Annotated in this window: 98 protein-coding genes and 5 pseudogenes (1 of these 103 running past the window's edge); 50 read left to right on the top strand and 53 right to left on the bottom strand. The window is 67.9% G+C overall.

Translation table 11 applies throughout. From position 1 onward, the window contains the following. The 4 genes from CYFUS_RS25205 to CYFUS_RS25190 form a co-directional block, all read right to left on the bottom strand. Nucleotides 1-17, bottom strand: partial view of a hypothetical protein gene (locus CYFUS_RS25205; RefSeq protein WP_157758644.1) — the beginning only. 715 nt of this gene lie to the left of the window's left edge; only the first 17 of its 732 coding nucleotides appear in the window; it begins with the start codon at nt 15-17; its stop codon lies off the left edge, out of view. A gap of 14 nt (nt 18-31) precedes the next feature. Further along, complete coding sequence (locus tag CYFUS_RS51805) at nt 32-1,066, bottom strand: hypothetical protein (RefSeq protein ID WP_198316051.1); 1,035 nt, start codon at nt 1,064-1,066, stop codon at nt 32-34. A gap of 206 nt (nt 1,067-1,272) precedes the next feature. Beyond that, nucleotides 1,273-1,989, bottom strand: coding sequence for a hypothetical protein (locus CYFUS_RS25195; RefSeq protein WP_157758643.1), 717 nt, complete (start codon nt 1,987-1,989; stop codon nt 1,273-1,275). 8 nt (nt 1,990-1,997) lie between these two features. Beyond that, nucleotides 1,998-3,032, bottom strand: a complete 1,035-nt coding sequence (locus CYFUS_RS25190; protein WP_232536773.1) for a glycosyltransferase family 2 protein — start codon at nt 3,030-3,032, stop codon at nt 1,998-2,000. A gap of 105 nt (nt 3,033-3,137) precedes the next feature. Here CYFUS_RS25190 and CYFUS_RS25185 point away from each other — a divergent pair, with 105 nt between their 5' ends. Then, entirely contained in the window at nt 3,138-4,430 is a 1,293-nt protein-coding gene (locus tag CYFUS_RS25185; RefSeq protein ID WP_095987547.1) for a hypothetical protein, read from the top strand. Nucleotide 4,431: 1 nt separating this feature from the next. Here the strand turns inward: CYFUS_RS25185 and CYFUS_RS50900 are convergent, their stop codons facing one another. From CYFUS_RS50900 to CYFUS_RS25170, 4 genes are all read right to left on the bottom strand, one after another. Beyond that, nucleotides 4,432-4,620 carry a hypothetical protein gene (locus tag CYFUS_RS50900; protein WP_157758642.1) on the bottom strand — a complete coding sequence of 63 codons (189 nt, stop codon included), beginning with the start codon at nt 4,618-4,620 and terminating at the stop codon, nt 4,432-4,434. Nucleotides 4,621-4,649: 29 nt separating this feature from the next. Next, nucleotides 4,650-5,519: a serine hydrolase gene (locus CYFUS_RS25180; RefSeq protein ID WP_095987546.1), complete on the bottom strand. Its 870-nt coding sequence runs from the start codon at nt 5,517-5,519 to the stop codon at nt 4,650-4,652. An 86-nt stretch (nt 5,520-5,605) separates the two neighbouring features. Beyond that, the gene (locus CYFUS_RS25175; protein WP_198316049.1) at nt 5,606-6,496 is read right to left on the bottom strand and encodes an Ig-like domain-containing protein; all 891 of its coding nucleotides are present in this window, start codon (nt 6,494-6,496) and stop codon (nt 5,606-5,608) included. Between the two features lie 177 nt (nt 6,497-6,673). Then, nucleotides 6,674-7,576, bottom strand: coding sequence for a LysR family transcriptional regulator (locus CYFUS_RS25170; RefSeq protein ID WP_095987545.1), 903 nt, complete (start codon nt 7,574-7,576; stop codon nt 6,674-6,676). A 57-nt stretch (nt 7,577-7,633) separates the two neighbouring features. On the opposite strand from CYFUS_RS25170, the gene CYFUS_RS25165 reads away from it, so the two are divergent. Together CYFUS_RS25165 and CYFUS_RS25160 are read left to right on the top strand one after the other, a co-directional pair. After that, nucleotides 7,634-8,509: an SDR family oxidoreductase gene (locus tag CYFUS_RS25165; RefSeq protein ID WP_095987544.1), complete on the top strand. Its 876-nt coding sequence runs from the start codon at nt 7,634-7,636 to the stop codon at nt 8,507-8,509. Nucleotides 8,510-8,620: 111 nt separating this feature from the next. Continuing rightward, entirely contained in the window at nt 8,621-10,234 is a 1,614-nt protein-coding gene (locus tag CYFUS_RS25160) for an AMP-binding protein (RefSeq protein WP_095987543.1), read from the top strand. A 1-nt stretch (nt 10,235) separates the two neighbouring features. Here CYFUS_RS25160 and CYFUS_RS25155 read toward each other — a convergent pair whose 3' ends face one another. The 3 genes from CYFUS_RS25155 to CYFUS_RS25145 all read right to left on the bottom strand — a co-directional run bounded on the left by CYFUS_RS25155 (nt 10,236) and on the right by CYFUS_RS25145 (nt 12,062). Further along, nucleotides 10,236-10,730, bottom strand: a complete 495-nt coding sequence (locus tag CYFUS_RS25155) for a hypothetical protein (RefSeq protein ID WP_157758641.1) — start codon at nt 10,728-10,730, stop codon at nt 10,236-10,238. 21 nt (nt 10,731-10,751) lie between these two features. Next, a complete protein-coding gene (locus CYFUS_RS25150) occupies nt 10,752-11,546 on the bottom strand; it encodes an SDR family NAD(P)-dependent oxidoreductase (protein WP_095987541.1) in 795 nt (264 codons plus the stop codon). A gap of 87 nt (nt 11,547-11,633) precedes the next feature. After that, on the bottom strand, nt 11,634-12,062 hold the full coding sequence (locus CYFUS_RS25145; protein WP_095987540.1) for a tautomerase family protein: 429 nt from the start codon (nt 12,060-12,062) through the stop codon (nt 11,634-11,636). Between the two features lie 405 nt (nt 12,063-12,467). Between CYFUS_RS25145 and CYFUS_RS25140 the strand changes: the two genes are divergently transcribed. Next, nucleotides 12,468-17,447 (top strand): kelch repeat-containing protein, encoded by a 4,980-nt coding sequence (locus CYFUS_RS25140; protein ID WP_095987539.1) that lies wholly within the window; start codon nt 12,468-12,470, stop codon nt 17,445-17,447. A 62-nt stretch (nt 17,448-17,509) separates the two neighbouring features. Here the strand turns inward: CYFUS_RS25140 and CYFUS_RS25135 are convergent, their stop codons facing one another. Beyond that, nucleotides 17,510-17,872 carry a zinc-binding dehydrogenase gene (locus CYFUS_RS25135; RefSeq protein WP_095987538.1) on the bottom strand — a complete coding sequence of 121 codons (363 nt, stop codon included), beginning with the start codon at nt 17,870-17,872 and terminating at the stop codon, nt 17,510-17,512. Nucleotides 17,873-17,963: 91 nt separating this feature from the next. Between CYFUS_RS25135 and CYFUS_RS25130 the strand changes: the two genes are divergently transcribed. Next, nucleotides 17,964-19,061: a response regulator transcription factor gene (locus tag CYFUS_RS25130; protein WP_232536772.1), complete on the top strand. Its 1,098-nt coding sequence runs from the start codon at nt 17,964-17,966 to the stop codon at nt 19,059-19,061. 27 nt (nt 19,062-19,088) lie between these two features. Here CYFUS_RS25130 and CYFUS_RS25125 read toward each other — a convergent pair whose 3' ends face one another. Both CYFUS_RS25125 and CYFUS_RS25120 read right to left on the bottom strand, forming a co-directional pair. Next, a complete protein-coding gene (locus tag CYFUS_RS25125) occupies nt 19,089-19,997 on the bottom strand; it encodes a helix-turn-helix transcriptional regulator (protein ID WP_095987536.1) in 909 nt (302 codons plus the stop codon). 100 nt (nt 19,998-20,097) lie between these two features. Continuing rightward, entirely contained in the window at nt 20,098-20,589 is a 492-nt protein-coding gene (locus tag CYFUS_RS25120; protein WP_157758639.1) for a hypothetical protein, read from the bottom strand. A 429-nt stretch (nt 20,590-21,018) separates the two neighbouring features. On the opposite strand from CYFUS_RS25120, the gene CYFUS_RS25115 reads away from it, so the two are divergent. Continuing rightward, nucleotides 21,019-23,733 (top strand): M1 family metallopeptidase, encoded by a 2,715-nt coding sequence (locus CYFUS_RS25115; RefSeq protein WP_095987534.1) that lies wholly within the window; start codon nt 21,019-21,021, stop codon nt 23,731-23,733. 26 nt (nt 23,734-23,759) lie between these two features. On the opposite strand, the gene CYFUS_RS25110 is transcribed toward CYFUS_RS25115, so the two are convergent. Continuing rightward, nucleotides 23,760-24,539, bottom strand: coding sequence for a dienelactone hydrolase family protein (locus tag CYFUS_RS25110; RefSeq protein ID WP_095987533.1), 780 nt, complete (start codon nt 24,537-24,539; stop codon nt 23,760-23,762). Between the two features lie 204 nt (nt 24,540-24,743). Between CYFUS_RS25110 and CYFUS_RS25105 the strand changes: the two genes are divergently transcribed. Next, nucleotides 24,744-26,471 (top strand): rhomboid family intramembrane serine protease, encoded by a 1,728-nt coding sequence (locus CYFUS_RS25105; protein WP_095987532.1) that lies wholly within the window; start codon nt 24,744-24,746, stop codon nt 26,469-26,471. 85 nt (nt 26,472-26,556) lie between these two features. On the opposite strand, the gene CYFUS_RS51800 is transcribed toward CYFUS_RS25105, so the two are convergent. The 8 genes and pseudogenes from CYFUS_RS51800 to CYFUS_RS50895 all read right to left on the bottom strand — a co-directional run bounded on the left by CYFUS_RS51800 (nt 26,557) and on the right by CYFUS_RS50895 (nt 31,382). Next, nucleotides 26,557-27,066, bottom strand: a complete 510-nt coding sequence (locus tag CYFUS_RS51800) for an Imm49 family immunity protein (RefSeq protein ID WP_232537757.1) — start codon at nt 27,064-27,066, stop codon at nt 26,557-26,559. Continuing rightward, a pseudogene (locus CYFUS_RS54620) lies at nt 26,951-28,192 on the bottom strand (TIGR02270 family protein); the annotation flags it as partial. The gene CYFUS_RS51800 and the pseudogene CYFUS_RS54620, both read right to left, overlap by 116 nt. 13 nt (nt 28,193-28,205) lie before the next feature. After that, complete coding sequence (locus tag CYFUS_RS25095; protein WP_095987530.1) at nt 28,206-28,805, bottom strand: imm11 family protein; 600 nt, start codon at nt 28,803-28,805, stop codon at nt 28,206-28,208. A gap of 23 nt (nt 28,806-28,828) precedes the next feature. Then, entirely contained in the window at nt 28,829-29,683 is an 855-nt protein-coding gene (locus CYFUS_RS25090; RefSeq protein ID WP_095987529.1) for an AHH domain-containing protein, read from the bottom strand. A gap of 55 nt (nt 29,684-29,738) precedes the next feature. Continuing rightward, nucleotides 29,739-30,251, bottom strand: coding sequence for a DUF6484 domain-containing protein (locus CYFUS_RS25085; RefSeq protein WP_232537824.1), 513 nt, complete (start codon nt 30,249-30,251; stop codon nt 29,739-29,741). Nucleotides 30,252-30,292: 41 nt separating this feature from the next. Next, nucleotides 30,293-30,570: pseudogene (locus CYFUS_RS25080) on the bottom strand (DUF4150 domain-containing protein); the annotation flags it as partial. A gap of 52 nt (nt 30,571-30,622) precedes the next feature. Next, nucleotides 30,623-30,913, bottom strand: a pseudogene (locus CYFUS_RS25075) (hypothetical protein); the annotation flags it as partial. 1 nt (nt 30,914) lies between these two features. Beyond that, nucleotides 30,915-31,382 (bottom strand): FixH family protein, encoded by a 468-nt coding sequence (locus CYFUS_RS50895; RefSeq protein ID WP_157758637.1) that lies wholly within the window; start codon nt 31,380-31,382, stop codon nt 30,915-30,917. 388 nt (nt 31,383-31,770) lie between these two features. On the opposite strand from CYFUS_RS50895, the gene CYFUS_RS25065 reads away from it, so the two are divergent. Then, a complete protein-coding gene (locus CYFUS_RS25065) occupies nt 31,771-32,274 on the top strand; it encodes a hypothetical protein (protein ID WP_095987526.1) in 504 nt (167 codons plus the stop codon). Between the two features lie 107 nt (nt 32,275-32,381). Next, complete coding sequence (locus tag CYFUS_RS25060) at nt 32,382-32,972, top strand: Uma2 family endonuclease (RefSeq protein ID WP_095987525.1); 591 nt, start codon at nt 32,382-32,384, stop codon at nt 32,970-32,972. A gap of 113 nt (nt 32,973-33,085) precedes the next feature. Here CYFUS_RS25060 and CYFUS_RS25055 read toward each other — a convergent pair whose 3' ends face one another. The 3 genes from CYFUS_RS25055 to CYFUS_RS25045 form a co-directional block, all read right to left on the bottom strand. Continuing rightward, on the bottom strand, nt 33,086-33,814 hold the full coding sequence (locus tag CYFUS_RS25055) for a hypothetical protein (RefSeq protein ID WP_095987524.1): 729 nt from the start codon (nt 33,812-33,814) through the stop codon (nt 33,086-33,088). Between the two features lie 17 nt (nt 33,815-33,831). Next, the gene (locus CYFUS_RS25050) at nt 33,832-35,016 is read right to left on the bottom strand and encodes a hypothetical protein (RefSeq protein WP_157758636.1); all 1,185 of its coding nucleotides are present in this window, start codon (nt 35,014-35,016) and stop codon (nt 33,832-33,834) included. 87 nt (nt 35,017-35,103) lie between these two features. Further along, nucleotides 35,104-35,304 carry a hypothetical protein gene (locus CYFUS_RS25045; protein WP_095987522.1) on the bottom strand — a complete coding sequence of 67 codons (201 nt, stop codon included), beginning with the start codon at nt 35,302-35,304 and terminating at the stop codon, nt 35,104-35,106. A 228-nt stretch (nt 35,305-35,532) separates the two neighbouring features. Here CYFUS_RS25045 and CYFUS_RS25040 point away from each other — a divergent pair, with 228 nt between their 5' ends. The 7 genes from CYFUS_RS25040 (at nt 35,533) to CYFUS_RS25015 (ending at nt 41,450) form a co-directional block, all read left to right on the top strand. Then, complete coding sequence (locus CYFUS_RS25040) at nt 35,533-36,729, top strand: hypothetical protein (protein ID WP_232537756.1); 1,197 nt, start codon at nt 35,533-35,535, stop codon at nt 36,727-36,729. Nucleotides 36,730-36,808: 79 nt separating this feature from the next. After that, nucleotides 36,809-37,564, top strand: coding sequence for an ABC transporter ATP-binding protein (locus CYFUS_RS25035; RefSeq protein ID WP_095987521.1), 756 nt, complete (start codon nt 36,809-36,811; stop codon nt 37,562-37,564). Then, the gene (locus CYFUS_RS25030) at nt 37,557-38,276 is read left to right on the top strand and encodes an ABC transporter ATP-binding protein (RefSeq protein WP_095987520.1); all 720 of its coding nucleotides are present in this window, start codon (nt 37,557-37,559) and stop codon (nt 38,274-38,276) included. Before CYFUS_RS25035 ends, CYFUS_RS25030 begins: the two co-directional genes overlap by 8 nt. Nucleotides 38,277-38,311: 35 nt before the next feature. After that, entirely contained in the window at nt 38,312-38,482 is a 171-nt protein-coding gene (locus tag CYFUS_RS50890; RefSeq protein WP_157758635.1) for a hypothetical protein, read from the top strand. Continuing rightward, complete coding sequence (locus tag CYFUS_RS25025; RefSeq protein ID WP_095987519.1) at nt 38,479-39,624, top strand: ABC transporter substrate-binding protein; 1,146 nt, start codon at nt 38,479-38,481, stop codon at nt 39,622-39,624. Before CYFUS_RS50890 ends, CYFUS_RS25025 begins: the two co-directional genes overlap by 4 nt. A 12-nt stretch (nt 39,625-39,636) precedes the next feature. Next, nucleotides 39,637-40,524, top strand: a complete 888-nt coding sequence (locus CYFUS_RS25020; protein ID WP_095987518.1) for a branched-chain amino acid ABC transporter permease — start codon at nt 39,637-39,639, stop codon at nt 40,522-40,524. Further along, the gene (locus tag CYFUS_RS25015; protein ID WP_095987517.1) at nt 40,521-41,450 is read left to right on the top strand and encodes a branched-chain amino acid ABC transporter permease; all 930 of its coding nucleotides are present in this window, start codon (nt 40,521-40,523) and stop codon (nt 41,448-41,450) included. The genes CYFUS_RS25020 and CYFUS_RS25015 overlap by 4 nt, the downstream gene beginning before the upstream one ends. 79 nt (nt 41,451-41,529) lie before the next feature. On the opposite strand, the gene CYFUS_RS25010 is transcribed toward CYFUS_RS25015, so the two are convergent. Together CYFUS_RS25010 and CYFUS_RS54010 are read right to left on the bottom strand one after the other, a co-directional pair. Beyond that, a complete protein-coding gene (locus CYFUS_RS25010) occupies nt 41,530-42,132 on the bottom strand; it encodes a hypothetical protein (protein WP_095987516.1) in 603 nt (200 codons plus the stop codon). A 272-nt stretch (nt 42,133-42,404) separates the two neighbouring features. Beyond that, a complete protein-coding gene (locus CYFUS_RS54010) occupies nt 42,405-42,527 on the bottom strand; it encodes a hypothetical protein (RefSeq protein ID WP_269770260.1) in 123 nt (40 codons plus the stop codon). A gap of 83 nt (nt 42,528-42,610) precedes the next feature. Between CYFUS_RS54010 and CYFUS_RS25005 the strand changes: the two genes are divergently transcribed. Beyond that, on the top strand, nt 42,611-43,432 hold the full coding sequence (locus tag CYFUS_RS25005; RefSeq protein ID WP_232537755.1) for a phytanoyl-CoA dioxygenase family protein: 822 nt from the start codon (nt 42,611-42,613) through the stop codon (nt 43,430-43,432). Between the two features lie 150 nt (nt 43,433-43,582). On the opposite strand, the gene CYFUS_RS25000 is transcribed toward CYFUS_RS25005, so the two are convergent. Beyond that, nucleotides 43,583-44,767, bottom strand: coding sequence for an RCC1 domain-containing protein (locus tag CYFUS_RS25000; RefSeq protein ID WP_095987515.1), 1,185 nt, complete (start codon nt 44,765-44,767; stop codon nt 43,583-43,585). A gap of 402 nt (nt 44,768-45,169) precedes the next feature. Beyond that, entirely contained in the window at nt 45,170-46,486 is a 1,317-nt protein-coding gene (locus tag CYFUS_RS24995) for a hypothetical protein (RefSeq protein WP_095987514.1), read from the bottom strand. A gap of 257 nt (nt 46,487-46,743) precedes the next feature. On the opposite strand from CYFUS_RS24995, the gene CYFUS_RS24990 reads away from it, so the two are divergent. The 7 genes from CYFUS_RS24990 to CYFUS_RS24960 all read left to right on the top strand — a co-directional run bounded on the left by CYFUS_RS24990 (nt 46,744) and on the right by CYFUS_RS24960 (nt 55,014). Further along, nucleotides 46,744-47,292, top strand: coding sequence for a TetR/AcrR family transcriptional regulator (locus CYFUS_RS24990; RefSeq protein WP_095992206.1), 549 nt, complete (start codon nt 46,744-46,746; stop codon nt 47,290-47,292). A gap of 76 nt (nt 47,293-47,368) precedes the next feature. Next, the gene (locus CYFUS_RS24985; RefSeq protein WP_095987513.1) at nt 47,369-48,100 is read left to right on the top strand and encodes an SDR family oxidoreductase; all 732 of its coding nucleotides are present in this window, start codon (nt 47,369-47,371) and stop codon (nt 48,098-48,100) included. Nucleotides 48,101-48,144: 44 nt separating this feature from the next. Further along, complete coding sequence (locus CYFUS_RS24980; RefSeq protein ID WP_095992205.1) at nt 48,145-49,374, top strand: epoxide hydrolase family protein; 1,230 nt, start codon at nt 48,145-48,147, stop codon at nt 49,372-49,374. Between the two features lie 48 nt (nt 49,375-49,422). Continuing rightward, the gene (locus tag CYFUS_RS24975; protein ID WP_095987512.1) at nt 49,423-50,613 is read left to right on the top strand and encodes a sensor histidine kinase; all 1,191 of its coding nucleotides are present in this window, start codon (nt 49,423-49,425) and stop codon (nt 50,611-50,613) included. A gap of 9 nt (nt 50,614-50,622) precedes the next feature. Continuing rightward, on the top strand, nt 50,623-52,008 hold the full coding sequence (locus tag CYFUS_RS24970; RefSeq protein WP_198316763.1) for a sigma-54-dependent transcriptional regulator: 1,386 nt from the start codon (nt 50,623-50,625) through the stop codon (nt 52,006-52,008). Between the two features lie 301 nt (nt 52,009-52,309). Next, a complete protein-coding gene (locus tag CYFUS_RS50885; protein WP_157758634.1) occupies nt 52,310-54,397 on the top strand; it encodes a hypothetical protein in 2,088 nt (695 codons plus the stop codon). Beyond that, entirely contained in the window at nt 54,397-55,014 is a 618-nt protein-coding gene (locus CYFUS_RS24960) for a DUF4390 domain-containing protein (protein ID WP_095987511.1), read from the top strand. Before CYFUS_RS50885 ends, CYFUS_RS24960 begins: the two co-directional genes overlap by 1 nt. 20 nt (nt 55,015-55,034) lie before the next feature. On the opposite strand, the gene CYFUS_RS24955 is transcribed toward CYFUS_RS24960, so the two are convergent. After that, on the bottom strand, nt 55,035-55,688 hold the full coding sequence (locus CYFUS_RS24955; protein ID WP_095987510.1) for a glutathione S-transferase family protein: 654 nt from the start codon (nt 55,686-55,688) through the stop codon (nt 55,035-55,037). A 106-nt stretch (nt 55,689-55,794) separates the two neighbouring features. Here CYFUS_RS24955 and CYFUS_RS24950 point away from each other — a divergent pair, with 106 nt between their 5' ends. The 4 genes from CYFUS_RS24950 (at nt 55,795) to CYFUS_RS24935 (ending at nt 61,778) form a co-directional block, all read left to right on the top strand. Next, nucleotides 55,795-56,316, top strand: a complete 522-nt coding sequence (locus CYFUS_RS24950) for a winged helix-turn-helix transcriptional regulator (RefSeq protein WP_095987509.1) — start codon at nt 55,795-55,797, stop codon at nt 56,314-56,316. A 32-nt stretch (nt 56,317-56,348) separates the two neighbouring features. Further along, nucleotides 56,349-60,086, top strand: a complete 3,738-nt coding sequence (locus tag CYFUS_RS24945; RefSeq protein ID WP_095992203.1) for a CHAT domain-containing tetratricopeptide repeat protein — start codon at nt 56,349-56,351, stop codon at nt 60,084-60,086. Nucleotides 60,087-60,306: 220 nt separating this feature from the next. Further along, nucleotides 60,307-60,945 carry a hypothetical protein gene (locus CYFUS_RS24940; RefSeq protein WP_095987508.1) on the top strand — a complete coding sequence of 213 codons (639 nt, stop codon included), beginning with the start codon at nt 60,307-60,309 and terminating at the stop codon, nt 60,943-60,945. Between the two features lie 134 nt (nt 60,946-61,079). Continuing rightward, the gene (locus CYFUS_RS24935) at nt 61,080-61,778 is read left to right on the top strand and encodes a hypothetical protein (protein ID WP_095987507.1); all 699 of its coding nucleotides are present in this window, start codon (nt 61,080-61,082) and stop codon (nt 61,776-61,778) included. Here CYFUS_RS24935 and CYFUS_RS52910 read toward each other — a convergent pair. Continuing rightward, nucleotides 61,766-61,975, bottom strand: coding sequence for a hypothetical protein (locus CYFUS_RS52910; RefSeq protein ID WP_232537754.1), 210 nt, complete (start codon nt 61,973-61,975; stop codon nt 61,766-61,768). The two genes, CYFUS_RS24935 and CYFUS_RS52910, sit on opposite strands and share 13 nt — an antisense overlap. 152 nt (nt 61,976-62,127) lie before the next feature. On the opposite strand from CYFUS_RS52910, the gene CYFUS_RS24930 reads away from it, so the two are divergent. Beyond that, the gene (locus CYFUS_RS24930; RefSeq protein ID WP_095987506.1) at nt 62,128-62,526 is read left to right on the top strand and encodes a RidA family protein; all 399 of its coding nucleotides are present in this window, start codon (nt 62,128-62,130) and stop codon (nt 62,524-62,526) included. A 23-nt stretch (nt 62,527-62,549) separates the two neighbouring features. Here CYFUS_RS24930 and CYFUS_RS24925 read toward each other — a convergent pair whose 3' ends face one another. Both CYFUS_RS24925 and CYFUS_RS24920 read right to left on the bottom strand, forming a co-directional pair. After that, nucleotides 62,550-63,470 carry a LysR family transcriptional regulator gene (locus tag CYFUS_RS24925; RefSeq protein ID WP_232537753.1) on the bottom strand — a complete coding sequence of 307 codons (921 nt, stop codon included), beginning with the start codon at nt 63,468-63,470 and terminating at the stop codon, nt 62,550-62,552. Nucleotides 63,471-63,513: 43 nt separating this feature from the next. Continuing rightward, complete coding sequence (locus tag CYFUS_RS24920) at nt 63,514-64,263, bottom strand: CerR family C-terminal domain-containing protein (protein ID WP_198316757.1); 750 nt, start codon at nt 64,261-64,263, stop codon at nt 63,514-63,516. Between the two features lie 144 nt (nt 64,264-64,407). Between CYFUS_RS24920 and CYFUS_RS24915 the strand changes: the two genes are divergently transcribed. The 3 genes from CYFUS_RS24915 to CYFUS_RS24905 all read left to right on the top strand — a co-directional run bounded on the left by CYFUS_RS24915 (nt 64,408) and on the right by CYFUS_RS24905 (nt 67,182). After that, nucleotides 64,408-65,319: an NmrA/HSCARG family protein gene (locus tag CYFUS_RS24915; RefSeq protein ID WP_095987504.1), complete on the top strand. Its 912-nt coding sequence runs from the start codon at nt 64,408-64,410 to the stop codon at nt 65,317-65,319. Between the two features lie 61 nt (nt 65,320-65,380). After that, nucleotides 65,381-66,754 carry a hypothetical protein gene (locus CYFUS_RS24910; RefSeq protein WP_095987503.1) on the top strand — a complete coding sequence of 458 codons (1,374 nt, stop codon included), beginning with the start codon at nt 65,381-65,383 and terminating at the stop codon, nt 66,752-66,754. Between the two features lie 41 nt (nt 66,755-66,795). After that, nucleotides 66,796-67,182 carry a hypothetical protein gene (locus tag CYFUS_RS24905; RefSeq protein WP_095987502.1) on the top strand — a complete coding sequence of 129 codons (387 nt, stop codon included), beginning with the start codon at nt 66,796-66,798 and terminating at the stop codon, nt 67,180-67,182. Between the two features lie 131 nt (nt 67,183-67,313). On the opposite strand, the gene CYFUS_RS24900 is transcribed toward CYFUS_RS24905, so the two are convergent. Further along, the gene (locus CYFUS_RS24900; protein ID WP_095987501.1) at nt 67,314-68,252 is read right to left on the bottom strand and encodes an alpha/beta hydrolase; all 939 of its coding nucleotides are present in this window, start codon (nt 68,250-68,252) and stop codon (nt 67,314-67,316) included. Nucleotides 68,253-68,402: 150 nt separating this feature from the next. Then, the gene (locus CYFUS_RS24895; RefSeq protein ID WP_095987500.1) at nt 68,403-69,314 is read right to left on the bottom strand and encodes a LysR substrate-binding domain-containing protein; all 912 of its coding nucleotides are present in this window, start codon (nt 69,312-69,314) and stop codon (nt 68,403-68,405) included. Between the two features lie 132 nt (nt 69,315-69,446). Here CYFUS_RS24895 and CYFUS_RS24890 point away from each other — a divergent pair, with 132 nt between their 5' ends. Further along, nucleotides 69,447-70,064, top strand: a complete 618-nt coding sequence (locus CYFUS_RS24890; protein ID WP_095987499.1) for an isochorismatase family protein — start codon at nt 69,447-69,449, stop codon at nt 70,062-70,064. A gap of 106 nt (nt 70,065-70,170) precedes the next feature. Here CYFUS_RS24890 and CYFUS_RS54345 read toward each other — a convergent pair whose 3' ends face one another. Continuing rightward, nucleotides 70,171-70,665: a VOC family protein gene (locus CYFUS_RS54345; RefSeq protein ID WP_332468422.1), complete on the bottom strand. Its 495-nt coding sequence runs from the start codon at nt 70,663-70,665 to the stop codon at nt 70,171-70,173. Here CYFUS_RS54345 and CYFUS_RS24880 point away from each other — a divergent pair. The 6 genes and pseudogenes from CYFUS_RS24880 (at nt 70,576) to CYFUS_RS52900 (ending at nt 75,994) form a co-directional block, all read left to right on the top strand. After that, nucleotides 70,576-70,800: a hypothetical protein gene (locus CYFUS_RS24880; protein WP_095987497.1), complete on the top strand. Its 225-nt coding sequence runs from the start codon at nt 70,576-70,578 to the stop codon at nt 70,798-70,800. The two genes, CYFUS_RS54345 and CYFUS_RS24880, sit on opposite strands and share 90 nt — an antisense overlap. A gap of 52 nt (nt 70,801-70,852) precedes the next feature. Beyond that, complete coding sequence (locus CYFUS_RS24875; RefSeq protein WP_095987496.1) at nt 70,853-71,617, top strand: class I SAM-dependent methyltransferase; 765 nt, start codon at nt 70,853-70,855, stop codon at nt 71,615-71,617. Between the two features lie 184 nt (nt 71,618-71,801). After that, on the top strand, nt 71,802-74,159 hold the full coding sequence (locus tag CYFUS_RS24870; protein ID WP_095987495.1) for a hypothetical protein: 2,358 nt from the start codon (nt 71,802-71,804) through the stop codon (nt 74,157-74,159). Nucleotides 74,160-74,240: 81 nt separating this feature from the next. Next, complete coding sequence (locus CYFUS_RS24865) at nt 74,241-75,038, top strand: isocitrate lyase/PEP mutase family protein (protein ID WP_095987494.1); 798 nt, start codon at nt 74,241-74,243, stop codon at nt 75,036-75,038. 85 nt (nt 75,039-75,123) lie between these two features. Next, nucleotides 75,124-75,543: pseudogene (locus CYFUS_RS54340) on the top strand (PAS domain S-box protein); the annotation flags it as partial. Nucleotides 75,544-75,697: 154 nt separating this feature from the next. Beyond that, nucleotides 75,698-75,994, top strand: a complete 297-nt coding sequence (locus tag CYFUS_RS52900; RefSeq protein ID WP_232537752.1) for a sensor histidine kinase — start codon at nt 75,698-75,700, stop codon at nt 75,992-75,994. Here the strand turns inward: CYFUS_RS52900 and CYFUS_RS51785 are convergent. The 11 genes and pseudogenes from CYFUS_RS51785 to CYFUS_RS24795 all read right to left on the bottom strand — a co-directional run. Beyond that, nucleotides 75,929-76,459, bottom strand: a pseudogene (locus CYFUS_RS51785) (double-CXXCG motif protein); the annotation flags it as partial. The gene CYFUS_RS52900 and the pseudogene CYFUS_RS51785 overlap by 66 nt on opposite strands. A gap of 15 nt (nt 76,460-76,474) precedes the next feature. Continuing rightward, nucleotides 76,475-76,855, bottom strand: a complete 381-nt coding sequence (locus CYFUS_RS24840; protein ID WP_095987493.1) for a DUF2380 domain-containing protein — start codon at nt 76,853-76,855, stop codon at nt 76,475-76,477. A 27-nt stretch (nt 76,856-76,882) separates the two neighbouring features. Next, complete coding sequence (locus CYFUS_RS24835) at nt 76,883-78,841, bottom strand: FG-GAP-like repeat-containing protein (protein ID WP_095987492.1); 1,959 nt, start codon at nt 78,839-78,841, stop codon at nt 76,883-76,885. A gap of 105 nt (nt 78,842-78,946) precedes the next feature. Then, nucleotides 78,947-79,864: a DUF4123 domain-containing protein gene (locus CYFUS_RS24830; RefSeq protein WP_095987491.1), complete on the bottom strand. Its 918-nt coding sequence runs from the start codon at nt 79,862-79,864 to the stop codon at nt 78,947-78,949. Then, nucleotides 79,840-80,592: a hypothetical protein gene (locus CYFUS_RS24825; protein WP_095987490.1), complete on the bottom strand. Its 753-nt coding sequence runs from the start codon at nt 80,590-80,592 to the stop codon at nt 79,840-79,842. The genes CYFUS_RS24830 and CYFUS_RS24825 overlap by 25 nt, the downstream gene beginning before the upstream one ends. A 23-nt stretch (nt 80,593-80,615) precedes the next feature. Next, complete coding sequence (locus CYFUS_RS24820) at nt 80,616-83,534, bottom strand: RHS repeat-associated core domain-containing protein (RefSeq protein ID WP_095987489.1); 2,919 nt, start codon at nt 83,532-83,534, stop codon at nt 80,616-80,618. Nucleotides 83,535-83,555: 21 nt separating this feature from the next. Next, a complete protein-coding gene (locus tag CYFUS_RS24815) occupies nt 83,556-83,888 on the bottom strand; it encodes a PAAR domain-containing protein (RefSeq protein ID WP_269770277.1) in 333 nt (110 codons plus the stop codon). Between the two features lie 164 nt (nt 83,889-84,052). After that, nucleotides 84,053-86,362: an AAA family ATPase gene (locus tag CYFUS_RS24810; RefSeq protein WP_232537750.1), complete on the bottom strand. Its 2,310-nt coding sequence runs from the start codon at nt 86,360-86,362 to the stop codon at nt 84,053-84,055. Then, complete coding sequence (locus tag CYFUS_RS24805; RefSeq protein WP_095987487.1) at nt 86,355-89,792, bottom strand: AAA family ATPase; 3,438 nt, start codon at nt 89,790-89,792, stop codon at nt 86,355-86,357. Before CYFUS_RS24805 ends, CYFUS_RS24810 begins: the two co-directional genes overlap by 8 nt. Next, nucleotides 89,789-93,139 carry an AAA family ATPase gene (locus CYFUS_RS24800; protein WP_095987486.1) on the bottom strand — a complete coding sequence of 1,117 codons (3,351 nt, stop codon included), beginning with the start codon at nt 93,137-93,139 and terminating at the stop codon, nt 89,789-89,791. The genes CYFUS_RS24805 and CYFUS_RS24800 overlap by 4 nt, the downstream gene beginning before the upstream one ends. Nucleotides 93,140-93,428: 289 nt before the next feature. Beyond that, the gene (locus CYFUS_RS24795) at nt 93,429-93,863 is read right to left on the bottom strand and encodes a hypothetical protein (RefSeq protein WP_095987485.1); all 435 of its coding nucleotides are present in this window, start codon (nt 93,861-93,863) and stop codon (nt 93,429-93,431) included. Nucleotides 93,864-93,947: 84 nt separating this feature from the next. Between CYFUS_RS24795 and CYFUS_RS24790 the strand changes: the two genes are divergently transcribed. The 5 genes from CYFUS_RS24790 (at nt 93,948) to CYFUS_RS24770 (ending at nt 98,807) form a co-directional block, all read left to right on the top strand. Then, nucleotides 93,948-94,133, top strand: a complete 186-nt coding sequence (locus tag CYFUS_RS24790; RefSeq protein ID WP_095987484.1) for a hypothetical protein — start codon at nt 93,948-93,950, stop codon at nt 94,131-94,133. Continuing rightward, nucleotides 94,130-95,326 carry a trans-sulfuration enzyme family protein gene (locus CYFUS_RS24785; RefSeq protein ID WP_095987483.1) on the top strand — a complete coding sequence of 399 codons (1,197 nt, stop codon included), beginning with the start codon at nt 94,130-94,132 and terminating at the stop codon, nt 95,324-95,326. Before CYFUS_RS24790 ends, CYFUS_RS24785 begins: the two co-directional genes overlap by 4 nt. 133 nt (nt 95,327-95,459) lie before the next feature. Continuing rightward, the gene (locus tag CYFUS_RS24780) at nt 95,460-97,400 is read left to right on the top strand and encodes a M4 family metallopeptidase (protein WP_095987482.1); all 1,941 of its coding nucleotides are present in this window, start codon (nt 95,460-95,462) and stop codon (nt 97,398-97,400) included. A gap of 163 nt (nt 97,401-97,563) precedes the next feature. Further along, nucleotides 97,564-98,037: a hypothetical protein gene (locus CYFUS_RS24775; protein WP_095987481.1), complete on the top strand. Its 474-nt coding sequence runs from the start codon at nt 97,564-97,566 to the stop codon at nt 98,035-98,037. Between the two features lie 74 nt (nt 98,038-98,111). Then, entirely contained in the window at nt 98,112-98,807 is a 696-nt protein-coding gene (locus CYFUS_RS24770; RefSeq protein WP_095987480.1) for a polymer-forming cytoskeletal protein, read from the top strand. Between the two features lie 48 nt (nt 98,808-98,855). Here CYFUS_RS24770 and CYFUS_RS24765 read toward each other — a convergent pair whose 3' ends face one another. From CYFUS_RS24765 to CYFUS_RS24750, 4 genes are all read right to left on the bottom strand, one after another. Beyond that, nucleotides 98,856-100,178 carry a cell wall protein YJL171C/Tos1 domain-containing protein gene (locus tag CYFUS_RS24765; RefSeq protein WP_198316756.1) on the bottom strand — a complete coding sequence of 441 codons (1,323 nt, stop codon included), beginning with the start codon at nt 100,176-100,178 and terminating at the stop codon, nt 98,856-98,858. 189 nt (nt 100,179-100,367) lie between these two features. After that, nucleotides 100,368-100,724, bottom strand: coding sequence for an antibiotic biosynthesis monooxygenase family protein (locus CYFUS_RS24760; RefSeq protein ID WP_095987478.1), 357 nt, complete (start codon nt 100,722-100,724; stop codon nt 100,368-100,370). 39 nt (nt 100,725-100,763) lie between these two features. Then, nucleotides 100,764-101,273: a MarR family winged helix-turn-helix transcriptional regulator gene (locus CYFUS_RS24755; protein ID WP_095987477.1), complete on the bottom strand. Its 510-nt coding sequence runs from the start codon at nt 101,271-101,273 to the stop codon at nt 100,764-100,766. Between the two features lie 49 nt (nt 101,274-101,322). Beyond that, the gene (locus CYFUS_RS24750; RefSeq protein WP_095987476.1) at nt 101,323-103,206 is read right to left on the bottom strand and encodes an RICIN domain-containing protein; all 1,884 of its coding nucleotides are present in this window, start codon (nt 103,204-103,206) and stop codon (nt 101,323-101,325) included. Nucleotides 103,207-103,779: 573 nt separating this feature from the next. Between CYFUS_RS24750 and CYFUS_RS24745 the strand changes: the two genes are divergently transcribed. The 6 genes from CYFUS_RS24745 to CYFUS_RS24720 all read left to right on the top strand — a co-directional run bounded on the left by CYFUS_RS24745 (nt 103,780) and on the right by CYFUS_RS24720 (nt 113,606). Beyond that, entirely contained in the window at nt 103,780-105,189 is a 1,410-nt protein-coding gene (locus CYFUS_RS24745) for a glycoside hydrolase family 43 protein (RefSeq protein WP_095987475.1), read from the top strand. A gap of 59 nt (nt 105,190-105,248) precedes the next feature. Next, nucleotides 105,249-106,313 (top strand): multiple monosaccharide ABC transporter substrate-binding protein, encoded by a 1,065-nt coding sequence (gene chvE, locus CYFUS_RS24740; protein ID WP_095987474.1) that lies wholly within the window; start codon nt 105,249-105,251, stop codon nt 106,311-106,313. A 65-nt stretch (nt 106,314-106,378) separates the two neighbouring features. Continuing rightward, on the top strand, nt 106,379-109,405 hold the full coding sequence (locus tag CYFUS_RS24735) for an MGH1-like glycoside hydrolase domain-containing protein (protein WP_095987473.1): 3,027 nt from the start codon (nt 106,379-106,381) through the stop codon (nt 109,403-109,405). Nucleotides 109,406-109,478: 73 nt separating this feature from the next. Next, on the top strand, nt 109,479-111,008 hold the full coding sequence (mmsA, locus tag CYFUS_RS24730) for a multiple monosaccharide ABC transporter ATP-binding protein (protein WP_095987472.1): 1,530 nt from the start codon (nt 109,479-109,481) through the stop codon (nt 111,006-111,008). Between the two features lie 35 nt (nt 111,009-111,043). After that, nucleotides 111,044-112,222, top strand: coding sequence for a multiple monosaccharide ABC transporter permease (gene mmsB / locus CYFUS_RS24725; protein WP_095992200.1), 1,179 nt, complete (start codon nt 111,044-111,046; stop codon nt 112,220-112,222). Between the two features lie 7 nt (nt 112,223-112,229). Beyond that, nucleotides 112,230-113,606 (top strand): iron-containing alcohol dehydrogenase, encoded by a 1,377-nt coding sequence (locus tag CYFUS_RS24720; protein WP_157758632.1) that lies wholly within the window; start codon nt 112,230-112,232, stop codon nt 113,604-113,606. A gap of 27 nt (nt 113,607-113,633) precedes the next feature. On the opposite strand, the gene CYFUS_RS24715 is transcribed toward CYFUS_RS24720, so the two are convergent. Next, nucleotides 113,634-114,623 (bottom strand): LacI family DNA-binding transcriptional regulator, encoded by a 990-nt coding sequence (locus tag CYFUS_RS24715; protein ID WP_198316753.1) that lies wholly within the window; start codon nt 114,621-114,623, stop codon nt 113,634-113,636. Between the last annotated feature and the right edge of the window lie 14 nt (nt 114,624-114,637).

Genomic DNA, 114,637 nt, shown 5'->3' with positions numbered 1-114,637 from the left:
ATGTTCTCGGTCTTCAAGTACACCTCGCCCTTCAGGGCACGATGAGGAGGATGATCTCCGCGTTGGGGTCGTTGGAGGTGGTGCGCGACTGGTGACCAGGGCCACGGCTCGATGCGGGCGTGTCGTACTCCACATGGTAGCGGCGGCCGTTATAGTCGAATTGCAGGTCCGGTCGATTGACTCCAACGCGCTGGGCATTGCGCGCCGTAATCTGCTGCTGGTTCACCCGGATATTCGTGGCGCCTATGGTGTCCAGGTATTCAATGTCCACCTGGAGCTGTGCGTTCTGGCTCGGGCTGGGGCCGATGGGACGGTTCGGCTTACGCAACCTGGGCACCTTTGGGCTACTCGCGACATCCTGTGGTAGGCGCGAGCTCGGAGCCACTGGCGGCGTCGGGTTGTTGCCAGCGAGCGCCTGGACCAATCCCCGCGATGGCGCCGGTGCGCTCGTCGCCGTCGTAGGAGCGGGCACCGCTGACGCGGAAGCGGTGTCTGACGCGGGTGCAGCGGCTCGCGTCACCGGTGTTCGCGACGTCGGAGCCTCGCCCCCGAGGGCCTCCTTCCTCGCGGACGGACGGAGGGCGGGTCCCGAGTCCATCCGCACCACGCGAGAGAAAACGCCCTGCAGAACCCTGGTCCCCGTCAGGGTCAGCAACATCACCTTGAGTTCGCTCTGGACTGTTTCACCCAGGTGCTCACGAACCTCGAGCATCAACCGGGCAACGCGGGGAGTCGTGGCCGGAGAAAAGAGGGTGGGCACGATGAGCGCCCCTCCCGCTCCACGGTAGTAGGCGTACCTCGCATGCCCCGAGCTGGAGGCACTGGCCGCCATGTCCGTCAGGGCCGTGTCCCGGTCCGGATAGATGGACGGATTCAGTGGCTCCGTGCTCGTGAGTCCCAGATCGACATGAGACTCCGGAACCAGCACGGGCAGCGGCAACCCCTCGCAATAGAGAAGATACCCACCCGCCGTGAGACCAAAGCCCACCGCCGTCACACGGTGCTCAACGAAGTCTCGATGCGCTCGTGGGTGGGCTGCTTCCGTGGAGAGCCGGGGCAGTTGCACGCCTCTTTGGCGCAACTCCTCTGCCCGTTGGGGCGTGGGTAACTCGAAGTCGACGTCGACAGGTTGTTGCCCGGCCCACGCTCCGTTCTGCCCATGCCACGGAGCGCCGCCCATGAAGGGTTGCGCGGCACATCCCGTGAGAAACAGCAAGAGCACCAGCGCGTTCAACCGATGGGCGCTCCGCATTCTGGAATGACCAGTGTTCGTCAGAACTCCTCCCGGGCCTGGGCAAGGGTGAACTCCGCGTGGGAGGGAAGGACCGGCCCCTTCCTCTCCACCAGCCAGGCGGGGGTGCCCTCCGGCAGGTAGAAGTCCTCCTCGAAGGGCGACAGCCCCAGGTGACGCAGGTACTCCTTGAGCATGTCGAAGGTGAACCGGTCCTTCACCCGGCGGGCCTGATACTGCTCCACCTTCTCGAAGGGAAAGGGCTCACCGGACTGGTCGAAGACCCAGTGGCCCCCATCATTGGACGCGCTGACGACTCGCACGTAGTTGAGCCACTCCGTCCGATGCAGGCCGTACATCGTGAGCATCACGGCACCAAAGCGGCCCTTGTCCTTCCGAATGGTGTTGGGCACGGCGACCACACGCAGACCCCGACAGCCCAACGTCTGGGCCATGTAGGACATGGCGCTCGCGGCATCGGTTCCCCCCCACCCGTTCTCGATATACGCCGTCCAGGGGCTGCGTGTCGGCATGAAGAGTTGCCGTTGCACCTCTGGAGTGGTGATGGGCAGCAGCGTGGAGAGGGCCTGCTCCAGGGGGCCTGATACCGGACGCACCTCCACGGTGATGCCGCGCGGTGCGAGCAGCCCTGCATGCCACGCCGCGAAGGCGCGCGCGGCGTGCTCCGCATCGGTCTCCAGGAATCCCATCTCCGACGTGACAGGCGCCCAACGGTCCTCCAGCAGTAGTCCGTTCATGTGTTCGATCATGCCGCGCAGGTGAAGTGCACGCCCTCGCTCCAGCCGAGCGCGCCGAGGGTGGCGCGGATCTCCTCGCGGATGCCGCGCACGCCCACCGCCGCGATGAGGTGCGTGTCCTCCGGTGGCGCTCCCAGGGACTCGGGCCGCTCCACCGGAATCCCGTGGATGCGCGTGCCCACCTTGCGCGGGTGCACGTCGATGAAGCGCGTCACCCGGGCACCCTCGGCGAGCAGGAAGCGCGTGAGCAGGAGCCCTCCCGGGCCCGTGCCCCACACCGTCAACGAACGCCCCGCCACCTCGCGGCTGCGCGTCAGGTAGCGCGCCTTCACCCAGATGAAGCGCTTGTGCGCGTACCTCGGATCCGTGCGCGTCAGCCGCTCCGCGCTGTCCCGCCAGCGAAACAGCACCTCGGGCAGGTTGTACATCCCGTGGCCCCGATCGATGAGCCGCAGCCACAGCTCGTAGTCCTCCGGGAAGTCCCCGTGCGCCCACCCTCCCGCGGCCACCACCGCCTCCCGCCGCAGGCACACCGAGGGATGGCAGATGGGACTCTCCACGAAGCGCTCGCGGTGCAACCGCTCGGGCGAGTCGAGTCCGTTGAGCCACGCCGCGTAGTCCCTCATCGAGGGGCTCACCGGCTGATCCTCGCGGAAGAGCTCCACGCCGGTGCCCACGCCACCCAGACTCGGATCCGCCTCCAGGGCCGCGACACTCGCCTCCAGACGCCGGGGCAGCGACTCGTCATCCGCGTCCATGCGCGCCACGTAAGGCGAGATGGCCCGCGCGAGCGCGAGGTTGAGCGCCGCCACCAGTCCGCGCCCTGCCCCCTCCAACACTTCCACCCGGGCGTCACGCGCCGCCAGGTCCTCGAGTACGCCGCGCGTCCCATCCGTCGAGCCGTCGTCCACCGCCAACACCCGGAGGTCGCGCAGCGTGCCATCCAGGAGGCTCGTCACCGCGCGGGCCACGGTGCGCTCGGCGTTTCGGGCGGGCAGGAGGACGGTGACGACCGGAGGCGACATCACACGCAGATAGACCATGTTCGCGTATAGTGAAAAAGGGCTGAATAAATCAGCCCCATCCTCGTCCAGGCGCGGCTGTCAATCCCCGTGCCTGTCCACTACACCCCAGGGAGAACACCCTCGATGAAGAACGCATCCTTGGTCTGGAGTTGCTGTGCCGCGCTGGTGCTGTCCGCGTGCGGTGACAACCCCCCTGCTCCCATCACCGTCACGGGAAAGGTGTTCGGCGACTCGCTCCAGGCCGTCTCGAAGGCCTCGATCCTCATTCCGGGCAATGGCAGACAGCCGGTGGCCGTGGACGGCTCCGGCGCCTTCAGCATCTCGGGCGTGACGCCTCCCTACGATGTCATCGTGGCCGACAAGGAGCGCCGGGTCGCGACCGTCTTCATGGGGCTGACGCTCGAGACCCTCACGGTCCCCCTCGAACTCGACACGGATGCCGCGCAACCCGACCCCGAACACGAGGCCACCGTGGAAGGGACCGTCACCGGTGAACAGCCGTCTTCAGCCATCGCCACGACCAATCTGCTGTTCGCTTCGACGGGCGGCGACATGTCTGGTTCCGTGGAGCCCTCGGGGACCTACTCGCTGAACGTGGACTGGAGCGGCGCCACCTCGGCCACGGGCACGATCTACGCCCTCCAATCGGAGAGCAGCAGTCCCGGCTCTCTTCCCACGCGCTATCTGGCCTTCGGACAGCGCGACAACGTGACCGTCTCCAAGGACGCCACGCTCCCCGCGCAGGACATCGCCCTGAGTCCCGTGACGAACTCCAGGCTCGCGGGCAACTACATCGTGCCGGAGGGATACGCCCTCTCGTTGAGCACCTTGAGCCTCGCCTTCAAGCCGGGCTCCGAGTTCAGCTTGGGCTTCGCGTTCGCCTCCTCGGGCGCGTTCGACTACGCGGTGCCCCAGATTCCCCAGACCACCTTCTCGATTCTCGCGTTCGCCATCCCACGCGATGCACAGGGAGCGGAGGGTACGCTGCTCTTCAAGCGGGGATTGACCGCCGGTACCACCAACGTCTCGGTGGAGATCCAGGCGTCCGCGCGTCCGGCCCAGCCCGCGGACGCGGCGAAGGACGTGACGCGGACCACCGAGTTCTCCTGGTCGCCGTTCGCGGGCGGCGTGCATGTGCTCACGCTCCAGGAGGACAAGAGCAAAAACCAGACGCCCTACACGGTGACCCTCTACACGAGCGGGACCCAGACCACGCTGCCGGACCTGAGCGCGTTCGGCATGGACCTGCCCGCCAATACCGAGTTCACCTGGAAGATCCAGGGCTTTGGCCCCGCGGCCTCCATGGATGCCCTGATCGGACTGGTGGAGCATGGCAACCCCCTCGAGCAGGGCACGGGGGACATCTCCGTCAGCACTTCCGAGACCCGCACCTTCACCACGGCCGCGACGCCCTGAGTCAGGGGGTGTAGAGCGTCACGCCGAGTCCCGGACGGACCGTCGCCAGGGCGAAGGTGTCGGCCTCCGGGACCGCGTCCGAGACGAAGTAACGCACGCCCACCATCGAGACGGAGCTCGTGGTCGTCCCGGTCACCGAGCCGAACAACGAGCCATGGAGACCCAATGCGCCCTTGTACGGACCGTTCACCCTCCGGCGACCGCGTCCGGCGAGGGGTGTCAACGCGTCGCGTGCGCGTACACCTGGCGGGAAAGCTCCACGATGAGCGAGCGCGCCACCGCCTCATCGGGGATGCCGCGGGTGAGCACCACGAGGACGTAGGCGGGATGGCCCGGGGGGTAGACGATGGCGGCATCGTGGAGGACGCCGGAGATCTGCCCGGTCTTGTGCGCCACGGGTGTGCCCGGCGGGAGTCCGGCGGGAATCTCCCGATTGAGTTCCTGGGCCAGGAGGATGGAGCGCATGGCGCGGGTGGAGGCCGGAGTGGCCGCCCTGCCCTGCTCGAGGGCGGACAACAGCGAGGCGAGATCCCGCGCCGTCGCGGTGTTGTTCAGACCCCGGGCGTGGGCCTTGCCGTCCTCCACGCCGCGCAGGACGGTCATCCGCCGGGCCCCCAGGGCGCGCAGGGTCTTCGTCACGCGCCGGGCGTCCACCCGGGAGAGGACCAGGTTGGTGGCCAGGTTGCTCGAGCGGGTGATCATCCGCTCCACCAGCTCGCGCAGCGGCACGGGTTGTCCGAGTCGCTCGTGGAGGGCGGCGTCCTCGTCGTCCTTCGCGTCGAGCTCATAGGGCGAGCCGTCCACGATGGAGGCGAACTGGCGGGTGAGTGTCACGGGCTCCTCCAGGGACAGGGTGCCGGCGTCCACCTGGCGGAAGACCTCGAGCATCACCGGCACCTTCATGGTGCTGGCGGCGTGGAAGGAGCGATCCGCCTCCAGGTAGAGGGAGTCCGGGGAGCCCCCGAGGCGTTGGTAGGCGACCGCCACGGACGCGCCCTTCACCTGGGAGATGCGCTCCTGGAGTGCCTCCCGGAGGGAGGACGGTGCGGGCACCGCGGCGAGGAGGACGAGGAGCGGGAGGGCGAGCATGGCGGAGCTCCTGGGCGTGGACACGCCGATGGGCACAGCTCCGGCGTTCCGCTCCCATGGGGCCAATATATGGAAAAGAGCCATCTTCAGGGCGTGAACAGCTCCGCCGCCGCGAGTTGAATATCGCCATCGACGACATGTCCTCCCGCGATGAGGACTTTGCCGTCGTGCAGCAGCACCGCCGTGATGGAAGGGGGCGTGCCGTCGCTGACACAGGAGGGGGCTGTCCAGGTGACGCGGCTGCGGAAGGCATCGCGGCTCGGCGGGTCCAGCACGCCTGTCGAGGCCTCCCAGTAGAAGGAGAGGTCAGAGCCCTGCGGATCGCTGGCAACCACTTCATAGGTGAGCACCTGGCCCGGGGTGGCGGAGTCCGAGGATCGGTAGGTCCGGAGGATCTCGGGAGGGAACGAAGGGGAAGGCGGCGTGTTGCTGATGCACAGGGCGACGGTTCCGGTGTTCAGCCCGCCGTGTCCGTCCGAGACCAGGACCGTCAGGCGGCAGTTGTTGCAGGCGCCGGCGGGCAGGAGCGAGGGGGTGAATCGAGCGGAGCTGGAGGAGGCGTTGGTCCAGGAGCCGGCGCAGGAGGCGCTCCACGCGTAGGAGAGGCTGTCGCCATCCGGGTCGGAGGCGGAGATGGAGACAGAGGTCGTCTGCCCGACGGGAATCCGCGTGGGAGAGGCCGTGAGGGAGGCCACCCGAGGAGAGCTGTTGAAGGCGATGGAAAGCTGAGCCTCTCCCGTTCCGCCGTTGAGGGAGACCTGGATGGTCAGGACAACGCGAGAGGACAGGCCACGGGAGTCCGTCACGGTGAGGGTGAGGGACTGAACGCCGGCGGAGGCAGGAGCCGTCCACGAAGTGGAGGCCTCGGAGGGTGAGGAGAAGGAGCCCGCGGTGGCCGTCCAGTCATGGGAGAGGATGTCGCCCGGGTTGGGATCATGGGCCGAGGCCACCAGGTGAAGAGAGCCGCCAGCGGGCACGGAGGTGGAGGAAGCCTCCAGGAAATCAATGAGCGGGGCCTCGTTGTCGAAGGCGGGTGATGGAGCAGGAATGGAGCAGGAAGGAGGGGGAGCTGGCCATCGGCCCAGGTGTCCTGTGCGCCGTCTATTACCGGCCAAATCCGCACGACAGACACCGTGGGTTCGTTTTTCTCACTGCTACTCGCGCTCGAACCACGCCTGAAGCAGCTCCACGAACACGCGCGTCTTGGGCACGAGTGCACCACCGACGGGAAAGACGGCATGCACCTCGAGCCCAGGCGGTGTCGACTCTCGCAGGATGGCCACGAGCTGCTTCTTCGCGAGATACGGCTCCACGACCGAGGACGGAGCACGGACGATCCCCATCCCCGCGGCCGCGGCCCGCGCCGCGAGCGCCAGGTCGGACACCACCAGGCGGGGGCGCAACGTGACCCGCCTTGGCCTTCCCGCGACGACGAAGGCCCAGTCCATCGGCGCATCGCCCTTGGGGACCGCGATCGTGTCGTGCGCCGAGAGTTCTTCTGGCGACTTCGGCTCGGGTCTCCGCGCGAGATAGCGCGGGCTGGCGTAGTAACCCCCGTCGGCGACGCCGAGCCTTCGCGCGATGAGCGATGAGTCCTCGAGCGAGCCCGCCCACACGGCGAGATCGAAGCCTTCGCGGACGAGATCTCCTCGATGCTCCGACACGTGGAGCTCGACGCGCACCTGCGCATGCCTGGCGAGGTAGGTCGCCACGACGCTGTCCATCACCAGGGCCGCCAGCGCCGCCGAGGTCGTGACACGCAAGACGCCGCGCGGCTCGGCCTTCGCGGAGAGGACCACGGCCTCGGCGTCCCGCACCGAGGCGAGTGCGCGCGACGCATGCTCGAAATAGGCGCGGCCCTCGTCGGTCAGTCGCAGCGAGCGCGTGGTCCGCACGAGCAGCGGCACGCCGAGGCGCGCCTCGAGCTCCTGGACGCGCTTGCTGAGCGTCGCCTTCCTCCCCCGCGTCGCCCGCGCGGCGGCGCTGAACCCCTGGGCCTCGACCACCGCGACGAAGGCCCGGAGCTCCTCGAGCGCATGTTCCGATTGGTACGGCATGCGTTCCAGTGTGTCTCCACCGAGGGGAATTGTCCATGTCTCCCCTGGATGCGAAAGATGGCCGCATCTACCTCGCAGCACCACAAGGACCTGGCCATGACACGACAGAGAACCTGGTTCATCACGGGTGTGGGCAGTGGTTTCGGCCGCCACATGACGGAGCAGCTCCTGACGCGCGGCGACCGCGTCGCGGGCACCGTTCGCAAGCTGGACGCGATGAACGACCTCGAGGCGCGCCATGGCGAACGCCTCTGGCTCGCGCACCTCGACGTCACCGATACGCCGGCCATCAAGCAGGTGGTGAACCGGGCGTTCGCCGAGCTCGGGCGGGTGGACGTGGTCGTCAACAACGCCGGCTACGGCCTCTTTGGCGCCGCCGAGGCGCTCACGGATGAGCAGATCGTCCACCAGCTCAACACCAACCTGCTCGGCTCGATCCAGGTCATTCGCGCCGCCACTCCGCACCTGCGCGCACAGGGAGGTGGGCGAATCCTCCAGGTCTCGACGTACGGCGGACAGGCGGCTGGCGCCGGGGGGTCGCTCTACCACGCGAGCAAGTGGGGCATCGAGGGCTTCGTCGAGTCGATGATGCAGGAGCTCGCGCCGTTCAACATCGGCGTCACGATCGTCGAGCCGGGCGGCGCACGAACGAAGTTCCGCTTCGGGAGCGCGAAGGTCGGCGCGAAGATGGCCGTCTACGAGAGCACGCCCGTGGGCAGGGTTCACGCGCTCCTCGAGGACACGTCGCGCCTTCCCCAGGGCGATGCCGCCAGGATGGCCCAGCGGATGATCGCGAGTGTCGATCAACATCCCGCGCCCAGGCGCCTGGTCCTCGGCGGCGACGCATACGCGGCGCTCGTGAAGGCGCTCAAGGAGCGCCTGGCGGACATCGAGCCCCAGAAGGACTTCGCGGCCTCCACCGACCTCGCGTGACGGTGCAGGAGCCGAGCCTCTTCAGCCGTCAGTCCATGCAACAAGTCCACCGAGGTGGCCGGGCACGGCTATCATCCGGGGCCAGCACCCTGGACCGACGAGGCGACACGCATGGAGAAGAGCTGGCTCAAGTACTACCCCCCGGGCGTTCCAACCGAGATCGATGGCACGCGCTACGCCTCGCTGGCCCACCTCATGGACGAGTCGTTCCGCACGTACGCCGATCGCCCGGCGTTCGAGTGCATGGGCCAGTCCATCACCTACCGCGAGCTCGATGCCCTGTCGCGTCAGGTGGGGGCGTGGTTGCAGGCCCGGGGACTCGCGCGCGGCTCGGCCGTGGCCCTCATGATGCCCAACGTGATTCAGTACCCGGTCTGTGTCGCCGCCATCCTGCGCGCGGGCTGCACCGTGGTGAACGTCAACCCGCTCTACACCCCGCGCGAGCTGGAGTACCAGCTCAAGGACAGCGGGGCCGTGGCCCTCTTCCTCCTGGAAGCCTTCGCTCCCACCCTCCAGAAGATCCTGGGGAACACCGCCTTGAAGCACGTGGTGACGGTCGCCGCGGGCGCGCCGGGCACCGCCTCTCCCCTGCCCCAGGCAATCCCGTTCGAGCGCGTGCTGGCCGAGGGCCAGACGCTGCCGCTCGCCCCCATCACCGTGTCACCCGACGACATCGCCTTCCTCCAATACACGGGGGGCACCACCGGCGTGGTCAAGGGCGCCATGCTGCTGCACCGCAACCTGGTCGCCAGCATGCTGCAGACCGAGGCCTGGCTGCAGCCCGTCCTGCACAAGCGCCAGGGCCAGCTCACCTTCGTCTGCGTGCTGCCGCTCTACCACATCTACGCGCTCAACAATTGCGCGCTGCTGGGCATGCACGTGGGCGCGATGAACATCCTCATCCCCAACCCGCGAGACATCACCGGCCTCATCCAGACCCTGTCCCATCGGCCCATCCATGCCCTGCCGGGGGTCAACACCTTCTTCAACGCCCTCGTCCACCACCCCGACCTCGGCAAGCTCGACCTGTCCCAACTGCTGATCACCACCTGTGGTGGCGCGGCGGCGCAGCGGGTCGTCGCGGAGAAGTGGTTCTCCCTGACCGGCGTTCCGCTCCTCGAGAGCTACGGCCTGACGGAGGCCTCCCCCGGAGTGACCTGCAACCCGCTCACCGACACGGAATACTCCGGTGGCATCGGTCTGCCCCTGCCCTCCACCGAGGTCTCCCTGCGCGATGACGAGGGAAAGGACGTGCCGCTCGGAGAGCCCGGGGAGCTGTGCATCCGCGGCCCCCAGGTGATGGCCGGCTACTGGAACCGCCCGGACGAGACGGCCCGGGTCATGACGCCCGACGGCTTCCTCAAATCCGGCGACATCGCCGTCAAGGACGAGCGCGGCTTCCTGCGCATCGTGGACCGCAAGAAGGACATGATCCTCGTGTCGGGCTTCAACGTCTACCCCAACGAGGTGGAGGGTGTGGTCGCCGCGCACCCCGGTGTCCTGGAGGTGGCGGCCGTGGGCGTGCCCGACGCGCACTCGGGCGAGGCGGTGAAGCTCTTCGTGGTGAAGAAGGACCCGGCCCTCACCGAGCCCCAGTTGCTCGACTTCTGCCGCGAGCAGCTCACCGGCTACAAGCGGCCCAAGTCCATCGAGTTCCGCGCGGAGCTTCCCAAGAGCAACGTGGGGAAGATCCTCCGCCGGGATCTGCGGCCCTCGACGAGCTGACTCATCTCGCGGCTTCCAACTGCTGGAGCCGCGTGGCGAACTGCGAGAAGAACGCCGCGTGCACGCGGTCCAACCCCAGCAACTGGGCCTCGGAACCGAAATACTCGCCCTGCCAGAGCAGCGTGGCCTTCCCCTCGGACGCCTCGATGGAGACCGTGGCGCTCGCCGCCAGGGGATGGCCCTGGAGCGAGGCGTACCGCAGCTGCTTCGGGGGGGAGAACTCCATCAGGCGGTAATGCAGCACGGCGCCCGTGGGCTCCATGCGCTCGGCGAGCACCGTGCCCTCCCTCAAGGGGCCGTTCAAGGCGTGTATCCAGGAGATGTTGTTCGCCCAAAGGAGCCCCTCGCGCGAGTCCGACAGGGTGCGCGTGAACTCCGTCCAGAGCACCTCGGGCGGGAGCTTCGTGGGGAACGTCTTGGTGAAGCGCCGCACGCTGGAGCCAGGTGCGGTCGGCTGCAGCGGAAGAGAGAGCGGGTCGAGGGCGGTATCCGTCATGGCGGACACCACCATAGCCGATCACCCGAGGTAGCGCGGCGCGACCTTGCCCGACATCGTCGCCTTCATGAACTCGGCGCGCGCCGCCTCCAACGCGTTCCAGGTCCGCACGTCGAGCACGGACGGCACGGTCACGCCCTCCCCCGCCTCGAGCCCGGCGAGTGCGGCGTCCACGAGCTGCTCCGCGGTGAGATAGGCCTCGTTCGGAAAGACCGCGTCGCTCATGCCTTGTGACGAGAAGAACTCGGTGCGGATCGGCCCGGGCATGACGAGCTGAATCTGGATCGGCTTGTCCGCGTACTCCAGCTGCAAGGACCGGGTGAAGTTCAGCACATAGGCCTTCGAAGCGCTGTAGGCGGCGCCACTCGCCGACGGCAAATGCGCCATGACCGAGCCGATGTTCACCAGAACGCCCGCGTTGCGCTTGCGGAAGGCCGACAGCGCCGCGTGCGAGAGGCGCGTGAGCGCGGTGATGTTCAACTTGATGATGCGATCAAGCTGATCGGCGGTCATGTTGGCGCTTTTGCCCAGACCGCCCGCGCCGGCGTTGTTGACGAGGAAGGTGACGTCGTCGGACGCGACGCGCGCCTCGACGTTGGACAGATCCGAGGGACTCTCGAGATCCGCGACGACCGTCTCCACGTGGACCCCGTGCGCGCGAGACAATTCATCCTTGATGCTGGCGAGGCGGTCAGGCCGACGCGCGACCAGCAAGAGCGAGTAGCCACGCGCCGCCAGCCGCGCGGCATACGTGGCACCAATGCCCGAAGAAGCTCCGGTGACAACCGCCAAGCCTTTTTCCCTGCCCATGATCATGATTCCTCGCGGTGAGGCGCGGAGAGGGACGTCCGTCCCTCCACTCCGCGCGATTGTTCCTTCACGTCAGCAGCGCAGCGACCCGCCTCAAGCATGGGTTCTGGGTGAGGGCTTGTTCTCCGCGATCCACCGCTTCTCGTCTTCCGTTCCCGGGCGAGGCGGTCGAAAACCCTGGACCGTCCAGAGCTCGAAGGGCGTCTCGTCGACGTGGAACTCCCAATCGAAGCCCCGGTCCTTGATGAAGGGAGCGACAGCCGCATCGACCTTGGCGAGAAATCTCGTCCTGGCCTCATCTGAATTCAGCGTGCGAGCGATATGATCCGCATGAATCCTGACGAAGTTCTTCGTCGGCTCTCCGCCAATATAAATCGAGTCCGCCGCGATCTCCTGGAAGACCACACCGACATAGAACTTCGGCAGAACCGACGAATAGATCTCCGTGATTCTCTTGGAGAGCGCCTGCTTGTCCTCGCCGGTGAATGCACCCACCGGGTGATAGATTTTCCACAATGGCATTTCCGTCTCCCTGACATGAAGGCCAACGCGCGGACTTCCCTTCACTTGCGCAGCGGACGACTGACCGAGCCGAAGCGCTCGACCACTTCCACCGCGCCGCGCGTTCATATTACGTACATAATATGAACCTCCAGCCTCGTGTCAAGCGAGACGCATGGCGCCCCTGCCTCTCCACTCCAGCACCCGCCCCTCACCTCGAATTGATATGTGTTTGCCGCCCCCCGTCGGACACCTGGGGCGACCCCGGCCCCAGCTGTACAGGAAGGATGTAAGAGTAGAGGAAGGATGGATGACCCGTGGGGGTGGCGGCAGGAAGAATCCATCCCCGCGGGTCGAGTTAACAATCGTGGCGGCCTCCATCGAGTGTATAAGATCGAACGGTCCTCTCGTATCGGAGTTCCCGTGATGCTGTTACCTCGCGATGTCTGGAGCAGGGTGCTGGTGTTGGTGGGGAGTGCGCTCCTGGTGTCCTGCGCGAAGGAGGCCCCGTCGCCCGCCAACGACGACGCCGTGGCCTCCATCACCGCGCCCCTGGCCGCGGCTCCCGGCTGGTCCTCCGCCGCGCCCATGGCCAGGCCAAGCTCGCAGCATGCCGCCGTCCTGCTCGGCTCCGGCAAGCTCCTGATCATCAATGGCACCGACAGCTCGGGCCCCATCTCCAGCGCGGAGCTCTACGACCCGGCCACCGATACGTGGACCTCCGCGGGAGCGCCCGGCTTCCAGGGCAACATCACGCAGGCCGTGCTGCTCCCCAATGGCAAGGTGCTCGTGCTGACGGAGTCCTCCCGGACGGGTCACCTCCATGACCCCGCCACGGGCACGTGGACGGACACGGGCGACCTGTCGGATGACCGCGCGCTGCCCAGCGTCACCCTCCTGGAGTCGGGTCGGGTGCTGGTCGCCGGTGGCTCGAATCGCGCGGGAGTCCAACTCACCTCCGCAGACCTGTACGATCCCGTCACCAACACGTTCACTCCCACCGGCGCCATGACGCTGAGCCGGGGGTCGCACTCCGCCACGCGACTCCAGGACGGCAGGGTTCTCGCCGTGAGTGGCTACGGCCAGGGCGGTGAGGTCCCCGGCGCGGACCTCTACGATCCCGCGACCGGCACCTGGTCCGCCGTCGCGCCGCCCCTCGTGCCGCGGTACTTCTTCACCAGCACGTTGCTGCCCGATGGCCGCGTGCTGATCACCGGTGGCTCGGACGCCAGCGGAATCGTCCTGTCCGACGCGGAGCTGTACGATCCGGGGAGCAACACGTGGACCGCCACGAGCAGCATGGCCCTCACGCGCTCGCGCCATGCGGCCACGCTGCTGCCCGATGGCAAGGTGCTGGTGACCGGCGCCGGCATCGGCCAGACTCCGCTCTCGGAACTCTATGATCCCGCCACCGGCCAGTGGTCCCCCGGGGACACCATGGCGGACGGGCGGGCGGGCCACACCGCGACGCTGCTGCCGTCCGGCAAGGTGCTGGTCGTGGGTGGCTACGACGCGGCGGGCGCTGCCACCCTCGCGAGCACGGAGCTGTATGACCCGGGCGTCAACCGGTGGACCCCGGCCGGCGCGCTGGGTGGAGCCCGGGTGGATCCGCTGGTGGCGCTGCTGCCCTCCGGCCGCGTCCTCGTCGCGGGAGGCCGCAACAGCGGAGGCGCGTCGCTGGCCTCGGCGCAGCTCTATGATCGGGCGGCCAACACCTGGACGTTCGCGGCGTCCCTCTCCCTTCCGCGTGAGCGCGCCACGGCGACGCTGCTGCGCTCGGGCTCGGTGCTCGTGGTCGGTGGCCTGAGCGGGGGCAGCTCGGTGGGCTCGACCGAGCGCTACGATGCGGCCACCAATGCCTGGAGCCCGACCGCGCCGCTCGCCAGTGCCAGGCACTTCCACACCGCCACGCTCCTCACGGACGGCCGGGTGCTCGTCGTGGGCGGGCAGCGCGACGCCACGGTGCTCGGGACGGCGGAGCTGTATGACCCCACCGCCGACGCGTGGACCCCGGTGGCCTCCCTGACCACGGTCCGGTCCGCGCATGCCGCCGCGCTGCTTCCCGATGGCCGGGTGCTCGTCGCCGGGGGACGCAACGGCGCGGGCGCGGCGCTGGCCACCGCGGAGGTGTACGACCCGGCCAGCAATACCTGGACCCCCACCGCGGGGCTGGCCCAGGGCCGCGAAGGCCTCACGCTGACGCTGCTGCCCTCCGGCCAGGTGCTGGCGGCGGGAGGGCTCACGGGCGCCACGGGCCTCTCGTCCACGGAGCTGTATGACGCCAGTACCAACACGTGGGTCGCCGGGCCCGCGCTCTCCCAGGCGCACGGGTACCACACCGCGACACTCGCGCCTTCGGGCAAGGTCCTGGTCGCGGGCGGCCTGAGCGCGCCGGGCACGCCCTCCACCTCGGCGGACGTCTATGACCCCGCCCATCATGACTGGACCTCCGTCAGTGCTCCGGCTTCAAGCGGAGGGCTCGTCGCGGCCGCCCTGCCCTCGGGCGAGGTGCTCCTCGCGGGCGGCTCGGCCGCGACGGGGGCCGAGCTGTACGAGGACACCGGCGCACAGCCCGCGTGGCGCCCGGTGGTGAGTCAGCCGGACGTCCTCTTCCCCACCTGTCCGAGCGTCCTCCAGGGCCAGGGCTTCCGGGGCATCTCGGGCGCGAGCAGCGGCAACTTCGGTGCCTCCCCGACGGACTTCCCCCTGGTGCGCCTGCGGGGCGCCGAGGGAGGACGACTCTGGACGCTTCCCGCGACGGACATGTCCGCCACGAGCGCGACGGTGACCGTCCCGGCCGACTTGCCGCCGGGGACGTACGCCCTGTCCGTCTTCGCCAATGCCATTCCGGGTGGGCGCATGGTGACGGTGCTCCCCAATACCGCGCCCACGGCGCAGCCCCAGACGGTCTCCACGACCCGCGGCACGCCCGTGGCCATCACCCTCGTCGGGACCGACCCGGATGTGGGGCAGACGTTGAGCTGGACCCTCGTCACGCCCCCGCAGCACGGGACGCTGAGTGGCACGCCGCCGTCCCTCACCTACACGCCCGAACCGGGCTACGAGGGCCCCGACAGCTTCTCCTTCCGGGTTCGGGACTGCGGCCAGGACAGCAACGTCGCCACCGTGGACATCGACGTCACGAATCCGCCTCCCACCATCACCTGCCCCGCGGACACCGCGAGCGAAGCGGTGGGCCCCGACGGTGCCCCGGGCAACTGGCCGCCCGCCACGGCCACCGACGAGGGAGCCGACCCCACCATCACCTATTCGCCGCCCAGGGAGAGCACCTTCCCCCTCGGGAGCACGACCGTCACGGCCACGGCGACGGACGATTCGGGCGGCACGGCGTCGTGCTCGTTCCAGTTCACCGTCCAGGACACGACGCCTCCGTCCGTGACGTGCCCGGAGGACATCCAGGTGCGCTCGGATGATGCCTCGGGCACCTCCGTGACGTTCACGCTTCCCGCGGCCACGGACGCCGTCTCCTCGACGACGGTGACCTCCTCGCCGGCCTCGGGCAGTGTCTTCAGACATGGCGCCACGCGCGTCACCGTCACCGCCACGGACGCGGCCGGCAACTCCGCGCAGTGCTCCTTCCAGGTCACGGTCCAGGCGACGGTGGTGTCCATCGCCGGAGGCGGCTGCCAGAGCACGGGCAGTGGGACGGCCTCGTCGCTGGCGCTCCTCCTGTTGGGGCTCGCCTCGAGGAGCCGCCGTCGCCGCTCCACGCCAATGAGCTTTCCCTCGCGTCCACGGGCTCGGGGCCGGGTGCTGGTCGCGCTCCTGGCCGCCCTCCTTGCCCCCGCCGTCCATGCCCAGAGCGCCGGGCCCATCCTCCCGATGGACCTGGAGCGCCTGCGCTTCAATCCCGCGGCGACGGACTCGCTGCTGGTGGACACCGGCCACGTGCTCCCCGAGGGGAGCTATCGACTGCTCCTCATGGCCGGCTACGAGCGCGGCATCCTGCTGCTCAGGGGCAGTGATGGCGTGGAGCGCCCCATCATCGACTACCGCGTCGCGGGCTGGCTCGCGGGGGCCTGGTCTCCCATCGAGCGCCTGGAGCTGTCCGCGCGGCTGCCCATCATCATCGCCCAGGGAGGCTCGGGCGCGGAGTCGCTGGTCGGAGTGACGGCGCCGACCTCCTTCGGACTGGGAACGCCGGAGCTGGGCGCGCGCTATGCGCTGCTTCGCCGCGAGGACGGGGCGCCGGTGTTCCTCGGCCTGGGACTGGACATCGGACTGCCCGGCGGAACGGCGAGTGCGTTCGGTCGGCAGAATGGCTGGGCGGGGTTCCAGTTCGCGCCCCGGGTGGCCGTGGGACGCGAGGTGGGTCCGCTGTCGCTGGGCGCCAGCGCGGGCGTGCGGATCCGCTCCACGGAGGTCGAGCCCGGCCGGAACTTCGGAAGTGAACTCGAGCAGGGGCTCGTGGTGGCCACGCGCGGCGAAGGCCTGCGCGCCGAGATCGCGCTGGAGGCGGCCGAGTCGCTCGTGGCGCCGGATGTGGCGCTGGAGTTGCTCGGTGGCTTGAGGCTGCCGGTGGGCCATGGCTTCGAGGCGTTCGCGCTGGCGGGGCATGGCTTCACGGACATTCCGGGCACGCCCTCGTTCCGCGTGGCCGCGGGAATCGCCTGGGCTCCCCCCTACGTGCCTCCTGCCCGTGAAGACGTCTGCAAGGAGGGCCGCACCCACACGCCAGAGCAGTGCCCGGAGCTGGATGACGACGGTGACTCGGTGGCCAACGCGCAAGACCGCTGCCCGCTCGAGGCCGGCGCGGTGGACAACGGCGGCTGCCCGGATGGCGACTCGGACGGGGACGGCGTCGTGGATCGCCAGGACCGGTGCCCCTCCGAGCCGGGACTCCCGCGCTACCAGGGCTGCCCCGCCCCCGACGCGGACGGTGATGGCATCGCGGACGACGAGGATGCCTGCCCCCACGAGGCTGGCGTCGAGACGAATCGTGGCTGCCCGGTCCAGGAGGAGAAGCCCACCGAGGCGCCGCCTCCCGAGCCCCCGCCCGAGCGGGCACCGCCGCGCGAGGAGCCGCCTCCGCCCGAGCAGGCCGCACCGCCCACGGACCACCATGTCCTGTTCCCGGTGGGAGAGTCGTCCCTCCAGGAGGAAGAGAAGCGGCAGTTGGATGCCATCGCGGACTACCTCAAGGCCCACCCGGAACTCTCGGTTCGCGTCGAGGGGCACACGGACGCCACCGGCCCCGAGGAGCTCAATGTCACGCTGAGTCAGCAGCGCGCGGACATGGTGCGCGAGTACCTCATCCAGCGCGGCATCGCGGGCTCCCGCCTGACCGCCAAGGGGTACGGGTCCAGCCGCCCCGTGGCGGAGAACAGCACACCCGAGGGGCAGCGCGCGAACCGCCGCGTCGAGTTCATCACGGAGAAGCGCTGAGCCTCCGGGGCGCCCGAGACGGCAGGGACCTGAGCCCGCGGGCTTGTCCCTGCCGTCTCGGTCTACGGCACGAGCACCACGCGCCCACGAACTTCTCGTCGCTCGAGGAGTTCGTGGGCGCGCGCCGCCTCGGCGAGCGGGAGCACGGTCGTCGGCGGAGGAGGCAGCCGCAAGGCGAGCAGCTCGCGCGTGGCCGCTCGCAGCACGTTTCCGTCGAGCGTCTCCGTCGAGTAGCCGGTGAGGACGCGCCCGTCGAGCAGGCTCCAGGCGTCGAAGGAGACCGCGCCACCGGCCGCCGCGCCGACGAGGCAATACCGACCGGTTGGGCGAAGCGCGGAGATGAGTGTCGGGAAGAGCGGCCCCGCGACGCCATCGAGCACCGCGTCGGCGCTTTCGGGGGAGTATAGGAAGAACCCAAGGCCCAGGTGGGGCCCCGTTGTCCATACCCCCTTGGGGGTACGGACAACCTTCGCCCTGGGGGATTAGATCCGCGGGATGAAACGGGATCAGATCCACATGAAGCCCAGGGAGCGCCTGCTCATCGGCCAGTTGGTGGAAGCGCTGAACCACGCCAAGACCCTCTCGGAGATCGTGCGCACCACGGAGGACAGCCTGATCCGGTTGACGTCCGCGGACTGCATGGCCCTGTGCGCCTCGCGCATCGGACAGCCCTCGCTGGACGACTGGTTGGTGGCGAAGATGCCCGAGGTGTATTTCGCCCAGTATGAGGAATGGAAGAAGGATGACTTCATCCGTGCCGCCAACGTGCGCAATCCCAACCGGGTCATGCGGGATGGAGACATCATCGCGCACAAGGATCTGCAGGCCACCAAGATCTACCGGATCGGCCAGGACATGGGAGTGCCGCTCGAGCACGTCATGTCGGTCTATCTGACCCAGGCGGGTTGGGACGGCAATGGCGGCTTCAGCGCCTACCGCCTCAAGCCCCGGCCCTTCTCCGACCACGAGCGCGACCTCGTCCAGTACGTCGCGCCGCACCTCTCCTCGGCCATCCAGCGCTGTCAGGTGTTCGTGGAGCGGGAGCTGACGGGCCGGCTGCTGGAGGCGCAAACGGCGGCCCAGAAGACGGCGAGCCTCGTGCTGACCACCCGCTTCGAGGTGGTGCAGCGCCTGGGTCCCATCGACAGGCTGATGGAGAAATGGTTCACGGACCTCCCGGGGCGATTGCCCCTGGCCCTGTTGGAGAAGCTGAACACGGCGATGAGCCAATCGAGCTTCCTCCAGACCGGGGTGGGGATCTGGGAGATGGAGGGCGGCCGGAAGACCCTGCGGGTGACCTACTTCCAGTTGCCGCCCGTGGGGAACAAGTCGTACTGGCAACTGCGCTTCCAGGAGGTGACGCATCCCCAGCTCATCGTCTGGCTCAAGATCCTGACGCCCAAGGAGATCGAGATCGCCAACCTCTTGTACAAAGGCCTGTCCGACAAGGAGATCGCCCACCGGCTCCTCAACAAGAAGGGCGAGAAGAACAGCCACGAGACCGTGAAGAAGCACCTGCGTCACATCTACGAGAAGCTCAAGCCCTTCGGAGTGAGCAATCGGGCCGACTTCATGGTCCGTGCCCACCTGCCCTGCGAAGACGAGGAGGATTGAGGGGAGCGACGGCTCGGCGCGAGCCCTTCAGCTTCCGGCGCGGCGGCGCTGCTCGCGCCAGACCCGGGGGGTCATTCCGTGGACGCGCCGGAAGGTGCGGATGAAATGGGTGACGTCGGCGTAGCCCACCTGGCTGGCGATGCGCTCGATACTGACTCCCGTGTCCAACAGGCGCCGCCGGGCCTCGACCATGCGATGCTCGCGCAGCCAGTCACCCACCGTCAGCCCCGTCTCCCGACGGATGGCGTTGGCCAGGTGCGAGGGCGTGCGCCCCACCGCCGCCGCGACGTCCTGGAGCGAGAGGGGCCGCAAGCAATGCGCTTCGATGAAGGCGAGTGCATCACGCACGAGCCCTCCGATCATGGGCGGCGCGAGCGGCGCGCGCTCCTGCAACTCGCGCAGGAGCTCCGTGATCAGCAAGACGAACCAGGCGTGCGCGGCGTTCTCCACGCCCCACCGGGCCTCTCGCAGCTCGGCCTCCATCTCGGCGACCAGCTGCTCGATTCGCCGCCACCGGGGTTGCCCGGGTCGCAGCCGGAGCAGTCCCCGAGCAAAGAGGCTCCGCTCCGGAGTGGGCTTCGCCTCTCCGCGGAGCCGGGGTTGCCCCGGCAACCGCTCCGGTCCGATCGAGCGGAGCAGCATCGGATCGAAGCACACGATCCACCCCTGGAGGTTGTCCACCTCGAGGGGCTGGTGCTCGATGCCCGCGGGGACGAGGTGGATGTCCCCCGCCTGGAGTTCGAGCGGCTCCAGGTGACGGCCTCGCCCCCTCCCCCCCGTCAGCACGAAGATCATGAAGAAGGTCGACACGAGCGGCCCGGGTGGAGGCATGACCGGGTGCCATGGCACGCGAATGACACGCAGGGGCAGGTCCCCGGTGCCCATCGCGTCCAGGGTGAGAACGTGGGGAGGCGGATGCTGAGGAGTGCGATGCATGAGGGAGGTCTCGGCCCGCGCAGGATCTCATACGTTGGGGCGATGATCCGACTGGGACGACGCCCCGGGCACGGGGAAGGACGCGCTCGGCACCCCGCGCTCACCGGGGACAAATGCCGGCGGTCCTCTCGAGCCGGAAGATTTCCGTCCCCTTCCAGGTGCAGTAGAAGCTGGAATTGGGATTCGAGTTGGCGTTGAGCTGGCAGTTGGACTGAGCCTCCTGGCAGGAAATGGCGTTGGTGTTGATGAAGTTGTGCGAGGGGCAGACGTACCCCTTGTACTGCCCCGTCCCCGTTACGGCGGCACAGACCAGGGAGTTACACGCGCCCGCACTCACGTCCCGGCGGTAGATGACCCGGTCGTTCCAGGTACAGAAGAAGCTGCTGCCCGGATTCGCGTTGGCGTTGAGCACGCAGTTGTTGCGAGCCTCCGCACAGGAGATCTTCTGGGTGATGATGAAGTTGTGCGAAGGGCAGACGTAGCCCTTGTAGGTCCCCGTCCCTTGTGCGCCGGAACACTCGTCCGCGAGCGCCTCGGAGATATCCGGGGACGCCACCTGCTCGGCGGAAGCGAGCTCTTGTCTGGATTCCAAGGAAGTATCGGACGTGACCATTGCGTTCTCTGGTGTCTCAAGAGCCCCGCCGCACCCCATGGCCCACGAGAGGGCCACACCCCAGATCATCCCACCCAGCAGAGAAGTCGTGTCGCGTTTCATCACTGCTCCTTTTCGAGAGAGAAATGACAATAAGTCAAATCCAGAGAGAGGACAAAAATAAGGATATGAGACTGACGGGACAGGCAACACCAGGGCTTGCTCTCGGACGACTCGCATCCCACCAGGTACGCTGGCGTCGTGACCTCGGACAGCCCCGGACGAATTCGTCCACTCGCCTTCTCTGAGTCTGTCTATGCCTCCCATGCTTGCGGCCCGCCACCAGCGCGCGTGCCCACGCGCCGACAACACGAGGCTCACGATGCCTGTGAGGTTGACATGGCGGCCCCGGGAGGCTGGCGTGGTGGGATGCGTCGACTCCCGCTGCTGCTCCTCGCCCTCGGTCTGCTGCACTGCTCCCATGCACCTCCAGCCGCCCCCACGGGCTCCGATTCCGCCACGGCGGCAGCCCCGGCGATCGCGGCGTATCCCGAGCCCGCGCCGCCCTCGCTGAGGCTCCCGGACACGGTGCGGCCGGTGCGCTACGCGCTGGAGCTCACCCTGCTGCCACAGGAGGCGACATACCCCGGCACCGTGAGCATCGACGTGGAGGTGCGGGCGCCGGTGCGCCAGGTGTGGCTGCACGCGCAGGACGTGGAGGTCTCCTCGGCGCGCGTGGAGCGCGAGGGCCACGGCTTCGAGGCCCGCATCGCCACCGCGGACACGGGGCGCCTCGGGCTGCTGCTCCCCGAGGAGCTCCCCGCGGGCCGCGCGCGGCTGGTGCTGCGGTTCACCGGACGGGTGGAGCGCACGCGCAGCCAGGGGTTGTACGGGGAGACGGAGGCCGGCGAGCCGTACCTCTACACCTTCTTCGAGCCCATCGACGCGCGCCGCGCCTTCCCCTGCTTCGATGAGCCCACCTTCAAGGTGCCGTGGCAGCTCACCTTCACGGTGAAGGAGTCGCACGTGGCGGCGGCGAACGCGCCAGCCGTGCGCGAGGAGCCGCTGCCCGGCGGCCTCAAGCGCGTCACCTTCGCCGAGAGCAAGCCCATGCCGAGCTACCTCGTCGCCTTCATGGTGGGGCCCTTCGACGTGGTGGAGGCCGGCACGGTGGGCCGCACACCGGTGCCGCTGCGCTTCATCGTGCCCAGGGGGCGCGGGCCGGAGACGGCGTATGCCGCGAGCGTCACCCCGCGCATCGTCGAGGTGCTGGAGGACTTCTTCGACCTGCCCTACCCCTTCGAGAAGCTGGACGTCGCCGTGGTGCCGCGTTTCTGGGGCACCATGGAGCACCCGGGCATCGTCGCGATGGGCCAGCCGCTCACGCTCATCAAGCCCGGCCAGGAGACGCTCGAGCGGCGCCAGCGCTACGCCACCATCCTCGGGCACGAGCTGGGTCACTACTGGTTCGGCGACGTCGTCACCTGCCGCTGGTGGGACGACGTGTGGCTCAACGAGTCCTTCACCAGCTGGCTCGATCGCAAGACGATGGACGGCTTCGAGCCCTCCTGGGGCTTGGGCCGCGAGTTCAGCGCGAACGCGCTCGCGCACGCGATGGGCACGGACTCGCTCGTGAACACGCCCCCGGTGCGCAAGCCGGTGGCGAGCAATGACGACATCATTGGTGCCTTTGACAACGGGACCACCTACTCCAAGGGCTCCGCCGTGCTGGGGATGTTGGAGCCGTGGCTCGGCGAGGAGCGCGTGCGCGACGTGATGCGCCAGCACATGCGCACCCACGCCTGGAAGACGGCCACCTCGGACGACTTCCTGCGGACACTGAGCGAGGTCGCCGGAGCGGACGCCGCGCGCGTCTTCAAGAGCTTCGTGGATCAGCCCGGCGTCCCACGCATCCAGGGGGAGTTGCAGTGCCAGCCCGGCGCCCCCACGCGGGTGCGGCTGCGCCAGGAGCGCTTCTGGCCCGCCGGCTCCCTGGGCGAGCAGGGCCAGACGTGGGCGGTGCCGGTGTGCGTGCGTGCCGGTACCGGAAGCCAGGCCGAGCGCGGCTGCACGCTGCTCACGCAGGCCGAGGGCGAGCTGCTGCTGAAGGCGCCCGGCTGCCCGCGCTGGGTGCTGCTCAACGCGGACGGCCGCGGCTACTACCACTCCGGGTACGCGCGCCCGCAGCTGGACGCCCTGCTCGGGGCCCCCGCGGGGACGCTGAGCGAGGACGAGCGGCTCGCGCTGCTCGCCGACGTACGGGCGGGCGTCTCGCGCGGGGACCTGCGCAGTGGAGAGGCGCTGCGCGCCGTTCCCGCCACGGCGAAGGACCCGAGCCGGCTCGTCGTGCAGCGCGGCCTGCAACTGCTCGGGGGCGTGCGGGTGGACCGGCTCTCCGCGGAGGACCGCGCCCGCTATCGGGCGTGGATCCGCGGCCTCTACGCACCGCGCGCCCGGACGCTCGGATGGGTGGCCAGACCCGGGGAGGACGAGAGCCAGCAGCGACTGCGCCTGCTGCTGCTGTCGTTCGCGTCGGGCGTGGGCGAGGACCCCACGCTGAGCCGGGAGGCCGCGCGGCTGGGCCGGGCGTGGCTCGCGGACCGCGACGCGGTGAAGGAGGACGTGGCCCGGGTGGCGCTGCGGGTCGCCGCGAAGCGGGGTGACCGGGCGCTGTTCGACACGCTGCTCACACAGGCGCGCGGCGCGAAGGACCGCCGCGAGCGCTCGGTGCTGCTCTCCGTGCTCGGCTCCTTCGAGGACCGGGCGCTGCTGGGCGAGGCGCTGGGCCTGGTGGCCGGAAGCGAGTTCGACGTGCGCGAGACAGTGGAGATCCTGAGCACGGCGCTCAACGACGCGGACTCGCGGGCGCAGGCATGGGCCTTCTACCGCGAGAACTTCGACAGCCTCGCGGAGCGGATGCGCTCCGACGAGCTCGGCAATCTCATCGAGGAGGTAGGCGTGCTCTGTGACCCCGCCCAGCGTGCGGAGGCCGAGACGCTACTGGGCCCGCGGGTGAAGCGCATCGAGGGCGGACCGCGCGCACTCGCCCGCGCGCTCGAGTCCATCTCGCTGTGCGTGGACTCGGAGGCGCGCAACGCGCCCAGCGTGCGCGAGTTCCTGCGCGCGCAGGGGCTCTCCGGGTAGAGCAACACGCGAGCCCCCCGCGTTGGCTACTTCGCGAAGACCTCGGCGAGGAAGTCATTCATCGCGAGGTAGGCGCGCCTGGCCACCTTGGCGTTGTACTGGACCTTTCCCGGGGTGTTGGCCTCGACGATGGTGAAGCTGTGCACCGCGCCGCCATAGGACACCAACTCCCAGTCGGCCTTGGCCTTGCGCATCTCCTCCTCGAAGCCCTCCACCTCGGCGGGGGGGACCTGGGGATCCTCGGCCCCATGCAGCACGAGCACCTTGGCGGTGATGGCGCCCTCGGTGGCGGGAATGGGCGCGTTCAGGCCGCCATGGAAGGACACCACGCCGGCGACAGGGACGCTGCTGCGCGCCATCTCCAGCACCGCGGTACCGCCCAGGCAGAAGCCGACGGCGCCCAGCTTCTTCGCGTCGAGCCCCACCGCCTTGCCCTCGGCGCGCAGCACGTCCAGGGCCTTGTTCACACGCACGCGCATGAGGTTGCGATCGTGCTTCAACACGTCGGAGACCTTGCCCGCCTCGGCGGGGTTCTTGGGGCGTACGGCCTGTCCGTACAGGTCGGTGACGAAGACGATGTACTGCTTGCCCGCCACCAGGATCGCCTGCTTCACGTTGGGCTCGTTGACGCCCAACCAGTTGGGAACCAGCACCAGCCCCGGACGGGGAGTCTTCACGGAGTCGTCGTAGACGAGCACGCCCTCGAACTTCGTTCCCTCCAGCTCATAGACCACCGGCTTCTGCACGGGCCTGGCCGCCGCCGTCATCGCCAGAAGGCCCGCAAGCACTCCCAGGACTCGCTTCATGTCGTCGTCTCCTCGGGTGGAAAAGCGCGCGATTGAGTGTTCCGGGCCCACTCGCTTTGCAAGCGGATTCATCACGGCCGGACCGCCCTCCCCCCACGGCCTTGGGCTGGCCCTCGCGCCGCAACGTCCTCCACACGAGTCGTGCCATGATACGAAAGCCCGAGCCACGCGCGGACAGTCGAGGCTCACCGAGGGGGGCAATGCATGCAGCAGGTCGAACTGAGAGGCGATGACGAGGAGACCATCCTGCATCCGTCGGAGCTGGAGGAAGAGATCCGGCGAGGGACGGTGCTCGGCTCGGCGGAGATTCGCTACGCGCCCTGGACGGGGACGGAGTTCGCCCGGATCGACACCATCCCGGCGCTGGCCAGTGCCGTGGAGACGCCAGCGGCGCGGGTGGCGACGCGGCTGGCGAAGAAACCCTTCCCGTGGACCACCGCGCTGCTGTGCGTGCTGATGCTCCTGGCTTTCGGCCTTCAAGTCTGGCTGAGCCAGAGGGGGGTGGAGCTCACGCGGGTGGGCGCTGTCGGGTTCGAGCCGACGCTCCTCGAGAGAGCCTGGTGGAGCGCGTGGACGGCGCCCTGGCTCCACGTCAACACCCGGCACCTGATCTTCAACCTGCCCCTCCTGGCCTACTGCTGCTTCCGGGTCGAGCGGGTGCTGGGCATGACAGGCCTGCTGCTGGTGCTGCTCGGAGCGGGCCTGGGGGCGGCAGTGCTCATCGTTCCTTTCTCGGAGAGGTCGGTCGTGGGCTCGTCGGTGTTTGTCTTCGGTGCCTGGGGCGCCCAGCTGGGCCTGGGTCTCCGGCTGGGAGAGGCCATTCCGCGCGGGCAGCGCGCCGCCTACGGCTGGCGCTCCTACATCCTGTTCGCCCTCTTCTCGCTGCCCAGCTTTTCGGCCCCGAACATCTCGGTGCTGGGCCACGTGGGCGGCTACCTCGGAGGGCTGGCCGTGTCACTGTGGGCCCCCGCGGAGACGCTGGCACCGCGCATGGGCCTGGCCCTCACGCGGCTGCGCGCGCTGGGAGTCGGCCTGCTCCTCCTGGCGCTCCCCGCGGGACTGGCGTGGCTGCTGGCCTCCTCTCCGACGTTGATCTGCTCGCTCGACCGGCCCGCCGGAGAGCCCCGGGAAGGGCTGGAGCTGTCGATCTGCTGGCGCCTGGCCAACCACCGGGGCACGTTCATGGGGCTGAATACGTGGCAGGTGGAACAGAGTTCCGGCAGCGCCGTCTTCGCGGCCACGCACCTGCTCCGGCAGCCGGACCAGTTGGATCCCGAGCTGCTGCAACAGGACTGGGAGCGGCGCCTGGGCGGCCCCTTCACCCGGGCCGAGGTTCCGGCCCTTCAGGAGGGCTGGCGGGCCTGGACGTTCACCGGGCAGGACCGCCGTGTGTTCGAACAGGCCCGCGTGGAGGGAGTCCGTATCTACCGGGTCGGCTGGTACACGGAGCGCTCCGTGGCGCCGCCCTACCAGGCGTTCTACGAGGCCGTGATGAAGACGGTCCGGCTGTCCGAGCCGGCGGAGCTGAAGAGCCGGAGGGAAGCCTGGTCGAAGCTCCAGGACTCTCCCGAGCACACCTACGAGTACGCCGAGACCTTGCAGGAGGTGGGGCGCTACGAGGAAGCGCTGGCACTCTTCGCGAGACTGGAGACCCGCGAGGATGGCTATGAATGGGAGTCCACCCGGGCCCGCTTCCGCATCTGCGCCGCGCATCCTCGACTGGCGGCCTGCGGGGGCCCGTGGCGGGAGAACTGGCTGAAGAAGGCGATGCAGGAGGACGTCGGGATGCGCGTGCCGGCCATCCAGTGGCTGGCCGCCGAGGGCCAATGCCCGGAGGCCCAGAAGCAGGCGAAGCAGCTGCGAGCCCTGCCCGAGACAGAGGTCGATTCCGACGAACTCGAGCAGGCCCTGAGCGCCTGCGCCACGCCGTGAGGGGCACGCCCGCGCTTTCTTGGAGCCCCTGGCTGCCCAACGTGACCGGATGAGGGGGGCGAATCGCGCTTCACCCTCGGCCGCGCTACTCCAGGCGCCGCCAAGAGTTTGGTCCCAGCGAAGGGGCACGGCCTTCCAGTGCCACGGAGGGCACATGAAGGTAGTCCTCCGCCAGAGGGAACCCCTCGCGCTCGGCGAGCCGCACGAGGGCCAGCCCTTCGACAGAGAGCAGTGCTTCGGTGGCGAGACGCTCGGGTGACTCGCTGTCGGCATTCGACTCGAAACGGTCGCCGCGCTCGGACAGAAATCCTTTGAGCGACTCTTCGAAGTCCTCCGCGTCCCGGGTGACCAGGGCCGGGCGGCAGCCCCGGATCGCCCAGGAGATCCGCCAGGGCCCCGCGCGCCAGCCGCATCCAGAGACTCGCGCCACTGAAGCCCTCCGTATAGGCACGGATGGGGTGGCTGGTGATGGGCAGGGCCTCCTGCGTCTCCGAGTCCAGGGACGTGTAGTGGCTGCACCGCCGCGGGCGGGAGCCCTCCAAGGCTGCGAGCAACACCTGGGCTCCGTAGGGATGCCCGTACAGAAAGCGCCCATCGGCGCTGAAACGACTCCGCTCCCGGGCCCACCAGCGCTCCACCTCGGCGACCTGCACCTGGCGGGCGACCACGGCCGGCGCGGGCAGCAGTCCCCGCGGCACCTCCGCCGCCCCGACGGCCTCCTCCGCGTCCTCGCCGGGCGCCCGCGTGTCGGGCGCGGGATCCTCCACCTCCTCCACGAAAGGAGTCCGGAGGGGCAGCCCTGTAATGGCCGCGAACGATTCGACGGCGAGCGGGCTGACGTCCTCCTTCAGCACCCGCAGCAGGGCCTCGGCGGCCGCCAACCGCCCGCTGAACCCCAGCGCCCAGACGGCCTCCTCCCGGAGCGACGCCTCCCGGGTACTCGCCACCACCTGTTCGAGGTCCTTGGCAGTGCCTCCCACAGCCAGGGCGAACAGCCCGAGGCGGGCCTTGCTCCCGCCCGCATTGATGGCCGACCGGCACGCCCCCCACGCGGCCTGCAGCCCCCGCCACAGTCCTGTCTCCAGCGCCGCAAGCTGCACGGCCACATCCTCCGCCTCCAGCCCCTGCCGCACCAGGTCGGTCGCGAGTGCAAGGGGCGCGAAGCGTGCCGCGCGCACCGCCGCGGCCTTCAGCGGGGCAGCGGCTCCAACCACCCAGGAGAGGATGTCGCCCGGGTCGCTTTGTCGGCGGCACAGCACGTCCAGCAGGACGGCCTTCCTCTCGGGCTCCAGTCCCGGCAGCCGTCGCAGCAGCGCTGCGGAGACATCCTCACGCCCGCTCAACTCCAGGGCCCGCGCCAGTCCCTGAAGGAGCGCCTCATCGCTCTCCGGCAGCCGCTCCAGGAGCGTTTCGAGCCAGTCGGTATCGGCGGCGCCGAGCAACGCGGAGGTAGCCGCACAGACCCGGGGCATGTCCTGCCCCTCCTCCAGCAACGGCAGCAGGAGCTTGGTCGCGACCGGATGCCCCCCGACAACGAGCCCCTCCAGGTGCGCCGTCAGGCGAGGCTCGTCATCCTCCCGCACTTCGGCCAGGGAGTGGTCGGGGGACTCCAGCAGCCGCTCCCACTGCGCCCAGAGGAAGTCCGCCTCGCTCAGGTGTTCCTCCACCACGTCCCAGACGATGGCGGCGCGCCGGGCCCTTCCCACCGGAGAGGCCGTCATGACACTGCCCCGCTCAGGTGACATCGCGGGGACTGTCGCTGAAGCGCAGCTCCGTCCACAGGACGTTGGTGAAGTCCCGGTCATATATCTCGCGGGCCAGCTTGACACCGAGGATGTACTGGCTCGGCCGCTGCTTGACCCGGAATAGCTGTGGCGCGTCCTTCACTTTGTTCCGGTCGAGTACGATTTCCCCAATGTCGATGACACTACCCTCGGAGCCGTACTGGACCCCACTCGCCGCCTCATCAAGGCAATCCAGGGAACCAATTGGATTGACGATGCAGTAGTCTTGGCTGTGGACACGCTTCCGGTGGTCATAGAGGGTGAAGGGCAGGTACTCGATTTCGACCCCTTGGCAATGCTTCTCGATGGTCTCCCGGAGGGCCTTCGAAACAACCAGCATGCCCTCGGTGTTGCCAAGAAGGTCGGCCAGCTTCATCCCCCGGCTCTCCGGGCTCATGAAGAGCTTGGGCTCCTTCGGGTAGACGGACAGCAACGGCTTGCCCAGCGAGTATCTCGCCGAATCCCGGGCCGTGCCCTCCACAACGTCGTGGAGGAAGCACAGGCTCTCGTCGTTCGGGTCGCCCATCGTTTCGATATGGAAGAAGTTCATGGCGGAGTGGGATTCGAGGAAGTTCAGCTCCCTGGGGGTTTGCCGCTCTTCGGAGGCTTTGGCGTCTGGGATTGCGTAGGCCTGGCGAAGTCCTTGTCCTGCATCTCGTCCAGTGAGCCCGTTCCCCGCTTGCCTGCTTTCTTGATGGCTTCGTAGAGCCGCTTGGAGAGCGATTCCAGCGCGTCCTTGCAGTCTTTGTACTTCGGGACTTTGTGCTCGCGGATGGGGTCCTTGACCAGGGCCTTGAAGATGTCCTTCAGCTGGGTCTCGACGTTGCGGCTGTAAGCTACATGGGAGCACAGAAAGGCCGTCTGCCGATGGCGCGGGAGCTGGAGGGCGTTGGCCACCGCTTCGTCCATTGGCAACAGGATCATGTTCACCTTGTGGTTGAGGTTGTACTGGACGTTGAGCAGCCGCCCCCGAATGGCCATGGAGATGCGGCCCGGGTCATTCATCCCCTTGCCCACGTCGACCAGTACCTTGCGGAGCGAACTGTTGGGGATGATGTGGTTGGCTTCATGCCAGTAGGGCCGGTAGCACTTCGCCTGGAAGTTATCGCCATGGTCCAGATCCCACGTGCCGCCCTCGGGCTTGTCCTGCCGCTGCCCCGGAGCGGGGATCTCGAAGGCATACCAAGGCGGGAAGAGCTTTCCCTCCTTGTCCGTGCGTGCCGCCGTCGCGACCTTTCCGTCCAGCTTTGCCAGTGCCTTATAGGCCGGCCAGTTGTACAGCGCCGCGTCGCCCCGGGCCCGCTGGTAGGCCTGCCAGCGGTGGCTGCAGGAGTTCTTCCGCTCGACCTTGGAGATGTGCCTGTTGAGGCACGCCCCCCCCCTCCACGCCCCCAGCCTGCTTGTGTCGGCCAGGGAGGTTCTCATCATCGAGGGTGTGTTGTTTCTCGGACATGGCTTCCCTTCCGGAAGGGCTCCGGAGGACTCAGTTGATGCGAACCTTGCGCCCACGGATGCGGTGGACTTCCTCCGCCTCGGAGACCAAGTTGACGCCTCGCAGCACCACCGTGCCGTCCCGCCGCAGGGTGAGACTGGCCTTGCCACACTCTAGCACGACCTCCTTGCGCCCGGTGATGACCACCCGCTCACCGTCCACCCGTGCCTCGGCGGGTACCCGCGAGAGAGGCTGGGCCAGCAGTGCATCCGTGAGCGGCGTGTTGCTGGTCGGCTCCAGCAGCATGAGCAGCACGGGCTGCGCGGGGTCCCCATCCGCGAAGAGCAGGAGCGCCTCCGGCCAGACAGGCGGCAACAGCTTCAGTGCGTCGAGGTCCAGAGTAGCCGAGGTGCGGGCCTTTAGGGGCCCCCGCACATTCCCCGGGTAGTCCACCCAGACCTGGTGACCGGCCTCGACACGCACCACCCACCCCCGGCGGGGCTCGCGGATGCGCTCCTCCACGTCAGGTGCCCGGGTCGACTGCTCCTCTTGCCTGGCTCCCATGTCTCTCCCCACGCGTGACTTTCCGTTCCGGGCGGAGGCCCTCAGTATTTGTCCCCACACTCCGGGCAGGTAGGGTCCGACTTGCGGCCACCCACCGAGACGACGGGCCCCTGAAGCAGCGGGAAGGGGGGGTGTTCTTGTCGTTGTGCAGCATCAGGTCGAAGGAGCGCGCCACGTTCTTCCCCTCGAACAGCACGTCGAACGAGTAGTTGACGAACTCCGCCTTGCCCTTCGTCTTCCCCGAGGCCACGCCACCACCAGCCGTCCCGGCCTCGTCTCCCGTGCTGGTACTGAAGTTTGAGTCCTTCAGACATACCGGCTTTCTTCTTCACTGGCCCCACTCGCAGCGATACCAGCAGTTCGCGCGTCCCGACACGAGGCGCATGCGCATGCCCCACCAGGACCACATCCGTCGCGGGCTTGATGAAGGCCCCTCTGGCTCGTACTGGTAGCTGGCCGTGTCCGAGCCCTTCCAGCGCTGCCCCGCGAGGCAGAGCGGAACCTGCTCGCTGGCGAGCACCGGCTCCTTGCCTGGCCGCATTGCGAACGTGGCCTTCACTACCAGCGTGAACACGGGACGCATCTGCTCGTCCGCCAACGGGAGCGGCTCGAACACGAATGGCGTCGTGTTTTCGATGAAGGGATGGCCCACGGCGCGCCATTCTACCAATACTCCTGCGCCTTCGCGAATGGACCGCCCGACCACCTCGGCTCGCCCGCGAATACCGTGCCGAGCAACTCGCGGGGTGGTGCAATTCCAAGCCACTCCGCAATGCCCGGAGGCCCAGAAGCAGGCGAAGCAGCTGCGAGCCCTGCCCCCTCCGTGTCCACCTGGATGGTGACGGTCCACGTGCCCGGCATGGTGAAGTCCACAGTGGCCAGATAGTCCCCGCGCGCCTCGCGGGTGACGGCGGGCGCGGGCGCACCATGGCCGTGTCCGGGCATCCACAGGCTGACGGAGACCCGCGTGGCCTCCACCGGTGTCCCGGCGGTGTCCGTCACGTGGATGCGGAGCCTGTTGCCGCGCGGTTGCAGCGTCCCCTCGAAGCCCGCCTCGAGCCGCACCAGCCCGCTCGCGGTGTCTCCTCCGGCATCGGGAGCCGTGCCAGGCTCTCGGACCCGGGAGAGCACGCGCAGGCGAGTAGGACGGAGAGCAGGACATTGGCGAGGCGAGCGGGAAGACGCATGGCCATGGTTACGGCGAGAACAGCAAGGACCAGTGTGGTGATGCAGCCGATGGACGCCCAATGCGTGGGAACGGGCAAGCAACAAAAGGGCACCGCCCAGGCATCCCGCGACCCATGGACTTCTTCGCGGTGAGAGCGCGCGTTGCGGTGGAAGCAACAACACCAGACCCGCCGCTGCTCCCGTGGCAACAACCAGTGCATCCAAGAACAATCAGCAACCCGATTTCTCCCTGTGAAGACGGACAAACCGGTGTTTGGCATGGAGTCTGCATTACGACACTTCGCCCAGAACGAATCCGGGTGTAGCCCCCCCTTTTTTGGAGAACAGCCCCATGCAGATGTCCAAGCTGGTATTGAAGGCCGTGTCGGTGCTCGCGATCGTCATGCTCACGGCCTGCCCCAGGCCCACGGTTTCGGTGAAGGGCGAGTACTACGACGACACCGTGCGAGGCCGTGGCTATACGTTCTCGGGCGGTTTTACGTGGCAACTCCTGTCCACGAACGGCGGCGTCACCCTCAGCGAGGGCAGTTCCGAGATCGCCATTGTCCTCAAGGGCTCCAGCACCCGGCCCCCCAAGCTCAAGAGCAACGTGACCACCCTGACGGCCTTCTCATCCAAGGGCGAGGCGATTGCCCGCGCCCAGTTCCCGCTCGTCGAGACCGCGCCTGGCGTGTATGTGCTCGCGGACCCGAACAAGGTGGACTCCTGGACGTCTCAGTTCACCGACCTGGGCGGGTTGCAGCTGCTGGTCGACAGCACGGACCCCGGCGCCCCGTTCCAGTTCGCCGTGTACGGCGGTGGCGAGGAACTGGCCTACACGGTGGTGGGCAAGTAGTGCGAGCGCCGCGCCGCGTTCCATCTGTCGCTCGATCCTACCACCCATGTCACCCCCTCCGGTATGATGGGAGGAGTCTGGCGGGAGCGCCAGGGTGAGGAGCGGACATGGGTCGGGGAAGGCGTCCAGCCACCTACGAGGACATCGAGGCCCTTCCGCCCGGATGGGTGGGGGAAATCATCGACGACGAGCTGTGGGCCTTCCCCCGGCCGGCGAAGTGGCATGCCCGAGCGGCCACGGTGCTCGGGGCCCGGTTGGGTAATACCTTCGACCTCGGGCAGGGGGGACCCGGGGGATGGTGGCTCCTGCTCGAACCGGAATTGCACCTGGGCCGCCAGGTGCTGGTGCCGGATCTGGCGGGCTGGCGCCGGGAGCGGGTGCCCGGGCTGCTGGAGCGGGATGACCCCTTCTTCGACGTCGCGCCCGATTGGGTGTGCGAGGTGCTCTCCCCGTCCACGGCCGCGCTGGATCGGGGGCGCAAACCCGCCCTCTATCACCAGGAAGGCGTGAGCCACTCCTGGCTCGTGGACCCCCGCGCCCACTCCCTCGAGGTGTACCGCCGGGGAAGGAATGGCTGGACGCTGGCCGCTCGTCACACGGGGGACGAGACAATCCGCGCCGAGCCCTTCGACGCCGAGCCGCTGGAATTGGGGCTGCTCTGGGCTCCGAAATCCATTCCCCCGGCGCCCCGGCCCTGACCTCGAGCGTCTTCTCCCAAATCCTACCAGAGTTGCCTGGCCTCGCTGGCGAGGCTGCGCGCGCCCCCGGCGTGGAACTCGGAGGATTCTGACGGCAGGCCACATGCCAGGCGTCAAAAGTCCTCGCGGGCCTGAGCAAGGGTGTACTCCTTCTGCGCGGAAAAGAAGGACCCCGTTTTCTCCACGAGCCAGGCTTTAGCACCCTGGGGCAGGTAGAAGTCCTCCTGGAAGGGGGACAGCCCCAGGTGGAGCAGGTACTCCTCGAGTATGTCGAGGGTGAAGCGGTCCCTCACCTTGCGTGCCTGATAGCGCGCCAGCTTCTCGAACGGGAAGGGCTCTCCGGACTGGCCGAAGACCCAGCGGCCTCCATCGTTCATGGCGTAGAGGGTGCGGAGGTAGTTGAGCCAGTCCGTCTGCCGTGGGCCATACACCTCCAGCGCGACGACGCCATAACGCCCCTTGTCCTCGCGGAGGGTGTGGGGTACCGCGCCCACTCGCATGCCCCGGCAGCCCAAGACCTGGGCCAGGTAGGACATGGCGCTCACGGCATCGGTGCCCCGGTACCCATTGTCGACATATGCCGTCCAGGCACTGCGCGTCGGAATGAAGAGGTGCCGCTGCTTCTCCCCACCGGAGAGGGGTAGCAGGGCGGAGAGGACCTGCTCCAGCGAGCCATCCACTGGCCGAGCAGTCACGATGACGCCCTCGGACGCCCACAGCCCTCCCTGCCATGACGAGAGAGCACGGGCAGCCCGTTCCACATCGGTCTCCAGGAAGCCCATGTCCGAGGTGACCGGCGCCCAGCGGTCTCCCAGGAGTAGTCCGTTCAGGTCTTCGCTCATTCGATGGGCCTCATCCTTTAGGGAACAATCAGGAGAATGACCGCGGCGTCCTGATCATTGGAGGTGATGCGGGACTGATGACCGGGGCCACGACCCGACAGGGGTGTATCGTACTCCACGTGATAGTGGCGACCTCGATGGTCGAACTGCAAATCCGGCCGGTTGACTCCGACGCGCTGGCCATTATTGTACGTGATTTGTTGTTGATTGACCCGGATGTTCGTGGCGCCTATCTGTCGTAGGTATTGGATGTCCGCCTGGAGTTGCGCATTCTGGGTGGAACTGGAGCCAACAGGCCGCTGCAGCGGCTTGACCCCAGGCACTGTTGGCTTGACCGCAGCATCTCGAGGCAAGCGTAGACCAGGAGCCACCTGCGGTGTCGGATTGCCACCCGAAAGCGCCTGGACCAGGCCCGGTGATGGAGCGGGAGAACCCGGCATCGGAGCGGGCGCTGTTGGGGCGAGAACAGGGTCCGGAGCGGGTGGAGCGGCTTGTGGCGCGGGTGGGCGCGCTGCCGGGGGATGGGCGCCAGGAACCTCCTGCCTGGAAACCGGACGGGGCTGCGGCTCCGCGCCCACCTTCAGCACACGGGAGAAAACGCCCTGAAGGACCTTGGTGCCCGTCAGGGTCAACAACAGCACCTTCAGCTCGTGCTGGGTCGTCTGTGCCAGGTGCGTGCGCACCGCGAGCATCGTCCGAGCAATGCGCGGGGTGGTGGCTGGCGAGAAGAGGGTGGGCACGACGAGCGCGCCCCCCGCTCCCCGGTACCACGCATACCTCGGCTGTCCTGCCTCCGAGGCGCTGACCGCCAGATCCGCCAGGGCGGTGTCCCGGTCCGGGTAGATGGAGGCATGAAGCGGCTCGGCGCTCGTCACTCCCAGGTCGACCTGGGACTCCGGGATGAGGACGGGCAGCGGTAACCCCTCGCAGTAGAGGAGATAGCCACCCTCGGTGAGGCCAAAGCCCACAGCCGTGACTCGGAGATCGATGAAATCACGATGCTCGCGGGGGTCAGCGGTCCGCTCGGAGACCCGAGGCAGTTGGATGCCGCCGCGTCGCAGCGCCTCCGCCTGACGAGGCGTGGCCGCCTCGACGTCGATGTCGACGGTCCGAGAACTGCTCTGCCCGTACCACCGGGGAGCCGTGGAGGGAAACCGCGCAGCGCATCCCGTGAGGAGCAACAGGAGTGCAAGCCAGCTCAATTGATGAAGCCACCCGGTGGTGAGTCGCACCAGGGCAACGATGCCGGACAGGCGTGGAAGCCTGAAGGACGAGAGAAGTAGATAGCTTCACCGGCAACCCAGGCGCATGGCCACCGCGTAGGTGCCCAGGCCACGTGTCTCCTCCAACTCGCGCACACCGAGCGCCGCCACCCCGCGGGCCTCCGCAGCCTTCCCCTGGGCGAGCAGGATGTTGCTCTCGAGGAGCCAGGTGACCGCGCCGGAGATGTGACCCGGAACTCGCTCGCGAGGAGCAGCGCGGGGGTTCATGGAAACGTGGCGGAGGAATATCCGTTATAGCGGACGCATTGGCAACCGTGCTAGAAGTCCACCACCCGCCGGGACAGGCGCGCCTGTGGAACACTGGCGTCAGGGGAAAGGCATACAGGGGTTGAAGACTGTCTGCCCATCTGCATCCAGCATTCCCCCGGGCCTCGTGCCCATCATTCCCGTCTGGGCATACCTCGCGGTGTCCTGCACACGGACCAGGAGCTTGCATTGCCGCCTCTCATTCGTCGTCTCGTTTCGCCCGCCGTCGTTGCCGCGCTGGGGGGGATGCTGCATGGGGAGGCGCTTGCCCAGGAGGTGCCGGATCCAGATGGGTTCCGCGTGGGAGGCTCGTTGCGCTTCAGCTACTTCATCAAGGGGTGGGAGGGGCAGGAAGCCAACCGCCGGCGCCTGGGTGACGTGGTCTTCGACATGTTCCAGGTCACCGCCAACGGCCGTCTGTCCAAACTCCAGCTCTCGGCGGATTACCGTTTCTACGCGGGCTACTCGTTGCTGCACCACGGCTACCTCACCTACGCCTTCTCCGAGAAGACCCAGCTGCAGGCCGGAGTGCACCGCGCGCCCTTCGGTCTGCTGCCCTTCGCGTCGCACAACTGGTTCTTCGCCCTGCCCTACTACCTGGGCTTCGAGGACGACCATGACCTGGGGCTCAAGCTCCTCCACACCGACGGGCCCTGGAACCTGCAGTTCGCCTTCTACAAGAACGACGAGGGCAACTACTTCGGCCGCAGCACGGCCAGCACGCGCTACTCCTACGATGTCGTGCCGGTCCGCTCGGCCAACCCCACCGAGGCTTCCCTGGGCGTGGATCAGGCCAACTCGGAGACGAACCAGCTCAACGCCCGGGTGGCCTACCTCTTCACTCACGGGCAGTCCTCCACCACCGAGCTGGGCCTCTCCGCCCAGGCGGGCCAGTTGTACAACGCCGTCACCGGCCGCTCGGGTCTGCGTTGGGCCGCCGCCGCGCACCTGGAGGGCAACCATGGCCCCTGGAACGTGAAGCTCGAGGCGATTCACTATGTCTTCCGGCCCGCCAACCCCGAGGGCTCGGACAACGGCTTCGTGACGATGGGCGCCTACGACGCGCCCTACAAGGTGGCCAGCGCGGGCACGCTCGTGGCGGCGGGCGTGTCCTACGGACTGCCCATCAACTGGGGCATCCTCTCGCGCATCTTCTTCTACGACGACTTCAGCATGCTCAAGAAGGTGAAGGCCGGGTACGCCCCCGTGTACCAGAACACGGTCGGCGCACTCATCCACACGGGCCCCGTCTTCACATACATCGACCTGGCCACGGGCAAGAACCACCCCTGGCTCGGCACGAACTACAACGACGCGCTGGTGGAGGGCTCACCCACCGCCCCCTGGGAGACACGCTTCAACATCAACACGGGCTACTACTTCTGACCCGGCACGGGCCGCCGGGCCGCACGCCCTGCTTGCCTGGAGACGACATCCCCATTCATATTCCCGGCCGAGGGACGTCATGGCCGATGAGGTACTGCTCGAGACGCGGGGACTGACCAAGGAGTTCGCGGGCTTCGTCGCGGTCAAGGGCGTGGACCTGCGCGTGCGCCGGGGCACCATCCACGCGCTCATTGGCCCCAACGGAGCGGGCAAGACGACGTGCTTCAACCTGCTGACCCGCTTCCTGCCGTCCTCGCGGGGGAGCATCTTCTTCCAGGGCCGGGACATCACCCACGCCAGGCCCGCGGCCGTGGCCCGGCGGGGGCTCGTGCGCTCCTTCCAGATCTCCGCCACCTTCCCCCACCTGAGCGTGCTGGAGAACGTGCGCGTGGCGCTCCAGCGGCAGCGCGGCGCGTCATTCGACTTCTGGCGCTCGGAGCGGGTGCTGGGTGCCTACGACGCCCGCGCGCGCGAGCTGCTCGACGCGGTGGGCCTCGCGGGCCACGAGGACCTGCTCGCGGTGGAGCTGTCCTACGGGCGCAAGCGCGCGCTCGAGCTCGCCACCACCCTGGCGCTGGAGCCGGAGCTGCTGCTGCTCGACGAGCCCACCGCCGGCATGGGCCACGAGGACGTGGACCGCATCGCCTCGCTCATCCAGAAGGTCGCCGCCCAGCGCACGGTGCTGATGGTGGAGCACAACCTGGGCGTGGTGGCCCGCCTGTGTCACACCATCACCGTGCTCGCACGCGGGGAGGTGCTCGCCGAGGGCGACTACGCCACCGTGTCCCGCCACCCCGAGGTGGTGCGGGCCTACCTGGGGGCCGAGCATGTCTGAGGCCCCGTCCTCCGCGCCCCTGCTCACCGTCTCCGGGCTGAACGCCTGGTACGGCGAGTCGCACATCCTCCACGGCGTGGACCTGGAGCTGCGTCCGGGCCGGCTCGTCACGCTGCTCGGGCGCAACGGCGCGGGCAAGACGACCACGCTGCGCGCGCTGATGGGTATGGTGCCCCGGCGCGAGGGCTCGGTGCGGCTCGAGGGCCAGGAGACGATCCGGCTCGCCTCGCACCGCATCGCCCGGCTGGGCATGGCCCTGTGCCCCGAGGAGCGCGGCATCTTCGCGAGCCTCGACGTGGAGGAGAACCTGATGTTGCCGCCCGTGGTGCGCCCGGGCGGACTGTCCCGCGACGCCGTGCTCGCGCTCTTTCCCAACCTGCGCGAGCGGCTGCGCAGTCCGGGCACCCGGCTGTCCGGCGGCGAGCAGCAGATGCTCGCCCTGGGCCGCCTCCTGCGCACCGGGGCCCGGCTGCTCCTGCTCGACGAGCCCACCGAGGGCCTCGCCCCCGTCATCGTCCAGCAGATCGGCGACATCCTCCGCCGGCTCAAGCAGGAGGGCTTCACGATCCTGCTCGTCGAGCAGAACCTGCGCTTCGCCAGTGCCCTCGCGGACGAGCACTTCGTGATGGAGCACGGGCGCGTCATCGACCGCATCTCCGGCGCCGAGCTCGAGTCCAGCCGCGGCCGGCTCGAGAGCTACCTCGGGGCCTGAACCCCCCCGCCCTTTTCCCCGACCTGGAGCACCCGATGAGTCCCTTCCGCACCTCGAAGCTGGTGGCGCTCGCGAGCCTGCTGGCCGCCACGCTGTCCCCTCCCACCCTGGCCCAGCCCAAGCCGTCCGCCCCGGCCAAGACGCCCGCTCCGGCCCCGCTCCGGCCAAGGCGCCCACGCCCGCCCCCGCGCCCGGCGCGGGCATGACCGACAAGGTCATCAAGATTGGCGTGCTCAATGATCAGTCCGGCCTGTACGCGGACATGAGCGGCCAGAGCTCGGTGCTCGCCGCGCGGATGGCGGTGGAGGACTTTGGCGGCAAGGTGAACGGCACGCCGGTGGAAGTGGTCGCCGCGGACCACCAGAACAAGCCGGACATCGGCGCGAACCTCGCGCGCCAGTGGTTCGACGTGGACAAGGTGGACGTGATCGTCGACGTGCCCACGTCCTCGGTGGCGCTCGCCGTCAGCGAGATCGTCAAGGGCAAGAACAAGGTGCTGCTCGACTCCGGCGCGGGCACCGTGGAGCTGACGGGCAAGGCGTGCTCGCCCAACACCATCCACTGGACCTACGACACCTACGCGCTGGCGCACGGCACCGGCAGCGCCGTGGTGGCCAGCGGCGGCGACACCTGGTTCTTCCTCACGGTGGACTACACCTTCGGCCAGTCGCTGGAGAAGGACGTGTCGGACGTGGTCAAGGCGAGCGGCGGCAAGGTGCTCGGCTCGGTGCGCCACCCGCTCAACACCGCGGACTTCTCCTCCTTCCTGCTCCAGGCGCAGTCCAGCGGGGCGAAGGTGATCGGCCTCGCCAACGCGGGTGGGGACACCATCAACGCCATCAAGGCGGCGCGCGAGTTCGGCATCACCGAGGGCGGACAGAAGCTCGCGGGGCTCCTGGTGTTCATCTCCGACGTGCACGCGCTCGGGCTGGCCACCGCCCAGGGGCTGCGGCTGACGAGTCCCTTCTACTGGGACACGAACGAGCAGACGCGCGCCTTCTCCAAGCGCTTCGCCGAGCGTAACGGGGGCCGGGTGCCCGACATGGGGCACGCGGGCGTCTACGCGTCCGTGCTGCACTACCTCAAGGCGGTGCAGGCGCTCGGCGCGGACGGGGATGGCCGGGCGGTGGTGGCGCGGATGAAGGAGCTGCCCACCGAGGATCCGCTGTTCGGCAAGGGCAGCATCCGCGCGGATGGCCGCAAGCTGCACCCCATGTCCCTCTACGAGGTGAAGGCGCCCGGCGAGTCCAAGAAGCCCTGGGACTACTACAAGCTGGTGCGCACGATCCCCGCGGAGCAGGCCTTCAAGCCGCTCGCCCAGAGCGAGTGCCCGCTGGTGAAGAAGTAGCGAGCGCGCGCCATGTCCACCGTCTTCGGCGTCCCCGTGCAGGCGCTGCTCGGCCAGCTCCTGGTGGGGCTCATCAACGGCTCGTTCTACGCGCTGCTCAGCCTGGGGCTGGCCATCATCTTCGGCCTGCTCCAGGTGGTGAACTTCGCCCACGGCGCGTTCTACACCCTGGGCGCGTTCGCGGCCTGGTTCCTGCTCACCCTCGCGGGGGTGGGCTACCTGGGCGCGCTGGTGCTCGCGCCGCTCGCGGTGGGGCTCGTCGGGGCGCTGGTGGAGCGCACGATGCTCAAGCGCCTGGGCGGGATGGATCCCATCTACGGGCTGCTGCTCACCTTCGGGCTCGCGCTGATGATCCAGGGGCTGCTGCAGAACCAGTACGGCAGCTCGGGCCAGCCCTACGAGATGCCCGCGTGGCTCAGCGGCGGCTATGCGCTCGGCTTCATGTTCCTGCCGCGCTACCGCGCCTGGGTGGTGGGCTTCTCGGTGGTGGTGTGCGGGGCGACCTGGTTCGTCATCGAGCGCACCCGGCTGGGCGCCACCCTGCGCGCGGCCACCGAGAACCCGGCGCTGGTGCAGGCCTTCGGCATCAACGTGCCCCGGCTGGTGACGCTCACCTACGGGGTGGGCGTGGCGCTCGCCGCGCTCGCGGGAGTGCTCGCCGCGCCCATCTACCGCGTCAGCCCGCTGATGGGCGCGGACCTCATCATCGTGGTCTTCGCGGTGGTGGTGATCGGCGGCATGGGCTCCATCCTCGGCTCCATCCTCACCGGCTTCGCCCTCGGGCTCATCGAGGGCCTCACCAAGGTCTACTACCCCGAGGCTTCGAGCACGGTCATCTTCGCCGTCATGGCGCTCGTGCTGCTCGTCAAGCCCTCGGGGCTCTTCGGGAGGACGGCATGAGGCGGCCGCCGCGCTGGGTGCCCGTGGTGGGGATGGTGGCCGTGCTCGGGCTCGCGCCCCTCACCGGCGTCTACCCGGTGTTCCTGATGAAGGCGCTGTGCTTCGCGCTGTTCGCGTGCGCGTTCAACCTGCTGCTTGGCTACGCGGGGCTCTTGTCCTTCGGACACGCGCTCTTCTTCGGCGCCGCGGGCTATGCCACGGCGCACGCGGCCAAGGTGTGGGGGTGGCCGCCCGAGGGCGCCGTCCTCTTCGGCACCGGGGTGGCGGCGGGGTACGGGCTCGCGGTGGGCGCGCTCGCCATCCGGCGTCAGGGCATCTACTTCGCCATGGTCACCCTGGCGCTCGCCCAGATGGCCTACTTCTACTACCTGAAGGCCCCCTTCACCGGAGGCGAGGACGGCATCCAGGCGGTGCCACGCGGCCAGCTGTTCGGGGTGGTGGACCTGGAGGCGATGCTGCCGCTGTACTACACCGTGCTCGCCGTCTTCCTGGGGGGCTACCTGCTCATCCAGCGCGTGGTGCACTCGCCCTTCGGCCAGGTGCTCCAGGCGGTGCGCGAGAACGAGCCGCGCGCGGTGTCGCTCGGCTACGAGCCGGACCACTACAAGCTGCTCGCCTTCGTGCTCTCGGCGGCGCTCGCGGGCCTCGCGGGCGGCATGAAGGCGCTGGTGTTCCAGCTCGCCTCGCTCACGGACGTGCACTGGCACACCTCGGGCGCGGTCATCCTGATGACGCTCCTGGGCGGCCTCGGCACGCTGCTCGGTCCGGTGGTGGGCGCCTTCCTGGTGGTGGCGCTGGAGCACTCCCTCGCCCAGCTGGGCTCGTGGGTGCTGGTGGCCGAGGGCACCCTGTTCGTGCTCTGCGTGCTCACCTTCCGCCGGGGCCTCGTGGGCGAGCTGGGCCGCCTGTTCCGGCGTCCCGGGTAGCGAGACTCGACCCTGCCGGCACCTCCTCCCCGAACATGAGCCTGATCCGGGGGGTGGATGGCGCGCTCGCCATCGCCGCTCAGCGCGTCCAGTAAATGGACGAGGTCCGGTCGTTCATCGCATCGCCGATGTAGGGGCAGGCGGTACCGCAGTTCACGACCGACCCTAAGTAGTTGACGTGCTCATAGTGGTACGAGTTGTTGCAGCCTGCGAACGCCAGGGCCGAGGAGATGATGTCATTCCAGCCCGAGGGCATGGATGAAACGAACATATTGCTCTGGGCGCAGGTGGACGCGTTGTAGAAGATCAGCGAAGCGCCACCGTAGTTGGAGTGCTGGTATTCAACGGCAATGACATTCTGCGTGGGGGTCGCGTCCGTCTCCAGTAGTTCCGGTGTGAGCTGGTCCGGAGTCACGGTGGGTGGCAGTTGGACGGCCCCATTGGTGGCGAAGGCAATCGCCTCGGCAAACGAGGCAAAGCAGTCCTGCTTCGCCGGCGGCAGATCACTGGGAGGCGCCTCTTCCGGTTTGAAAGCCACGGCCTCCATGACGCAGTGCTGCGCCTGGGCGGGCGCGGCATCTTCGAAGCCTGGCTCCTGCTCTTCCGCTACCTCGAGGCCGCCGCAGCCACCCAGCACCAGAGCCAGACCTGTAAGCATCCCTTTCAACAGTGAACTCCTCATGACGTGTCCTCCTCCCGATGTGAGCAGGTTCTCGGGCTCACGACGAAAGCTTGGAGTTTGGTTGAGCTGTCCTCAACCCGCCCGCCGGGGCCAGGAGGGTGAGGTCTAGCGAGCCGTCGCGGCAGCGCGCCTGGTGTCAGGCGGCGAGCACGGCCTGCTCGCGCTCGGGAGGGAGGCCCGCGCGAGTCTTCAGCTGAGCGGTCGGCCAAGGGGGCATTGCGCCAGGAGAATCGGACTGGGTAGAAAGCCCGCCCCATGTCCTCGCTTTCGTGTCACCGCCATCCGCTCATCTCCGCCACCCGCGCCTGTGGCGAGTGCTTCCAGCCCATCTGCGCCGGATGCTCGGTCTTCGCGAGCTCCTCGAGCGGGTGTCCCACCTGGAGGCCGCGGGACATTGCGTCCCGGAGGCCGCTCCGGCACGGTCCACCTCTGGCAGGTCCAGCAAGCGCTGACGCCGACACCTGTAAGGAGAAGCCGCATGAGCAATAGCGACTCCATGCCTCCCAATCAGAACGCGCATGTGCTGAACGATGTGCAAGTCCAGCGGTTCATGGAGGAGGGCTTCGTCAGGATCGACGAGGCCTTTCCCCGGCAACTGGCCGATGCGGCCCGTGCCATCTTGTGGCGGGACACGGGATGCCATCCAGAGGATCCGTCCACCTGGACCAGGCCGGTCATCCGGCTGAACCAGTATGGACAGGCGCCGTTCGTCCAGGCCGCCAATACGCCCATCCTGCATCAGGCCTTCGACCAGTTGGTCGGACCGGGACGGTGGGCGCCACTCGGTACGCTCGGCACCTTCCCCATCCGCTTCCCCTCCTCCGAGGACCCCGGAGATGCCGGCTGGCACATCGATGTCAGCTTTGGGACCGAGGATCCCGACTTCATGTCCTGGCGCGCGAACGTCACGTCCAGAGGACGGGCGCTGCTGATGCTCTTCCTGTTCTCCGATGTCGGAGAGAAGGATGCGCCCACGCGGATCCGGGTCGGCTCCCATTTGGAGATGGCCCGCAGGTTGGCGCCAGCAGGAGAAGCCGGTCTGACCCTCCGTGAACTGGCCGCCAACGGCTTCGCCGAAACGAAGGCCCTGCCGGAAGTGCTCGCAACGGGAGAGGCGGGAACCGTCTATCTTTGCCATCCCTTCCTCGTTCATTCGGCTCAGCCCCATCACGGGACGCGACCGCGGTTCCTCGCACAGCCGCCGCTGCTTCCCACGCAGCCGCTGCGGCTCGAGCGGCCGGACGCCGCCTATTCGCCCGTCGAACGGGCAATCCGCAACGCCCTACGAATGACCACCTGAGCATGTGCCACCCGGCTGGCTCGTACTCCCCGGGTAGTGAATGCCTCCACATAAAACACCCCCCAGGTGCTCACCACCAAGCACCTGGGGCCAAAAGCAGAAAGGGCTCCATCAACGAGCGTGCGAGGTAACACCCCCCCGGCACTGCATTCAATACAGCAAGGAGCGAATAGCGGTGGTTGAGTACCCGGGGACTCCTCCATCCCCCAGTTGGCCTTGGGAGTTGTCGCCCCAGACCCACGCGGTGCCGTCCGAGCCCACCGCCAGCGAATGGTGGTAACCCGCGGCCACGGCCACCACCCCGCTCACCCCCTGCACCTGCGCCGGCACCCAGCGCCCGCTCGTGGTGCCATCCCCCAACTGGCCGTAGTAGTTGGCGCCCCAGGCCCACACGGTGCCGTCCGAGCCCACCGCCAGCGAATGGTTCAAGCCCGCGGCCACGGCCACCACCCCGCTCACCCCCTGCACCTGCGCCGGCACCCAGTGGTCGCTCGTGGTGCCATCCCCCAGCTGGCCAGCGGCGTTGGAGCCCCAGGCCCACACGGTGCCGTCATGACGCACCGCCAACGAATACATGGGGCCCGCGGCCACGGCCACCACCCCGCTCACCCCCTGCACCTGCACCGGCACCCAGCGCGCGCTCGTGGTGCCATCCCCCAGCTGGCCAGCGGCGTTGGAGCCCCAGGCCCACACGGTGCCGTCATAACGCACCGCCAGCGAATGGTTGTAGTTCGCGGCCACGGCCACCACCCCGCTCAACCCCTGCACCTGCACCGGCACCCAGCGATCGCTCGTGGTGCCATCCCCTAGCTGGCCGGCGGCGTTGTAGCCCCAGGCCCACACGGTGCCGTCATAACGCACCGCCAACGAATGGTAGGAACCCGCGGCCACGGCCACTGCCCCGCTCAACTCCTGCACCTGCACCGGCACCGAGCGGTTGCTCCAAGTGCCATCCCCCAGCGCGCCGTAGGAGTTGTAGCCCCAGGCCCACACGGTGCCGTCATGACGCACCGCCAGCGAATGCATTTCGCCCGCGGCCACGGCGACCGCTCCGCTCAGCCACTGCACCGGCACCGAGCGGTTGCCCATGGTGCCGTCTCCCGACTGTCCGGCGTAGTTGGCGCCCGCGGCCCAGACGGTGCCATCTGGGCGCAATGCCAGGGAATGAGTTTCGCTAGCCGAGAGACGGGCTCGCGACGGCGAGGCCCACAGAGGAGCGCCGAGCTGCGCTTGTTCCCCCGACTCGACCGTGGGCTGACCACAACCCACCCCCGTCAGCACTCCGAGCCAGACTCCCAGCAGTCTGGACATCCATCTTCCTGTATTGCCTTGCATTGCATGACTCCTGGTCAAAGGGGATGAGGCCATGCACCTTCGCGATGGAGGGACGGCCCATCCATCTGGTAACTCAATCTTTCACCAAAATAAAGAGAGGAACCCAAAGAACTCGACGTTGGTGCGTCCACGAAGAGCGCTCGGACGGTCTTCATGGTGCCTCATTCGGAAGCCGCACATCGAGCCTCCTCCAGTCTATATGCCTATCTTCATGAGGACATGTGCCAGAAGTCACGGTCCCAATGCGGTGTCTGGCTCACCCAGGCGTCACGCATCGCGGGCTGCGCAGTCGCCACAGCTCCGTGCCGTGCCACGGCTCGGTGGCCTGGAAGAAGGCTGAGATCGTGCTTGAACGCGACCTGGCGTGAACAGGAGAAGCGGCGGCGAGCGTGGCGCCCGAGATCAGGACTTGAGCTTCTTCATCGGGGAGCCCAGCGGGGTGCCGGACGAAAGTTCATCCGTCGAGCGGTGCTCGTCCCCGAAGGCGTCGTCCGAATGGAAGCTCCGCTTTCCCAGGAGCGGCGTTTCGGTCGGCATGATCATCAGGGCCCGGGAGAGACGCCGCTCGGCTCGTTGCTGTTTGAACGCCTGCACCTGGGGGGCGTTCTTCATGCGATTGAAGGCCAGCCGATCCTTGCGTCGCAGGACCTCGATGATGATGCCGTTGTGATCGCTGTAGGCGTACGCCTTGCCCTGGAGCCTGGTGAACTTGTCGGTCAGGCCATGGAAGGCGAACACCGGATTCCAGTCCTTGTCGTCCGGGTCACAGCCGACCACCTGGCCCTTCTGGATGACGGCGGCCGTGTGGCGGGTGCATGCGATATCAAAATGGGTGTCAAACCCACTGTTGGTCCCCGAGAGACTGAACGTCCGATGGCCGCCAAATCCGACAACCTCTTGCAGCCCCTCGTGGATGCTGGTCGTCCAGTCCTGGCCCCCGAACTTGTTCTTCATGTATGACTTGACGAAGTCATCGCTCGGTTGATTGGTGTCACCCACCAGAAGATCGAGTTCCGAGCCGCCCGTCGTGCGCAGGATGTTGTTCTTGATGTAGTTGGCCGCCGCGTCCCGGTCGCCGCAGATGCTATTGGGCGTATGGACGAAAGCCATCAACCAGCCCATCAACTCCAGCATCATGCACACGGCGTTCTCGTCCTTGTTGGTTCCGGACGCGGACGGGGCGTGGTGATGGATCTTGATGTCCAGGGGATCGATGATGCTGTACGTGTTCTTCAGGACGGTGAACCGGTGGCGCGCATCGCCGGTGGGGTCCACGCCATGGATCACCTCATAACCGGCGATGGTCTCCCCTTGCAGATCACTCCCATGGATTTCTCCCAGCACGATGATCTCGGGCGGGCGAACGCCGACCCCAGCTCGCGCCCGCGCCCGGTTCATCGTGCTCTTCTTGATGGTGTCGATGACGCCCGCCAGGAAGGTGAGGAATTCCTTGCGGTCCTGGGTATTCTTGAAACGATTCGACAACGCCTTGGATTCGGTGTCGTCGGCGAAGGTGATCGTCCTGTCCTCTTCCAGTTCCTTTCCCAGGGTGCGATCGAAGACGGGATGGGGATAGGTCACCACCCGGTTGGCATCCATCGGGTACATCTTGTGGGCATTGGCCTGGGTTCGTTTCTTGAACGAGTTGCCACTCAATGCAGTGCCCGCCGTGTCGGCCTTGGTACCCGTGGACTCCAGGGATTGATAGACAATGAGCACGAGGTACCCTCCCGGGACACGATGACGCCCTCCAGGAGAATAGTTCTCCAGCGAGGGGGCATACAAGCGCCCGATCCGGGCCCTCCCCCTCCCCTTTGGCCCGGAATTCGCGCGGAAAACCGCGCACGCGACCCCGGCGCGCGGGGTGCACCCCAGCTGGAGCAGGGAGGCCGAGAAACGGGTTGTTGACAGAACGGTCCATAACCCCTATATCCACGGTCATGGTCAGGCCACGGGAATTCGATAGGGACGTCGCCTTGGAGAAGGCCATCGACGTATTCTGGTCGAAGGGCTTCGCGGCGACCTCGACCGACGATCTGCTGAACGCGATGGGGATCGGTCGACAGAGCCTCTACAACGCCTTCGGTGACAAGCGTCAGCTCTACCTCGAGGCGCTGCGCACCTATCAGCGCAACACGACGAGCGGGCATCTCGCGCGGTTGACGTCCCCGACGTCGCCGCTTGACGGCATCCTGGACCTTCTGGTCGGGCTGGTGTCGGAGGACGACGCGCGGCGCAGACTCGGTTGCATGGGCGTCGGGTCGGTGGGCGAGTTCGGGACGACGGACCCCGAGCTCGTCGAAATGCGGGAAAAGATCTCCCCCGTGTTGCACGCGCGTCTGGTGGGACGGATACGCGAAGGCCAGGCGAAGGGTGAAATAGACAGTAGCCTGGAGCCCGCGGAGGCGGCCGCCTTCATCCAGATGACGATGACGGGCCTGCAGGTGGCGGCCCGAGGTGGGGCTGGGGCCGAGGACCTCCACGGCCTGGCACGTTTCACAGTGGATCGCCTCCGGGCGAAGTAGAGACCTGGCTTCGCCAGGAGATGCCGGATTTCGGCTGGCTAGTTATGGACTGTTCTGTCAACAAAGGAGAATGGCGATGAGTGAAGCTTCGGGCAAAGTTGCGCTGGTCTTCGGTGGCTCGCGCGGAATCGGTGCTGCGACCGTCTCGCGACTCGCGAAGGACGGCCATGCGGTGGCGTTCACCTACGTGTCGCGCGAGGACAAGGCGAACGAACTGGTGAGCGCAATCACCGCTGAGGGCGGCGACGCCCTGGCGATCAAGGCGGACAGCGCAGACGCGAGCCAGCTCCGTGCGGCAGTGGCGAAGGCCGTCGACCGGTATGGTCGAATCGACGTCGTTGTCGTCAATGCCGGCATCCTCCGCATGGCGACGATCGACGCGGTCGCGCTCGAGGAGCTGGACCTGATGCTCAACGTGAACGTGCGCGGCGTCTATCTCGCGATCCAAGCGACCGTCCCCCATCTGAAGGATGGCGGTCGAGTGATCACCCTCGGCAGCAACGTGGCGATCCGCACCGGCAGCCCCGGCTCGAGCGTCTATCAGCTCACCAAGGCGGCGGTTGCGGCGATGGTGAAGGGCATCGCCCTCGACCTCGCCCCGCGCGGCATTACCGTCAACAACGTCCAGCCGGGACCGACCGACACCGACATGAACGCGGGCGCCATCGAGATGCTGTCGAAAATGAGTCCGCTCAAGCGCGTCGCGCACCAGGACGAGATCGCCGGGCTGATCGCATACATCGCCCGTGACGAGGCTGGCTACATGACCGGTGCCAGCCTGACGATCGATGGCGGTTTGACGCTCTGAGCGTGCCGAGTGAGACCAACGGAACCCGAATTCGGAGAATGGTCATGCGTTCGCTAGAAGACTTTCGCTTCCAGATCGATGTTGGTGACGATGTTCTGTCCGACTTGCGGCAGCGTCTCTCGAATACGAGATTCGCGCCCGATCTTGACAATGACGACATGAAGTATGGTCTCAGCACGGCCTATCTGAAACCCTTCATCGAGCATTGGCGCGATCGCTTCGACTGGCGCACGGCCGAGGCGGCGATGAACGGATTCAATCAGTATCGCATCGAGATTGACGGAACGCCGGTGCACTTCATCTACGAGAAGGGGCGAGGGCCGTCGCCGACGCCGATCCTGCTCCTGCATGGCTGGCCATGGACGTTCTGGATGTGGCGGGATGTCATCAGGCCGCTGTCCGATCCAGCATCGTTCGGTGGAGATCCGCGCAATTCCTTCGACGTCATTGTTCCATCGCTGCCTGGCTTCGGCTTCTCGGCACCGGTAGGTCGTGGCGATCTCAACCACTGGAAGATGGCTGACCTCTTCCACACGCTCATGACCAGGTACCTCGGCTACGAGAGATATGCGGCGAGCGGCGGCGACTATGGCGCGCTGATTTCAAGTCAGCTTGGCCACAAATACGCATCGTCGCTCTTTGGGATTCACCTTGGCCACGATCTGATCCCGGCCTATTCCATGGACGACGAGCGTCCTTGGGATCTCACTGGGGGGCAGATGATCCCCTCGGGCACGCCCGAGGCGCTTCGGCAAGCCATTCTCCGATTCCAGGACACTCTTGTTTCGCACGTCGCCGTGCACATGCTCGACGGCCAGACCATCACGCACGGCCTCAATGATTCTCCGGCGGGCCTGCTCGCCTGGCTTCTCAAGCGGTGGCACAGCTGGAGTGACCATCACGTCGACCTCGAGGATCGCTTTTCGAAGGATGAGGTGCTCACCCACGCGACGATTTACTGGGTGACGCAGACGATCGGGTCATCGATCCGGGCGTACAAGAATGCCAATCTCTATAAATGGAAGCCATCGCACGATCGCCGACCGCAGATCGAGACGCCCGCGGGCTTCACGTTCCTGCTGAGTGAGAGTTACCCTCCAGGAGCGACGAAGGAGAACCGCGTCGAGATGTTCCGTTCGGGTCCCACCAGCCACTGGTTCAACCCGGTGAACATCAAGGTCCACGAGCGTGGCGGTCACTTCGGCCCCTGGGAGAATCCGGGAGCATACATCGCGGATATTCGAGAGACCTTCTCCATCATCCGGGGGCGGTAGGGCGCGTCGTGGAGTGGACGCACTCCGTCAAGCCAGCTACAGGGCCGTATGGCGATTCAAGTCCAGGACCCGGCGCCCCCTCCCGCCCGCTTCCGCCGCCAGCTGCTCACCGTCATGCTCCTCACGGGCCTGGTGCCGCTCGTGGCACTCGGTGTCCTCATGTGGCAGGGGCTCGAGGTGCTGCTGTCCATCTCGCTGGCCCCCGTGGAGCAGGTGCTCGAGGCGTTCTCCACGGGAGCCACGCCCGCCGAGCAGTCCCAGGCCGCGCTCGACGAGGCCCGGCTCAACCTCGCCCAGGCGGAACTGGCCCGGCGCTCCCTGGTGCGCTGGACGCCCCGGCTGTTCGGCGTCCTGCTGCTCGTCTCGGCCGCCGCCCTCACCGGGGCCGCCGTGCTCCTCGGCCGGGCCCTCACCCGTCCCGTCTCCATCCTCACCCAGGGCATGTGGGCCTATTCCCGAGGAGACCTCTCGCGCCAGTTGCCCGCTCCCGACGTGGCTCGCGATGAGCTCCAGTTCCTCCTCGTCCAGTTCAACCGCATGGGCCAGGAGCTCGCCGCCCAGCGCGAGCGGCTCAAGTCCTCCGAGCGGATCGCCGCCTGGCAGGACGTGGCGCGCGCGCTCGCCCACGAGCTGCGCAACCCCCTCACCGCCATGCGGCTCGCCCTGGCCCGGCTGTCGCGAGCGGACGCGCCCCCCGACGCCACGCGTCTCGCCGAGGCCGTCGCGCTGCTGGACGAGGAGTTGGAGCTGCTCTCGCGGATGACCCGGAGCTTCTCCGACTTCGCCCGCCTTCCCGCGCCGCGCTTCCAGCCCGTCGCCCTGCGGCCCCTGCTCGCCGAGGTGTGCGCCCTCTACGCGCCCACCTCGCCCGTCGCCGTGGAGCTGCTCGCGGGCCCCGAGCCCCACCTGTCCGCCGATCCCGACGGGCTGCGCCGCCTCTTCGGCAACCTCCTCAAGAACGCCCTCGAGGCGTCCTCCCCCGGGGCCGCGCCCGTGCGGTTGTCCATCGAGACCCAGCCCTCACGCCTGCGGGTGCTCCTCCGGGATGGGGGCGCGGGCATCACCCGGGTGGTCGAGGGGGACGCCCTCACCCGGGGCCTCTTCAGCACCAAGCCCGAGGGCAGCGGCCTGGGGTTGCCCATCGCCCAGAAGATCGCCCACGAGCACGGGGGCTCCCTGCGTCTGGAGCCCCTGCCCGAGGGCGGCACGCTCGCGCTCGTGGAACTGCCCCTGGGGTAGAGTGGTGCCGTGCCTTCCCTTCCGTCCCTGCCACGCCCCGCGGTGCCCGGCCCGCGCATCCTCCTGGTGGATGACGACCCGGGCGTCCTCAAGGGACTGCGCGGCCTGCTCTCCGACGAGGGCTTCTCGCCCGTGGAGGCGCGTTCGGCCGCCGACGCCGCGCGCCTGCTGGACGCCCCCGGCCCCCCGCCGGCGTTGATGCTGCTGGATTTGCGCATGCCCGGGGAGACGGGACTGGAGCTGCTCGCGCGCCTGCCCCGGCCGCTGCCCCTGCCCGTGGTGGTGCTCTCGGGCGAGGCGTCTCCCGGGGAGGCCGTCCAGGCCCTGAAGCTGGGCGCCACCGACTTCGTGGAGAAGCCGCCCTCGCCCGAGCGGCTGCTCACGGCGCTGCGCAACGCGCTCGCCCTGGGCGAGCTGCGCGAGGAGCAGCAGCGTCTGCGCGAGGAGCTGGCCCGGCCCGGCCACCTCGTGGGGGACAGCCCGGCCATGGAGGCGCTGCGCCAGCTCATCGCCCGCGTGGGCCCGAGCGACACCGCCATCCTCATCACCGGAGAGACGGGCACGGGCAAGGAGCGCGTGGCGCGGGCGCTCCACCTGGCCTCGGGGCGCAAGGGCCGGCTCGTCGCGGTCAATTGCGCCGCCATCCCCTCCACCCTGTTGGAGAGCGAGCTGTTCGGCCACGAGCGCGGGGCGTTCTCGGGCGCCACCTCGCGCCGGCTCGGCCGCATCGAGCAGGCCCACGGGGGCACGCTCTTCCTGGACGAGCTGGGCGACATGCCCCTGGAGCTCCAGGCCAAGCTGCTGCGCGTGCTGGAGACGAAGGAAGTGGAGCGGCTGGGCGGCAGCCTCCCCATCGAGGTGAACGTGCGCGTCCTCGCCGCCACGCACCGGGACCTGGCCCAGGCGGTGCGCGAGGGGCGTTTCCGGCAAGACCTCTACTTCCGGCTCAACGTGTTGCCGCTGGTCCTGCCGCCCCTGCGCGAGCGGCCCGAGGACATCCTCCAGTTGGCGCGGGCCTTCGCGGCGGAGTTCGCCGGGCCCCGCACGCCCCTGGAGCTGGCCCCCGGCGCCGAGGAGGCCCTGCGTGCCTGGTCCTGGCCCGGCAACGTGCGCGAGCTGCGCAACTTCATCGAGCGGCAGAACCTGCTGCGAGGCGATGGCCCCCTCGTGCTCCGGCCCGAGCAACTCGCGGGCCCCACGCCCCTGGCGGACAGGAGCGGGCGGCTGGTGCCCGGCGAGAAGAGCTACCGCGAGCACGTGGACGGCTTCGAGCGCGCGCTCATCCAGGCCGCGCTGGACGAGGGCGGCAGCATCGCCGCGGCCGCGCGCCTGCTGCGCATGGACCGGGGCAACCTCTACCGCCGCGCCAAGGCGCTCGGTCTCTCCACGCAGTGATCCGGGACGTCGGGATGTCATCCGCACATCCGCCCGGGCACATCGACGATGTGGAATCCACATCCTCCTCGCGCGGCGGGAGCCCTGGTTTCGCGGGGTTGCGCGCTCCCTCGCGTTGGAATGCCTCCTGCTCAGTCCTGTCCTCATGACCCGAACCGCGTATCGCCTCCTCCTCCTCACGCTGCTTCCCTCGGGGGCCCTGGCCCAGGACAACGCCGAGTCTTCCGCGCCCCCCGTCCCCCTTCCACCGCTCCAGGCCCCACCCTCCGCCGGGTCATCCCCCGCTGGGGAGGACTCCAAGGTGCTCGCCACGCCACGCTCGAGCATCCTCGGCGAGGAGCACGCGCTGGCGGCCGTGGAGTTCCAGGGGCTGCGGCACCTCACGGAGCCCCAGGTGCGCGAACTGGCGCATGTTCCCCTCCAGGGCTCGTTGTCCTCGGTCCAGGCGGGCGCCCTGGTCCGGCGGCTCGCGCGCACGGGACTGTTCTCGAAGGTGGATTCCACGGTGAGGCTCGCGCAGGGCTCGGCTCCGGTGTTGGTGGTGAGCCTCGAGGAGCAGCCCTTCATCACGAGCGTCGTCATCGAGGGGGTGAACGAGGGGGAACTCGAGGACCTGGAGGATGAACTCTTCCAGCAGCCTCGCCAGGGCTCGGACGACGAGGACGATGAGGACGAAGACGAGGACAAGGACGAAGACGAGGACGACCCGGTCGACGTGCGCATCGGGTTCGGGCCTGACCGGCCGTGGGCTTCGTCCTCGGAGGGCCAGTTCCATCCGGGGTTCGCGTGGAGGGGATTGTCGGCGGGATTGAAGCGGGTGGTGAAGCGGCTCCGGGACCGGGGCGATGTCCTCGCGAGCCTCGACGCCACACTCTCGCCGGACGGCCAGTTGGTGCTCCGGGTGGACACGGGGTTCGTGGATGCGGTGGAGGTGGAGGGTGTGGACGAGGACGTGGCGGCGCGAGTCCGCGAGGCGCTGGGCATCCAGCCCGGGGATCCCCTGCTGCGCAGCGATCTCAAACGCGCCGAGGTCCGGCTCGAGGAGCGACTGCCCTTCCTGTCCCTGGAGGAGGTGAAGGCCTTTCCGCGGACGTCGGTCCGCTTCGTGGAGGAGCGCCAGGCGGATGGCACGCGTCACTACCGCCCCGGGGAGGGGTCGCGGCCCTCGCGGATGAAGACGTCGGGGGCCCGCTCCCGGCGGAGGCGGGACGAAGCCCCGAACTTCGCGCGTCGGAGCAACCGCGTGCTGGTGCGAATGCACCCGCGGGGCCAGGAACTCTCCTTGAGGCCGGCGCTCCTGCACACCCCGGTCACGGGCCTTGCGCCCGCGCTGTGGGGCTCGCTGAAGCTGTGGGACGCACGGGATCGGGTCCATCCCACCCTGGAGGCGGCCCTGGCGTTGCCCCTGCGGTTGGGCAACCAGCGCGTCCCCGGAGATCCGGAGCAGACGGCGCGCCAGCGCGAGATGTCCTGGCTGGTGGGAGCGAAGTTGGAGGTGCCGGCGCTGGGGCTGGCGGAGATCGGCCTCCAGGTGCACGACTTCACGGACAGCGCCGATCGCTGGCGCATCGGACTGATCGACTCGTCCCTCTACTCCGCCCTCCTCAACCGTCCGGACGCGGAGTACTTCCGGCGCCGGGGCTACACGGGCCTGGCCACCTGGCGACTGGGGCGGCGTTGGCTGTTCGGCGCGGAGTACCGCCGGGACACGTACTCCTCGCAGCAGAGCCTCTCCCCTCCCCTCCGCCTGCTCTGGCCGCATGGCGTGACGCCCTTCGTCAATTCCGCGGTGGACGAGGGCCAGATGGCCTCGGTGGTGGGCCGCGTGGAGTACGCGAGCGACGCGGATCGCGTCCGCGACGTGGGCTCGCTCTTCCGGGCTCCGGAGCTCTCCCTGCTCGGGCACGCGGGGGGTTGGGCGGAGCGCTCGGCGTCACGCCACGTGCTGACGGTGGAGGTGGGCAAGCCCGAGCTGGGGGGAGACGCCCGGTTCGACTTCTGGCGGGTGGTGAGTGACAACGTGTTGTACGTGATGACGGGACACCACGAGGGGCTGCGGCTGCGCCTGCGCGGCGCGGGAGGAGAGAACCTGCCCCGGCAGAAGGAGGAGGGGCTGGGCGGCTGGAGCGCGCTGCGCGGCTATGACTTCAAGGAGTTCCGGGGAGACGTCTCGCTGCTGGCGAGCGGCGAGTACCGGTTCGGCTTCGTGGGGGCCTTCGCGGACGTGGGGAGTGTGTACCGGAAGCAGGAGGGCTGGATGAAGGCCCGCCTGGGCGTGGGCGCGCAGGTGTACTTCGGGGACTGGGTGCACCTGGCGGCGGCGTGGCGCACGGACGCGCGGGCCACGGCCATTCCCGACGTGCGGCTGCTCTTCTCACGGCCCTTCTGATGAACACGAGGGGCTCGAGAAAGAACACCGTCGGTAAGGGGCTCTTCGGGGTGGGGCTGGCGGTGGTGGGACTGCTCGCCACGAGCGCGGGAGCGGAGGAGGCCCCGCGGGTGGACTGCGTGGCGACGCGGGCCGGGCGGCGCGTGGTGGCCCGGTCCGAGGCGCTCGGGCTGGTAGCGCCCGAGTTGGAGCGGCTGATGCGGCTGGGACTGGCGGGGCGGTTGGAGGTGGAGCTGACGCTGCTGCGCCACCGGCCGTGGTGGTTCGCCGAGCGGGTGGAGACGGCGCGGCTGACCCTGGTGCTGGCGTACTCGGCGCGAGAGCAGCACTGGGCGTTGGATGGGCGGGCCCTGGCCGGGGGACCGGGCGTGTTGGAGCTGGAGCGGGTGGCGTGGACGCTCACCGAGGAGCCCGCGGGCGAGTCTCCGTGGTCGGTGGAGGTCTCGGTGCGGCTCCAGGTCGTGACACCGGCGAGCCTGGGCCGCATGGCGCGCTGGCTCACCCAGGGAGAGCAGACGGAAGAGGAGCGCTCGGCGCTGACGCGCGGCCTGCTGCTCTCCCTGGCGGAGGATCTCACCCGGGGGGCCCAGGGACGGTGCACCGTCACCGTGCCCTGACGCCTCCTCGGCCCGCCGTATCAGTCGCGGTCCGGCGCGCCGAGCGGGAAGTTGGGGCGGTAGGGTCGTGCTTCATCCACGGCGCGCGCGAACGACGGCCGGGCCAGCAGTCGCTGGCGATACGCGCGCACGTGGGCGAAGCGTGCATCGATCGCATGCGTCCAGTCCGCGTAGAACAAGAAGGGCGCGGCGGCGCAGTCCGCGAGGGTGAAGTCCCCGCCCGCCGCCCATTCCCGGTTCACCATCACTCCGTCCAGCCAGCCGTAGGCCGTCTCGAGCAGCGCCCGTGCCTCCGCCACCCCCTGGGGGTCGCGCTTGTCCTCGGGCCGGAGTTGGTTGAACACGATCTTCTGCTGCGGCGTGGACACGTAGTTGTCGAAGAAGCGATCCAGGGCCCGGACCTCCAGCGCGGCCCGTGGATCCTCGGGAATCAGCCGCACCGGGCCCGGGTGGTGGAGTTGCAGGTGCTCGATGATGATGCTCGCCTCCGCCACCGTACGGCCCTCGTCCACCAACACCGGGAAGCGCTTGAGCGGCCAGCGCTCCGCCAACTCCTCCATCGCTCCGGGCTCGTCGACCCGGCGCCACTCGAACGGGAGGGCGTTCTCGTAGAGAGCGATCAGTACCTTCTGGCAGTAGGACGAGAACGGGTGTGCGTAGAGCTTCAGGGTCATCGAGGGTTCCTCCGGCCGGGCCACTTCGACTGCTTTCACTTCGCAAGCGGTTGCGTTCTAGGGGAAACCGCTCCTATTTTGCAAGCAGTCCTCGGGAGTCCATTCCATGGAAGGCGCGCGCCGCTCGGGCTGCCCCATCAATCTGACGCTGGAAGTGCTTGGAGATCGCTGGAGCCTGATCGTCATCCGCGACGTCATGTTCGGCAACCGGCGGCATTTCCGGGAGCTGCTCAACCAGTCCGAGGAGGGCATCGCCTCCAACATCCTGGCCGCGCGCCTCAAGCATCTGCTCGAGGAGGGTCTGCTGTCCAAGCGCGATGACCCCACCCACCGGCAGAAGGCCATCTACAGCCTCACCGAGCCCTCCATCCAGCTCGTGCCGTTGCTCGCCCAGATGGGGGCCTGGGGGCTGCGCCATACTCCCGTCACCGAGGAGCTGGCGATCCGCGCGCGGCTGTTGGCGGAAGGCGGCCCGCCCCTGTGGGAGGCCTTCATGGCGGAACTCCGGGCCCTGCACCTCGACGCGCCCGCGCCCGCACGGTCGGTGATCGCGGAACTCCAAGCCGCGTTCGAGAAGATCCGCGCCCGGAAGACCGGGGCACGCCCGGGCAGGAGCCGCGAGCGGTAATGTATGTCACGTGGCAGTTTCAGGGGGAAGAGATGGGCCAGAAGAAGCCGGATGCGCGGCTGGTGGAAGCTCGGGCGAACGTTGACGCGGCGACGAAGCTCAAGAACGCAGGCCGGTACCTCGAAGCCCGCATACGGATCGAGCACGCACTCGCCCTTCAGGAGGCCGCCCTCGGCGAGCGCCATCCCGACGTCGCCACCTCACTCAACAACCTCGCGCTCCTCTACCGGGAGCAGGGGTTGTACGACCGAGCCGAGCCCCTCTACCTCCGCGCGCTCGCCCTTCATGAGGCGGCCCTTGGCGAGCGCCACCCCAATGTCGCCACCTTGCTCAACAACCTCGCGATCCTCTACCAGGCGCAGGGGTTGTATGACCGGGCCGAGCCCCTCTACCTCCGCGCGCTCTCCCTTCGGGAGGCCGCCCTCGGCGAGAGCCATCCCGACGTCGCCCAAACCCTTCACAACCTCGCCAGCCTCTACCGGGAACAGGGGTTGTACGACCGGGCCGAGCCCCTCTTCCTCCGCGCGCTCGCCCTTCGGGAGGCCGCCCTCGGCGAGCGCCACCCCGACTTCGCCCAAACCCTCAACAGCCTCGCCAGCCTCTACCTGGCGCAGGGGTTGTACGACCGAGCTGAACCCCTCTACCTCCGCGCGCTCGCCATTCGGGAGGCGGCCCTCGGCAAGCGCCATCCTGACATCGCCCAAACCCTCAACAACCTCGCGCTCCTCTACCATGAGCAGGGGTTGTACGGCCGGGCCGAGCCCCTCTGTCACCGCGCACTCACCCTTCAGGAGGCGGCCCTCGGCGGGAGCCATCCTGACATCGCCCAAACCCTCAACAACCTCGCGCTCCTCTACGATAAGCAGGGGTTGTACGGCCGGGCCGAGCCCCTCTACCTCCGCGCGCTCGCCATTCGGGAGGCGGCCCTCGGCAAGCGCCATCCCGGCGTCGCCCAAACCCTCAACAACCTCGCGGGCCTCTACCGAGCGCAGGGGTTGTACGACCGAGCCGAGCCCCTCTGTCACCGCGCACTCACCCTTCAGGAGGCCACCCTCGGAGGGAGCCACCCCGACATCGCCACCTCGCTCCACAACCTCGCGCTCCTCTACCATGAGCAGGGGTTGTACGGCCGGGCCGAGCCCCTCTGTCACCGCGCACTCACCCTTCAGGAGGCGGCCCTCGGCGGGAGCCATCCTGACGTCGCCACCTCGCTCAACAACCTCGCGGGCCTCTACTATGAGCAGGGGTTGTACGACCGGGCCGAGCCCCTCTACCTCCGCGCGCTCTCCCTTCGGGAGGCCGCCCTCGGCGAGCGCCACCCCAAGGTCGCCACCTCGCTCAACAACCTCGCGGCCCTCTACTATGAGCAGGGGTTGTACGACCGGGCCGAGCCCCTCTATCTCCGCGCACTCGCCCTCCAGAAGGCGGCCCTCGGCGAGCGCCACCCCGACGTCGCCCAAACCCTCAACAACCTCGCGCTCCTCTACCATAAGCAGGGGTTGTACGACCGGGCCGAACCCCTCTACCTCCGCGCGCTCGCCCTTCGGGAGGCCGCCCTCGGTGAGCGCCACCCCGGCGTCGCCCAAACCCTCAACAACCTCGCGCTCCTCTACCGAGCGCAGGGGTTGTACGACCGGGCCGAGCCCCTCTACCTCCGCGCACTCGCCCTCCGGGAGGCGGCCCTCGGCGAGCGCCACCCCGGCGTCGCCACCTCGCTCCACAACCTCGCCAGCCTCTACCATAAGCAGGGGTTGTACGACCGGGCCGAGCCCCTCTACCTCCGCGCACTCGCCCTCCGGGAGGCGGCCCTCGGCGAGCGCCACCCCGGCGTCGCCACCTCGCTCCACAACCTCGCCCAACTCCGCCAGGCCCAACACCGCCTCGCCGACGCCCTGCCTCTCTACACGCGCGCCTTTTCCATTTCCGAGCAGCGCCTGCGTCAGGAGGCTCTCGGCTTCTCCGAGTCGCGCCTTTCCAGTTTCCTCCAATACGTGCGTGCTTCCGCGGAGATGCTCTACTCCCTGCTGCGCGCATACCTAGAGGACGCCCGCGTGCAACGCTTGGCCCTCGGCGCCGTTCTCCTCCTCAAGGGCCGCTCCGTCGAGGAGACGGCCCACATCTCCCGCACCCTCTACCTCGGCTTGGGCGCCGAGGACCGCGACACCTTCGAGCGGCTGCGGGGCCTTCGCACCCAACTGGCCACCCTCTCGCTCGTGGGCCCCGGCTCACTCCCCCCCAAGGACTACCCACTGCGCCTCAAGGCGCTGGCCGACGAGGGTGACTCGCTCGAAGCGGACCTCGCCAAACGCTCCGCTCCCCTGCGCGCCCTCACCGCCCTGCCTCTCCCCGCCGAGATTGTCGACCGCGTCGCCGCCTCCCTCCCCAAGGACGGCGCGCTCGTCGAATTCATCGCCTACAGGAACAGTCCCCTCGTCCCGAAACCCGGGACGCCGCCGGCAAGCACTCCCGAGCAGCTCCGCGACCTCGACCACGCCGCCCTGCCCTCACGCGACGCCCTGGCCTACCGCGACATCTCCGCTCCGGAATTCCAGCCCCCACCCGGGACGCCCCCGGCAAACACTCCCAATCAGCTCCGCTACCTGGCGCTGGTGCTCTTCCCCGATGCCTCCACCCAGGCCGTGGACCTGGGCCCTGCTGCTCCGATAGACCGCGCCGTCTCGCGCCTGCGCGACGCCCTGGCTCACCGCGACAGCTCCTTCCTCGCCCCAGCCCAGCAACTCCACCAACTCGCCTTCCAGCCCCTGATGCCCCTGCTGGGCTCCACCCGCCGCCTCCTCCTCTCTCCCGACGGCCAGCTGGGCCTCGTCCCCTTCTCCGCCCTCCACGACGGCCACGACTTCCTCCTCGATACCTTCGACTTCCTCTACCTCACCTCCGGCAGGGAGCTGCTGCCGCGTCCCCAGGGTGTGGCCCCCTGCTCCTCCGTCTTCGTCCTCGCCGACCCGGATTTCACGGCCTCGCCTCCCGCCGCGCCCTCCTCGGGCGGCCCCACCCCCACGCGGGTCGAGCCCCCTACCTCCCTCGAGGGCTTCTTCTCCACCGTGCGCGCGAACCTCGCCAGTAGCGTGTGGCCCCCCCTGCCGGGCACACGTCAGGAGGCCCTGGCCATTCAGCGCCTGTTGCCCCAGGCCCAGCTCTTCCTCGGCTCCGAGGCCACCAAGGAGCGACTGCTCCGCCTTCCCACCCCGGGCATCCTCCACCTCGCCACCCACGGCTTCTTCCTCGAGGACTCCTCCGCTGCCCCTCCCCCGGCCTCCCCCGCCGTCGGCCAGGTCGAGGCTCCCGGTCCCATGCACAGCTCCCCGGGACCCCTGCTCCGCTCCGGCCTCGCCCTCGCGGGCGCTCGCGCCCCGGCGCCTGACGCCTCCTCTTCCTCCACGCACCACGCCGCCCTGGTCACCGCACTGGAGATGGCCGGGCTCAACCTCTGGGGTACCCAACTCGTCGTCCTCTCCGCCTGCGACACCGGCCGAGGCGATGTCCACCTGGGCCAGGGGATTCAGGGCCTGCGCCGCGCCCTGGTGGTCGCCGGGGCGGAAACAGTCGTCATGAGTCTCTGGAAGGTGAACGACGACTCCACCCGCCTGCTCATGGAGACCTATTACCTCCACCTCATGGCCGGACAGGGCCGCGCCTCCGCGCTGCGCGAGACCATGCGCTCGCTTCGGGCTTCCCATCCCCACCCCAACGACTGGGCCCCCTTCATCGTCCTGGGCAGCGATGCTCCTCTGGTTGCCATCTCTCCCTGAACGAGTCCGTTCGTCACCAAGACCCAGGCTCGGCGCGCGCTGGAGAGACATTGGACGGTTTCGTCCTCACGCCCGCCGATCTCTGGACGAATTCGTCCAGACGGTCACCCTCCCAGGGAGGCCTCCATCGAAGAAGTCCTCAGGGACCCATTGGCGCACGTATGCTGACCCCGCGGGCGGCCCCAAAGCGCGCCTGCAAACGCGAGGCGAGGAGGAATGTGTGCGGAGACTGCATCAGGTCATCAGGATTCTGCCGAGCGTGGCACTCCTGTCGGGTTGTGGTTCCAACGGAGGGTCAGCGGCTGTCGATTCCGCCGACATCCCGCGCGGGAATGGAACCGCGGCCCTCCTGGAATCGGCTCCGCCCTCGGCGCAGGAGACCCCCACTTCCACGGTCCCCCATCTCGCGGATTTTTGCGCGGATGCCACGGGTCCTGGGACCTACAAGGGATATACCTGCGAGGACTCGAACAACTTCATCATCGCCGAGAATGTGTCCTGCCAGGACGCGCGCCGCAAGTGCGAACTCAATGCCAAGGCCAATCCATCCCTGAGCTTCTACTGTACGTGGAATGACCGGGTCGTCTATCGCAAGGAGATTTCGGTGGGGGCCTGCAACACCGAGGTGTGCCAGTCCACGTCGGGGACTGGCAGACGGGTGCTCTACTCCTGCATCTCCCCCACCGAACTCCAACCCGCCATCATCTCGAACAGCATCACCTGTCAGTCCGCGTTCGACAATTGCAAGCTCAATGCCGACATGAACACACATATCAGCGTCCTATGCACGTGGAATGACCAGGAGATCTTCCGCAGGGAACTGGTCGCTGGTGTTTGTGGAGCCCCGTCGCCCCAGTAAGAAGGGAGGTTGCCGTTCTCACCATGGACACAATATGGGAAGACCCTGAAATCTCTCATCACTGGAGGGGGGTGATGGCATGCCGTATGATAAAGATTGGAGTGTCCTTGCTGAGCACCGTGTGCGGGGGACCGATGGAACCATCGTCCCCGAAGACTCGCGAGCAGCGGCTGGCGGTCCACGACTTCCAGGCCGCGAATACCAACAGCGCGCGGGACACGACGACCTCGGCCCGGATCCCCATCTTCGTGGCCGCGGGCGAGACGGTCATGATTGGCACCTGGGGTATCACGGGCAGCGCCTCCTCGGGTGATACCTACCTCCGGCTCTTCGCTCCAGACTCGACGGAGGTGGCGGAGAATGACGATGCCAACCCCGAACAACTGGGCTCCTGGCTCGCCTATACGGCCGCCACCTCCGGCATGTATCTGCTCCAGGCGGGATGCCTGGGAAACAGCGAATGCTCGGGCACCATCGGGCTCTCGCGTCGCGAGGCCCTCTTCCCCGCGACCAGCCTGAGCAATACCAACGACGCCAGGCTCAACACCTTCAACAGACAGTATTACTTCAATGGAGGAGAGACCATCCGCGTCAGCACCTGCGCCGCCACGGCGTACGGCGCCAGCGCTACGGGTGACACCTTCCTGCGCATCTTTCAGCAGACCAACGGCAGCTACACCACCGAGGTGGCGGCCAACGACAATGCCTGCGGTAGTGGTGGCACGGCATCGGAGATCGTCTATTCCGTTCCCGTCTCCGGCTATTACCAGATTCGTGTCGGCTGTGCGGCCAACACGGCCTGCGGTGGGACGGTGGCTGTCTACACCGAGTAGCGGATGAGCCCATCAGTGATGCCGCGCCATTGCAGCGCGGGCACGAACGCATGCGAGTGGCGGGCCGGCACGGTGACGATGCTCTCCACCGCCCCCAGCCTCCAGCCTCCGGCCTCGCGGGCGCTCGCGCCCCGGCGCCTGACGCCTCCTCTTCTTCCGCGCACCACGCCGCCCTGGTCACCGCACTGCGTCACCACGACCCGGGCTCGGCGCGTGCTGGAGCGGCGTTGGACGGTCAGGTCCGGCCAGATTGTCCATGGGCATGGATGGTCATGGCGGGAATGCGGGCTGTTTCCCGGGTGTGCGGTTCTTTAGCATCGACCCCTCTCATGCAGAACCCAGGAGTACCATGAACAAGCCCGAATTTTTCGTCACCCCCGGCTATGGGGACCGCCAGCTCGATGGCATGCATTACTCCCAGGCGCTGAAGATCGGCAATCGCGTCGAGACCTCGGGCCAGGGCGGCTGGAACGACGACTGGGAATTCCCCGAGTCGCTCACCGAGGAGATCGTCCAGGCGTTTCGCAACGTGGGTCGCACGCTGGCGACCGCGGGGGCGGGCTGGGAGCACGTGGTGCACGTGAACTCGTATCACCTCGGCTTTCCGCCCGAGGTCAACGAGACCATGGTCAGGCTGTTTCGCCACTACATGCCCAATCACGCTCCCATCTGGACCTCGCTCGGCGTCGCGGCGCTGGGCGATCCTACGATGCGGGTCGAGATCCGCGTGACGGCCATCGTGCCCTGACGCGAGCTTGTCGCGCCGCTGCGCTACGGGTCGACCGCGGACGCCGCGTCGCCGAAGGTCTGCCTGACCCAATCGACGAAGACCTTCAACCGGGCATGCTGATGCCGGTTGGGCGGATAGAGGACATGGAGCGGCAGCGGCGGGCGCGACCAGTCTTCCAGCAACGGCACCAGTTCACCCGAATCCAGATAGGGCTGGACACAGCGCCGCAGGTGCTGGCCGATGCCCAGGCCCGCCAGCATCAGCGCGAGCAGGCCGTTGCCTTCGTTGGTCGAGAACTCGGCGGCGACGATGTCGTGGCGTTCGGCGCCTTTCTCGAAGATCAACGGATCGGCCTTGCCGGTGGCGGCGAAGAAGTAACCGGCCCGCAGGTGGTGGCGTTCGAGCTCGCGTGGCGTGGCCGGCGTGCCCATGCGTTGCAGATAGGCGGGCGACGCGCAGGTGACATACCGCAGCTCGGTGAGCGTGCGCCCGACCATGGCCATGTCGCCCAGCTTGCCGGCGCGCAGCACGCAGTCCACCCCTTCGCCCACGATATTGATGGTGCGGTCGCTGATGCCCAGCGCGATCGTGATGTCGGGATACTCGCGGTGAAAGTCAGGAAGGGCCGGGATCAGCAGCGTGGTGGCGAAGGTGGCCGGCGCATCGACACGCAGGTGGCCGCTGGGCTTGAGCTTCCTGCCGCGCACCGCGTGGTCCATGGCGTCGAGCTCGGCGATCAGGCGCTCGGCGCGGCGGTAGTACTCCAATCCGTCCGAGGTGACGGCGAGCGCGCGGGTGGTGCGATGCATCAGCTTGATGCCGAGATGCTTTTCGAGATCCGTGACCAGCTTGCTGATCGTCGAGCGCGGCTGGGCCAACTGGTCGGCCGCGCGGCTGAACGAGCCGGTCTCGACGACGCGCACGAAGGCGCGCATGGCCAGGAGTTGGTTCACGGTAGCCATCCCCGAGGAAGAGGGTCGGGTCCAGGGGCGCGTCGGCGGGGTGTCACCGGCGGGAGCGAGACGGCGAGGCGGAGGTCGCCGGGAGGGGTGAAGCCAGGAGCCGGGCGACGTGATCACGGAGGATCTCCTTGACGCGCGCGGCACGGTCCCCGGCGAAGTCCGGCCAGCCCAGGTCCCCGAGCGTTCTGTCCGCCCCATCATGCACGACCCACAACTGACCAAGGATGAGCAGGGCACGAATCCGGGCCCGCTCGTCTCCCTCCTCGAGCCCCAACACCTGGGTGACGAGCGAGATGACCATGGACTTGATGGGCACCGTGAACTCCCGCTCGATCAGCTCGAAGGCGGGATGGCCGGAGGAATGCGTCTGGCATCGCCCGAGGAAGCGGCGCCAGCCTTCTTCGTCGGTCCGGGGCATCGTCAGGTCCGCTATCAGCTCCACCAGATCCTGGAGCGCCTCGAGCATCGCCTCCCGCCGTCCGCTCGCCCGCGCCGCTCGCGCCGCCTCCAATACGGGAGCGAACCCGCCCATCACCCGATCAATGACCCACCGCCCGCACGCCTCGTGCAATCCCTCCTTGCTATCGAAGTAGTATTGCAGCGCCGGCGGGTTGACCCCGGCTCGCGCGGCGATGAGCCGGGTCGACGCCCCCAGGTAGCCTTCCTCGGAGAACACCTCGAAGGCCGCCTGGATGATCCGCTCCCGCGTCTCCTCTCCTCGGGCGTAACCGCCTTCCCGGGGTCGCCGCCTCGGCCGCGACCCCTCCGTTCCGCCCGCTCGCCTGGTACTCACGTGTGCTCTCCCTCCATCCATCCTGGTCCATCTAGAAAAAATGTTCCAGTTGACAGAAATCTTCCAACTGGAAGACATTGGATGAACCCAGCCCCTCCACGGCGGCTCCGAGCCGTCCGGGTGGGGTGTTTTCCAGGAGGACCCATGACGAATCAGATCCATTCGGCGCCCGTGCTCGTGGCGGGGGCGACGGGCAAGCAAGGGGGGGCCGTGGCGCGGTCATTGCTGGCGCGTCGTCAATCGGTGCGAGCGTTGGTGCGAGATCCCCAATCACCGAGCGCCGCGGCCCTGAAGGCCCTGGGGGCCGACCTCGTCCGGGGAGATCTCATGGACAAGGCGTCGCTGCTCGAAGCCTGTGCGGGAGTCCGGGCGGTGTTCTCCATCCCCCCGCTCACGCTCGAGACCCTGGGGACGGATGCCGTGCGGGTGATGGGCAAGAACCTGGTGGACGCGGCGAAGGACGCCGGTGTCCCGCACTTCGTCCACACCTCGGTGTCGGGCGCGGGGGACTTCCATCGCAAGGCACCGGGTTGGAAGGAGGGCCGGTGGGATGTCGCTTACTGGGAGGACAAGGCCTATACCGAAGAGCTCGTGCGCGACGCGGGCTTCCAATACTGGACCCTGCTCAAGCCGGCCTTCTTCATGGAGAACTTCCTGCGTCCCTCGTTCATGTTCGCCCATTCGGTGGGGGATCGCCTGGTGACGGTGCTCAAACCCCACACGGTGCTCGCCCTGATCGCGGTGAAGGACATCGGCGAGGCGGGGGCCGCGGCGATCCTCGAGCCGGAGAAGTTCCACCGGGTGGAACTCGAGCTCGCGGGCGAGCGGCTGACGATGAAGGAGATCGCCCGGATCCTGGGCGAGGCCTGGAATGTCTCGCCCGAGGCTCCGGACCTCACTCCCGAGGAGGCCATGGCCCAGGGCATGCCGCCCGCGTTCGTGAAAAACTATCAACAGCTCAACGAGGTGGGCAGTCCCGCCACACCCGAGCAGGCGCGGAGCCTGGGACTGCCCTTGACCGATTTCAAGACCTGGGCCCACCTCGTCGGCCGCTGAACCATCTACACTGCTCGCCATGTCACGATGGCTGATCGCGCTGTTGGTTCTTTCGGGGTGTGTGAATTCCGTCACGTCGTCCGATGCGGGGACTTCCAGCGACGCGGGCGACGCCGGTCAGCCCTTCGATGCAGGCGTGCGCGATGCCGGCGACTCCCCTGGCTGGGGTCACGGCACCCAGGCCGGCACGTTCGTCAACGATGTGTGGACGCCCGGGCGCGACGGCGACGGCCGGGTGAACGAATCGAGCTGGGCGCTGGTGCCGCACGGCCGGTGGGTGAGCGTCGCGGGCACGAAACTCGAGGACCTCGGTGCGCAGGTGCAGGCCGCCATTCCCGGGTGGAGGGACTACGGCAGCCAGGGCTGGGGCGGCGTCACCGAAGCGTGGAACGCGCCGGCCTTCGACCTCGCCGGCCGCCGGCTGTGGCGTCACGGCGGTGGTCACGGCGACTCGAGCAACAACGGCATCTACCGCTTCGAGCTCGACTCGATGCGCTGGTCGATCGAGCACATGCCGAGCGACACCCGTCTCTGGAGCCAGGCGTACCGCGAGTCAGGCACCTTCGCGGGCTGCCCCGAGTCGCGCGCGGCCTACGACGCCGAAGTCGCCGCGGGGACCTGGGCACAGCGCGACCACTGGTACTACGACGAGATCTTCTGGGACCGCACCGCGAGCAACCCCATGGGCAACCCCACGGCGCGGCACGTGTACGACGGCTTCATCTACGTGCCCGAGAGCAACGAGCTGATCGTCGCCTGTCGCCGGCTGTGGCGGTACTCACTCGCGAGCCACGAGTGGACGCGCAAGACGCACCCGCGCGCCGACGGTGACGTCTACGCCTTCACGGAGGAGGTGATCGCGGTGCTCGATCACGAGTCGAAGCTGGTGATCGGCTCCTGCGGCTCCGGGGGCCCCTTCGCGGCCGACTACGATCTGCGCACCGACACCTGGCTCGCCCCGCGCGCGACCTGGGGCAACTGGGACTGGAGCGGTGCTGCCTACACGCAGGAAGGCGACATCGTGACGATCTTCGTGCCACCGAACAGCTCCGGGACCTACGCCTCGCCCGGCCGCTGGCAGCGCTACGATGTGGCCACCCACACCGTGCTCTCGTCGGGCTCGACGTGGAACTACGAAGGTGGCCTGTCGCTCGCCTCGTTCCCCGACACCGCTCACGCCACCGACGGCCACGGCATGGTCTACGTGCCAACCGAGGGCCTCTACTGGGTGTACACGAAGCTCAACAGCGGCATGGCCTGGCTGGAGCTCGACCTCAAGACCACGCCCGCGACGCTGCGGCCAAAGACCTTCGCCAACGCCGCGCCCGCCTTGCAGAGCGGCATCGCGCGGCGCCGGGCGATCTACTTCCCCAGCCTCGACGCCATCGTGTGGATGAGCCCCGCGAATCAGGACGTTCTCGTCTTCCGCCTGTGAGACTTCCGTGCGAGAACCCGCCAGGAGGCACGAGCGACATCATGGGCGCAATCGACCCCAACCGCATCCGCGACGTTGCAACTCACACCTTGGAGAAGGCGCTCTCGAAGAGCTCGACGGAGCCGTTGCCGCTCGAGCCCCTCGCGAACGCGTCGCTTACCGAGGCACCCGTCGAAGGTTCGAGCGGTGGGCTGCGCATCGAGCTGTCGTTCACGATCCCGAACAGCTCCACGCCTCAAGTGGTCGCCGCGAGGACGGATCCAATGCGTCTCGCCTTCGAGCAGTTCGCAAGCAAGCTCGGCGTCGAGCACAGCCTGCATAGCAAACTGGAAGACCCCCTCACCCTGCGCCTGGTGCTCGTCGCTCAGGGCCCCGAAGAGAAGGTCCGTGCGTTCACCAGGGCCGCTATCGAGTTCATACGGGAGTGACCATCGTTCAGAGTCTTCGGCTGATCGCCTCGGCGATCATGATCGTCGTCACGTTCGTCGCCACCGGGGGTTCCAATGGCCATGGCCATTCTCCTTTCCTTGACAATCAAATCGGCCGCTTCCGCGCGGGCTCATTCGTGGTTGAAGGCATTGAGCAGGAAATGCCCAGCGCGATCGAGCGCGACCCGGCTGCTTTCCAGATGCGTGACATCGAGTTGGAAGACGTGATGCATCTCCTCCCAGATCTCGAGCTGGACAGGGACACCTGCCTGCCTTGCGCGAGCGGCATATTGCCGGGAGTCATCCAGCAGACGTTCGTCGGTTCCGACCTGGATGAAGAGCGGCGGGAGGCCATGCAGCTCGCCCAGGAGCGGCGAGGCGAGCGGATCGGCGGCGCTTGCCGCCCCGAGATACTTCCGGGCGCAATCCCGCAGATACTCGTAGCCGATCAACGGATCCTCCACGGACGGATCCGTCATCGACGCTCCGGTGAAGGCCAGGTCGGTCCACGGGGAGAAGACCACTCCCGCCACTGGCGAGGCGCCGCCAGACGACCTGGCCAGCTGCGCGAGCGTGACCAGCGTCAACCCGCCGCCCGCTGAATCCCCGACGATCGCGACCCGTGTGAAGCCTCGAGCGGCCAGCCAGTGCCATGCCGCCAGGGCCGCCTTCGGCGCGGCCGGCAGCGTCGTCTCGGGCGCCAGGGGATAGTCGATGACGAGCGCGGGAACCTGTGTGCGGCTGACGAGCTGGCTGACGAAGCCGCGGTATGCCTTCGCGGAACCCTGCACGTAGCCGCCGCCATGGAGATAGAGGATCGCGCGACCCGGCTCGGCTCGCGCTGGACGCACCCACCAGCCTCGTACGCCCGCCTCATCGACGGCGTCGAGGGAGACGTCGCCGGTCAGGGGACTCGCGGAGATGAAGGCATCGTAGATCGCCCTGGGCTCGCCGCTCGCGGCTTCCCAGAAGCGGGCGAACCGCTCGCGCAAAACGCCCGCACGCGCGCGTTCGTCCGCCGCGATCCTGACGATCGCCGTTTCGGATGGCTCACTCTTGAATGTACGCATCTTCCAATCGCTCCAGCAAAACTTTGTCCTGGAGGTCATTGTTGGGGATGAGTCCAACGCCCGAAAGACATCACGATCCAGACTTAGCGTCCAATGGGATGGACGATCCGCCTCGGCGGGGTCTGCGTGCCTATCGCCTGGTCGCCAGGCCTAGAGCTGTACCGTCTTTGGGAACTCCGTCGCCAGGTGATCAAGGAAGGCGCGCACGGACGGCAGAAGCCCTTTCCTGTGGGGAATGAGCGCGGTGATCGTGGAGTCGCCGGCAAGCCAGTCCGGCAGCACACGCCGCAACGCACCGGAACGCACCGCCGCCCGGCAGATGTAGCCAGGCAACGCCACCACGCCGAGCCCCTTGAGCGCCGCTTGCTGCAGACCGACCATGTCGTCGCTCAGCAGCCTCGGGGTCAGCGGCATGACGACTTCGTCTCGCGCCCTGCTCGCATGGCGAAGCCGCCACATCGGCACGACGCCGGTCCGCATCATGAAAAGCGAAGGATGGTTTTGAAGATCCTGGGGTGTCCGCGGCGCGCCGTTTGCTTCGATATAGCTCGAGCCCGCGAACAGGAACCACGAGGCGGAAGCGAGCGTCTTCTGGACGAGGTTGGAAGCGAGGAGCGGGTCGGAATGCGCGCGGACGGCGATGTCGTAGTTCTCGCCAACGAGGTCGACGGATCGATCCGCGGCATGCGCGACGACATTCACCTTCGGATACCGCGCGAGGAAATCGACGATGATGTCGGACATCGCGAACTGCATGGTCGCCACGCCAGCAGTGCATCGCACCGTACCGGTCGGTTCGGCCAGCCGATGGCGGATCGTCGTTTCGGCCAACTCCGCCTCTCGGAGCATCGCCACCGCGTGCCGATAGAAGTCTTCGCCGGCCTCGGTCATTCCGAAGCGGCGCGATGTCCGGTTGAGCAGCCGGACGCCGAGATTGCTCTCGAGCTGCTGCATGCGGTGACTGAGGGTCGATTTGGGCATACGCAACGCCCGGCCCGCCGCCGTGAACCCACCGCGGTCGACCACCTGGACGAAAAAGAAGAAGTCGTTCAGATCCAGCACGTGCCACCCATCGTCCAATCAATTGGACGCTGCGTTGCGACTTTGCCGGTTTCTGGTCCGAGGGTCCAGTCGCTAGGATTTCCTTGTCACGACACACAACTGAAATCCCTTGCAACCGTCCAGGAGGACGTCATGACCCATCGCACCTACGAGCCGCTCACTGCCAACAACACGGCCCTGGTTCTCGTCGATCATCAGGTAGGCCTGATGACCGGCGTCCGGGACTATTCGACCGGAGAGCTGAAGCACAACGTCGTGGCCCTGGCCAAGGCCGCCAAGGCGCTCGAGCTGCCGATCATCGTCACGACGACCGCGCGCGACAGCATGTGGGGGCCGACCTTCCCCGAGCTCGTCCAGGCCCTGCCCGGCATCAAGATCATCGATCGCTCCTCGGTGAACGCCTACGACGACGAGCGCGTCGCCAAGGCCATCGAAGCGACCGGGCGCAAGAAGCTCATCTTCGCCGGCATCTCCCTGGAGGTCTGCGCGGCGTTCCCGGCAATGACCGCCGTGGCGCGGGGACTGGACGCCTATGTCGCCGTCGACGCGTCCGGGACATTCAGCGAAACCAAGCGTCAGGTCGGCTTGCTGCGCATGCAACAGGCGGGCGTCATCCTGTCCGACTACGCGACCATGATGGTCGAGATCCTCAAGGACAACGGGCGGCCAGAGGCCGGCGCCGTGTATGGCGCGCTCGACATGCCCTGGGCCACACTCGTGGGCCAGATCGCCCACGCCTACGGAAAGTGAGTGTGTGCCGAGCGGCCTGTACGGCCGGGCCGAGCCCCTCTACGTCAGGGCCCGGGAAAGAGCACCTCGCGGACATGGGCGTCGGCAGCCACCCCGGCGCTCCGCCCTACCCGCCCATCATCTTCGCCATGCGCCGCTCCATCTCCTCCGGCGTCACGTCCTCCACGTGCTGCGCGAGCGTCCACTTGTAGCCCTCGGGATCCTCCACCTGCGCCGTGCGGTCTCCGTAGAACTCGTTCCGCAACGGCCTCAACTGCGTGCCTCCCGCCTTCAGGAAGCGCTCGTTCAGCGCATCCACGTTCTCCGTGTACACGCACAGCCCCACCGGCGTGCCTCCAAAGTCCTTCGCGCTCTTGTTGCCGGAATCGCCTTGGGCATGTGGTGCTCCTGGGGTGGGGCTCCCCGCTCCATACGGGGACGGTGAGCCTCCCCGGTGCCACTCGTCCGGGCAAGTCCGGATGGCGGTGGTATGTTCCTCGCCCCAACAATATGTCTGGGGTACCGAGGGTCCATGCGCCGCGCTCTCACACTTTTTGTTCTGCTCGGTGGGATCGGAGTTTCGCTGCCCGTGGCAATTGTCGCGATGATCTACTTCGCGCATGGCTCCCTGGAACTCGATCCAACGGAAGAGCAGGAGGGGAAGGCGCGTCTGGCCGCGGGCATGATTTTCGCCGGGGCTGCCCTCGCCCTCTTCGTTCTGGGCGGGGGGCTGCTCAGGTGGTTGAAGAAACCTTGAGTTGCAGTTGCGTATCATCCGCTACTCAACGGAGTCCCCTGAAAGGCATCTCATGACCCGACCCTCCACGGAACGCTTCACCGATCGCGTCGCGGACTACGTGCGCTACCGCCCGGACTATCCACCCGAGCTCCTCGCCTTCCTGCATGGCCCGGGAGGCCTCGCGCCCTCGGCGCCGGTGGCGGACGTGGGGGCCGGCACGGGCATCTCCACCCGGATGTTCCTGGAGGCGGGGCACCCGGTGGTGGCGGTGGAGCCCAATGCCGCGATGCGCGCCGCGGCGGACGCCTGGCTCGGTGGGTTTCCGGGCTACCGGAGTGTCGCGGGCAGCGCCGAGGCCACGGGGTTGGCGGATGCGAGTGTCGCGCTGGTGACGGCGGCGCAGGCCTTCCATTGGTTCGATCCCGAGCGTACCCGGCGGGAGTTCGCCCGCGTCCTGGTGCCGGGGGGCCGGGTGGCGCTCTTCTGGAACAGCCGCCAGCTCGACAGCACGCCCTTCCTGCGCGGCTACGAGGCGCTCCTGCGCCAGTATTGTCCGGACTACGCGAGCGTGGCCGAGCGCTACCCGAGCGATGAGCAGGTGGCGACCTGGTTTGGCGCGGGGCTGCGCCACCAGGTGGTGTTTCCCCATGCGCAGCGGCTCGACTTCGAGGCGTTGCGAGGCCGGCACCTGTCCTCCTCATTCGTGCCCAAGGAGGGACAGCCGGGCTACGCGCCGACGATGGAAGCCCTGCGCGAACTGTTCGAGCGCGAGCAGCGCGACGGCCACGTGCTGTTCACCTACGACACCCGCCTGCACGTGGGCGAGGTGTCGTGACCGGAAGGCGGGGTCTTCGGGGTGAAGGGCCAGCCGCCTTGTCGTCAGGGGAGCACCCGGCCCCCCAGGAAGGGTGCAGGGCGGGAGAGGGGCCTCGCATGGGGCTGCCGTGCCGTCCTCCTGCCTGGAGGGCTCCCGCAATATGCCGGGGATCCCACCGCTTCACTGTAGTAAGTTGGCGGGAATGGTACGTACTTCAGTGCTGGTGTTCATGGGGTTCCTCGCCTTCGCCACCCTCGACGCATCCGCCGCGCCGCCCGAGGCGGCTGCCGCGAAGTCCGTGGCGGAGGCATCGAAGCGGCTCGAGGGTGCTCGTGCCGCTCTCACGACGGCCGTTCAGCGGATCGAGAAGGATCCGCCGAGCAATACCGACCTCGATGCGGCTCTCGCGGCGGTGGAAGCGCTGAAGAGCGCGCTCGACGCGGGCGCGAGCTTCGAGACGGCGGATCTCGACTACGCCAGAGCCGTCCTCGCGGCGCGCAAGGAGCTCCGGACGCAGCGCGAGTACGTCGAGGGGCGCCGAGCCAAGGTGCACATCTTCGACTCTCGCCGGCGCATGGACGAGGCGCTCGCGACCCTGAATGAGCGCATGGCGAAGGTCTCGGGGAAGGAACCCAGCTCCAAGGAGATGGACGATGCCCGGGCCTCGGTCGATGCGCTCAAGAAGCTGGCGGACGAGAGCCGGCCCCTGACGAAGCAGGATGAGAAGTTCGCCGCGTACATCTCCGAGGTCGACGCGACCCTCGCCCGCCACCAGAAGGCGATCGATGACCGGTGGTTGGCGCAGTCGGCGCAGAAGCAGCGCGGACTCCTGGACGACAGCCGCAAGGCGCTGGCCGCCGCGGTCGCCGAGTTGGGCAAGGCCTGGTCAGACGAGAAGTTCTCGGCCACCGACAAGGCGATCACGGCGCTGCAGAAGCAGCTCGACGAGGGCAAGCCGCTCGAGGAGCGCGACAGGGCGTATCGCGGGGAGGCGGACAAGGCTCGCGCCGAAGTCACGCAGGCCCGGCGCAAGATGGAGGAGTCGGTGGCGCAGGCGGGTGTCTCGCGCATCAAGGTGGAGATGGGGCCTGCCCAGGAAGAGCTCGTCGCGGCCGCCAAGGCGCTCCGTGCCCGGAAGCCGACTCCCGAGCAGTTCGCCGAGGCCAAGACCGCGGCCTTCGTCGTCCGCAAGCTGGTGGAGAAGTACGAGCCGCAGGCCGCGGCCAGCCAGCCGATCGCCCAGTACCTCACCGAGGTGAAGAACACGCTCACCGAGGTGGAGGTGTCCCTCGAGGTTCGCGGCCTCGATACGGCCCGCGCCGACTTCACGCAGGCCCTGCGCAATCTCGAGAAGCGGAGCGTGACCCCCGAGCAGTTCGAGGAGGCCAACACGGCGATGGTCATCCTGCAGAAGACGCTCGAGACGGCTCACACGAAGAACCCCGCGGTCAGCCCCTCCGCCGCCGAGGCGCGTCAGCTGCTCAAGGATGGGAAGGCGACCATCGAGCGGCGCCGGTACGAGGTTGATCTGCAGCAGCAGCGCGCGAAGGTCGACGAGGCGCGCAAGAACGCGACGGCCCTGGTCTCCGGGATCCAGAAGGAGAAGCCCTCGGACGCGCAGATCCAGGAGGCCGAGAAGGCCATCCAGCAGATCGGCGTGGTGCTGGAGGCCGGCGTTGCCTTCGTGAAGAAGGACCGCGACTACGCGCTGTACGCCAAGGAGTCCAAGGAGCGCATGGCGGAGCTGACCGATCGCGTCAACCGGCGGAAGATCGTGCTGGCCGCGGCGGACGCCCGCGTTCAGCTCTCCGAGCGCCTGGCCACGGCGAAGGAGAAGCTCGAGGCCGCGAAGCCCGCTACCGCCACCGACGGCGACATCGATGCGGCCTCGAAGGTCGTGGACGAGCTCATGCAGATGTTCGAGACGCGCGCGGAGCTGGAGCGGCAGGACGCGGGCTACGCGTCGTACGCGGAGCGGGCGCGCAACGAAATGGTGAAGCTGATGGAGGCGCTCGAGTTCGCGCGGCAGGCGCGGGCGTTGCGGAAGATCACCGGTGAGGCCCTGGCCGCCGCCAGCGCGACGTCGCAGGCGGCTGCGTCCGCCGCGGACCTGCGCAAGAAGAAGGATCTGTACGCGAACGCGATGGACAAGCTGAAGACCTGCCAGGACGAGGGCGCGAGGATGGTGAAGGAGAACGCTGGCCTCGCTGGGATCGACGTGCTCATCGGCGGAGTGCCCACGCGGCCCCAGGACGTGATGGCGCAGTGTGCCCAGAAGGCCGCGTCGCTGCAGGAGCCCCAGAAGAGGGTCGACGTGCAGATCCGGTTCGAGGACGGGCCGAGGAAGGCGTACGATCTGGCGAAGTCCCTGCTGTCCAAGGGGCGCAAGAACGAGGCGCTCGATCAGTACAACGGTTGCATCGCGGAGGGGCGCATCCTGGAGAACCGGTATCCCGATTTCAAGGATCACAAGTTCGACGTCAGCGGCACCAGCATGAGCGTGCTCGAGCTGATCCAGGTCTGCGTGAAGGAGCGCAAGCCGCTGCAGGCGGCCCGTTGAGTCTGCGCCAGGGCGCGGGGGACCTTCACCGCGCCGCGGCCCGTGCGATAGAAGCGGCTTCGAACACCTGGGGAGGAAACAATGACCAAGACCGCTGACTTCCGCCGCATGCATCAGTCCGGCATCCTGCTCCTGGCCAACGCCTGGGACGCCGGGAGCGCGCGCCTCGTCGAGAGCCTGGGCGGCAGGGCCGTCGCCACCACCAGCGCCGGGGTCGCCTGGGCCTGGGGCTACAAGGATGGCCACACCCTGCCGCTCGAGCGCCTGCTGCAGACCGCCAGCGCCATCACCCGTGCCATCGAGGTGCCCCTGAGCCTCGACATGGAGCGCGGCTTCGGCAACACGCCGGAGGAAGTGGCCGCCGCCGTGACCTCCGTCGCGCGCCTGGGCGTCGCGGGCCTCAACATCGAGGATGCCAACCTGCCGCCCGAAAACCTCGTCGCCCGCATCAAGGCGATCCGCGCGGCCCTGAAGCGCGAAGGCCTCGACATCTTCATCAATGCCCGCACCGACGTCTATCTGCGCGGGCTTGTCCCCGAGGGCCAGCGCGCCGCCGAGTGCATCCGCCGCGCCGGACTCTATGAGGAGGCGGGCGCCGACGGCATCTTCCCCGCGGGCATGACCGACCTGGGGGAGATCTCCGCCATGGTGAAGGGCACCCGACTGGCGGTGAACATCATGGCCCGCCCCACCCTCGCCCCCGCCGCCGAGTTGGAGAAGCTGGGAGTGCGGCGCATCACGGCGGGCAGCGCGATCCCCGAGGCCATGTACGCCCATGCGGCGCGGCTGGCGGGCGGTTTCCTGAAGGATGGGCTGTCGGCCCCGGTCACGGCCGAGTCGATGCCCTATCCGCAGGTGAACGGGCTGATGAAGGCCTGAGAGCAAGCGCCAGGGCAAAGAGAGCCTTGGGCTGGCCGTGGGACAAGCGCGTGAGAGCGCCAGGTGGAAGGACTTCGCCATCTTCATGCTGGATGCGGGTGGCCACGTGGAGACGTGGAACGAGGGCGCCGAGCGGCTCTACGGCCATACGATGGAGGAGCTCGTCGGGCAGCACGTCTCGACGCTCTACACGCCCGAGGACCTTCGGGTGGGCCGCGTGGACGAAGAGCTCGCGGCGGCCAGCCATCACGGCCGATACGAGTCCGAGTGCGAGCGCGTGCGCAAGGATGGGAGCCGCTTCTGGGCGCATGTCGTCACCACGGCGCTCCGGGACGAGGAGGGACGGCCGCGGGGCTTCGCCAAGGTGACGCGGGACGTGACGGAAAAGCGGAAGGCGGAGGAGGAGAAGGAGCGGCTGCTGCGCGAGCTCAAGGCGGCCGTCGCGGCCCGCGACGAGTTCCTGTCCATGGCCTCGCACGAGCTCAAGACCCCGCTCACCTCGGTGAAGCTGAACCTGCGCGCCCTGGAGCACCGCGCGGAAAAGACGGTCGAGCAGATGGAGGGCGCGGGGAGCCGCAGGCTCGTGCGCATCCACGGGCAGATCCATCAGCAACCTGCTCTCCAATGCCATCAAGTACGGGCCGGGCAAGCCCGTCGAGGTGGATCTGCAGCGGTTGGGCAAGAGCGCGCGCCTCGTCGTCCGGGACCATGGCATCGGCATCTCGGAGCGGGACCAGGAGCGCATCTTCGATCGCTTCGAGCGGGCGGTGTCGAGCCAGCACTATGGAGGCTTTGGCCTCGGGCTGTGGATCAGTCGGCAGATCGCCGAGGGACTGGGAGGCAGCATCCAGCACGAGGTGCTTGGGCAGGGAGAGACCCAAACGGCCACAGCGAGGACACGGCGGTTGACCGTTGGAGGGCAGGCAATCTGGGTGCGCTCGGCCCACGGGGAGTAACTCCAACTCGAGCAGCACGGGCGAAGCGCGCTGGCGGAAGCGCAATTGGGTGGGACAGCCCTGAAGACCTTTCAGGCCCTCGGCTTGGAGTTTCTCGAACGCCTCGCGCTGCACGAGCGGCCACCAGGGAACTGGAGTCACGAACTGCCCGAAGCGGCCTCGAGCCTTGCCCACGAGCGGGCCAAAGGTTGCACCGGGTGTCAGCACGGCTCCTGGTGGGAGGAGTGGGCGCACCAACCCGCACAACCGTTCATACTCCTCGATGGGCTCGGGCCGCGATTCTTCGAAGTCGGCCAGGGATGCAATGGGTGTGAGGTCTACCGAGGGGTACGCTTTGGAATTGTCACTCCAGGTGGCCTTGCAGGTAGGACAACCGAGAATGCCCGGAAGCCGCCATTTGTGAATGCCGTCAACGTTGCCCGTGTAGCCCGCGGACCTGTCTTCCTCGATTTTGAAATATCGCATTCGTGGCTTCTCGGTTCAGTCCTGGCAATAGGGCACGAGTGGGGCATTCACTTTGAACAAGAACATGAGCTCGAACGCGAACTGCCAGATCTCCTCCGGAGTGGCCCCTGGGTTCTGCCCCTGGAACCGACGCCACGCCTCGTTCCACTGGCCGCCCTCGGGCCCTTCACTGTGGAGCCATCGGTGGAATGTGATGGGAAGGCTGACGGTGAAGGCGTGAATGTCGATCCCCTTGCCCTTGAACCACTCGGCCAATTCCGCGCGGGCCTCTTCCCACGAGGACACCGCCGCAGGTACCTCGTCGTCCTCGCGCGGAGTTGGCGTTGAGGTAGCACAAGCGGCCAGCAACACGCCTAGTAGTGCGAGCCATCGTGTGGAGGTCAGCAGGATGCTCATGGTGAAGTCGCCTCGCGCTTTGATTACCTACTGCGCGAGGGCGCGGAACACCTTGCTGGCGCCGTCGTAGGCACCGGGGTTCCAGTACACCTTGTCGGCGCCGCCGCGGCCGTCGATGTTGGCGAAGAAGAAGTCGGTGTTCTCCGAGCCGCTGAAGCCCGTGTTGTCCATCAGCGGGCTGCTGCCGAAGTCGGTGCCGGAGCTGAGGTAGATCTGCATGCGGCCCTGGCGGAAGGTAGGCCGCCAGAAGATCTTGTCCGCCTTGCCATCCCCATCCACGTCCGCGAAGTAGAAGCGCGAGGTGTCCACGCCGCTGGTGCCCTCGTCGTGCGCGAACGAGAAGGAGAAGGCGCCGGTGCCGGCGGAGCGGTAGACGCGCGTGCGGCCCCCGTCCTGGCCCGGGTTCCAGGTGAGACGGTCCGCCTTGCCATCCCCGTCCACGTCCGCGAAGTACACGCGCGTGTCCTCGCTGGTGTTGGCCCCGTCCGTGCTGCGCACCGCCGCGCCGAAGGACGGGGTGGTGCCCTTCCGGGCGATGAAGGTCTCGAAGGCGCCCGAGCGCTCCTTGGGGTTCCAGCGCAGCAGATCCGCCGCCCCATCCCCGGTCACGTCCGCGAAGAACAGCCGCGTGGACTCACTGGTGCTGGCCGCCGCGGTAAAGGCGACGCGGTCGCCGAAGGTGCCATCGCACCGGGACGGGTAGATGCGCACCTCGCCGTCCGCCAGGGTGGGCCGCCAGAGGATCTTGTCCGCGCAGCCATCGCCCGTCACGTCCGCGAAGAAGAAACGGGTGGTGGCGACGACACTCACCGCGCCCTCGTTCTTCACCGCGGCGGCGAAGCTTCCGTCACACCCGGACTTCGCCACCCACGTCTCGCCCTCGCCCGCGGTGTAATTCCACGAGATGCGGTCCGCGCAGCCATCGCCCGTCACGTCCGCGAAGAACAGCTGCGTGGAGGCGGACGTGCCCGAGGGCACCGTCGTCAGGGTGGAGCACGAGGCGAAGATGGACGGGCGGATGGTGGCGAGCACCGCGAAGTGATCCGAGGGCGTCAAGCCTCCGCTCTCGGTGCGATCGATGGAGGGCGAGGTGGAGGTGATCTCCCCGCCGCTGTGGAGGATGTAGTCCAGCCGGGAGTACTTCGTGGAGGGCGTGCCCCCCTGCCAGGCATTGTTGAAGGTGGCGTCCTCCTCGCGGGTGGTGCCGTCGAAGCGCGCCGTGCGGTACAGGTGCCCGAGCGACTCCAGATCCTCCATGGTGCTCTCGTCCGGCGTGGAGGGCGACTGGGCGTCGGTGTTGAAGTCCCCCATCGCCACCACGGGCAGGCCCGCCGGCTTCGTGACGAGGAAGTTGCCCATCTGCGCGGCCTCCTTCTGGCGCCCCAGCGAGCAGATGGCCGAGTAGGCGAAGTGGGTGTTGGCCACGAAGTAGACCTGGCCCGTGCTCAAGTCGCGCAGGCCCACCCAGGCGATCTTCTTGCCCTCGGCATGGCTGAAGCACTCGGCGGAGGCGGCATAGGGGTTGACCAGCGCCTCGTTGCCGCTGCCCACCTCGGGGGCGATCTCGAACCGGCTCTTCTTGAAGAAGATGAGCTTGGGGCTGCCTCCGCCCGGGTTGTAGACGCCGTAGGGCTTGTCGGTGCCGGTGAGGCCCGCGATGAGATCCGCGGGGATGCTGGGGCCGCCCGAGGGGCTCTGCGCCTCCTGCACGCCGACGATGTCCGCGTTGTTGGCGAGGATGCGCTGGATGACGGCCGCCTTGCGGTTGGGCCAGGCGCGCACGCCCGTGTCCAGCGGCCCGCGCACGTTGTACGTCATCACCCGGAAGGCCTTGTGCCCCGTCACCGCCGCCGCCCGGAGCTCACCGAGCGGCGCGGCGGCGTCATCTTCCGGCACCGCCTCCTGGGGACCACAACCCCAGAGCAGGGACGTCAACAGGGAGGACACCACCACGGGGCGCGCACGGCCGCGGAACGAAGGGCTCATGCCCTGTCTTATACCAGTAAAACGTGGATTGGCCTCGAGGTCTGGAATTGGACACCGATGGCTTCCCTGCCACGAAAAGACGCGAGCGGGCCCCTCCAGCACGGTCTATGCCGGGCTCTCGTCGAGCGGAACGAGCTCCCGGTGGAGCGCCTGCTCCTTCAAGGCGAAGCGGAGCAGGCTCGTGCCGTCATCCCCCTCCGCCCAGTAGGCCCGGACTCCCTCGAAGAGCGCCTGGTTCTGTTCGGGCCAGCTCGTGGGGAGGAAGACCCGGAGGACCCGCGGATCGTAGAAGCGGAAGTAGAGATCCCGGCTCACGGAGTCCTTCACCATGAGGAACTTGCGGAGGTGGCGCCGCACGTCCTTGAAGGGCCGTTGGCTGGACAGGAAGATCCCCCAGTTCCTCCCCCACCCTTCCTGGACCAGCGACCGCAACAGTCGCGAGTCCCCGGGCAGATGGACCACGTAGGGCGCGATCTCCGCCATCGCCTCGCCCTGGGCTCCCTCATAGAGGGAGCGATACTCCTCCACCGACTCGCGGAGCAGGACGGGGATCCGCTCGTCCCGCGCCGCATCCAGCACCGCGAAGAGAGGCTCGGTCAGCCCGGAGAGCACCTCCAACGCGCGAGCCTTGCGCGCCAACCGCTCGGCGGATTCGGGGCCAGCGGGCGGAGGCGGTGGGGTGTTGCACTCGAAGTACACGGAGAAGTCGGTCTGGCCCGCGCGCACCCAGGCTCCGTGGGAGACCTCGGCTTCATCCACGCGCTGCCCGTCCAGCAGCGTGTCCGCTCCGCTTGCCAGATGCTTCAAGCGGCACGTCGCTCCGTCCCAGGCCAGCTCGAAGTGCGGAGCGGACACGCCGGTGTCGTCGGCAACCACCAGCTGCGCCGGCTCCGCGCGGCCGACACGCAGCACCCGCCCCGGCTCGACCACCGCCTTGCGGCCCGCGTTCGCGCCCCAGCGCACCTCGACGATGAGTCTCTGTCCGGCGTTCGCCACCATCACGCCCGCGATGGATCCGTGCACCAGGTCACGAACTCGTGTGCCAGCTCTTCCTTCCAACGCCTGCGGGACTCGACCTCCCCCTTGGCCGAGAAGAACCCCATGTTGTCGAAGACCAGTTGTCCCTCGAGGGGAACGATCAGGACCAGCTCCTGCCCGGCCGGCAGGCCATGCGGTGCGGCTTCCACACTCGAGAAGAACAGCATCCCCTGCTGCCGGGTCGAGCCGTCATAGTTGAGGACAGAGAGGCCGATCAGGGGTTGATCGAGCACTGGAGGCTCCTGGAGGCGCGCACCCACGACGCAGGAGTACACGGGCTTCTGCTCGCGCAAGACGCGGATGTTCGGAGTGGCGGGAACCAGCTCGTTGCCCAACAAGACTTTCTGGACCTTATGGAGAGGACGCGCGGTTCGGACCAGCAGATAGCTTCCCGGAGGAAGCGACCAGGGGATCTCCAGACCCCGGCTCACGGCACTGCCTCGAAGCCAGTCGAGGTAGGCCTGCGGAAGTTTCTGGCCGGCTTCCGGTTGCGCACGAACGAACCGGCCTGAAGACAGGGGCTCCACGCCCCAGGCATCGTCCGGCGAAAAGGGCTGCTCCAAACGGAAGAGCGGGGCCTCGTGGTAGCCCAGGTGGTGGATCTGTGTCCGGGGATCGACGGTCAAGCCAAAGGGGCTGGTCAGCCGGTTCACGTCCAGACGGGCAACCTGCCGGGAAAGGCTCTCGAACTTCACTTCCATGTTCTCGGTCATGCGCGCTTCCTTTCAACGAGGCGCTAGAGCTTCGGAGAGAAATGCATCAGGTGCAGGCTTCCATCCGGAAGCCGGCACACCCTCCAGGTCACCTGATTGAACACGACGGGCTGGGCAGGTTGGCCATACTCCGAATTGAATCCGGTGCGCTGCTGGGAGATTGTGTGCTCGCCGCCCGCCGTGGTGATGCCATCGGGTGGCAGCGCATCGATATCCGTCTTGTTGGCATTCATGATGTCCCGAAGGTCCCTTTCTGCCTGGCTGCCCGAGCGATAGGTCGTTGTATTCGCCTTATTGGGGCGGTTTTGAGCAAGCGTCGCGGGGTTCTCGTTGTTCAGAGGAACGTGATCGCCAGCATGACCCACGTTCTTGCCCGGCCCCTGCCTGCCTTCGGAATTCACGAACACCTCCTTGGCGTCCGCCCTACTGTAGGTCTTCGGCGGAGGAGGTTGCGGCGGACTCGGGGGGGCGGCCGGTTGTGGAGTCTCCGGGGGCGGCGCCTCGCGAGGCGCGTTCCGACTCTGCTTCCATTGTGTGTACTTGCCCGCGATATACCGCCCTGCACCCGCCGTGACAGCGCCCAGTCCCACGGACCAGCCAAAGGCCGACCAACTCCACTCCGCCCCCGGATTGGTGATCCAGTCGCCGATGTATCCGAGGGCGCCGCTCGCGGCCCCCGCGCCCATGAAGGCCAACACGCCCGCCGTCGCGGGCAGGAAGGCGAAGGGCAATGAAGCAACGGCACCGATCAGCGCGCCCCGGCCCATCTCCTTGAGAATGCAGAGGAAGCAGAAGTCCGTCTGGTTGAGCGCCTCGTTCAGACCGAAGCCCACGGCGCCCGCGGCAGCACCTCCCAATACGACCGCAGCTGCCGTCACGGCCAGGGCCGGCAATGACACCGGTGCCGTCAGGATGACCGCAGCCGTGACGGCGATACCGACCACGGCACCTGCCACCGCCGAGGCGACCCCACTCCAGCTCCAAAGCCCCTGCGGATCCGCCGAGTTGATCGGATCGTTGTTGGCGTAGCTGTAGAAATGGAGCCCACCCAGGTACGTGGTGGGATCTTCTGTGAGGTAGCGCCCCAGCAGCGGCGAGTAGTACCGGAAGCGGTTGTACTGCAGCCCCGTCTCTTCATCGTGGTACTGGCCAGGAAGACGGAGGGGGTTGGAGATCCGGTCCACCAGGACCGACGCCTGGCCATAGGCGCTGTACTCCGCGGCCCAGACGACGGAGCCGACCTCGTTCGTGAGGCGGATCGGAGCGCCCCGGTGATCCGTGTGGTAGGAGTAGACGCGGCCATCCACACGCATGGCCAGGGGCGTATACGTCCCCGGGATGTAGAGGAAGTCACGGGTGAGGGTCCGACCACCGGACTTCTCCACCTCACCGATGAGCGTCTCACCCGCCCAGACGTAGCGGACCTCCGCCGTCGCTGTGCGCTTCCAGATGCGGCGCCCGAGCGCGTCGTATCCGAAGGAGACCCTCTTCCCTCCGGGACCGCGCGCCTCCACGAGCAGGTTGCGAAGGTTGTATCGGTAGATCCACTCGCCCTCGGCGGAGCGCAGGGACACGAGGTTTCCGCGTGCATCGTAGCGACACCAGGTGTCCCCCTGCTGGATCAGCCGATCGAGGGAATCAAAGGTGGCGCGCTGCTCGTTCCAACGCACACGGTTCCCCGCGTGATCGTATGCGAAGCCCTCTCTCTGGCTGGGGTTCTCGGAATCGACCTCGAGAAGCTGCCCTTCGGCATCGTAGGTGAACCGCCGGCTCCCGAAGTGAGAATCCTTGCACGATCGCAGCCGGGCCTCGGCGTCATACTCGCATGTATACGAGAAGAGATCCCGAGCCGTGGCGAAGTTGGAGCGCCGGGTCACCACCGAGACGGGCCGCCCGAGCTGTGATTGCCGGATGACGGTGGTCAGATCATTGGGACCGGAGAGCTCGATCGTCCGCTCATCCGCGCCATATCCAAAGCGGTAGAACTCCCCCGTCCAGGTGCGGATGCTCGAAGGACGATGGTCTGCATCCTGGGTGAACTCGACCTGCTCGCCAGAGGGATACGTCAGCCCCGTCAGTGCACCCGACTCGTCATAGGCATACCGGACGACGAGCCCATCCTGGTGCTCCTCGAGGACACGGCCCTTGTCGTCGTACACATACTTGACGGTGGAATCCGCGGCGGACGCCTCGACGAGCCTGCCCCCCGCATAGACGCGCGAGAGCCTCTCTCCATCGCCGTAGGTGATGACGACGGGCTGATCCTGGTCGTCGTATTCGACGTGGGCCAGCAGCTCGGAGCCGGTGAGGATCCGCTCGACGAGCCCACGGGAGTTGTACACATACGACTCGTGCGAGCCGTCCGCGCGGATGACACGATCAGGGCGGCTCCACCGGCCATACTCGAAGCGTGTCTGGTGGCCATTCCCATTCCAGATGGATTCGAGCAATCCCCCCGGGCCGTACTCGTATTCCACCTCGGCGCCGAGCCGGTTGACCACGACCGAGATCAACTCCGGCGTCTTGTACTCGTAGCTGCGCCGGGTCCCATCGGGGTAGATGAGCTCGTTGAGCAGCCCCTGCTTGTCGTAGCCCACGTCGAAGAGCTTGTGGGAGCCATGCGCTGCGCTGGAGAGCAGGCCTCGCGAGTCATAGGCCAGACCGAGGCGCAGGCCCTTGGGATCGGTCAGGGCGAGCAGCTTTCCCTGGGAGTCGTTCTCCAGCCGCCACCGGCGCCCCAGGGGGCTCGTCACACCATTGACGAACCCATGCCCGTCCAACGTGTAACGGGCCTGGTTGCCCTTGGCATCCGCCACCAGCACATCCCCGGTCGCGGACTCCACGGAGGAGCTCAGCGCGGACGATTGGAACGACCGGGCCAAGGACTCGGCCAGGAAGTGCTTGCGCAGCGTGGACAACTGCGTGTCATGGATTCTCAGCATGCCGATGGTCCTGGTGAACGATCACGACCCGGCCTTCGTCACGAAGGGAGCGCCCCCTGACGACGCATCCGCCATGCACTTGGATTGAGCGGGAACGCCGATGAGCACCGTCGGACAGCCCGCGACCACCACTCCGCCATGCGAGGTGGGATCTCCCAACCGCGCCGCGGGCTTGCCGCCGATGATCACCGTCGATTCGCCCTGGGAGATGGAGTCCGGAGGCCCCACGCACACGGCCATGTCACCCACTCGCGCCGCGGGCATGTAGCCGATGAGCACCGTTGGCTCACCCACCGACACGGGCCCTCCCACATGTGGCACCGGGCCCGGCTCCGATTTCGGGCAGGTATGCATGTCACTGATTCGAGCAGCTGGAGGCATGGGGTGCTCTATCCTCGGCGGGTCCGTCTCGTCGGAGCATAGCCACAGCACCTGATGGCGCACCACCCTCAACAGCCGCTCCACCTCCCCTTGCGTGGGTGGCGGCAACGCCTCGAAGCGCGCGCCTCCCTCCCCCGCTAAGTGACGGGTTGGTCGAGAAGCGTGGCGAGGGCGCGGTACTCGGGCCGCAATCCGCGCTCGGCCGCGCTGCCGGCCACGACCACGGGCAGCAGCACGCCCTCCAGCTCCGGATGGGCCGCGAGCCGCACGGCGATGGGCGCCATCACCTTCGCCTCGATGAGCCGCTTCAAGGGCCGGGCCCCCAACTGGGGCTCATACCCGTGCCGGGCCAGCCATGCCCGCGCATCCGGCTCCACCACCAGCTTCAGCCCGCGCCGCAAGAGGCCCGCCCGTGACGCCGCCTTCTCCAGCTCCAGGTCCACAATGCGCAGCACGTCCGCCTCCGACAAGCGACGGAACGGGATGATGTGATCGATGCGGTTGAACAGCTCCGGCCGGAAGGCCTGGCGGATGGCCCGCGTGAAGTCCTCCGCGCCCCGCTCCGCCCCGAACCCCGCCGGCTCCGAGTGCACCACGCCGAGATTGCTCGTCATGCACACCACCGTCATCCGGAAGTCCACCAGGCGCCCCAGCCCATCCGTCAGTCTCCCCTCCCCCAGGATGCCCAGGAGCAGATCGAAGACCTCCGGGTGCGCCTTCTCCAGCTCGTCGAAGAGCACGAGCGACAGGGGCTGCTGCCGCACCCGCTCGGCGAGGCTGGTGATGCCCGGGCCCACCTCCATCAACCGCTGGGCCGAGCCGGGCAGCATGTACTCGGACATGTCCAGGCGGATCATCCGCTGCTCGTCGCCGAAGAGCGTGCGCGCCAGTTGCTTGGACAGCTCCGTCTTCCCCACCCCCGTGGGTCCGGCGAACAGCAGCGTGCCCACGGGCTTGTCCGGATCATTCAGCCCGGCCTTGAACCGCGCGAGCACTCCGGCGGCCAGCTCACACGCCCGCTCCTGACCGATGACGCCCTTCTGGAGCTGCGCCGCGAGCGTCTGGCGCTCGGCGGGGACCTCGTCGCTGATGAGCTGGAGCGGCAGGCCCGAGTAGCGCGCGTAGGCCGCGGAGGCATCGCGCGGGTAGAGCGTCCGGGACTGGCCGCGCTCGCCCTGCTGTTCCAGCCAATCGAGGAAGCGGAACGCCTTGCCCGGAAACAGGCTGTCGCGCTGGAACGTGTCCAGGTGGGCCACGAGCTGCCGCAGCCCCACGGGGTGGATGCTCACCCGGCTGCGCCGCACGGATTGGTAGCGCTGCATGAGCTCGGGCATCCGCGCGGCCGGGGGCGGCTCGATGCGCAGGACGCGGAAGGGCCGCAGCGCCTCGGGGAAGCGCCGCTGGCAGCGCTCGAGCTCGGCCTCGGTGCACTCGGCGATGAGGGAGATCTCCCCGCTCATCGCCGCCGGCAGGAGCAGATCTCCAATCGATGAGCCATCCGGCTGGGGCGCGAGCAGGGACGTGAGCCGATCCACGAAGAGGTAGTCCTCCTCGTGTGACAGCGCGTCGATGAGCTTCAAGCAGCGCTCCTGCCACATCCCCAGGTACACCATGCCCGCGACAATGCGCTCGGCGCTGGTGCGCCAGATGTCGGGCAGATGCACCGTCTTGTCCTCGCGCCGCCGCTCGGCGATCCGCCGCGCCAGCATCGACACGTGGCTCGTCTTGCCCGTGCCCGTGCCTCCGACGAGCAACAGCGACGGAGGGGGCCGGCGCTGGGCCAGCTCCAACCACTCGCGCATCGCCTCGGCGTCGTACACCAGGGCCGGCTGCCGGCCGCCCAGGGCGCGCGACGTCAGCTCCTCGCCCACCTGCTCGAGCACCTCGGGGGGCGGAGGCCGCCGGGCGCCACCGCGGACCTCGCGCCGCGCACCGAGCGGATCCCACGCCCGGACGTACTCCTCGCCCTCGTGGCGGAAGTCATAGAGGCCCTTGGGTTTCTCCCCGAGCAGCGCGGTGCTCAGCGCGTTCTGCAACACGTCCCGCGCGATGGAGAGATCCTCCACCACGAAGGACCAGTCGAAGCGCGGCACCCGCACGCGCCAGGCGCCGCCCGCCATCCGCCCGTAGACGTAGGTGAGCCGCAGGGGAATGAGCGCCTGGGAGATGACCGACCGCTTCTTGTGCACCGTCTGGGGATGGATCTCCACGGTGATCGTCCGGGCCTCCAGCTCCTCCTCCCAGAGGAAGCGCTCGATCGCGGCGTCATCCTCGCGCAGCAACTGCCGCACCTGGGTCTCCAGCAGCGAGAGGACCTCGGGCTCGCTCGTGCCGTAGGCGGAGGGAGGCGGCTTGTCGAAGAAGCTGTCCCAGACGGGCAGGAGCTGCCCCGTGAGCCGGCCATCATGGTGGGTGGTGAAGTAGACGCGCAGGCTCTTGTCACTCATGGCGCCCTCCCCGCTCGGGGTCCGCCGGATTCTGGCTCATCCGCAACCGCCACAGCACGGGCAGGGCCTCGGCGGGAGAGCGCACCCGGTGGGTGCCGCTGTAGGTGAGCAGGTAGTCGTCCAGCTCCAGCTCCGCCAATCCCTGACGCGTGGGAGGCTCGAAGCGGTAGGCCCGGACCACGGGCATGGCGGCCTCGGGATCCTCGGGCAGGGGGCGCACACCTTCCTGCCGCGCCTGGTGGAAGGCCTGGAGCCGGGCGCCATGTCCCGCGAGCAGCACCGCGGGCGCGGGGGCCTGGGCGTCATGGACGCGCACCTTCACGATCTCCGGCAGCCGCCCCGAGGATTGCCAGACGTGCAGCCCGCTCTCACCCTCGAGGAAGGGACGGATGCCCGGACCCACCAGCTTGATGGCGGCGTGCACCGGCTCCACGGTGGAGGCGTGCAGGAACTCCCGGAGCTGGCGCAAGCCCCCGGACACCACGGCGCCTCCGGGCAGGTGCGCGGCGAAGGACTCGATCGCCCCGCGCGAGTGGGCGTAGGCCGTGCACAACCACCGGGTGAGCAGCGAGCCGGAGGCCGCGCCCCGGCGCCACTGTCCCAGCGGAAGCAGCTCCAGCAGCACGGTGTGCTGATCCGGCCGGGCGAGTCCCCGGAGGACGCGTTGGAGGAAGTACACCTCGGCCAGCGCATCGAGCAGTTGCTCGCGGGTCGCGGTCCGCACCGGGGCGAGCGCCCGGCGATCGAAGAGGTTGAACTGCTGCGCCTCGATCATCTCCCGGGCCTCTTCCTCGGGCGCGCGGGCGAGCGACTCGAGCTGGGTGGCGAAGTGCTCCAGGTACAGGCGCATGGCGTCGAGCGTGTAGAGCGACTCGGCGTGTTCGCGCTCACCGGCCTGCAACCGCTCCAGGTGGAAGCGGACCTGCTCGGACAGGGCACCGAGCGCCTCGCTCTCGCGCATGGCGCGCACGGCCTCGTGGGCCTCGAGCAGCTTCTCGCGCAAGCCCGAGATGGGTAGCTCCAGGAGGGGCTCCAGCGCGAAGCCCTCGGCCACGGGCTCGCGGGGGATGAGCGCGTCGGCCTGGACCTCGAAGCGCTCCTCGCGGGTGTAGAGCTGGAACAGGCGCAAGAGGGACTGGGGACCGCGGATGATGGCGTCGGAGAGCACCTGGCCCACGTGCTCCTCCAGGTAGCGCTTGAGGGGCCGCGCGCCCAGGCGGGCATCGAAGGCCTCCTCCACGATGCGCCGCTTCACCGCGTCGTCCGCGGACACGAAGATGTTGCGCGAGGTGAGCCCCTGCCTCGCGAGCAGCCGCGCGAGTTCCTTCTCGACGACCTTCTCCCCCACCTCGCGCGAGAGCGGCGAGAAGTGGACGATGCGATCGATGCGGTTGAAGAGCTCGGGGGGGAAGAAGTCGCGCACGGCCCGGTCCGCCTCGAGCGCGAAGGTGCGCGCGTCCGGCTCTCCGATGCCCACGGGCGGCTTGCGCCGGGCGCCCAGGTTGCTCGTCATCACGATGACGGTATGCGTGAAGTCCGCCGTGTCGCCCGAGGCGTCCGTCAGGCGGCCCTCGTCGAAGAGCTGCAGGAGCAGGTAGAGCAGCGAGGAGTGGGCCTTCTCGATCTCATCCAACAACACGAGCGAGAAGGGCTGCTCGCGGATGAGCCGGGTCAGATGGCCCTCGGGTCGCCACGGATCCCCGGTGAGCCGGGCGACGGCGTCCGGCGTCTGGAACTCGGCCATGTCGAGCCGGATCATCCGCGAGGCGTCGCCGTACAGGTAGCTGGCCAGCGCGCGCGCGAGCTCCGTCTTGCCCGTGCCGGTGGGGCCGGTGAAGAGATAGACGCCGTAGGGCCTGAGGGGATCGGTGAGCCCGGCATGGATGCGCGCGACGAGATCGCACGCCTCGCGCACGGCGTCCGGTTGGCCCATCACCTTGCGCGAGAGGGCCTCGTGAACCTCCTCGGGCGCCAGGGGCTCCCGGGCGCTGAGCAGGGTGGACGGCAGCCCCGTGCGGCCCGCCAGGTGCGTGAAGAGCTCCTCCACGCCGAGCGTCCGACCCTCGCGCTGGGAGCCCGTGGCCAGCTCGCGCAGCAGATCCAACGCCTTGCCCGGCAGCGCGGCGCCGGGGAACAGGGACGAGGCCTGTTCGAGCAGCACGGGGAACAACAGGGGATGCCAGGACAGCGCGTGTTTGGACTCCAGCTCGCGCGCCTCGTGCAGCAACATGCGCAGCGTCTCGTCGGCGCTCGTCGGGCGCACGTGCACCTGGGTGAAGAGCGCGGCGAAGGATGGCGCGTCCGACTCCAGCCGCTGGAGCTGCTCGGGCGTCACCGCGCCCACCAGGGTGATCTCTCCCCGAGCGAGCGCCCCCTGGAAGAACAGCGCGAGGTGGGTGTCACTGTCCCGCGTGCGGCCCAGGAGGCCAAAGGACTGGAGATCCTCGACGAAGAGGATGCGGCGCCCTCCCCTGGCGTCCTCGAGCACCTGGAGGCAGCGCTGCTCCCAATCCCCGACGTAGCTCATACCGGCGATGATCCGCTTGCCGGCGATCGTCCACACCTCGGTCACCTTGTCGAGGTTGCGATGGGCCTGGAAGCCATCGGCGTCGAGCTGATCGGCGACGAAGTGCTTGAGCAGGGTCCGCTTGCCACACCCCGGGGGCCCGACAAGCAACACCGGCGTGCGCCGCTCTCCACCGAGCAGCAACTGCAATTGCTCGCGATAGGGCACACGGGGCATGCCGATCGCCAACGAGCCCTCGGCCGCCTGGAGCGTGAGATGGGTGCCCAGGGTGTGGAGCACCCGGGTGCCACTCCCCTTCTTCGGGCGCTTCTTGCCCTTGCCGGGTCGATCCTCCACCTCCAGGTCCGACCAGGGGCCCTTCTTCCCACCGAGCTGGTCGAGCAGTGTCGGAGGCTGGGCGACGAACGAGAACGCCTTGAGGCTGTCCTTGCGGTTGGAGCGCAGCGCTTCGAGCTCCTCGGACTCCAGCCGCGCCCAGGCGTGGGTGAAGTAGAGCTTCGCCTGCTCCTCCAGGGACTGGCCCGCCTCGACGGCGAACCACTCCTGCTGGCGCGCGGGATGGTAGGCGATCAACAGGGGCTCGCTCCGGGTGCGCCAGCGCGGCTCGAGGATCAACGGAAACAGGCCGGACAGCCGGGGCGTATCGGTTCCCGAGCGCATGCGCTTGAAATCCAGCTCCAACTGCACGCGCTCCAGCCGGATGCCGCGAGGCAACTGGAAGCACGCCAGCTCACGTGGGGGCAGCTCTCCCAGGAGGCCGCGCAGATCCTCCACGAGCTTCTGTTGAAGCTTGACCGCGCTCTTTCCCTCACGGCTCCGGGTATACGAACCGAGTCCGAGCGTGGTCCACCGCATGGTCCCCGAGGCACTCCGGCTCTGGTAGACGGCGAGGGTCAGGTTCATGGCGTGGCGGCCCGGAGCACGTCGAGGACGAAGGAGGGAGCGCTCTCGGGATCGAAGCTTCCCGAGCGCTCCAGGTGCAGGAGGTGTTCGAGCAGGAGGTGCTCCCAGTCCTGGAAATACCCCCGGGCACCAAGCGAGACGGTTCGCGCGCCATCGCAAAGGACGACGTCTCCCCCGGGCTGGTACTCACGCACGGCGGGCATCAATCGCAGCTCCTTGAGGGGAACGGGCGCGGGGGGGGCGATGGCGGGCAGCTCCAGCTCCTTCTGGGACAGGTGGGGCCTCATCGCCACGGGTTGGACCGTGAGCAGGACGGGCTCGTCGCGTGGCGTGGGGGGAAAGCGGTGCAGTCCGGCCTCGAGCGCCAGGAACGAGCCGGCATGGGGGCCACTGACCGACAACAACACCTCGTGGAACGCGCGCTCGGGCTCGCCAAGGGCCCGCGACAACGCCTCGACGGAGAGGACCTCGTCGCGCCACCGGCGCTTGTCGTCCTTGTGGTGACGGCTGACGGAGAGGCGGCCGCCGGCCACCCACCCGCGGCGGGGCAACTCCTCGAGCAGCGGCGACAGCCAGGCGTCGAGCGCACGCGTCTCCCCCGCCTCCTGGACAATGAGCGTGATGCCATCGCGCTGGGGCTGCAAGGCGAGCAGCACCGAGGGCAGCATCCGGCGCAAGGCACGCGACTGCTCCCGGGCGTCCTCCACGAAGGTGGAGATGTCCTGCTGCTCGAAGAGGGCCAGCAGCGCCAGCTCCTCGGCGGCCGAGAGCGCCGCGCGCAGCCGCTGGACCTGGGTCCAGAGCAGATCGAGCCGGCTGTGCTCATGGTGCAGTTGCCCGAGGGAGAGGGCCTCGGGACCCCGGTTCGGACGGACCCCTTGCGCGAGCTGGGCCACGAGGAAGCGTACCTGCTCCACGAGCCGCTCCACGGCATCCATCCGGAGGATGGCGTCGAGTTCCCGCCGATCGGCCTGGAGGGCTTCCACCCGCTCCAGTTGATGACGCGTCTGCCTGGGGCTGCCCGGGGACAACGTCACCGAGAGCCCCTGGGGACCGGAGTGGAGGGTGACTTCACCGCCCTGGGCCTCGGGGCCCGCGGCGGAGAGCGTGCGGGCCAGGGGCACGACGAGCTGTTGATCCAGATGCCGGCGCAGCGCTCGTGCACCATGGGCCTCGTGATAGCCGGACGCGGCGAGCGAGGACAGGAGCTCGGGCGGCACCTGGAGATCGAGCCCGCGCTGGAGCAGGCCGCGCCGCTGTCGCAGCTTGTCCACGGTGAGCCGGGCCACCTGCTCCACCTGGGCGGGGGTGAGCGGGTGGAAGGCGATGAGCTGGTCGATGCGGTTGACGAACTCGGGACGGAAGTGTCGGTGCACCTCGCGCAGGTAGTGCTCGGTGTCATCCACCGGCGCGGCGCCAATGCCCATCGGGGAGCGGCGGTGCGCGACGCCGAGGTTGCTCGTCATGATGATGAGGGCATTGTGGAACCAGGCCGTCTGGCCCTGGGTGTCGGTGAGCCGCCCTTCCCCGCAGACCTGGAGCAGCAGATCGAACACGGCGGGATGGGCCTTCTCGATTTCGTCGAGCAGGAGCACGCAGAAGGGCTGCTGGCGCACCCGCCGCGTGAGCAGTCCGGGCCCCCGGGCACTGCCTCGGATGAGCCGCTCGGCGGCCCAGGCGTCCATGAACTCGCTCATGTCGAAGCGGAACATCCGCTCCGGTGAGCCGAAGAGGAACGTGGCGAGCAGCCGCGCGAGCTCCGTCTTCCCGACCCCGGTGGGACCGACGAAGAGGAAGGTGGCCAGCGGCTTGCCCTGGGGTTGGAGCCCCGCCTTCACCATGCACAGCGTCTCCACCACCCGGCGTACCGCCATCTCCTGCCCCACGAGCTGGCGACGGAAGTACGCCTCGACGTCCGTGGCGAGCAGGGCGCGATCCTCGCGCAGGAGGAACTCGGGGACGCCCGTCTTGAGGCTGAAGAGCGAGTACAGCCGCTCCCGGGTGAGCAGGGGCACCTGGCCATCACCCGTGCGCACCTGATGGAGGCTCGCGCGCAGCTCCTCGTACAGCCGCACCGCCTTGCCGGGCATCGCGCCACCGGGGAGATAGCGCTCGGCCAGTTCCACGAGGGGCGCCACCGCGTCCTCGGCCAACTGGGGCCGCGAGGGCTCCGCCTGCCGCTGCCAGGCGGCCCGCGCGCGCAACGCCTCCCGGGTCTGCTTCGTGCTCAGGGGCTCCAGGCGCACGCGCGCGAGCAGGGAGAAGAAGCCCGGGTGCTGGTTCTCCAGGAGGTCGAGTGACTCGGAGGTGAGCTCCCCGAGCAGCCGCACCCTGCCCTCCTCCAGGAAGGGCTTCATCACGCCGGGGATGTTGACGGACTCCGTGGAGTGCTGGGCGAGCAGCTCGCCCAGGTTCTCGAAGAAGAGGACGGCGTCGAGCTCCCGCGCGGCGCGCATCACCCGCAGGACGCGCTCCTGCCACTGGCCGAAGCCAGACATGCCGGCGATGAGCCGTGAGCCGCTCGTCGCATACACCCGCCGCGGGCGGCCCGCCTTGCGCTCGGCGCGCATCCACGCCTGGAGCAGCTCCGTCTTGCCCACCCGTTCCGGACCCACGAGCAACACGCCCTGCCGCTTCTCACCGCCCACGAGGGTGGACAGCAAGGCGAGCTCGGTGTCCCGGCCCAGGAGCGGTGGCCCATGGCGCGCGTCCTCGCGGTCGTGCAGCGGCACGGACACGGAGAGGAGCACTTCATGGGCCTGGTCGCGTTGGAGCTTCTCCTCCAGCTTCTTCCGGGCCTTGAGGGCCTTGTCGCCCGCCTCCTCGCGCCGGAGCGTGAGCGCCAGGGTCTCGAGCGTCACGGTCCGGGGAGGTAGGAGCCGCAGGAAGTCGGGAGCACTCAACTCCCGCGCGGCGAGCAACCGCTCCAAGTCGGCGCGCACGGTCTCGCGCACGTCCTGGGCCGGGCCCACGAAGACGGTGTGATCCAACGCGGGGACGAAGACCCAGGTCTCGGCCGCGAGCGGGACGACGACCGCGGCCAACTCGACGAGCGTGGAGGTGGCGAGCCGCTTGGGGAGATCCGCGCGCGCCACCCGGATCTCCATCATCTCCAGCCGGATCCGCTCGGGAAAGGAGAACCGGGCGAGCTGCTCGGGCTCGATCCGGGCGAGGTGCTCCTCGAGGAACAGCCGCTGCTCCGCGAGGCACGCCTCGAGGGTGGACGCATGGCTCGTCAGGGCGGGCGCGGCCACGGGAAACACCTGGTAGTCGCCATTCCAGAGCTGTTGGCAGAGGAGCGGAGTGGAGAACTCGAGGGTCCCGGATGAGGCGTCGGAAGGGGCCATGCGCCACCCATCCTATGCCGAGCGCATGCTTCCATCAATCCCTATCTTCAATAAATGACAATGATTGCAAAAAAACAATCGCCAAGTTTAAGATGTTTGTATTTATTTATTCAAAAAAACACAAACAAAAAATACCGGATTCCACGCAATCAATTTCAAACAAACACAAGACAATGACATATCAAAAAACATGTCTGCATTTATTGCTCACCAAGACGCTCTATGTGGGCATCGCTCCGAGACACCGTGCATTCGACGAGGGGGGCGGTTGCTCCGTTGGCGCATGGACCTACGGACTGAGCTTGCTGACGGTGAGCCGGTGCCTGGCAAGCCACCGATGGTACCCCCAACCGAGGGGCAGCCATCTTCTGAACCGGGCCTGTGGCTCGACCTGGAGCCGGTAGGGGGCGTCTCCGAAGAAGCCGAACTCCACCCACTCGGGTCCCACGGCCCGAATGGAGAGGATCCCAGGGGTGTAGGGAGCCCCGGCCGAGACGGAGTCCAGGAGCTGGCCCTCGCGCCCCACCAGGTACACGGACAGCAGCTCCTCGAAGGGACAGTCCTGGGTCAACCACACGAGGCAGGAGCCGTCCTCCAGCTCGAGCTGCGCTTCCAGCAGCAGGCCCTCGACGGAGAAGTCGAGCACCCGCCCGTCACGGACCAACCGAGAAGTGCCTCGCTCGGAGTCCACCCCGGCGAGCGAGAACCGCCGCACTTCACGCATGCGTTCGCCCCTCACGGACGGAACTGTACGAGAAGGAACCTGGGCGGAGTAGCGTCACCGCTCCCTGGAGGGAGGAGCCTGACCGTGGACGACACCGAATCATCCCCCTTGCCGTTCCCCACGAGCCTCTGCCACCGCTGCGCGGCACCCCCGAAGTACGTGCGGACGAAGACGTCCACCTTCATCCTCTGCCCCCTGTTGCCGGGCAAGTACCCGCCCCAGCCCGTGCTGCGCTGTCCCCTCTTCAAACCGCGAGGAACACACGAATGACTTCGAAATGGGATGTGCGGACCCGGCTCGTTCGGGCCGACGAGGCCGACGAGGAAGGCGCACCGCTCAACACCCCCCTGGTGCTCTCCACCACCTTCCGCGCCCACCCGGAGGGCGTGGGTTTCTCCGCCGTGGACATGGGGGAGCAGTCGCCCTTCTTCTACGCCCGGTGGTCGACCCCCACCGTACGGACCCTGGAGCGGCGCCTGGCCGACCTCGAGGGCGGCGAGGACGCGCTGTGCTTCGCCAGTGGGATGGCGGCCATCACCGGACTGCTGCTGCACCTGCTCGGGCCCGGCACCCACCTGGTCATCAGTGACGTCTGCTACGCGGGCACGGCCGAGTTCGTCCGCGGGACGCTGCGGCGCTATGGCGTGGACGTCACCCCCGTGGACACCTCGGACCTCGAGCAGGTGCGCGCCGCGCTGCGCCCCAATACCCGGCTCGTCTACCTGGAGTCCCCGTGCAACCCCGTGCTCAAGCTGACCGACATCGAGGCGGTGGCCACGCTCGCGCACGGCGTCGGGGCCCGGGTCGCCGTCGACGCGACCCTCGCGACGCCCATCGGCCTGCAACCCCTGGCGCTCGGGGCCGACTTCGTCCTCCATTCCCTGACCAAGTACATCGGCGGCCACGGTGACGTGCTGGGCGGGGTCGTCGTCGGGAGGCGGGCAGAGCTGGCCGCGCTCCGCCAGGACGCGCTCATCCACCTGGGCGCCGTGCTCAATCCCTTTCCCGCGTGGCTGCTCCTGCGCAGCCTCTCCACCCTGCCCCAGCGCATGGCGGCCCACGAGGCCACGGCCCGCGAGGTGGCCGCCTTCCTGGAGAACCATCCCCGCGTGCACCACGTCCTCTACCCGGGGCTCGACTCCCACCCCCAGGCGGCCCTCGCCCGCCGGCAGTTGCGCAACACCTCCGGCATGATTGCCTTTCAGGCGGAGGATGCCCCGGCGGTGGCGCGCCGCCTCGCCGAGCGGTTGAAGGTCGTCCACTACGCCGTCTCGCTCGGCAAGCCCCACAGCCTCGTCTTCTACCTGCCCACGGACGAGCTGCAGCGCACCTCGTTCCAGCTCTCCCCGGAGCTGCTGGCGCGCTACCGCGCCTGGGCGGGCGACGGCGTCTTCCGGCTGTCGATCGGCCTGGAGGCCCCGGCGGACATCATCGGGGATCTCGAGCAGGCCCTGGCCCCGTGAGCCACTCCAGACGGGAGGATTGCCTGCATCATTTTCCACCTCGTCGGCTCATTTGACCCGAGGGGAACCCACCTGCCCGGTGCGAAACATCCCTTCTGTACTCTTCCAGTACTCTTGAAGGAGAACGCATTCGATGAGCACCCTGCGGCGATTCCGTGGTCTTGCATTCCTGGGCATGCTGGCTGGCCTTTCGGCCTGTGAGAGCGCGGACGAAAGCGCGAAGAGCAACGGCGGCACCGAGCTGGACCCGGCCCCCGGCGTCACGATTTCCAATCTCCAGGTGGTAGGCACCGACCAGAGGCAGGTGCCCACGTTCGCGAATGGAAACTTCGGTCAGATCCGGCTGGGAGTGGAGAAGAGGACCGAGGAAGCCGAAGTGAGAGCGCTGCGCCCGACCCTCACCGCGCTGGCCAAGGTGTTCCGTGTGGACCCCGTGGAGCTTTCCTTCCAGAGGGTTGTCACGGACAACATCGGCGAGCGTCACTTCGTCTATGCGCAGCGCAAGCATGGCCGCGAGGTCGTGGGTGGCACGCTCGTCCTCCACACGAGGAATGACGCCGTCTACGCGGTTCACGGCAACGCTCGCGCCGATCTCGACGCGCCGCGGGACGCGCGTCTCAGCCCCGAAGAGGCCATCGCCGTGGCCAGGCAGGACTCCGCGCAGCTCGCTCAGCTCGAGATCGAGGCGCTTCCGCGGATGGTCTACTGGCCGGCGGGTGAAAAGCTGGAGCTCGTGTACCGGGTGAACGTGGCGGGGCTGCGCCAGGACGGGACGCCCGTGGATGACGACGTCCTCATCAACGCGGTGAGCGGGTCGGTCGTGCAGCGGCTGACGAACATCCACTCGCTCAAGAACCGGCAGGTTCACAACGCCAACTACGGCACCACCCTCCCGGGAACCCTCGTCCGGGCGGAGGGCGGCGCGGCGGTCGCGGACCCCGTGGCCAACACCAACTATGACCAGCTCGGGAGGACCTACGACTGCTACAAGGCTGTCTTCAACCGCGACTCCTACGATAACGCGGGGGCCAGGCTCGTGAGCTCGATCCACTATGGATCCAACTACGCCAACGCGGGCTGGCTGAGCTCGAAACAGCAGATGATTTACGGGGACGGCGATGGCGTGACGTTTGGAAACATGGCCGCCGCGCAGGACGTGACGGCTCATGAAATCACACATGCGGTCACGTCCGCCACTTCCAACCTGAACTACTTCGCCGAGCCGGGTGCCCTGAACGAGTCGATGTCCGACATCATGGGCAGTGTGTGCGAGTGGTACCGAGACGGCAAGGTGGTGAGCGCCAACACCTGGAAGTGCGCGGAGGAGATCTATACGCCCAGCACGCCCGGCGATGCCCTCCGCTACATGAACGACCCCAAGAAGGATGGCCAGTCGCTCGACTACTACGACGCGAGCTACAGCCCGTTCACCGATGTCCATCTGGCCTCGGGGATCCCCAACCTGGCGTTCTATCTGCTGTCTCAGGGCGGCCAACATCCGCGGGGCCGCTCCACCATCACCGTGCCCGGAATCGGCATCGCCAAGGCAGCCCAGATCTTCTACCGGGCCAATACGGTGCTGCTGCTCGGCAAGACCTTCGCCAACTTCACCGACGCGAAGATCGCCACTGAGCAGGCCGCCGCGCAGCTCGGGTACAGCACGGCCGACATCGCCGCCGTGAACGCCGCCTGGCAGGCCGTGGGCGTGAAGTCGAACAAACTCACCTACAGCCAGAGCCTCTCCCTTGGACAGTCGATGCGGTCGTTTGACGGCCGGTTCACGTTCACCTTCCAGTCCGACGGGAACCTGGTCCACAAGGACGCGCAGGGCACTGTGCTGTGGACGTCGAATACCGCTGGCCTGCAGGCGAAGTCGGCTCACATGCAGGCCGACGGCAACTTCGTGCTCTACACCACGACCGAACCGACGGTCGGCGCAGCGGTCTGGGCGACCAACACCGGCGGGCATCCGGGGGGGGGCGCCTTTCTGCTCGTCCAGGACGACGGCAACGTCGTCGTCTATGCCGGGGACGGCGGCACCCCGCTCTGGGCGACCAACACCGGCGGGCGCTAGGGAGCCTTTCTGCTCGTCAGGCGGGTGCTGAGAGGCAGAGGCGGGGGGGCTTCTGCCGGGCGACAGAGCCGGCGTACAGCGGTTGACGCCGGGATGATGAAGCTGAAGGGGCGGTTGCTCTTCCTGGCGCTCCGCCGCCTCATCGCCAAGAGTTGTGACGCCCATGCCGAACGACACTCCCTCGCCGTCCCTGCTCGTGGACGACTCCCTCTGGCCCCTGCTCATCGTCCAGCCACGAGGCGCGGTCCCGCTCGCGCACTTCGAGGAGTATCTCGTGCGGCGGCTCACCTACCTGCGGCGCCCGGAGAAGCACGTCGTCCTCTTCGACATGAGGCACACGCCCATGCTCCCCTCCGAGATCCGCCAGCGTCAATCCGAGTGGCTCAAGCAGCACGCGGCCCTGATCGAGACCCAGGTGCTCGGCCATGCCCTGGTTGTCACCTCTCCCCTGTTGCGGTTGATGCTCTCCACCTTCCACAAGGTCCGGCCGCGCAATGGCCGCCATCTCGTCACGCCCCATCTGAATGACGCGGCGCGCTGGTGCCTCGGCGTGCTCGAGGAGTGCGGCGGCAACCCGCCCACCCGGCGCATCGAGGCTCACTTCGGCCTGACGCCCCAGGGACGCCAGGCGACGTGAGCGTTCCAGCCCGGTGAGGAAATGGTGCGAGATACCGTCCGGCAGCGGAGCCTTCTCACGTATAAGACGACGGCATGATGCTCGATGAAATGGGCCGCGAGGTGTCCTTCGAGGACATCTCGGCCCGCTACCGTGGCCATGATTTGCTGAACTGGTTCCTCGAAACGCGCGACCTCAACGACGAGGCGCCACGCCCCCGCATCATCGAAGGCGGCCTCGACGTCGCCCACGACCTGCGGACCAGCGACGGCCCCTGGGCCTTCATCATCGACGGAGATCTCGTGACGACCGGGGACCTCGTCTTCACGACCGAGGGCGCCGGCACTTGCGCGCTCATCGTGACGGGCAACGTCCGCGCGCGGAACATCGCCTATGGGGGCAGCGCGCGCGTGGCGGTGGACGGCGATATCAAGGCGTCCGGAGTCATCACTGGCAGCTGGGGAAGCGATGGCGCGGTGCTTGGAACCCGTGGAGTTCTCACCGCGCGGGCGCTGCTGCTCGACCCGCACACCCCTGTCTGGGCGAACGCGGGCGGGCCGCGCTCCGTGCCCGAGGCTTTCCGCACCCTCATCGTCGGCGGCAGGGGCTGGCGGGAGTTCGAGCCCGACATCGACGCCAACATGCCCGAGAACGACGAGCAGCTCTTCGTGCCCGAGGTGCTCAAGAACGGCATGCTTGACCTCTACCTGGCCAGGAAGCACGCGGAGCGGGGCGGCAGCCCGTTCCTCCCCGAGGTCGAGCAGGCCCTTCGCGCGAAGAAGGGCCTTTGAACTGCGTCCTCGAAAGTCATTGAATCGGCGGCGCGGCGCCCCCTGCGGTCACTGGGGGACGCGGAGCCCCACGAGCCCGTCGACCACCGAGCGCGAGACCTCGTTCGGAAGCGCCGGCAGGAGGGCGCGGGCCGCGCCGGGGAGGTTGCCCGGGTGGAGGATCATCACCTGCACGACCCGCGACTGCTCGTCGAGGAGGATGGCGAAGTAGCGGTCGTCGAGCGGCCGGCGCCACACCGGCGCATAGGCGCTCGCCCGGTTGTCCGCGTCGATCACCGCGCCACGCTCCATGGCCTTGAGCGCCCGCGCGTCGAGGAGATCGGAGCCGGAATCGAACTGGCCGATGCCACAGCCAGCGATGCCGCACACGGACCCGCCGAGGCTACCGACCTGGAAGGACCTGAGCCCCGTGCTGATGATGTCGCGGTTGCCCCACTGGCTGCCCGACGACTCCGCCACGACCTCGAACACGTTGATCTGACCGCACCCGTCGCCCACGGCCCCGTTGGTGTTCGCGAAGCAGTGACACGGGTGATAGCCCGACCATCCGTCGCGGTTGAGCTCCGAGGGGCTGAAGCCGACCCACGGCGCGTCCTGCTGGCGCTCGTCCTCTCCGGGCTTGATGCAGCTCAGCGGCTTGAGCGTCGGGTCGTCGGAGTAGGGCATGGAGGCGAGCATCACCACGAGCTTGGAACCCGGCCAGCCGTCGTAGTCCAGCGCCGAACCGGGGCAGTACGGGTTGCTCCCCGGACCGCAGGGGAACTTGCGGTCCTGCATGGCGTAGAACGCGCAGTTGTTCCCGAGGTCACCCGTGAACGGCGTCTTGTCTCCGGGCCCGGAGATGTGGAGGTTGTGGAACGTGGTCGGAGCCCGCCGGTCCCAGAACGATTTGATGACCCACTGGCCCGTGGGCTCCGCGACCGGCTGGTAGACGGCGAGCTGCTTGACGCGCATCGGTCCTTCGAGGACCAGCGTCATCTGCTCGTTGTACGGGGACAGGCGGTTGGTCGTCACCTGGTGCTTGGTGCGGCAGCAGTACTCTTTCCCCCCCCAGGGGTAGCTGATCCATCGCGCCTCGACATCACAGCGCGGGTCGCCCTCGCTCGCCTCGATCCGGCGGCCCCAGTAGCCAGTTGCGCCGATATTGGTGAAGGTCATCGTTCCGCCCCGGGTAACGGGCCCCGTGTTTGACGGCACGGGCGGATCGTGAGGGGGAGTGGCGGATGGGTTGCCAGGCTTGGCGGGGGGCGCGTCGTCCGCCTTCGGGTCGGCACTGCATGCCGCGACTGCGAACGCCACGGTGGCCGCGGTGATGAGGAATCGGAATCGCCAACCACTGCCACCAAGTCTGTTACCTGTGACTACGCTCATCTGTGTTGATTTATCATCGATAATCGACTGGATCAAACGAAGACAGGGCGTCACGAACAGAAGCTTCTTGGTGATCTCGTTGCGCCATGACGTCGAGCAGCCCGTGCTAACTTCTTGGATTATGAGCACGGCGCTGGTGCTGCACGCGGCGGGCGCGAGCACCAGGCCGGCACGGAGGCCCCATGCATCCTAGACGTCGCCGGATGGTACGCCCCGCGAATGAGTGGAGACCACTTCGTAGAGGTGCGGTTCGTACTTCTCCACCAGCGCCGCCGCGGCCCGCATGTGCGTCTGGGCCGTCGGGTTGCGCAGCATGGCCTCGAAGTGCTCGCGGCTCGCCCACTGCGCGTAGTTGGTCACCCGGGTGCCATCCACCCCCCGGTGGATGTTCGCCGAGATGAACCCCGGCAGGTATCGCATCACCTCCTCCGTCGCCTCATCCAGTACCTTCACCAGCTCCGCCTGCCGCTCGGGCGCCACGGTGAAGACGTTGATGAGGGTGCACACCCCACTGCCGGGAACGATGCTCGTCGTGGTCGCTTCCATATGATTAGGCTCCTAACTACCTGGGTAAAAAAAAGAGGCTCAGGGCTCCCGCACATGGGGGATGCCGGCGGCGATCTTCGCGAGCAGGGCCGCGAGTTGCTGGCGCTCCTCGGCGGACAGGCCGCTCATCAGGGCGGCGGTGCGGCGGTAGTGGTCCGGGAGCAGGCCCTCCAGCCGCTGGCGCCCCTTGGCGGCCAGGCGCACCATCGACATGCGTCCGTCCCCCGCATGGGCCCTGCGCAAGACGAGGCCCTCCTTCTCCAGCCCGTCCAGCAACCCCGTCATCGTCGCGCGCGTGACGCCCGTCCGCTCGGCCAGCTCGGCGGGACGCAGGCCCTCCTCCTCGCGCTGCAACTGCATGAGGACGATGAAGCGCGCCTGGGACAGCCCATGCCGCGCGAAGTGCGCCGCATAGGCTTGCTCCACATCGTCCGACACCCGCAGCAACGTCAGACACGTCTCCACGGCCGACGCATCCGACCCCGGATAGCGTTCCGCGTCCTTCTGGAAAGCCTCGTGTCCGGGAAGCTGTTTCAGTTCGAGCGCCATCTCGTTAGGAGCCTAACCATCTGGGCGCCCAAGTGCAACGGGAAACCGATCAGTAGGGCCGCAGGTGGAAGCGCTGGCAGGTGTTGTCCAGCCAGCTGTACTGCTGGACCGTGCCCCCCTCGGACAGGGAGCAGCTGGACACGTCGAGGGCCTTGCCACTGTGCCGGGCGATGAGCCGGGTGGTGCCATCCGCCAGCGGCTCGATGCGCCACTGGGAATGGGTGCCCGAGCAGGAGCCCGTGACGGTGCGCGCGGAGTTGGCGGTGGAAGCCCCCTCGATGACGAGACAGCTTCCGGAATTGGAGACCGGCGAGATCTGGAAGTACCCATCCCCGGTAGGGGTGAAGTTCCACCGCTGACAGTTGTTCCCCAGCCAGCTCCACTGGTTCACGCGGGTGCCGTCCGCGGTGCCGCAGTTGGCCACGTCCAGCACCTTGCCACTCGAGACGTTGACGATCGCCACCGGTCCCACCGGCTGGAGCTGCCACTCCTGACAGGTGTTGCCCAACCCGGACCACAGGTTCACGGCCGACCCGTCCGCGCTCGCGCAGTTGGCCACGTCCAGCACCTTGCCGCTGTTGCGGTTCTGCAGACGGAACCACCCCTCCGAGGTGGCCACGGGCATCCACTGCTGGCACGCATTGCCCAACCACGACCACTGGCCCACGCGGGTGCCGTCCGCGGTGCCGCAGTTGACGGCGTCCAGGGACTTGCCGGTGCTGCTGTTCACCAACCGGTAGTACCCGTCAGCGGTCGGATCGAGCACCCAACCGGTGGCCGCACTGGAGCAGGAGGCCAGGACCGCGCTCGCCCCATCGCCACTCGAGCCCCCGCTCACTCCCATGCACTTGTTCGCCGACCGGCTCACCAGCTTGTAGGCCGCGCCGCGCACGGCGGTCGTGATGGGCGCGCGCTCCCCGGAGGGAACCGCGAGCGACGTGCCGAGGGAGACGGGAGTGCCGAAGGAGGGCGTGCCGTCCGAGTTCCAGGTGAAGGACTGCGCGCGGGTCGAGCGCGTCCGCGAGCAGCCCTGATTGGCGGCGCTGTTGGCGTGATAGACGATCCAGCTTTGCGTGCCATCCGGCGAGGTGAAGAAGCCGTTGTGACCCGGCCCGTAGACGCCATTGGCGTCGGAGCGCTGGAACACGGGGCTGGTGGACTTCTTCCAGGAGGAGAGGCTCAGCGGATCACTCCCGGTGAGCGTCAACATTCCGAGCTTGTAGTCCGGGGTCCCGCAGAAGCTGGCCGAGTAGATGAGGAAGGTCTTGCCGCCGCGCTGCAGGACCACGGGACCCTCGTTGACGGGGGCGCCCTGCGTCTCCCAGCTGTACGTGGGATTGGAGAGCAACACCTTCGTACCGCTCGTGGTCCAGGGGTTGCTCATCTTGGCGATCCACATGTTCTGGTTGCTGCCCTCGAACGCCGAGGAGAGCAGGTACAGCGAGCCGTTGACCTGGAGATAGGAGCCATCGATGTTCCAGCCGGTGCCCTGGGGCTCGCTCTTGAAGGCATAGGGCCCCATGGGATCGTCTCCCGCGCTCTCGAGCACCACCAGGTGCTGGTTATCGAAGTTGCCTCCCGTGCCGGCCGTGAACATGAAGTACCAGCGGTACCCATTGGGGCCATTGAGCCGATGGAACTCGGGAGCCCAGAAGTTACAGCACCGGCTGGCCGTGGTGTCCGACCAGATCACCACCGGCGTCGCGGTACTCAGCCCCGCCAGGGTCGGCGATTTGCGCATCATCATCTGCGAGGACCATGTCGTCGTTGCCAGGTAGTAGTTGCCATTGTAGTACTGCAGCCAGGGGTCCGCTCCATCCTCCAGCAAGGGATTGCGAAAGGAGGTCTCACCGACCGCGAGCGCGGGCGGAGCGGGGAGAACCAGAACGGCCAGGCCAAGCAGCAACGCGGTGAACGCCCGGGAGTGTGCCATGTATCACTTTCCATCAGGGGATGCGGACACCTGCGCGCGAAGCCGGTCTGGCCATCACCAGGGCACGAGGCCCTGGATGCCATGCCAGCGGAGGGAGCAGCCTGTCCGGTGCGGGAACAGGGGATGTGAACGTTCACATCCCCTGGGCCGAAGCTGCGCTCATCCACGAACATTGTCAACCGCATCTCAAACGGCGCGGTGCATCATGGGCTCCGGCACGGACTCCGCGCCCAACACCCCACGGCCATGGGTGTTCGGCACCGGACAGTGCCATGAGGGACGCCGTTCACCCCGAGGTCAGCCGCGCCAGGCAGCGGCCGAGCGGAAAATCACACCCCGCTTGAGCGGATGACTCGTGCCAGCCATTTCCTGACTCGTGCCAGCAGGGCCTCCCAAGCCATTCAATCCCTGACGGCGCAATGCATCATGAGCAAGGCGCGCCGGGTCCAGGGCAGCGCGTCATGAGACGGCTTCCCTGCTCCTTCGGGTTTGTCATTGCACGCGGGTTTCATCCGTTGGTACCTTCGCGACGCCCCAGGGATGTGAACGCTCACAATTCGACCGGAGACACGGATGTTCAGCGCCCCCCCGCTCCCACGCCCTTCCCGCCTCACCTCGCTGGCCTCCGCGTTGAGCGCCCTGTGCCTCGTGCTCGCGGGCCCGGGAGCGTGGGCCCAGACGACGAGCGCGTCCGCTTTCGCCATGGGCTACTTCACCGAGTCTCCCAACGGACTGGCCAGCGACTATGGCCTGCACCTCGCGGTGAGCGACGACGGACGGGAGTGGACGCCGCTCAACCAGAACGCGCCCGTGGTGACGCCGACCCTCGGCACCAAGGGCCTGCGCGACCCGTTCATCCTGCGCAAGCAGGACGGCACCTTCGTCGTCCTGGCCACGGACCTCTACGGACTCGACTTCTCCAAGCAGAACCAGTTCATCCATGTCTGGGACTCCCGCGGCCTGACGTCCTTCGAGAACTACCGGCGGGTGAAGCTGCATGATCTGCCGACCCATTCGTGGGCGCCCGAGTCCTTCTGGGACGCTCAACGCGGGCAGTACGCGGTCATCTACTCCGCCTTCAACGGCACGCGCGACGTCATCCTCGTCAACTACACGAGCGACTTCGTCACCTTCTCGGCGGCCCAGACGTACTTCGACCCGGGCTTCAACGTGCTCGACGCGACGATGCACTCCCACGGCGGCGTCAACTACCTGTATTTCAAGCGCACGAGCGACAACCGCCTCATGGGGGCGCGCTCCACGTCGCTGGCGCCGGGCGCCTTCAACGCGTCCATCTACACACGGGCCTTCGATGGGCTCGGCGCCACCGAGGCCCCCATCGTCGTCAAGTCGCTCGACCGCGACGAGTGGACGATGTGGGGGGACATCTACACGCCGGTCAACGGCCGCTTCTTCGCCTGGCGCTCGGGGAACATCACCCAGGACGCCTGGGAGCCGCTGAGCCAGCGCCTGTACACGCAGCCCATCAACTCCAAGCACGCCACCATCGTGGCCCTCACCTCGGCGGAGAAGTCCGCGCTGATCAGCCGCTACGGCACGCCGGCGTGGATCCGCCTCAAGTCGTACAACTACCCCGACCGCTACGTGCGCCACGCCAACTACGAGGGCCGTGTGGACCCCTACCCCATGGATCCCTATACGGACTCGCAGTTCCGCCTGGTGGGCGGGCTCGCCAGCTCGAGCGGCGTGTCGCTGCAGTCGGTGACCGATCCGGGCCTCTACCTGCGCCACTCGGGCTTCGAGGTGCGCCTGGCCCGCGATGACGGCTCGGCCAGCTTCGCCGCGGACGCGACCTTCACGCGCGCGGCCGGCCTGGCCAATGCCTCCTGGACGACGCTGCGGTCCTGGAACTACCCGGATCGGGCCCTGCGCCACCAGGGCTTCCGCTTGCGCATCGATCCCATCAACGCCTCCTCGTCGCTGACCGACCGGGAGGATGCGACCTTCGCCCTGACCCGCTGAGTGACAACCCCTCCCATGCACCTCGGTGCACGACCCCCAACGCAGGTGTGAGAAACGACATGAAATCAATTGGCTCCATGGTGGTGGCAGTGGCGGTGGGTGCGCTCGCGCTCATGGCTGGCGCGTGCACCCAGGACAAGGCGACCATCGGCGTCTCGATGCCCACCAAGTCCTCGGCCCGCTGGATCGACGATGGCAACAACATGGTCAAGGCCCTCCAGGCGAAGGGCTACAAGGTCGATCTGCAATATGCGGAGGACGACATCCCGAATCAGCTCGCCCAGATCGAGAACATGCTCACCAAGGGCTCCAAGGTGCTGGTGATCGCCGCCATCGACGGCACCACCCTGTCCAACGCGCTGCAGCAGGCGGCCGATCAGGGCATCAAGGTCATCGCCTATGATCGCTTGATTCGCGACTCGAAGAACGTCGACTACTACGCCACCTTCGACAACTTCCAGGTGGGGGTGCTCCAGGGTGGCTACATCGAAAAGGCGCTCGGCCTGAAGGAGGGCAAGGGCCCCTTCAACATCGAGCTCTTCGGCGGCTCGCCCGACGACAACAACGCGTTCTTCTTCTACAACGGCGCCATGTCCGTGCTCAAACCGTACCTCGACAGCGGCAAGCTCGTGGTGCGCTCGGGGCAGGTGGGAATGGACAAGGTCTCGACCCTGCGCTGGGACGGCGCCGTCGCCCAGGCGCGCATGGACAACCTGTTGAGCGCCTACTACGCCGACAAGCGCGTGGACGCCGTCCTCTCGCCCTATGATGGCCTCAGCATCGGCATCCTCTCCTCGCTCAAGGGCGTGGGCTATGGAACCCCGACGCAGCCCATGCCCATCGTGACGGGCCAGGACGCGGAGGTGCCCTCCGTGAAGTCCATCCTCGCCAAGGAGCAGACGTCCACGGTGTTCAAGGACACCCGCGAGCTCGCCCGGGTCACGGCCAACATGGTGGATGCCATCCTCACCGGGAAGACGGTCGAGGTGAACGACACCCAGACCTACAACAACGGGGCGAAGATCGTGCCCTCCTTCCTGCTCAAGCCCGTGAGCATCGACGCCACCAATTGGAAGCAGGTCCTCGTCGATGGCGGCTACTACAAGGAGAACCAACTCAAGTAGGTTCGACGGCAAGGAATGTTAACGCTCACGGCATCCGGGCCGTGAACCGGCTGTGGAGAAAACACATGGCAATACCCGCATCCCGTTCCAGCGCCCGACGAGCAGTCGGACTGGGTCTGACCTTCGCCCTGTCCGGCGCGCCGGAACCGGTCGCCGCGGAGCCCGTGGCCCCGGCACCGGTCGCGTCAGCCATTGCCGGACCGTTGAACCGGGATGCGATCCTGGCGGCGCAGCGCCTCGACGAGCCCCAGTGGTACAAGGACAACATCCCCTTCCTGGACACGCCGGACGACAAGATCGACGAGGTCTATTACTACCGCTGGAGCACCTACAAGCGGGCGCTGCGCTACACCGTGCCCGGCACGGGCTATGTCTCCACGGAGTATGACGTCCCGATCGGCTACGCCGGCAACCCCTACACGGCGCTTCCAGATGCGGCCGGCTACCACATCCAGGATGGACGGTGGCTCGCCAATCCGGACTACGCCGGGGACTACCTGGACTTCTGGCTGCGCGGTGCCGGCTACACCGGAACCTTGAACTTCTCCGAGTGGATCATCGATGCCGCCTATCAACGGGCGCTGGTGACCGGAGATCAGCGGGATCTGATCTCCCGCCTCCCGGAGCTCATCGGGCTGTACCAGCGCTGGAATGGCCGACTCGTCGACAACTTCCCCCTCAACGGTGGAGCGTCGAACGCGAAGCTGTATTGGCAATCGCCGCTGTCGGACGCGACGGAGTACACCGAGACGTCCATGAAGAGCAGCAATTGGTTCGGCGGCGGTGCCGGCTACCGCCCGACCATCAATGCCTACATGTACGCCGCCGCCACCGCGATCAGCAAGCTCGCCCGCGCCGCCGGAGACACCGCGACCGCCGACGATTACGCGTCCAGGGCCGCGTCCATCAAGGACGGCGTGCAGAAGGCCCTGTGGGATCCCCAGCGATCCTTCTTCTTCCAGGTGTACACCACCTATGACGACTCCAATGGAGCCTTGAAAGGCACGCGAACCACCTGGCGTGAGCTGATGGGGTACGCGCCCTGGGCCTACAACCTTCCGGACGCGCAGTATTCGTCCGCCTGGCAGTTCCTGACCCAGCCCGACGGTTTTGGCGCCGCCTACGGTCCCACCACGCTCGAGCGCATGCACCCGCTCGAGGCAGAGCAGGCCGTCATCGCCAACGCCACCCGGTGGACCTCGGGCTCCGCCTCCAACGGCTCGTACATCGGTCAGATCGACCTGGCCACCAGCAGCGTCACCTTCACGGTCGACGCACCGGGCGACGGCACGTACCCGGTGAAGGTGTTCTACGCCAACGCGACGGGCGCCAGCAGCACGCATCAGTTGTTCGTCAACGGCGCGTCGACGCCGCAGACCGTCACCTACCCGGCGACCCCTGCCTGGGGCCAATTCTCCGCTCAGCAATTCGTGACGGTGCAGGTCGCGATGCGCGCCGGGTCCAACGCCTTGAAGTTCCAGAAGGGCACCGGCTACGCCGAGCTGGACAAGATCTCCGCCAATCCCTACTTCAACTACCAGGCCATCCCATCCCAGCCCAATCGCGAGGACTGGAACTGCTGCCATTGGAACGGCCCGAGCTGGCCGTTCCAGACCAGCCAGGTGCTCGCCGGTCTGGCCAATCTGCTCCAGAACTACCCGGCCCAGTCCTACATCACGGCGGCGGACTACCGGGAGATGCTCAGCGACTTCACGGCGCTGCAGTACAAGGAGGGCAAGCCCTACGTGGCCGAGGCGGCCAATGGCGACACCGGCCAGTGGATCTACGACGGCTTCAACTTCAGCGAGCACTACAACCACTCCTCCTACATCGATCTCGTGCTCACCGGCCTGCTGGGAATCAAGCCCCAGGCCAATGACACCCTGGTGCTCAAGCCACTGGTGTCACCATCCTGGGACTACTTCGCGGTCCAGGATCTGCCCTATCACGGCCACAAGCTCACCCTCGTGTTCGACCGGTACGGCACCCGCTACGGTCAGGGCTCGGGTCTCCGGGTCATCCAGGATGGCCAGTTGATCCACAGCGCGGCCACGCTGGGTGAGACGACCCTCAAGGTCGCCCCGACGGTGCTGCCGGCGGCCAGACCGCGGATGATGAACGTGGCCGCCAATCCGCTGACCATGGAGCAGGATTGGCTCAACCGAACGATCACCCAGCCCTACCCGCGCGCGTTCGCCTCGTACACCAACCCGGTGTCCAACGGGCCGCGATGCCACAGCGGACAGACGTGCCGGCCGACCACCTATGATCAGCCCATGCGGGCCACCGATGGGTGGATCCGGTATGACGCCATCCCGGACAACCGGTGGACCAACCTGGGCTCCCCGAATGCCACCGACCACCTCGGCGTGGACTTCGGAGCGGTGCGGCCCCTCCAGCAGGTGAGCCTCTACCTCTACGATGACCGCGATCGAATCCGCGCGCCGGCCGCGTATGACGTCCAGTACCTGGACGGGCAGACGTGGAGAAGCATTCCCAACCAGATCAAGACGCCGGCCACGCCGGTGGGCAATGATCTCAACACGGTGACCTTCCCGGTCCTCTCGACGTCTCAGCTGCGCGTCGTCTTCACGCCCCAGGGTGGCAAGTTCGTGGGCGTCACCGAGTTGCAGTCGTGGTACCCCCAGCCGCCGCCCGTGCGGCTCGTCAGCAAGAACAGCGGCCTGGAGCTGGCGGTGACGGGAGACTCCATGGCCTTTGGCGCCGAGGTGTCGCAGCAGGCCGCCACCGGGGCGCGCTCGCACCAGTGGAACGTGGTCCCAGCGGAGAACGGGTTCTCCAAGCTCATCAACGTCCAGAGCGGACTGGTGCTGGGCATCCGCGACGCCTCCACCGCCGCGGGCGCCCTCGCGCTGCAGTGGGGCGACACCCTGACCCGGGATCACCTGTGGTCCATCGTGGACATGGGCAATGGCTACTCCAAGCTCGTGAACGCCCACAGCGGGATGGTGCTGGGCATCCGCGACGCGTCCCGGTCCGTGGGGGCCCCCGCGCTGCAATGGCACGACACCGGCACCGACGATCATCGGTGGCGCATCGAGGCCGCCGCTCCCTCGTCCGCGGCCCCGTGAGGCCCCGGACGGCCGACATGACGGGCCCCGTGCACGAGACGCACGGGGCATTCCCTTCCACCAGGACTTCCTCATGACCGCTGTGCTCGAAATGCGGGGAATCACCAAGACGTTTCCCGGCGTGCGTGCGCTCCACGACGTCCACCTCACGGTCCAGGCCGGCGAAATCCATGCGTTGATCGGCGAGAACGGCGCGGGCAAATCCACCCTCATGAAGGTGCTGAGCGGCGTCCATCCGCATGGCACCTATTCGGGAGAACTCCTCTTCGAGGGCGAGGAGCGGCGCTTCTCGGGCATCTCGGACAGCGAGAAGCTCGGCATCATCATCATCCACCAGGAGCTCGCCCTCGTCCCCCTGCTGTCGATCGCCGAGAACATCTTCCTCGGCAACGAGCAGGCGGAGCACGGCGTCATCGACTGGTCCGTGACCCACGCGCGCACCCGGCAACTGCTCGATCGGGTCGGACTCCGGGAGTCCCCCGACACGCTCGTGACCGAGCTCGGCGTGGGCAAGCAGCAGCTCGTGGAGATCGCCAAGGCCCTGGCCAAGGAGGTCAAGCTGCTCATCCTCGATGAGCCGACCGCGAGTCTGAATGAAAGCGACAGCAGCGCGCTGCTCGATCTGCTGCTGCGGTTCAAGGAGCGGGGCATCACCTCCATCCTCATCTCCCACAAGTTGAACGAAATCACCCGGGTCGCGGACTCGATCACGGTGCTGCGCGATGGAGCGACCATCGAAACCCTGGACTGCCGCCGCGAGCCGGTCAGCGAGGACCGGATCATCCAGGGCATGGTCGGCCGGGGCATGGCGGACCGCTATCCCAAACGAAACCGGGTCCCGGGCGAGGTGCTCCTCGAGGTGGAGGGCTGGACAGCCCATCACCCGGTCCATCCCGCGCGGCGGGTCGTCAAGGACGTCTCCCTGACGCTGCGCCGCGGGGAGATTCTTGGCATCGCCGGTCTGATGGGAGCGGGCCGGACCGAGTTCGCGATGAGTCTGTTCGGCCGCACCTACGGCCGGGACATCCGTGGGCGCGTGCGCGTCGAGGGCCGGGAGGTCGACGTCAGCACGGTGGAGAAGGCCATCCGCCAGGGAATCGCCTACGTGACCGAGGACCGGAAGACCTATGGTCTGATCCTCTCCGAGGACATCCGCAAGAACGTGACGCTCGCCCATCTGGACGGGGTGTCGCGCTTCCAGGTCATCGACGAGGTGCGGGAGCTCGCGGTCGCGAACGAGTACCGGGACCGGCTGCGGATCCGCTCCTCGAGCATCTATCAGGAGACCTTGAACCTCTCGGGCGGCAATCAGCAGAAGGTGGTGCTCAGCCGCTGGCTCTTCGCCAATCCCAAGGTGTTGATCCTCGATGAGCCGACCCGCGGCATCGACGTGGGGGCCAAGTATGAGATCTACACGATCATCAACGAGCTCGCCCGGACGGGCAAGGGCGTGCTGATGATCTCCTCCGAGATGCCGGAGCTGCTCGGCATGTGCGACCGGATCCTCGTGATGAGCGAAGGCGCGCTCGTGGCGGAGTTCACGGCCGAGCAGGCGTCCCAAGAGAAGATCATGCAGGCCATCATGCGCAAGGGAGCACACTGACGATGGATACCGGGCTGACCCAAGAATCCCAAGCGTTGCGGACCGCCCCGCGTCCGCTTCCCTCGGTGGGGAGTTTCCTCAAGGCGCATTTCCGTGACTACGGCATGCTCCTGGCGCTGCTGGCGATCATGCTGTTCTTCCAGGTGTCCACCGGGGGAACGCTCCTCAAGCCGCTCAACCTGACGAATCTGGTATTGCAGAACAGCTACATCGTCATCATGGCGCTGGGCATGCTGCTCGTGATCGTCTCCGGGCACATCGACCTCTCCGTCGGCTCGGTGGTCGGATTCGTCGGGGGCCTCGCGGCGGTGCTGATGGTCGAGTACGGCCTGCCCTTCTTGCCGACGATGGGACTCTGCCTGGCGGTGGGTGGGCTCATCGGTGGCATCCAGGGGTACTGGGTCGCCTACATGCGCGTGCCTTCGTTCATCGTGACGCTCGCGGGCATGCTCGTCTTCCGGGGGTTGCAGCTCGCGCTGCTCGGGGGCCGGTCCGTCGGTCCCTTCTCCACCGGGTTCCAGAAGCTGAGCTCTGGCTTCATCCCCGACGTGTTCGGCGGGGGGGCACTCAACGCCACGTGCTTGCTCCTGGGCGCCACGACCGTGGCCGCGAGCCTGTGGGGGGGCGTTCGCCAGCGCCGCCAACAGCAGCAGCATGGGCTCGAGACGGTGCCCTTCGCCCTGTTCGCGTTCAAGAACGGGCTGCTCGCCGCGCTCGTCCTGTCCTTCTGCTATCTGCTCGCCACCTACCGCGGCCTGCCGAACGTGCTCCTGATCATGACCCTGCTGGTTGCCCTGTATGCCTTCGTGACGAACCGCACCGTGATGGGACGGCGCATCTACGCCCTCGGCGGCAACGAGAAGGCCGCGAGGCTCTCCGGCATCAAGACCGAACGGCTCACCCTGCTGGCCTTCGTCAACATGGGAGCGCTCGCGGCACTCGCCGGCCTCATCTTCGCGGCGCGCCTCAACACCGCGACCCCGAAGGCGGGCCTCGGCTTCGAGCTGGATGTGATCGCCGCCTGCTTCATCGGCGGGGCCTCGGCCGCTGGCGGCTTCGGCAAGGTCACGGGCGCGGTCATCGGCGCGTTGATCATGGGCGTGATGAACAACGGCATGTCGATCCTCGGCATCGGCATCGACTACCAGCAGATCATCAAGGGGCTCGTGCTCCTCGCCGCCGTGTCGGTCGATGTCTACAATCGCAAGAAGTAGAGGGCGTATGTCCACCTCGTCGGCTCTCCAGCAATTCCTCTCCCGCCTCGGCCCCGATGGAGTGCTCGCCTGTACGTGCGGCAGGCACCACGGCGTCCAGGTGAAGCAGGTGCTCATCGAAGAGGATGCGCTGCGGCAGTCCGCCAACCTCCTGCGGCGGCAGTGGGGGCAGAGCCCGACGATCTGGGTCCTGAGCGATGAACACACGGAAGCCGCCGCGGCGGAGCGCTGGAAGACCAGCGTTCACGCCGGAAGGCTCGTCGCGCGGATCCTTCCCGGAGTACCCCGGCCGGTGCCGACGCTGGCGCTGGCGCAGGAACTCGCCGCCGAGGTGCGGGCCGCGTCGCCAGATCTCCTGGTCGGCGTGGGCAGCGGCGTCATCAGCGATCTGGTGAAGAAGGTGTCCCTGGACACCGGCCTGCCCAACTGGTGCATCGCGACCGCCCCCTCGGTGGATGCCTACAGCTCGACGACCGCGGCGCTCCGCCTCCAGGGCTACCATCAAGCCGTCCCCGCGCGGCCCTCCGAGGTCATCGTGGGGGACCTGGAGGTGCTCGCCCGCGCCCCTCGCCTGCTGTTCCTGGCGGGCCTGGGAGATCTGCTGGCCAAGTACCTGGCACATCTGGACTGGCACCTCGCCCGGCTCGTGACGCAGGAGGCCTTCTGTGCACCCCTCGCCGGGCTGGCCCTCGACTCGGCCCGGGAAGCGCTGGCGGCCGCGCGGGCCTGGCGGACCCAGCCCCTCGAGGCGGTTCGCGCCCTCACCGAGGCGGCACTCGCCTCGGGCTTCGCGATGCAGGCGGTGGGCAGCTCACGGCCAGCGGCCTCGGCCGAGCACACCATCGCGCATTTCTGGGAGATGGCGGGCGCGGTGGCCGAGGAGGAGAAGGATCTGCACGGACTGTTGGTCGGCGCCGCGTGCCGGCTCGTGCTGCCCGGCTACGTCGGCTGGTACCGCCAGCTCGGAGGGGTGGCGGTGGACGTGGAAGCCCGGCTCGCCGCCCTGGAACAGGCACCGCCCTGGCACGAGCGCCTGGAGGCGGCGATGGTGCCCTTCCGTCACAAGATGGAGGGGGAGATGCGCGGCCGGACCTTCGACCGCCAGGCGCTGGCCCAGCGCCTCGACGCGTTCGCCAGGCAGAGGGATGTCCTCCAGGGCATGGCCGAGCCCCTGCTGAAGGAACTCGCCGACGCCATCGCGCTGCTGGAGCGCATCGGCTTTCCCTTCGCGCTGGAGGAGCTGGGAATCGACGCGCGCCACGGGATGCCCCCCGTCCGCCATGCCCGGCTGCTGCGCAACCGCTACACGACCTTCGATCTCGCGCACGAGCTGGGCCAGGAGGACGCGCTCCTCGCCCTGATCTCGCGCGGCGCGCTGGAGTGACGGGCGGCGCACTGCCCGCCGCCGGCCTCAGCGCGCCTTCGCCGCGGCGGTGCTCTGGCGCAGGATGAGCTGAATGGGCACCAGGACATGCTCCTTGGTCTTCGCACTGCCCTCGATCTGTCCGAGGAGCAGGTGGATGCAGCGCCGCCCCACCTCGGCGAAGTCCTGGCGCACCGTGGTGAGCGGGGGCGTGAAGTAGCCCGCCTCGGGGATGTCATCGAAGCCGACGATGCTGATCTGCCGGGGCTTCTCCCGGTTGACCTCGTGGAGCCGACGCAGCAGCCCCAGGGCCATCTGATCATTGGCCACGAAGACCGCGGTCGCGTCGGGCTTGTCCAACAACTGCCGGCCCAGCTCATAGCCGGAGTGGGCACTCCAGTCCCCCCGCAACAGCGCGGGGATGGGGGCTCCCGCCTGCTTGAGCGCCGCCTGCCACCCGGAGATGCGCTGCTCGGCCTCGATCCAATCCGCGGGCCCGGCGAGGTGCCAGACGGTCCGATGGCCGAGATCCAACAGGTGCTGCGTGGCGGCCTTCGCGCCGCCGATCTGATCCACGGCGACCACGGGCACCGCGTTCGTGGAGCCGGCACCGACCGCGACCACGGGAAGGTTCGGGGGCAACCGGCGCAGGGCCTCCAACGCGGTGGTATGGGGCGCGATGACCACGACCCCGTCGACCGCCTGGTCCCGCAGAAGCTGCACCGCGTCGAGGACCGAGGTGCGGCTGCGCGAGCGCAGGCTGGTGATGCTGACCGCGTAGCCCGCGTTGTGCGCCGCCTCCTCGATGCCGAGCAGGGTCGACGCGGGACCGTAGTGCACGGTGTCCAGGCTGACGACCCCGATGACCCGCGAGCGCCCCGTGACCAGCGCCTGCGCCACCGAGTTGGGCCGGTAGTTGAGTTGCCGGATGGCCGCGAGAACGCGCTCGCGGGTTTCTCCCTTCACGTGCGGACTGTCGTGCAACACGCGCGAGACCGTCTGATGCGATACCCGGGCCAGCTTCGCGACATCCGTCATGACGGCGGGCCCTT

It is taken from the genome of Cystobacter fuscus (genome assembly GCF_002305875.1).
Lineage (GTDB): Bacteria > Myxococcota > Myxococcia > Myxococcales > Myxococcaceae > Cystobacter > Cystobacter fuscus_A.
This window is presented reverse-complemented; position numbering and strand designations above follow the sequence as displayed.

Bases quoted from the DNA above. Each gene is read 5' to 3' on its own strand.
- CYFUS_RS25195 (WP_157758643.1), bottom strand. From the start codon at position 1,989: ATGAACGGACTACTGCTGGAGGACCGTTGGGCGCCTGTCACGTCGGAG.
- CYFUS_RS25190 (WP_232536773.1), bottom strand. From the start codon at position 3,032: ATGGTCTATCTGCGTGTGATGTCGCCTCCGGTCGTCACCGTCCTCCTG.
- CYFUS_RS25185 (WP_095987547.1), top strand. From the start codon at position 3,138: ATGAAGAACGCATCCTTGGTCTGGAGTTGCTGTGCCGCGCTGGTGCTG.
- CYFUS_RS25180 (WP_095987546.1), bottom strand. From the start codon at position 5,519: ATGCTCGCCCTCCCGCTCCTCGTCCTCCTCGCCGCGGTGCCCGCACCG.
- CYFUS_RS25170 (WP_095987545.1), bottom strand. From the start codon at position 7,576: ATGCCGTACCAATCGGAACATGCGCTCGAGGAGCTCCGGGCCTTCGTC.
- CYFUS_RS25165 (WP_095987544.1), top strand. From the start codon at position 7,634: ATGGCCGCATCTACCTCGCAGCACCACAAGGACCTGGCCATGACACGA.
- CYFUS_RS25160 (WP_095987543.1), top strand. From the start codon at position 8,621: ATGGAGAAGAGCTGGCTCAAGTACTACCCCCCGGGCGTTCCAACCGAG.
- CYFUS_RS25155 (WP_157758641.1), bottom strand. From the start codon at position 10,730: ATGACGGATACCGCCCTCGACCCGCTCTCTCTTCCGCTGCAGCCGACC.
- CYFUS_RS25150 (WP_095987541.1), bottom strand. From the start codon at position 11,546: ATGATCATGGGCAGGGAAAAAGGCTTGGCGGTTGTCACCGGAGCTTCT.
- CYFUS_RS25145 (WP_095987540.1), bottom strand. From the start codon at position 12,062: ATGCCATTGTGGAAAATCTATCACCCGGTGGGTGCATTCACCGGCGAG.
- CYFUS_RS25140 (WP_095987539.1), top strand. From the start codon at position 12,468: ATGCTGTTACCTCGCGATGTCTGGAGCAGGGTGCTGGTGTTGGTGGGG.
- CYFUS_RS25130 (WP_232536772.1), top strand. From the start codon at position 17,964: ATGAAGCCCAGGGAGCGCCTGCTCATCGGCCAGTTGGTGGAAGCGCTG.
- CYFUS_RS25125 (WP_095987536.1), bottom strand. From the start codon at position 19,997: ATGCATCGCACTCCTCAGCATCCGCCTCCCCACGTTCTCACCCTGGAC.
- CYFUS_RS25115 (WP_095987534.1), top strand. From the start codon at position 21,019: ATGCGTCGACTCCCGCTGCTGCTCCTCGCCCTCGGTCTGCTGCACTGC.
- CYFUS_RS25110 (WP_095987533.1), bottom strand. From the start codon at position 24,539: ATGAAGCGAGTCCTGGGAGTGCTTGCGGGCCTTCTGGCGATGACGGCG.
- CYFUS_RS25105 (WP_095987532.1), top strand. From the start codon at position 24,744: ATGCAGCAGGTCGAACTGAGAGGCGATGACGAGGAGACCATCCTGCAT.
- CYFUS_RS51800 (WP_232537757.1), bottom strand. From the start codon at position 27,066: ATGGGCGCTTTCTGTACGGGCATCCCTACGGAGCCCAGGTGTTGCTCG.
- CYFUS_RS25095 (WP_095987530.1), bottom strand. From the start codon at position 28,805: ATGAACTTCTTCCATATCGAAACGATGGGCGACCCGAACGACGAGAGC.
- CYFUS_RS25090 (WP_095987529.1), bottom strand. From the start codon at position 29,683: ATGATGAGAACCTCCCTGGCCGACACAAGCAGGCTGGGGGCGTGGAGG.
- CYFUS_RS25085 (WP_232537824.1), bottom strand. From the start codon at position 30,251: ATGGGAGCCAGGCAAGAGGAGCAGTCGACCCGGGCACCTGACGTGGAG.
- CYFUS_RS25065 (WP_095987526.1), top strand. From the start codon at position 31,771: ATGCAGATGTCCAAGCTGGTATTGAAGGCCGTGTCGGTGCTCGCGATC.
- CYFUS_RS25060 (WP_095987525.1), top strand. From the start codon at position 32,382: ATGGGTCGGGGAAGGCGTCCAGCCACCTACGAGGACATCGAGGCCCTT.
- CYFUS_RS25055 (WP_095987524.1), bottom strand. From the start codon at position 33,814: ATGAGCGAAGACCTGAACGGACTACTCCTGGGAGACCGCTGGGCGCCG.
- CYFUS_RS25045 (WP_095987522.1), bottom strand. From the start codon at position 35,304: ATGAACCCCCGCGCTGCTCCTCGCGAGCGAGTTCCGGGTCACATCTCC.
- CYFUS_RS25035 (WP_095987521.1), top strand. From the start codon at position 36,809: ATGGCCGATGAGGTACTGCTCGAGACGCGGGGACTGACCAAGGAGTTC.
- CYFUS_RS25030 (WP_095987520.1), top strand. From the start codon at position 37,557: ATGTCTGAGGCCCCGTCCTCCGCGCCCCTGCTCACCGTCTCCGGGCTG.
- CYFUS_RS50890 (WP_157758635.1), top strand. From the start codon at position 38,312: ATGAGTCCCTTCCGCACCTCGAAGCTGGTGGCGCTCGCGAGCCTGCTG.
- CYFUS_RS25025 (WP_095987519.1), top strand. From the start codon at position 38,479: ATGACCGACAAGGTCATCAAGATTGGCGTGCTCAATGATCAGTCCGGC.
- CYFUS_RS25020 (WP_095987518.1), top strand. From the start codon at position 39,637: ATGTCCACCGTCTTCGGCGTCCCCGTGCAGGCGCTGCTCGGCCAGCTC.
- CYFUS_RS25015 (WP_095987517.1), top strand. From the start codon at position 40,521: ATGAGGCGGCCGCCGCGCTGGGTGCCCGTGGTGGGGATGGTGGCCGTG.
- CYFUS_RS25010 (WP_095987516.1), bottom strand. From the start codon at position 42,132: ATGAGGAGTTCACTGTTGAAAGGGATGCTTACAGGTCTGGCTCTGGTG.
- CYFUS_RS54010 (WP_269770260.1), bottom strand. From the start codon at position 42,527: ATGTCCCGCGGCCTCCAGGTGGGACACCCGCTCGAGGAGCTCGCGAAG.
- CYFUS_RS25005 (WP_232537755.1), top strand. From the start codon at position 42,611: ATGAGCAATAGCGACTCCATGCCTCCCAATCAGAACGCGCATGTGCTG.
- CYFUS_RS25000 (WP_095987515.1), bottom strand. From the start codon at position 44,767: ATGCAAGGCAATACAGGAAGATGGATGTCCAGACTGCTGGGAGTCTGG.
- CYFUS_RS24985 (WP_095987513.1), top strand. From the start codon at position 47,369: ATGAGTGAAGCTTCGGGCAAAGTTGCGCTGGTCTTCGGTGGCTCGCGC.
- CYFUS_RS24980 (WP_095992205.1), top strand. From the start codon at position 48,145: ATGCGTTCGCTAGAAGACTTTCGCTTCCAGATCGATGTTGGTGACGAT.
- CYFUS_RS24975 (WP_095987512.1), top strand. From the start codon at position 49,423: ATGGCGATTCAAGTCCAGGACCCGGCGCCCCCTCCCGCCCGCTTCCGC.
- CYFUS_RS24960 (WP_095987511.1), top strand. From the start codon at position 54,397: ATGAACACGAGGGGCTCGAGAAAGAACACCGTCGGTAAGGGGCTCTTC.
- CYFUS_RS24955 (WP_095987510.1), bottom strand. From the start codon at position 55,688: ATGACCCTGAAGCTCTACGCACACCCGTTCTCGTCCTACTGCCAGAAG.
- CYFUS_RS24950 (WP_095987509.1), top strand. From the start codon at position 55,795: ATGGAAGGCGCGCGCCGCTCGGGCTGCCCCATCAATCTGACGCTGGAA.
- CYFUS_RS24945 (WP_095992203.1), top strand. From the start codon at position 56,349: ATGGGCCAGAAGAAGCCGGATGCGCGGCTGGTGGAAGCTCGGGCGAAC.
- CYFUS_RS24935 (WP_095987507.1), top strand. From the start codon at position 61,080: ATGGAACCATCGTCCCCGAAGACTCGCGAGCAGCGGCTGGCGGTCCAC.
- CYFUS_RS24930 (WP_095987506.1), top strand. From the start codon at position 62,128: ATGAACAAGCCCGAATTTTTCGTCACCCCCGGCTATGGGGACCGCCAG.
- CYFUS_RS24925 (WP_232537753.1), bottom strand. From the start codon at position 63,470: ATGGCTACCGTGAACCAACTCCTGGCCATGCGCGCCTTCGTGCGCGTC.
- CYFUS_RS24915 (WP_095987504.1), top strand. From the start codon at position 64,408: ATGACGAATCAGATCCATTCGGCGCCCGTGCTCGTGGCGGGGGCGACG.
- CYFUS_RS24905 (WP_095987502.1), top strand. From the start codon at position 66,796: ATGGGCGCAATCGACCCCAACCGCATCCGCGACGTTGCAACTCACACC.
- CYFUS_RS24900 (WP_095987501.1), bottom strand. From the start codon at position 68,252: ATGCGTACATTCAAGAGTGAGCCATCCGAAACGGCGATCGTCAGGATC.
- CYFUS_RS24890 (WP_095987499.1), top strand. From the start codon at position 69,447: ATGACCCATCGCACCTACGAGCCGCTCACTGCCAACAACACGGCCCTG.
- CYFUS_RS24880 (WP_095987497.1), top strand. From the start codon at position 70,576: ATGCGCCGCGCTCTCACACTTTTTGTTCTGCTCGGTGGGATCGGAGTT.
- CYFUS_RS54345 (WP_332468422.1), bottom strand. From the start codon at position 70,665: ATGCGCGAAGTAGATCATCGCGACAATTGCCACGGGCAGCGAAACTCC.
- CYFUS_RS24875 (WP_095987496.1), top strand. From the start codon at position 70,853: ATGACCCGACCCTCCACGGAACGCTTCACCGATCGCGTCGCGGACTAC.
- CYFUS_RS24870 (WP_095987495.1), top strand. From the start codon at position 71,802: ATGGTACGTACTTCAGTGCTGGTGTTCATGGGGTTCCTCGCCTTCGCC.
- CYFUS_RS24865 (WP_095987494.1), top strand. From the start codon at position 74,241: ATGACCAAGACCGCTGACTTCCGCCGCATGCATCAGTCCGGCATCCTG.
- CYFUS_RS24840 (WP_095987493.1), bottom strand. From the start codon at position 76,855: ATGAGCATCCTGCTGACCTCCACACGATGGCTCGCACTACTAGGCGTG.
- CYFUS_RS24835 (WP_095987492.1), bottom strand. From the start codon at position 78,841: ATGAGCCCTTCGTTCCGCGGCCGTGCGCGCCCCGTGGTGGTGTCCTCC.
- CYFUS_RS24825 (WP_095987490.1), bottom strand. From the start codon at position 80,592: ATGACCGAGAACATGGAAGTGAAGTTCGAGAGCCTTTCCCGGCAGGTT.
- CYFUS_RS24820 (WP_095987489.1), bottom strand. From the start codon at position 83,534: ATGCTGAGAATCCATGACACGCAGTTGTCCACGCTGCGCAAGCACTTC.
- CYFUS_RS24815 (WP_269770277.1), bottom strand. From the start codon at position 83,888: ATGCATACCTGCCCGAAATCGGAGCCGGGCCCGGTGCCACATGTGGGA.
- CYFUS_RS24810 (WP_232537750.1), bottom strand. From the start codon at position 86,362: ATGAGTGACAAGAGCCTGCGCGTCTACTTCACCACCCACCATGATGGC.
- CYFUS_RS24805 (WP_095987487.1), bottom strand. From the start codon at position 89,792: ATGAACCTGACCCTCGCCGTCTACCAGAGCCGGAGTGCCTCGGGGACC.
- CYFUS_RS24800 (WP_095987486.1), bottom strand. From the start codon at position 93,139: ATGGCCCCTTCCGACGCCTCATCCGGGACCCTCGAGTTCTCCACTCCG.
- CYFUS_RS24795 (WP_095987485.1), bottom strand. From the start codon at position 93,863: ATGCGTGAAGTGCGGCGGTTCTCGCTCGCCGGGGTGGACTCCGAGCGA.
- CYFUS_RS24785 (WP_095987483.1), top strand. From the start codon at position 94,130: ATGACTTCGAAATGGGATGTGCGGACCCGGCTCGTTCGGGCCGACGAG.
- CYFUS_RS24780 (WP_095987482.1), top strand. From the start codon at position 95,460: ATGAGCACCCTGCGGCGATTCCGTGGTCTTGCATTCCTGGGCATGCTG.
- CYFUS_RS24775 (WP_095987481.1), top strand. From the start codon at position 97,564: ATGCCGAACGACACTCCCTCGCCGTCCCTGCTCGTGGACGACTCCCTC.
- CYFUS_RS24770 (WP_095987480.1), top strand. From the start codon at position 98,112: ATGATGCTCGATGAAATGGGCCGCGAGGTGTCCTTCGAGGACATCTCG.
- CYFUS_RS24765 (WP_198316756.1), bottom strand. From the start codon at position 100,178: ATGAGCGTAGTCACAGGTAACAGACTTGGTGGCAGTGGTTGGCGATTC.
- CYFUS_RS24760 (WP_095987478.1), bottom strand. From the start codon at position 100,724: ATGGAAGCGACCACGACGAGCATCGTTCCCGGCAGTGGGGTGTGCACC.
- CYFUS_RS24755 (WP_095987477.1), bottom strand. From the start codon at position 101,273: ATGGCGCTCGAACTGAAACAGCTTCCCGGACACGAGGCTTTCCAGAAG.
- CYFUS_RS24750 (WP_095987476.1), bottom strand. From the start codon at position 103,206: ATGGCACACTCCCGGGCGTTCACCGCGTTGCTGCTTGGCCTGGCCGTT.
- CYFUS_RS24745 (WP_095987475.1), top strand. From the start codon at position 103,780: ATGTTCAGCGCCCCCCCGCTCCCACGCCCTTCCCGCCTCACCTCGCTG.
- chvE (WP_095987474.1), top strand. From the start codon at position 105,249: ATGAAATCAATTGGCTCCATGGTGGTGGCAGTGGCGGTGGGTGCGCTC.
- CYFUS_RS24735 (WP_095987473.1), top strand. From the start codon at position 106,379: ATGGCAATACCCGCATCCCGTTCCAGCGCCCGACGAGCAGTCGGACTG.
- mmsA (WP_095987472.1), top strand. From the start codon at position 109,479: ATGACCGCTGTGCTCGAAATGCGGGGAATCACCAAGACGTTTCCCGGC.
- CYFUS_RS24720 (WP_157758632.1), top strand. From the start codon at position 112,230: ATGTCCACCTCGTCGGCTCTCCAGCAATTCCTCTCCCGCCTCGGCCCC.
- CYFUS_RS24715 (WP_198316753.1), bottom strand. From the start codon at position 114,623: ATGACGGATGTCGCGAAGCTGGCCCGGGTATCGCATCAGACGGTCTCG.